Annotated in this window: 83 protein-coding genes (1 of these 83 running past the window's edge); 40 read left to right on the forward strand and 43 right to left on the reverse strand. The window is 65.1% G+C overall.

Going from position 1 to position 93,941, the window contains the following annotated elements; translation table 11 throughout:
• From OM960_RS13205 to OM960_RS13230, 6 genes are all read left to right on the forward strand, one after another.
• Window positions 1-633: the 3' portion of a VWA domain-containing protein gene (locus OM960_RS13205; protein ID WP_264772269.1), read on the forward strand. Its footprint begins 627 nt before the window's first position; 633 of the gene's 1,260 nt are visible here — the last part of the coding sequence; its start codon lies beyond the left edge, outside the window; its stop codon occupies window positions 631-633.
• A 14-nt stretch (window positions 634-647) separates the two neighbouring features.
• Entirely contained in the window at window positions 648-1,871 is a 1,224-nt protein-coding gene (locus OM960_RS13210) for a TerD family protein (protein WP_264772270.1), read from the forward strand.
• 166 nt (window positions 1,872-2,037) lie between these two features.
• Window positions 2,038-2,853 (forward strand): AIM24 family protein, encoded by an 816-nt coding sequence (locus tag OM960_RS13215; protein WP_264772271.1) that lies wholly within the window; start codon window positions 2,038-2,040, stop codon window positions 2,851-2,853.
• A gap of 71 nt (window positions 2,854-2,924) precedes the next feature.
• Complete coding sequence (locus OM960_RS13220; protein WP_264772272.1) at window positions 2,925-3,350, forward strand: J domain-containing protein; 426 nt, start codon at window positions 2,925-2,927, stop codon at window positions 3,348-3,350.
• A 112-nt stretch (window positions 3,351-3,462) separates the two neighbouring features.
• Window positions 3,463-3,753: a helix-turn-helix domain-containing protein gene (locus tag OM960_RS13225; protein ID WP_264772273.1), complete on the forward strand. Its 291-nt coding sequence runs from the start codon at window positions 3,463-3,465 to the stop codon at window positions 3,751-3,753.
• A gap of 124 nt (window positions 3,754-3,877) precedes the next feature.
• Window positions 3,878-6,343 carry a calcium-binding protein gene (locus OM960_RS13230; RefSeq protein WP_264772274.1) on the forward strand — a complete coding sequence of 822 codons (2,466 nt, stop codon included), beginning with the start codon at window positions 3,878-3,880 and terminating at the stop codon, window positions 6,341-6,343.
• A gap of 64 nt (window positions 6,344-6,407) precedes the next feature.
• On the opposite strand, the gene OM960_RS13235 is transcribed toward OM960_RS13230, so the two are convergent.
• Window positions 6,408-7,253: a hypothetical protein gene (locus OM960_RS13235; protein ID WP_264772275.1), complete on the reverse strand. Its 846-nt coding sequence runs from the start codon at window positions 7,251-7,253 to the stop codon at window positions 6,408-6,410.
• Between the two features lie 353 nt (window positions 7,254-7,606).
• Here OM960_RS13235 and OM960_RS13240 point away from each other — a divergent pair, with 353 nt between their 5' ends.
• Window positions 7,607-8,725 (forward strand): hypothetical protein, encoded by a 1,119-nt coding sequence (locus tag OM960_RS13240; RefSeq protein WP_264772276.1) that lies wholly within the window; start codon window positions 7,607-7,609, stop codon window positions 8,723-8,725.
• Between the two features lie 154 nt (window positions 8,726-8,879).
• Here the strand turns inward: OM960_RS13240 and OM960_RS13245 are convergent, their stop codons facing one another.
• The 4 genes from OM960_RS13245 to OM960_RS13260 all read right to left on the reverse strand — a co-directional run bounded on the left by OM960_RS13245 (window position 8,880) and on the right by OM960_RS13260 (window position 11,913).
• A complete protein-coding gene (locus OM960_RS13245; RefSeq protein ID WP_264772277.1) occupies window positions 8,880-9,113 on the reverse strand; it encodes a hypothetical protein in 234 nt (77 codons plus the stop codon).
• A gap of 211 nt (window positions 9,114-9,324) precedes the next feature.
• Complete coding sequence (locus OM960_RS13250; RefSeq protein ID WP_264772278.1) at window positions 9,325-10,701, reverse strand: RCC1 domain-containing protein; 1,377 nt, start codon at window positions 10,699-10,701, stop codon at window positions 9,325-9,327.
• A 105-nt stretch (window positions 10,702-10,806) separates the two neighbouring features.
• On the reverse strand, window positions 10,807-11,712 hold the full coding sequence (gene thyX, locus OM960_RS13255) for an FAD-dependent thymidylate synthase (protein WP_264772279.1): 906 nt from the start codon (window positions 11,710-11,712) through the stop codon (window positions 10,807-10,809).
• A 15-nt stretch (window positions 11,713-11,727) separates the two neighbouring features.
• Window positions 11,728-11,913, reverse strand: coding sequence for a hypothetical protein (locus OM960_RS13260; RefSeq protein ID WP_264772280.1), 186 nt, complete (start codon window positions 11,911-11,913; stop codon window positions 11,728-11,730).
• Window positions 11,914-12,128: 215 nt separating this feature from the next.
• Between OM960_RS13260 and OM960_RS13265 the strand changes: the two genes are divergently transcribed.
• Genes OM960_RS13265 through OM960_RS13275 form a run of 3 tightly spaced genes read left to right on the forward strand, consistent with a single transcriptional unit; the run spans window position 12,129 to window position 15,035 of the window.
• Window positions 12,129-12,551, forward strand: a complete 423-nt coding sequence (locus OM960_RS13265) for a helix-turn-helix domain-containing protein (protein ID WP_264772281.1) — start codon at window positions 12,129-12,131, stop codon at window positions 12,549-12,551.
• 25 nt (window positions 12,552-12,576) lie between these two features.
• Window positions 12,577-13,854, forward strand: a complete 1,278-nt coding sequence (locus OM960_RS13270; protein ID WP_264772282.1) for a hypothetical protein — start codon at window positions 12,577-12,579, stop codon at window positions 13,852-13,854.
• A 23-nt stretch (window positions 13,855-13,877) separates the two neighbouring features.
• Complete coding sequence (locus OM960_RS13275; protein WP_264772283.1) at window positions 13,878-15,035, forward strand: hypothetical protein; 1,158 nt, start codon at window positions 13,878-13,880, stop codon at window positions 15,033-15,035.
• Window positions 15,036-15,053: 18 nt separating this feature from the next.
• On the opposite strand, the gene OM960_RS13280 is transcribed toward OM960_RS13275, so the two are convergent.
• The 16 genes from OM960_RS13280 to OM960_RS13355 all read right to left on the reverse strand — a co-directional run bounded on the left by OM960_RS13280 (window position 15,054) and on the right by OM960_RS13355 (window position 34,057).
• A complete protein-coding gene (locus tag OM960_RS13280; protein ID WP_264772284.1) occupies window positions 15,054-16,460 on the reverse strand; it encodes a hypothetical protein in 1,407 nt (468 codons plus the stop codon).
• Between the two features lie 4 nt (window positions 16,461-16,464).
• Window positions 16,465-17,052, reverse strand: coding sequence for a hypothetical protein (locus OM960_RS13285; RefSeq protein WP_264772285.1), 588 nt, complete (start codon window positions 17,050-17,052; stop codon window positions 16,465-16,467).
• Between the two features lie 2 nt (window positions 17,053-17,054).
• On the reverse strand, window positions 17,055-17,687 hold the full coding sequence (locus OM960_RS13290; protein WP_264772286.1) for a hypothetical protein: 633 nt from the start codon (window positions 17,685-17,687) through the stop codon (window positions 17,055-17,057).
• Between the two features lie 11 nt (window positions 17,688-17,698).
• On the reverse strand, window positions 17,699-18,772 hold the full coding sequence (locus OM960_RS13295; protein WP_264772287.1) for a hypothetical protein: 1,074 nt from the start codon (window positions 18,770-18,772) through the stop codon (window positions 17,699-17,701).
• Between the two features lie 62 nt (window positions 18,773-18,834).
• The gene (locus OM960_RS13300) at window positions 18,835-19,761 is read right to left on the reverse strand and encodes a hypothetical protein (RefSeq protein ID WP_264772288.1); all 927 of its coding nucleotides are present in this window, start codon (window positions 19,759-19,761) and stop codon (window positions 18,835-18,837) included.
• A 190-nt stretch (window positions 19,762-19,951) separates the two neighbouring features.
• On the reverse strand, window positions 19,952-21,409 hold the full coding sequence (locus tag OM960_RS13305) for a hypothetical protein (protein WP_264772289.1): 1,458 nt from the start codon (window positions 21,407-21,409) through the stop codon (window positions 19,952-19,954).
• Window positions 21,406-25,014 (reverse strand): TraM recognition domain-containing protein, encoded by a 3,609-nt coding sequence (locus OM960_RS13310; protein ID WP_264772290.1) that lies wholly within the window; start codon window positions 25,012-25,014, stop codon window positions 21,406-21,408. Before OM960_RS13310 ends, OM960_RS13305 begins: the two co-directional genes overlap by 4 nt.
• 51 nt (window positions 25,015-25,065) lie before the next feature.
• Complete coding sequence (locus OM960_RS13315) at window positions 25,066-25,818, reverse strand: hypothetical protein (protein WP_264772291.1); 753 nt, start codon at window positions 25,816-25,818, stop codon at window positions 25,066-25,068.
• Window positions 25,819-25,821: 3 nt separating this feature from the next.
• On the reverse strand, window positions 25,822-26,889 hold the full coding sequence (locus OM960_RS13320) for a hypothetical protein (protein WP_264772292.1): 1,068 nt from the start codon (window positions 26,887-26,889) through the stop codon (window positions 25,822-25,824).
• A 22-nt stretch (window positions 26,890-26,911) separates the two neighbouring features.
• Window positions 26,912-27,943, reverse strand: coding sequence for a hypothetical protein (locus OM960_RS13325; protein ID WP_264772293.1), 1,032 nt, complete (start codon window positions 27,941-27,943; stop codon window positions 26,912-26,914).
• A gap of 110 nt (window positions 27,944-28,053) precedes the next feature.
• A complete protein-coding gene (locus OM960_RS13330) occupies window positions 28,054-29,076 on the reverse strand; it encodes an ATPase, T2SS/T4P/T4SS family (protein WP_264772294.1) in 1,023 nt (340 codons plus the stop codon).
• Window positions 29,077-29,162: 86 nt separating this feature from the next.
• Window positions 29,163-30,746, reverse strand: coding sequence for a hypothetical protein (locus OM960_RS13335; RefSeq protein WP_264772295.1), 1,584 nt, complete (start codon window positions 30,744-30,746; stop codon window positions 29,163-29,165).
• A 103-nt stretch (window positions 30,747-30,849) separates the two neighbouring features.
• Complete coding sequence (locus OM960_RS13340; RefSeq protein WP_264772296.1) at window positions 30,850-31,413, reverse strand: hypothetical protein; 564 nt, start codon at window positions 31,411-31,413, stop codon at window positions 30,850-30,852.
• 15 nt (window positions 31,414-31,428) lie between these two features.
• Window positions 31,429-31,914 (reverse strand): hypothetical protein, encoded by a 486-nt coding sequence (locus OM960_RS13345; protein WP_264772297.1) that lies wholly within the window; start codon window positions 31,912-31,914, stop codon window positions 31,429-31,431.
• Between the two features lie 203 nt (window positions 31,915-32,117).
• Complete coding sequence (locus OM960_RS13350) at window positions 32,118-33,563, reverse strand: secretion/conjugation apparatus DotM-related subunit (protein ID WP_264772298.1); 1,446 nt, start codon at window positions 33,561-33,563, stop codon at window positions 32,118-32,120.
• Complete coding sequence (locus OM960_RS13355; protein WP_264772299.1) at window positions 33,560-34,057, reverse strand: DUF2608 domain-containing protein; 498 nt, start codon at window positions 34,055-34,057, stop codon at window positions 33,560-33,562. Before OM960_RS13355 ends, OM960_RS13350 begins: the two co-directional genes overlap by 4 nt.
• Window positions 34,058-34,150: 93 nt before the next feature.
• Here OM960_RS13355 and OM960_RS13360 point away from each other — a divergent pair, with 93 nt between their 5' ends.
• From OM960_RS13360 to OM960_RS13435, 16 genes are all read left to right on the forward strand, one after another.
• Window positions 34,151-34,786: a hypothetical protein gene (locus OM960_RS13360; protein WP_264772300.1), complete on the forward strand. Its 636-nt coding sequence runs from the start codon at window positions 34,151-34,153 to the stop codon at window positions 34,784-34,786.
• Complete coding sequence (locus OM960_RS13365; protein ID WP_264772301.1) at window positions 34,786-35,913, forward strand: hypothetical protein; 1,128 nt, start codon at window positions 34,786-34,788, stop codon at window positions 35,911-35,913. The genes OM960_RS13360 and OM960_RS13365 overlap by 1 nt, the downstream gene beginning before the upstream one ends.
• A gap of 25 nt (window positions 35,914-35,938) precedes the next feature.
• Window positions 35,939-36,334: a toxin co-regulated pilus biosynthesis Q family protein gene (locus tag OM960_RS13370; protein ID WP_264772302.1), complete on the forward strand. Its 396-nt coding sequence runs from the start codon at window positions 35,939-35,941 to the stop codon at window positions 36,332-36,334.
• Window positions 36,335-36,360: 26 nt separating this feature from the next.
• Complete coding sequence (locus tag OM960_RS13375) at window positions 36,361-37,971, forward strand: secretin GspD/PilQ domain-containing protein (RefSeq protein ID WP_264772303.1); 1,611 nt, start codon at window positions 36,361-36,363, stop codon at window positions 37,969-37,971.
• Between the two features lie 67 nt (window positions 37,972-38,038).
• Complete coding sequence (gene pilO2, locus OM960_RS13380; RefSeq protein WP_264772304.1) at window positions 38,039-39,580, forward strand: type 4b pilus protein PilO2; 1,542 nt, start codon at window positions 38,039-38,041, stop codon at window positions 39,578-39,580.
• 82 nt (window positions 39,581-39,662) lie between these two features.
• A complete protein-coding gene (locus OM960_RS13385) occupies window positions 39,663-40,664 on the forward strand; it encodes a hypothetical protein (protein ID WP_264772305.1) in 1,002 nt (333 codons plus the stop codon).
• 43 nt (window positions 40,665-40,707) lie between these two features.
• A complete protein-coding gene (locus tag OM960_RS13390; protein ID WP_264772306.1) occupies window positions 40,708-42,330 on the forward strand; it encodes a GspE/PulE family protein in 1,623 nt (540 codons plus the stop codon).
• On the forward strand, window positions 42,327-43,310 hold the full coding sequence (locus OM960_RS13395) for an ATPase, T2SS/T4P/T4SS family (protein WP_264772307.1): 984 nt from the start codon (window positions 42,327-42,329) through the stop codon (window positions 43,308-43,310). Before OM960_RS13390 ends, OM960_RS13395 begins: the two co-directional genes overlap by 4 nt.
• Window positions 43,307-44,389: a type II secretion system F family protein gene (locus OM960_RS13400; protein ID WP_264772308.1), complete on the forward strand. Its 1,083-nt coding sequence runs from the start codon at window positions 43,307-43,309 to the stop codon at window positions 44,387-44,389. The genes OM960_RS13395 and OM960_RS13400 overlap by 4 nt, the downstream gene beginning before the upstream one ends.
• Before the next feature lie 122 nt (window positions 44,390-44,511).
• The gene (locus OM960_RS13405) at window positions 44,512-44,673 is read left to right on the forward strand and encodes a hypothetical protein (protein ID WP_264772309.1); all 162 of its coding nucleotides are present in this window, start codon (window positions 44,512-44,514) and stop codon (window positions 44,671-44,673) included.
• 2 nt (window positions 44,674-44,675) lie between these two features.
• Window positions 44,676-45,113, forward strand: coding sequence for a PulJ/GspJ family protein (locus tag OM960_RS13410; RefSeq protein ID WP_264772310.1), 438 nt, complete (start codon window positions 44,676-44,678; stop codon window positions 45,111-45,113).
• Window positions 45,114-45,196: 83 nt separating this feature from the next.
• On the forward strand, window positions 45,197-45,727 hold the full coding sequence (locus OM960_RS13415) for a hypothetical protein (RefSeq protein WP_264772311.1): 531 nt from the start codon (window positions 45,197-45,199) through the stop codon (window positions 45,725-45,727).
• A 166-nt stretch (window positions 45,728-45,893) separates the two neighbouring features.
• Complete coding sequence (locus tag OM960_RS13420; protein WP_264772312.1) at window positions 45,894-48,386, forward strand: DotA/TraY family protein; 2,493 nt, start codon at window positions 45,894-45,896, stop codon at window positions 48,384-48,386.
• 123 nt (window positions 48,387-48,509) lie between these two features.
• Entirely contained in the window at window positions 48,510-48,899 is a 390-nt protein-coding gene (locus tag OM960_RS13425; RefSeq protein WP_264772313.1) for a hypothetical protein, read from the forward strand.
• A 184-nt stretch (window positions 48,900-49,083) separates the two neighbouring features.
• Entirely contained in the window at window positions 49,084-49,821 is a 738-nt protein-coding gene (locus OM960_RS13430) for a DUF6270 domain-containing protein (RefSeq protein ID WP_264772314.1), read from the forward strand.
• Window positions 49,818-50,336: a RuvC family protein gene (locus tag OM960_RS13435; protein WP_264772315.1), complete on the forward strand. Its 519-nt coding sequence runs from the start codon at window positions 49,818-49,820 to the stop codon at window positions 50,334-50,336. The genes OM960_RS13430 and OM960_RS13435 overlap by 4 nt, the downstream gene beginning before the upstream one ends.
• 17 nt (window positions 50,337-50,353) lie before the next feature.
• On the opposite strand, the gene OM960_RS13440 is transcribed toward OM960_RS13435, so the two are convergent.
• The 8 genes from OM960_RS13440 to OM960_RS13475 form a co-directional block, all read right to left on the reverse strand.
• Window positions 50,354-51,421: a 3'-5' exonuclease gene (locus OM960_RS13440; RefSeq protein WP_264772316.1), complete on the reverse strand. Its 1,068-nt coding sequence runs from the start codon at window positions 51,419-51,421 to the stop codon at window positions 50,354-50,356.
• 79 nt (window positions 51,422-51,500) lie between these two features.
• Entirely contained in the window at window positions 51,501-51,773 is a 273-nt protein-coding gene (locus OM960_RS13445; RefSeq protein ID WP_264772317.1) for a hypothetical protein, read from the reverse strand.
• Entirely contained in the window at window positions 51,770-52,072 is a 303-nt protein-coding gene (locus tag OM960_RS13450) for a hypothetical protein (RefSeq protein WP_264772318.1), read from the reverse strand. The genes OM960_RS13445 and OM960_RS13450 overlap by 4 nt, the downstream gene beginning before the upstream one ends.
• A gap of 25 nt (window positions 52,073-52,097) precedes the next feature.
• Window positions 52,098-52,598: a hypothetical protein gene (locus tag OM960_RS13455; protein WP_264772319.1), complete on the reverse strand. Its 501-nt coding sequence runs from the start codon at window positions 52,596-52,598 to the stop codon at window positions 52,098-52,100.
• A gap of 5 nt (window positions 52,599-52,603) precedes the next feature.
• On the reverse strand, window positions 52,604-52,996 hold the full coding sequence (gene icmT / locus OM960_RS13460) for an IcmT/TraK family protein (protein WP_264772320.1): 393 nt from the start codon (window positions 52,994-52,996) through the stop codon (window positions 52,604-52,606).
• Window positions 52,996-54,267, reverse strand: a complete 1,272-nt coding sequence (locus OM960_RS13465; RefSeq protein WP_264772321.1) for a type IV pilus twitching motility protein PilT — start codon at window positions 54,265-54,267, stop codon at window positions 52,996-52,998. The genes icmT and OM960_RS13465 overlap by 1 nt, the downstream gene beginning before the upstream one ends.
• Window positions 54,268-54,280: 13 nt before the next feature.
• Window positions 54,281-55,225: a type IV secretory system conjugative DNA transfer family protein gene (locus OM960_RS13470; protein WP_264772322.1), complete on the reverse strand. Its 945-nt coding sequence runs from the start codon at window positions 55,223-55,225 to the stop codon at window positions 54,281-54,283.
• A 3-nt stretch (window positions 55,226-55,228) separates the two neighbouring features.
• Complete coding sequence (locus OM960_RS13475; protein ID WP_264772323.1) at window positions 55,229-55,717, reverse strand: DotD/TraH family lipoprotein; 489 nt, start codon at window positions 55,715-55,717, stop codon at window positions 55,229-55,231.
• A 703-nt stretch (window positions 55,718-56,420) separates the two neighbouring features.
• Here OM960_RS13475 and OM960_RS13480 point away from each other — a divergent pair.
• From OM960_RS13480 to OM960_RS13495, 4 genes are all read left to right on the forward strand, one after another.
• Window positions 56,421-57,716 carry a hypothetical protein gene (locus OM960_RS13480; RefSeq protein WP_264772324.1) on the forward strand — a complete coding sequence of 432 codons (1,296 nt, stop codon included), beginning with the start codon at window positions 56,421-56,423 and terminating at the stop codon, window positions 57,714-57,716.
• A 116-nt stretch (window positions 57,717-57,832) separates the two neighbouring features.
• On the forward strand, window positions 57,833-58,285 hold the full coding sequence (locus OM960_RS13485) for a hypothetical protein (protein WP_264772325.1): 453 nt from the start codon (window positions 57,833-57,835) through the stop codon (window positions 58,283-58,285).
• A 92-nt stretch (window positions 58,286-58,377) separates the two neighbouring features.
• Window positions 58,378-59,685, forward strand: a complete 1,308-nt coding sequence (locus tag OM960_RS13490) for a UDP-glucose dehydrogenase family protein (RefSeq protein WP_264772326.1) — start codon at window positions 58,378-58,380, stop codon at window positions 59,683-59,685.
• A gap of 221 nt (window positions 59,686-59,906) precedes the next feature.
• Window positions 59,907-61,091 carry a M23 family metallopeptidase gene (locus tag OM960_RS13495; RefSeq protein WP_264772327.1) on the forward strand — a complete coding sequence of 395 codons (1,185 nt, stop codon included), beginning with the start codon at window positions 59,907-59,909 and terminating at the stop codon, window positions 61,089-61,091.
• A gap of 113 nt (window positions 61,092-61,204) precedes the next feature.
• Here the strand turns inward: OM960_RS13495 and OM960_RS13500 are convergent, their stop codons facing one another.
• A complete protein-coding gene (locus OM960_RS13500) occupies window positions 61,205-62,791 on the reverse strand; it encodes a YqaJ viral recombinase family protein (RefSeq protein WP_264772328.1) in 1,587 nt (528 codons plus the stop codon).
• Window positions 62,792-63,108: 317 nt separating this feature from the next.
• On the opposite strand from OM960_RS13500, the gene OM960_RS13505 reads away from it, so the two are divergent.
• Window positions 63,109-63,795 (forward strand): helix-turn-helix domain-containing protein, encoded by a 687-nt coding sequence (locus OM960_RS13505; protein WP_264772329.1) that lies wholly within the window; start codon window positions 63,109-63,111, stop codon window positions 63,793-63,795.
• Window positions 63,796-63,870: 75 nt separating this feature from the next.
• Here OM960_RS13505 and OM960_RS13510 read toward each other — a convergent pair whose 3' ends face one another.
• The 3 genes from OM960_RS13510 to OM960_RS13520 form a co-directional block, all read right to left on the reverse strand.
• Complete coding sequence (locus OM960_RS13510) at window positions 63,871-65,121, reverse strand: hypothetical protein (RefSeq protein WP_264772330.1); 1,251 nt, start codon at window positions 65,119-65,121, stop codon at window positions 63,871-63,873.
• 79 nt (window positions 65,122-65,200) lie between these two features.
• Window positions 65,201-66,559, reverse strand: a complete 1,359-nt coding sequence (locus OM960_RS13515) for a hypothetical protein (RefSeq protein ID WP_264772331.1) — start codon at window positions 66,557-66,559, stop codon at window positions 65,201-65,203.
• A 23-nt stretch (window positions 66,560-66,582) separates the two neighbouring features.
• Complete coding sequence (locus OM960_RS13520; protein ID WP_264772332.1) at window positions 66,583-69,348, reverse strand: ATP-dependent helicase; 2,766 nt, start codon at window positions 69,346-69,348, stop codon at window positions 66,583-66,585.
• Window positions 69,349-69,535: 187 nt separating this feature from the next.
• Here OM960_RS13520 and OM960_RS13525 point away from each other — a divergent pair, with 187 nt between their 5' ends.
• Window positions 69,536-69,982 carry a hypothetical protein gene (locus tag OM960_RS13525; RefSeq protein ID WP_264772333.1) on the forward strand — a complete coding sequence of 149 codons (447 nt, stop codon included), beginning with the start codon at window positions 69,536-69,538 and terminating at the stop codon, window positions 69,980-69,982.
• Between the two features lie 12 nt (window positions 69,983-69,994).
• Window positions 69,995-72,295 (forward strand): transglycosylase domain-containing protein, encoded by a 2,301-nt coding sequence (locus OM960_RS13530; RefSeq protein WP_264772334.1) that lies wholly within the window; start codon window positions 69,995-69,997, stop codon window positions 72,293-72,295.
• A gap of 93 nt (window positions 72,296-72,388) precedes the next feature.
• Here OM960_RS13530 and OM960_RS13535 read toward each other — a convergent pair whose 3' ends face one another.
• The 9 genes from OM960_RS13535 to OM960_RS13575 form a co-directional block, all read right to left on the reverse strand.
• Window positions 72,389-72,916, reverse strand: coding sequence for a hypothetical protein (locus OM960_RS13535; RefSeq protein WP_264772335.1), 528 nt, complete (start codon window positions 72,914-72,916; stop codon window positions 72,389-72,391).
• A gap of 251 nt (window positions 72,917-73,167) precedes the next feature.
• Window positions 73,168-74,610, reverse strand: a complete 1,443-nt coding sequence (locus OM960_RS13540; RefSeq protein ID WP_264772336.1) for a hypothetical protein — start codon at window positions 74,608-74,610, stop codon at window positions 73,168-73,170.
• 38 nt (window positions 74,611-74,648) lie between these two features.
• Complete coding sequence (locus OM960_RS13545; RefSeq protein WP_264772337.1) at window positions 74,649-75,596, reverse strand: thermonuclease family protein; 948 nt, start codon at window positions 75,594-75,596, stop codon at window positions 74,649-74,651.
• Between the two features lie 65 nt (window positions 75,597-75,661).
• The gene (locus tag OM960_RS13550) at window positions 75,662-76,096 is read right to left on the reverse strand and encodes a hypothetical protein (RefSeq protein WP_264772338.1); all 435 of its coding nucleotides are present in this window, start codon (window positions 76,094-76,096) and stop codon (window positions 75,662-75,664) included.
• Between the two features lie 207 nt (window positions 76,097-76,303).
• Complete coding sequence (locus OM960_RS13555; protein ID WP_264772339.1) at window positions 76,304-79,384, reverse strand: ATP-binding protein; 3,081 nt, start codon at window positions 79,382-79,384, stop codon at window positions 76,304-76,306.
• Between the two features lie 24 nt (window positions 79,385-79,408).
• Window positions 79,409-80,872 carry a hypothetical protein gene (locus OM960_RS13560; protein WP_264772340.1) on the reverse strand — a complete coding sequence of 488 codons (1,464 nt, stop codon included), beginning with the start codon at window positions 80,870-80,872 and terminating at the stop codon, window positions 79,409-79,411.
• Window positions 80,873-80,875: 3 nt separating this feature from the next.
• On the reverse strand, window positions 80,876-81,580 hold the full coding sequence (locus tag OM960_RS13565) for an HNH endonuclease (RefSeq protein WP_264772341.1): 705 nt from the start codon (window positions 81,578-81,580) through the stop codon (window positions 80,876-80,878).
• A gap of 64 nt (window positions 81,581-81,644) precedes the next feature.
• Window positions 81,645-82,037 (reverse strand): hypothetical protein, encoded by a 393-nt coding sequence (locus OM960_RS13570; RefSeq protein WP_264772342.1) that lies wholly within the window; start codon window positions 82,035-82,037, stop codon window positions 81,645-81,647.
• A 66-nt stretch (window positions 82,038-82,103) separates the two neighbouring features.
• Entirely contained in the window at window positions 82,104-82,475 is a 372-nt protein-coding gene (locus tag OM960_RS13575) for a hypothetical protein (protein ID WP_264772343.1), read from the reverse strand.
• Between the two features lie 745 nt (window positions 82,476-83,220).
• On the opposite strand from OM960_RS13575, the gene OM960_RS13580 reads away from it, so the two are divergent.
• The 7 genes from OM960_RS13580 to OM960_RS13610 all read left to right on the forward strand — a co-directional run bounded on the left by OM960_RS13580 (window position 83,221) and on the right by OM960_RS13610 (window position 93,257).
• Complete coding sequence (locus OM960_RS13580; protein ID WP_264772344.1) at window positions 83,221-83,601, forward strand: GcrA family cell cycle regulator; 381 nt, start codon at window positions 83,221-83,223, stop codon at window positions 83,599-83,601.
• A gap of 29 nt (window positions 83,602-83,630) precedes the next feature.
• Entirely contained in the window at window positions 83,631-86,912 is a 3,282-nt protein-coding gene (locus OM960_RS13585) for a CHC2 zinc finger domain-containing protein (protein ID WP_264772345.1), read from the forward strand.
• A gap of 2 nt (window positions 86,913-86,914) precedes the next feature.
• Entirely contained in the window at window positions 86,915-87,541 is a 627-nt protein-coding gene (locus OM960_RS13590; protein WP_264772346.1) for a type IVB secretion system apparatus protein IcmL/DotI, read from the forward strand.
• Between the two features lie 28 nt (window positions 87,542-87,569).
• Entirely contained in the window at window positions 87,570-88,610 is a 1,041-nt protein-coding gene (locus OM960_RS13595) for a DotH/IcmK family type IV secretion protein (protein WP_264772347.1), read from the forward strand.
• Between the two features lie 11 nt (window positions 88,611-88,621).
• Entirely contained in the window at window positions 88,622-89,896 is a 1,275-nt protein-coding gene (locus OM960_RS13600; protein ID WP_264772348.1) for a DotG/IcmE/VirB10 family type IV secretion system protein, read from the forward strand.
• Between the two features lie 62 nt (window positions 89,897-89,958).
• Window positions 89,959-92,619 (forward strand): hypothetical protein, encoded by a 2,661-nt coding sequence (locus OM960_RS13605; RefSeq protein WP_264772349.1) that lies wholly within the window; start codon window positions 89,959-89,961, stop codon window positions 92,617-92,619.
• Between the two features lie 71 nt (window positions 92,620-92,690).
• A complete protein-coding gene (locus tag OM960_RS13610; protein ID WP_264772350.1) occupies window positions 92,691-93,257 on the forward strand; it encodes a hypothetical protein in 567 nt (188 codons plus the stop codon).
• A gap of 68 nt (window positions 93,258-93,325) precedes the next feature.
• On the opposite strand, the gene OM960_RS13615 is transcribed toward OM960_RS13610, so the two are convergent.
• Window positions 93,326-93,793 (reverse strand): hypothetical protein, encoded by a 468-nt coding sequence (locus tag OM960_RS13615; RefSeq protein WP_264772351.1) that lies wholly within the window; start codon window positions 93,791-93,793, stop codon window positions 93,326-93,328.
• Window positions 93,794-93,941 lie beyond the last annotated feature (148 nt).

Consider the following 93,941-nt stretch of genomic DNA (forward strand, 5'->3'; position numbering starts at 1 on the left):
AAGGGCATCACCCGCGACCGAGCCAAGGTCTGCCTCTGCCTCGATATCTCGGGCTCGATGGACCGGCTCTACCGCTCCGGAAAGATCGACGTCCTGGTTTCCCGCGTCATGGCGCTCGGCTATCGCTTCGACGATGACGGCGAGATCGACGTCTTCCTTTTCGGCCAGAACGTGCATGAGTTCGGGACGGTCGGCGTCGATGGCTACCGCGCGCTGGTGCGCGACATCTCCCGGCAATACCGGCTCGAGGGCGGGACCCGCTACGGCAAGGCGATCCAGGCGATCCGGGCCTTCTACGCGAAGGGCAATGCCGAGGGTCTGCCGGTCTATGTCATGTTCGTCACCGACGGCGCCACCGAGGACAAGCCACTGACCGAGCGCGAGCTGCGCGCGGCCTCGGCCGAGCCGATCTTCTGGAAGTTCATGGGCCTCATCGAGAAGGGCTTCTTCTCCGCGCAGCGCCTCGAATTCCTCGAGAAGCTCGACGACCTGACCGGCCGCACCGTCGACAATGCCGACTTTTTCCAGCTCGCCGATCCGGCCGCGCCCTCCGATGAGGAGATGTTCGACCTGATGATGACCGAATACCAGGACTGGATCGCGGCCGCGACCGCCGCCGGCATCCTGCGCTGACAAGGAGGACCGACATGACCACGACGCTCACCCCCGGTGCGAACACGGCCGTCCCCGCATCGACCAACCTGCTCGTCCTGCAGCACGGCTCCATCCCGGGCGCCGAGATCGACGTCTCGGGCTTTCTCGTCACCGCGAGCGGCAAGGTGCGTGGCGATCACGACATGGCCTTCTACGGCCAGCCCTCGGTGGCGGGCGGGGCGGTGACGTTCGGCGGCACCGCCAACGGCGAGACCCGGTTCTCGCTCGATCTCAACCGGATCCCGGTAGAAATCGAGAAGGTGGTTTTCACCGCAACGATCCACGAGAACCGCGCGAATTTCGGCGCGGTCCGCGAGATCGCGATCATCCTCGGCGGCTCGGGCGGACAGGTCCTCGGGCAGATCCCGTGCCAGGGCCGGACCGAGACCGCGCTGATCCTCGCCGATCTCTACCGGCGCAATGGCCAGTGGAAGATCCGCATCGTGGGGCAGGGCTTCAATGGCGGGCTCGCGGCGCTCGCCACCCATCTCGGCGTCGAGATCGCCGCCCCGGCGCCATCCGCTCCGACAGCTGCACCGGCCGCGGAGCGCCCGGCACCGACACCGCCCGCGCCACCTCCGGCGCCGGCCGCTGCGCCCGCAGCGCCGCGGATCAACCTCTCCAAGGTTTCGCTGACCAAGGAGACCCGCACGGTCTCCCTGAAGAAGGACGGCGGCCGTTTCGGAAAGATCCGCGTCAACCTGAACTGGAACCAGAAGCCCTCGGGCGGCGGCATCATGAAGATGTTCGGACCGAAGCCCGTCGACCTCGATCTCGGCTGTTTCATCGAAGACCGCTACGGCAAACGCATCTGTGTCCAGGCGCTCGGCAACGCGTTCGGCGACTACGGCTACTTCCCCTACGCCAAGCTCCTTGGCGACGACCGCACCGGGGCGGTCAGCGACGGCGAATGGCTCGAGATCAACGGCGAGATGTGGGCCGAGTTCAACCGGGTCCTGATCTTCGCCTACATCTATGACGGCGCGCCGAACTGGCGCCAGACCGACGGCACCATCCGCATCCTGATCCCCGACCAGCCCGAGGTCGAGATCCGGATGAACGAGTACGGCGCATCCGAGGGCATGTGCGCCGTGGCCATGCTCGAGAACGAGGGCGGCCGGATCAAGGTCTCCCGCGAGATGCGGTTCTTCCGTGGCCATCAGATCATGGACGCGCATTACGGCTGGGGTATGCGCTGGGTGGCGGGGAGCAAGTGATCCACGCCACCTCCGAGGCAAAACCGATCCTGCGGGAGCGGCCCGTCGCCAGGCTTCTCCCGCTGAAGCCCGCAGGCGCCTCCCGAACCTGTGGATAGGCGCGAGTCGGGCGCGTAATCGTTGCGAAAACCGGCTATCTTCTCCCTTGTTTTCAAGGGGAGCCGGTATGCAGTTCAACACGATCGACGAGAAGGTTGCCCCGGGCGGCAAGATCGAGGTGGTGGAATACGGCGATCTCGCGGGCTCATCCGACGCCCGCACCGCCGAACAGCTCTTCTTCTTGCGCGAGGCGAAGATGCGGCTGAAATCGGTCCGCGTGACGCTCAATCGCGGACGGGTGCGCACCGAGCCCGGATCGCTCTACTACATGAACGGCAAGCTCGAGATCGTGGCCTCGACCGGCGGCGGCATCGTCTCGGCGCTGGCAAGGCGTGTGACGACCGGCGAGCCGCTCTTCGTCAACGAGATCCGCGGCACCGGCACCATAATGCTGGAGCCGACCTACGGCCATTTCATCCTCGCCGAGCTCGAGGACGAGACGCTGATCGTCGACAAGGGCATGTTCTATGCCGGGCTCGGCGAGCTCCAGATCGGCGCCGAGATCAACCGCAACCTCGGTGCGGGCCTCTTCGGCGGCGAGGGATTCTTCCAGACCAGGATCACCGGAACCGGGATCGTTGCACTCTTCTCGCCGGTCCCGATGTCGGAGCTGCAAGAGTTCGAACTCAAGGACGGGCGGCTGATGGTGGACGGCAATTTCGCGCTGATGCGCACCGGAAAGGTGGAATTCCGGGTGGAAAAATCCTCGAAGTCCTGGCTTGCGACCTCGGTCTCCGGGGAGGGGCTTTTGCAGGTCTTCGAAGGCACGGGCACGGTCTGGATCGCACCGACCCAGGGCATCTACGAACTCCTGGCCACCCCGAACGGGCTCGAAAACCGATCGCGCGCCTCCGGCGCCAGAACCAGCATTACCAGAAGCTGATATACACCCGTTTTCTCTCGGTTTCGTTTCCGCATGTCACTACCTTCGTTCGGTGGCCAGAAAGCAACCACATGCCTGACCTGATCGGCGTCCTCGGCCTGATCTCGCTCCTCCTCCTGCTTCCGACGATGCAGGCCAGGAAGTCGCGCAAGACGCGCGCTTTCCGCGACGAGGCTGCCGGCCTCATCGAGGAGCTGATCGCCGAGAACTCCCGTCTGCGCCAGGAAAACCGCGCCCTGAACGAGCGCCTCCGCGGCGAGGCCAGCCGTGGCACGACGGGCGGGCACGGGGGTGGCGGCAATCGAAGGGCTCCGCAGGCTCCCAGGGTGGCTGCCTTGCGCATTCTCGGCCTCGACCCGGACCGGGCTCATACCTGGCGAGAGATCCGCGCGGCCTACGTGAGGGCGGTCAAGACGGCGCATCCCGACGCCGGCGGCAATGCCGAGACCCTGACGCAGGTAACCGACGCCTATCGCGTCCTCGCCGGGGCGGAGTGACCGGATGCGGGGGCGGGCTGGAAAAAGTGCGAAAAACAATTTGACAACGGCGCCTTCCAGGGGCATTTTCACGCAAGATGATGAAAATCCGCAAGAGGTTGACCTTATGACCATGGAAGAGATCGACCGAGTCACCCCCGCCCAGATCCGGGCCGCGAGGGCCCTTCTCGGCATGACCCAGAAGGAGCTCTGCGCCCGGGCGCGGATCGCCATTGGAAGTCTTGCAAAGATGGAGGACGGGCCGCTGACGCGGCTCAATCCCAATATCGTCCGGGGTCTCGTCGCGACGCTGGGGGCATGCGGGATCCGCTTCACCGCGACCGGCGTCGAGCTTGCGCCGGCGATCTTCTCGAGCTCTCGCGCGACCGGCGCCGATGTGGCGCTCCCGGCTGGCGCGAGGTAGGACCTCCGGCGGCCCGTTCCTCCACAGAAATGCGACAATGAAACTCCGAACCGGTTGTCGGTCGGGGTTTTTTTCTGCGCCAGCATGATAATCTCGCACGGACCAGGTTCCCGCGGAGACTTTCATGACCATCACGCAGCGACATTTTGGCGGCCACCTCGTTCTCGACAAGGACATGATCGACGATGGCGGGCCCTACCAGCGCTTCTCCGACCAGATGGAGATGAGCTCCTACCGCTATCCGGGCGGCGGTGTGACCGAGGTGCTCAGCCTCAAGGACGGCAGCTGGGACGCAATATTCGGTCCGCCTGGCGAACAGGGCGATCCCGACCGGGTGGTGACCGTGTCCGAGGCGTTCGATTTCGCCGCCGAGCGCGGGGCCGCTATCCGGTTTGTCCTTCCGACCGAGCACTTCCTCACCGAGGGGGCTTTCGGGGAACGGTTTCCGGATCCCGCGGCGATCGATGAGATGATGACCCGCGTGGACGAGATGCTCCGCGGCGTCTATGGCAAGGTCACGATCGAGACCTTCGAGATCGGCAACGAATACTGGTTCGCCCAGAGCCGAATGACGGCCCAGGAATACGGCCGGATCGCGAACCACATGGCCAAGGAGCTCCAGGACCATCTCGACGCCTACCGCGCCGAGCTCGGCGCGGCGGCCGCGAGCTGGGACGAGCCCGCGATCGCGGTCCAGTCCGGCGCTTTCTGGAAGACGGGGGTCGATGAGACGAAGATGATCATCGACGAGCTCGACGCCGAGGCACGCGCGGCGATCGATGTCGCCGTCGCCCACAATTACCCGGACAATTTCGATGAGGCCGGGAACCGTGACCGCATGTTTGCCGCGCTCGCGCAGTTCAAGACCGCGCCCGGATTTTCAGATGTCGAGTCCTATATTTCGGAGTGGAACATCTATCGCCTCGGCGATGACAAGGGTCTCCTGCATGCCTCATCGCTGATCGAGACCTTCGACACGATGGTCGAACACGACGTGGATCTCGCCTCCGTCTGGGGCACCCAGTACAAGGCCTTGCAGACACGCCTGGCCTACATGTCGAACAATGCCTGGGACGGGGTGGCGCCGGAGGATGTCAAGACCTGGCTGACGCCGGCAGGCGAGGTTTACCGGATGATGAGCCGCAGCCTCGTCGGCACCGATATCGTGGACAAGCCATTCGCCGAGGCGATTTCCGGCGCCGATCCCGCCACGCTCTCGACCCATGCCTATGCCGGTGACGGCAAGGTGGTGGTCTTCATCTCTTCGCGCAGCGCCGAGACGATCGATCTCGATGTCGACCTGGGGAAACTCGCGCCAGGCTACGGACATCTGTGGGCGGAGCGTCTCGGCGTGATCGACAACCCGGCGACGGGCAGCACCAACGAAGGGGATCCCGCCAGCCACCTGTCGCGCCCGTATGTCGAGACGCTGAACCAGGACGAGATCGTGTCTGCAGGCGGGGCCTTCCGCCTGCAGCCCTACGAAATCCTGCGCCTTGAATTCAGCACAGAGGTCCGCGACCTGAGGATGGAGGGCCAGGACCAGGTTGTGGATCCGGCCGCGAATTACGACGACCACCTTGCCGGCTGGCTCGGGAACGACACCCTTCGCGGGCATTTCGGAAACGACCGTCTCGAGGGTATGGAGGGACGCGACATCCTCGACGGCGGGGAGGGGGGCGACACGCTCCTCGGGGGCGCCGGCTCCGACATTCTTCTGTCCGGAGACGGTGAGGACCGGGCCGAGGGTGGCGCCGGATCGGACATCCTCATCGGCGAGGCGGGCAAGAACCTCCTTCTCGGCGGTGCGGGCACGGATCTTCTTTTCGCGCTCGGCGGCGCCAACACCCTGACCGGCGGGGCGGAGGAGAACCATTTCCTCGTCTCGGCGGAAAGCGACACGGTAATCACGGATTTTGATTTCGACACCGGGTCATCCCTGAGCTTCCTGGGGCGTTACGACGATGCCGCGGAGGTCATGTCGCGGACGGAGGCGGCCGACTGGACCGGTTCGGGATCCGCATCAGACCTCGTCATCCATCATGACGAGGGCTGGGTGACGGTGCTTCTCGGGGCTGCCGGCAGGATGGGAGACCTCGAGGCGCATCTCTTCGACGCCATGCCGGATGAGACCCGCCTCGCCATTATCGGCGGCGTTCTGGGTGACCAGACCACCGGACAGGTCGAGGAGTTCAGCACAGCGCTCGGGACGAACCTGGCTGATCTCGACCTGCAAATTTCCGGGGTTCTCCCCGATCCCGGAATCGTGTCGCCGCCGCCGGACGCCGGCCCGGCCCCTGAAGACGATCCTGAAAACGAGAAGGATGATGACAAGAACGCGGACGCCGCGGCCGACGCCTCCTGTTTCGTGGCCACGGCCTCCTATGGCGACCCCCGGCATCCCGACGTGGCCTTCCTGCGCGGCTTCAGGGACCGGGTTCTCCTGCCGCATCCCGCGGGCCGGATGCTCTTGCGCCTCTACTGGATCGTCGGACCGGAGCTGGCGCGGCATGTGCGCGCCGATGGCGGGTCGGGCGCCGCCTTCCGCAGGATCATCGCGGGACTCGTTCGCATCCTGAAGAATGCGTAATGCGAAAAATTGACGGGAGCGCGAATTTCGCGCCCCCGCTGCCGACATTCACACGGCCTGATGGTTACGGCTGCGTCATGAGAGGGGCGGTGAAGCCACCCTCGGCCGCAAAGCCGGTCACGGCGTTCGTGGCGCTCACGGTGCCGATCGCGGCCGAGTTCAGGCTGTCGCCAACCATGATGCCGTTGAGCGAGCCGGCTTCGTGACGTACGAAGTTGCCATCCTGGCGCAAGACGACGGTAGCACCGTTGTCGGAGAAGGCACCGTTGGCGTAAGTGGCCGTGCCGTAGAACTCGACGCTCGTATCCGCTGCCGAAGCCATCGAACCATACGTGACGGTGCCGGTGACAGGATCGAGCCCGAGCCCGATATCCCCGTGACCGTCCTGCCATGCCGAGGTGCCGTCCATGCGGTAGGTCACATCGAAGTTGCCGAGGTAATCCCCGGCGGGGAGGGCGGTGGCAACGGCGCTTTCGTCGATCTTGTAAAGGGTCATGTCGTCGCCGACGCGGTACTGGATCAGGCCGTAGCCGGCGCCGGGAACCTTGTCGACCAGGACCGTCGCAAGCTCTCCGTTGACCTCCGCATAACGCACGGTGCGCTCGACCCCGTGGGAGATGACGCTCGTGGTACCGCCGTTCATGGCGAAGGCGATCAGGTCGGCCGGGCTGGTGCTCGCCGGTGCGTTGGCGGTCTGACCCGTGTTGCCGCCGGTGGTCGTGCCGCCGGTCGAGCCCTCACTCGAGGTGCCGCCGGTCGAGGTGCCGCCGGTCGAGCCATCGCTCGAGGTGCCGCCGGAGATCGGTTTCGGGGTCGTGACCGGGGCCGTGATGCCACCGGTCGAACCACCGCAGGCTGCGAGAGACATCAGGGTGACCAGGGCCGTGGCGTTCAGGATGCTGCGCTTCATTTGTCGTTCTCCGTCTGTGCTGGCCGTCGGCCGCTGCTTTCGATGAGATACAGATATTCTCAAACTTTTTCTCAGACAAGCCCTCTCGAACGGTTTTGCGAAAAATTATTTCCGGAGGCCATTCCGAGGCGTCCTATGCCAGGATCCCGCGTGTATGCGCGCACAATTCCGGGGGGAAAGGCCTGTTTTGTCGTCCTTGCGGCGTGTATGGGTCAATCCTGAACGCTTCTGCAGGGCACCAGGGATGGAATCTGAAATGCGATAATTTTTTTCCGTTGCGCATTTTTCGCAAACATGCGAGAAATCATCAAGCGGTCGCCTTCTGCGGCCAGAACCACCGGAGACACACGATCATGACCATCGGCCTCAAGCAAGCCGCCCTGCTTCTCGCCGGCCTCACGGCGACGTCCGCCCAGGCCGATGTCCGGGACCTCTTCAGCGCCGTCCGGCTCTCGAGCTCCAGGCACGTCACCGGCCTTTCGTCCACCCCGGCGCCGGCTCAGATCAACAAGCTCTTCAACGCCATCCGTCTCTCCGGGTCCGAGCGCCTCATGGTCCACACCTTGTCGCTGCCGGGCATGCCGCGCGACGCCGTCCAGGCTCGCGAGCAGCTCCTCACCCGCATGGGGTATCGCGGGGCGCCGGGTACGATCGGCGACTCCGGCCTGTCCTTCTCCCCGGTCATGACACATGACGGGAACGTCAATGGCGGCTTCGCGTCCGACACGCTCGTCGTCGCCGGCATCCCGTTCACGCTCGGCGAGGAATACAAGGCTGTCGGCGGCCTTCTCCTCGGGGTGAGTGGCAGCGGCCGGATGCGTATGGCCGTGGCGGAGAACACCGCGCTCGATGTCCGTTATGGCGGGGTGGTCAGCTACGCCCCGGAGCATGACATGGCGAAGATCAGCCTGGGTGGTGAGGCCTGCCTGCGCCGCATGCATTCCTTTTCCACCTACTCGCATGCCTGCGTCGACACGACACTCCAGCGCTACGAGCTCGGCGAGTCGAACCGGTTCGGTGCGAAACTCGGCGTGACCCATGCCTTCACCGCGGCGGGCGGCGTCCACGAGGTCAGTGCGGACCTGATGGTGAACCGCTACCTCAACGCGACCGACTACAGCCAGCCGGTGGCCTCCGTGAGCCTCACCTCGGCGCTGCCGGTTCCCGCCGTGATCTCGGCAGGCGTCCAGGTGGGCGGTTCGGCCGGGGATAACATGGTGATGCGCGAAAAGCTGAACCTCGGTCTGGGCTTCCTCGCCTGGGAGCGGCCGACCTCGATCTCGGTCAGCCTGCAAAACAACCGCGGCAGCCAGTTTCTCGGCGAAGCCCTGGAGAGCCGCGTGACGACGATCGGCGCCAGTCACCAGTTCAACGAGAAGCTGACCGTTTCGGCCAGCGTGTCGATCACCGACTCCTCGGCCGCCTTCTTCGATGACACCGCCTACGGGTTCAGCGCGAACTGGCGGTTCTGAGCGCGAGCGGCCAATCCTTCCGCGCAAGACGGGAAAGACGATAGTGAGGCGCCCCGGACCTGTCCGGTCCGGGGCGCCTCACTTCAAAGCTGCGACCTGACGGCCCGCGCCCCGATGTCGCCCGGCATGCCGGGCGACGGTGGCCGCTCGCCTCCTAGATCCCGGCCGCGCGCTCAACCTGGAGCGTGCGCACGGTACCAACGCCGAACTTGCCATTGCAGGCCAGCGACCCGACCAGGATGCCCAGAAGGAAGCAGGTGGCAGCCAGAAGCGTGATCATTGACGCCAGCCCCGCCGCTCCCGGGCGGCGGGGCCGCTCCGGATGGCGCGCGAGCCAGGCCGCGTTACGCTTGATGCTGAGGTCGAAATCCGTTGGGGATGCGGGCATGGGGCACTCCTTATCGCTCCCCTTTTCGCATTCTCCGAGTCTTCGGGCAAGTGGGCCAGCAAACGCGGATGTGGACAGAGCCCGTCCGGTTTTCTGATCATCGGTCACGGCCTGGCACCATTCCTGGCCCCCGCCTCATACGATTACATAATCCCGCTTATGCGCCAAATGGCTGCCGCACCTCGTGAGCGCGCGGCAGCCTCCGGCATCATCAGTAGAGCTTTGTCGAGAAGACGACCTCGACCGGTCTCCTGGCGGACGTGCCGACCGCAACCGCCTCGCCGAGCTGTCCATCGTTCGTGCCTGTGCAGGTCAGGCCGATACCGGGCGCCTGCATCGTCACGCAGGTCACGGTGTTGCCGAGCGCCAGTCCGCTCGTCTCGGTACCGAACTCGGAGGCCAGGACGGGCGACGACTGATCGCTGCTGCCGGCATCGCCGAGCTGGCCCGCGACGCCGGCACCCCAGCAGTAGATGCTGTTGTCGCTCTTGACCGCGCAACTGTGGCGCGTGCCGGTCTGAATGTCGACGACGCCGGACGTGAGACCGAGCACCTGCCGTGGCGCCCATTCGAAATCGGTTGAGACGATCGCTCCGCCGTCACCGACCTGACCCTGCCCATCCCACCCCCAGCACCAGGCGCTCCCTGACCTGACTGCGCAGCTGGTGTGGTTGAAAAGATTGATCTTCGTGGCGCCGCCAAACAGATACTGCGGAACCCAGGTGTTGACGGTCGACCCGTTGCCGACCTGGCCGCGACTGTTATCGCCCCAGCACCTGACGTTGCCATTCGTCTGCAGCACGCAGACGTGGTTGGTTCCGGAACTGACATCGGCGACGACACCCGTGCCGGCAACGGTCAGCGGCGTATTGACCGCGGCTCCGGTCACCGCCGGATCGGAGCCGACCTTGCCATAGGTGTTGCGGCCCCAGCACTTGACGCTGCCGGCCGAGAGCACGGCGCAGTTCGCCGAGATCGCCACCGCATCGGTAATGCCGACAACCAGTTGCGGCGTGGAGAAAATAGGCGACGTCGCGGAGCTGTTCGTCCCCACGCCATTGCCGAGACCACCCCACATCGACGGCCCCCAGCACAGGACCCGCCGGTCGGTTCGAAGGGCACAGGTCGTATTGAAGGTCGTCGCGATCTTCGTGACGTTGCCAACCAGACCTACGACCTGGACCGGCGTGAGGCTGTCCACCGTTGTGCCGTTGCCGAGCTGGCCCTCGTTGTTCTGACCCCAGCAGATGACGCTGTTGGTCCACGTCAAGCCGCAGGTATGCGCATTCCCTGGCGCGAGCGCCTTGAGAAAGACGGGGTAACTGCAGGGGATGGCGGACACGCCCGGGGTAAGCTTGGCAAGGAAGGACTGGTCCGACCGCCAGTATTCGTCAGCGGTCTTGAGCGGGACCATGAGGTCCCCGATGTTCGAGCCCACCATGCGGCAGAGGCCGTGCGCGTCGATCATGACCTTGCCGCCGCCCCCGGGAACCGAGGTGGTGGTAAGTGCCTGCGCCGGAAGGGCGACGCCGAGTAGGCCTGATAGCATCACGAATGCCGTCAGCGCCGCACGAAACCTGCTCAACATGATAGACCTCGACAATCAGACCGCGATACCGGCCAGAATAGCGGAAAACCGACTGATTAACAATCGGTTTTTCGCATTATTGCCGGCCCGTCTGGCGGAGGAGGATCAGCCCCACAGCGCCTCGAACTCGCGCCATTCGCCTGCGGACATGCCCGAGTCGTCCTGCGTCACGGTCTCGCCGCGAAGCCGGCGCTTGATGACCTCGACCCCTTTTGCCGAGAGGTTCGCGCCCCCCATCCGGTAGTCGCGGAACGCGCCGTAGGCGATCGGCACCCAGTCCTTGACGATGCCGCACATCACTTCGGCATAGGCGCGGATCTCGTATTGCGCGTGCGCGTCCGCCCTGAGCCGCAGGAAGTGGAAGAGGTTGTGCAGGTCGGTCTTCCAGTACCACTGGGTATAGATATTCGCCGGCAGGTTCATCCGCGCCAGCTCGCGCGCGAGGCCCTTCTGGCCGTCCTGGCTCAGCATCGCCTCGTAGTGGTCGTAGCTGCGCATCGCGTCCTCGCGCAAAAGGTCAAGGACGCGCTGCGCCTCCTCGCCCTCAAGCAGCTCGCCGCGGCCCTGGTTGTTCACCGTGGACTGCGCCGCCAGATGCTCCGGGTCCGGGATGTAGAACTCGCGCTCGAGGATCGAGTAGCGCGCCGAATACTCGTTCACGTTGGCGGTGCGGTGGCGGATCCACTGGCGGGCGACGAAGACCGGCAGCTTGACGTGGAACTTGACCTCGCACATCTCGAACGGCGTCGAGTGCCAGTGCCGCATCAGGTAACGGATCAGCCCCTCGTCATTCGTGACATGCCTGGTGCCCCTGCCGTAGCTCACGCGCGCCGCCTGGGTGATCGCGCTGTCGTCGCCCATGTAGTCGATGACCCGGACAAGACCGTGGTCGAGGACCTCATGCGGGGTGTAGAGATGCGCTTCCATCCCGGGCGCGACGGCGCGCAGGGTGGTGGACGAGGTCGAACGCTGCTCGGCGATCTCGGCCCGCTGTTCTGCGGTCAGTGTCATTGTGCAATCCTTTGATCAATTGTAGCGATACCAGGCCATGCCCGGCGTGTCGAAGCCCGCGAGCATCAGCGCGAGCGAGAGCGTAGCGAGTCCGCCGAAGGCAAGGAGGGTCCATTTTGCGTACTTCCTGGCGCGGATCACATGACCGCCCGGCCGCCGGTCCATGAATCTCCTGATCTTCCGGATGTGTTTCGTGCCCATCCCGCGCCTCTCAAGTCAGATTTTCGCTATCTCAGTTCTACATTTGCGAAAAACCATAGACAATCCCAAATAGATGCACCACATATAATATATGAGCCCCGGCCATGTCGGTTTTGGGTGTGCATGATGAATCGCGGGTTGAAGTGGCCACTCGGCGGATCGCGACACGGCCACGACGAAGAAAAACGGAATATGAGATGTCTGAAAATGCGGAAATGACAATACCGGAGGCGGTCACCGCCTACGCCTCGGCCGGCCAGGAATACCACGTGCAGAGCCGTGGCCGGCCGGAGCGGAAGCCGGAAGAGGCGGCAAAGCGCATCCTGCGCCGCAAGAGGTTCGGCAATCGCCTGCGCGAGCTTCGCGAAACCGCGGGGCTGACCTTGAGTCGCGCCGCCCAGTTGGCTGGCATGTCCTCGCCGCGCAAGCTCTCGCAGTACGAAACGACCTGCTACCCGCCCGGTGACATCGTGGCGCGCCTGGCGCCGCATTACGGCGTCGAGGAGCGCGATCTCGCGGCGATGGTGCTCTCCCATTCGGACCCGATCCTCTACCAGGGCATCACCGGCACGCCCGGCTATGAGCCGCACCCTGACGAGATCGCCGATTACCTGCGCAACGGCTCGGCCGTGGGCTGAGCCGCCACGAGATCTGGAGATTCACATGACCTTTCTTGTACGGGCGGTCTCGCCGCTCCGCCGCGCCGGGCCGGCGCTCGCCGCGGTGATCCTCGCTGTCGCGGGAGGCCAGGCTTTCGCCCAGGAAGCTCCCGGCTTCCTCAAGGACCTGCCCTCCCGGTATCGCGGCGAGATCCTCGGCCTGCAGGCCTGGAGTATCGACGATTCCGACGTTGTGTGGTTCGTTTCGCCCGACGGCCAGGGCCTGATCGGCGGCTACGCCTACGACCTGGGTGGCCAGGATGTCGGCTCCGCCGCACTCGGGGTGACGCCGGTCGATGCCTGGTCAAGCTTCGGCCTGGCGCGTCCCGGGGCCGGACCGGTCATCAGCCCGGTCGGCGAAAATCTTTCGCCCTTCCCTGGGGTCGATGACGGCGAGGCCGTCTCCGCGGTTCCTGACACCGTGACCCCTCCGGAGTCGGTAAAGCTCGTCGAAGACGCGATGGCGGTGGCGCGCGAGGCGCTTGCGGACCTTCCCGACGAGAAGCAGAAGGCGGTCCTGACAGATCTCGTCGAGCGTATGGACCGCGCCCGCACCCCCGAGGAGTTCCAGCTTCTCCTGCTTGAATGGAGTGGTCAGGTCAGGGGCGAAACGGCTATGACCGAGGCGGCGCGGGCGGCTCTCGCCCAGGTTCCCGGCCTGCCGGAAACCACGCTTTCGGTCGAACCCGCTGCCGTGACGCCTCCGCCGACGGTACTGATGCCGGTCGACGATGGCGCTCCGGCCACGGTCGACCCCGCCGCCACGGCGAATGCCGAGGGTAATGGCGCGGCGCTTATCGAGACGATCCGCAAGGACGCCTTCTGGTTCGCGGTCGGCGCCAGCGATGCGCCGGTGGTCTATGCCTTCATCGATCCCCAGTGCCCCTACTGCGCGAAATCGATCCGCAACCTGCGCCCGGATGTCGAGGGTGGCAGGCTGCAGCTCCGGGTGATCCTGGCGCCGCTCATCTCCAAGACCTCGCCGGCCTCGATCGCCGGGATCCTGCTGTCGGATGACCCGGTCGGGGCGTTCTGGGAGCACGAGATCCTCTATGCTGAGCGCGGCGCCTCGGATCTCGTGAAGCGGGACTTCTCCGAACTGCCCGCCACCATGAACCAGGGCCTCAAGAAGAACTACGACATCGTCGTCGACAACAAGCTTCCTGGCGTTCCGTTCTTCGCATGGAGTACCGCCGAGGGACCGAAGTTCCTGTCCGGCGTACCCGAGGCGGGCCGGTTCTCGGAGGCACTCCGCGATTCCTACGACGGCATCGTGCAGTGACAAGCGCAAAGAGAGTGCGAATAATGCAGAAGATCACCCTTACCCTGATCGCCGCCCTTCTGGGTGGCGCCACTTATGCCGGCGAGGCGACTTCGGATACCGGCGCCGCGGCGCCGGCGCTCGAGGCGGCCGCTCTTTCCGCTCCGGGCGCCGCCGCTCCCGAAGCCTTCACGGCCATTCCCGGGATCACCCCGGCCGGACGGATCGGCGGCATGGATGCCTGGACCACCGGTGCGGCCCCCTTCCTGTGGATGACAGATCCCGACAGCGGCCGGATGTTCGCCGGCTTCGTCTTCGACCGTGACGGCCGTAGCCTGCATCCGGATCATGCCGGAGACGACGCGATGACCGTCGCTGCGCTGATCGCCGAGACATTCGGGGCCAACGCCATCCCGATCCCGGAGGAATACGCACCGGATATCGAGGCGATGCTGGCCCGGCTCGACGCTGCCACCCGGCAGGAGGCGACCCGCAAGCTCGTCGAGGCGGTGCGCCTGGTGACTGACGAGGCCGGCTTCCAGGCCGCGATCTCGGGCTGGCTTGAGGAGGTCTCGTCGATGCTGCCTGACGCGGCGGCTGACCCGGCCGTGAATCAGGGCGCGGCGGCGGTTTCCGGCGACGAGGCCTCCGCGGAAAGCGGCGCCTCGCTCCACGAGGCCCTGCAGGGCGCATCCTGGCTCGCGATCGGCGCGGCTGACGCCCCCGTGGTCTACGCGATCACAGATCCTTCCTGCGACGCCTGCCGGGCCGCGATCGCTTCCCTGAGGCCGGAGATCGAGGCGGGGCGGCTCCAGCTCCGGCTCGTCATGATCCCGGCCGTGGATGCCGATTCCGCCGGAACCATTGCCGGCATCCTGCTTGCCGTAGATCCGAAGGCTGCCGTCTTCGATCTTTCCCGCGTCGAAAACCCGGTCTTTCCGCTGCGTCGCGTCTCCGATCTCGACGAGGATCAGCGCCAGGCGCTCGATGGCAATCTCGCCCTCGCCCGGCGCTACCAGCTCCCGAGCGTTCCCTTCTTCGCCTTCAGGACCAGCGAGGGCGAGAAATACATCGCGGGCGCACCAACCGCCGAGCAGATTGCCGGCGCCCTGCCCGATCTGCCGTCGGCCGTGGATGATACCGGGGGCGAAACCGCCGCCAGCGCGAACGAAGACGGCGTCAAGGATGGCGCGGCCGAATAGGGCGCAGCCGATCGACGATCAGAGACCCGGTGCCTCGCGCTCCGGGTCTTTTTCTTTCTCGTGGTATGCGGCAAGCGCGCGCGCCTCTTCCCAGCCGAGGATCGAGCCCTCCGGATCGCCTCCGCCCCAGGTCTCCGGATCGGCCAGGATGATGCCATCCATGAGCCGCAGCGCGACCCCCTCGCAAGAGCAGGCGGCGCCGGTTTCCTTCGTTACCCGGTGTCCCGCGAAGGCGCAGGGATGGCCGCCGCCGATCGGTGTATGAGCGGGCCCGCCTTCGAGCAGCATCAGCCCCCTGCCCTTCACCTCGAGAAAGTCGAGCGTGCAGTTCACGCCGCCCCGCGGAAAGCGTTCGAGGGCGGAGCGGGTCTTGGCCGAGGTCTCGGCTTCCGGACGCCGGGCAGCGAAATGCCGCATGACCTCGAGCCCCATGAAGCGCGCCGAGAGGCCGCGCGCGACGGCCGCGTCGGCGATCCGCTGGCCGAGATCGGCCGCTTCGAGCGCCCTCGCGGCACTCTCGGGCGTCACCGTCCCTGCCCAGCCGTAATAGGAGGCGACGCCGGTCACCCTGCCGTTCTCGATAAAGACCCGCCATTCGCAAGGCCAGGATCCCTTGCCAGCGAAGATGGTGCCGTGGCGGTGGGGATCCGGGCCCTCCGCGCGCCGCGCCGCCTCCATCCAGGGCCGCGCAAGGTAGTGGATCACCGGCTTGTGCCCCGATGCAAAGGTCTCGACGAAGCGGGTGTCGGTGGCATCGATCCGGCGGCGGTTGCCGTGCCGCACCCAGCCCGCGCCGACCTCGAGATCCTTGTCGAACGTGGCGCCGTCCTCGGAACGCTCGATGACGCCTGCCCCGGCGAACGCCTTCAGCATCGAGGAGCCGGAGATGTTGGTGCGCACCATCCAGCCCGAGGGGATCTCGTCCATCGCGTCGTAGAGCGCCTCGCCGAGACGATGGCGGCGGATCTCGAGCTCCTCGGGGGACGGACCATCGGGCGCGGCGGTCTCGAGGATCTCCGGCATCGCCTTCGCGATGCGGCGGCGGAGGCCGGCGCCGATATGCTCGGGGACCGCGATCTTCTGGTCGATGAGCGCGAGGTCGTCCTCGTGGAGCGAGAGGATCGTCCTCGCCGGAATCGCGGGAACGCCCGCCGCCTCGGCGAGAAAGAGCCAGTGCCGCAGGTCGCAGGCATCAAAACCGCCCGTCTGCCCTGCGGCGAGCTCCTCGGGCTCGAGCCAGGATCCGGCCTCCGCCTCGACGAAGGCGGCGACCTCCGCGATCCCCGAGACGGTGCGCCTGGCCACGTCTGCCGGCCCGGCGAAGAGCTTGGCGGTCTGGCCCGCGATCTGGCGCGCCTTGCGGCCGATCGCGCGCTGGCCGGCCACCACGTTCAGTTTTCCGATCAGGGTGCGGATATCGTTCATGGTCTCAGAGCTCCATAACCGGCAATCTGATTGTCCTGAGAAGCGCCAACTCCTCCTCGAGGAGCCGGAAACCGGCCAGGTGTGCCGCCTCGCCGCCAGGCGAATAGGCCGGCGTGTCGAGATCCCAGGTCGGCAGGGTCCCGAAGAGGAGAAACCTTTCCATGACGAGGCGGGCGGCGATCCCCCTGCCCCGGTGAGCGTCTGACACGCCGAGCTGGGCGCCGGTATAGGAACCGGCGAGAACCGGTTCCGGGCCCGTTATGTCGACCGCCACGATCCCCAACGGGTCTCCGGTCCCGGCCTCACGCGCCTCGCAAAAGGCGATACCGGCGATTCCCGGCCGGTCTGGAAGCCGCCCATCGCCGGCGAGGAGACCCTGAAGCCAGGCCTGGACGACCTTGTCCGGGGCGGCCGCAAGACCAACGTCCCAGGCCAGATCCTGGAAGACATCCCGCCAGGGGGTGGCGAAGATCGCATCGATATCGAGGTCACCCGCATCGCGGTCCGGACCGGCGAGGAAGGCGTCCTCCTCGAGGCCGGAAAATTCGGCCTCGAGCGTCTCGAGCCTTTGCTTGTCGCCGGCCCGCGCCATGGTCAGAACGCGTATTCGGGCAGGTCCTCGACAAGGCCGAACCGCTCGCGCAGGAGCCCGTCGAAGTCCTCGCGCATAAGGTCGAGCCCGTCTTGATCGTTCAGGAAAACATGGTCCGGGCGGATCGTCGCGGAGTATCTGTCGGTCTCCAGGCCCACGATCGCGTTCTCACGCTTCGGCCGCCGGACCTCGATGATCTTGCCGCCAAGTTTTCTGAGTTCATCGGCCTCGTAGACGATCGATTCCGCGACGAGACGGACCGGCTTGCCCTCGTTTGCGTTCAGGATCAGGCGCATCTCGGCGCCGATGGTCCATTCCGGGCCGAGCTGGACGCCCATGAACTGGCCGAGTTTCTCCATGTAGAAACGCGGTGCGTAATGCGTGCCCGGCTCGCCGTGCCCGGGATTGCTGATGATGGGCAGGATCTGGCTTGGCACGTCCTTCAGGTCGCCGTCGGTCATCCTCCAGGCGGTGTCCGCGTCGGCGCCGAGATGGGTGAAATACCCCCGGCAGGCGGCCTTTCCGCCATTGAAGGGATGCACGCGCTGGAAACCGTAGCGATCGATGAGGTGTTGTGCGATATGGGACTTGCCGACCTGACGTTCGCCGGAAAGACCGATGATGATGTTCTTCATGGGGAATCTCGTCACATAACGGGATGAGCCAGGCGTTCAGGCTCTACTTGTTTCATTTTCGCATATTCCGGCGTGACCGCGCGGATCTCGCCCTTCGGCGTCACCTTGAGGATCAGCCCGCCGTCGATCCCCTCGATCGGGCGGAAGGCCTCGCCGAGCCGCTGCCCGGGAGCGGAGGCCCTGCCCGCCCCGGCCTGGTAGCCGAGCCGGCCCATCACGCCGCGGCGGAGGGTTTCGTTGAATTCGCGGGAGACCCAGATCACGCTGTCGGAATCGAGCAGCGAAGCCGTATCGTCCAGCGACACGTCAGATTCGGCAGGCTCGGCTGCGAGCTGTGGAGACGGCGCTTCCCGAACGTCGAAGTGAAGCTGCCTTTCCTTTTCCACAGAAAGGATTTTCGCAATCTTCACGACCGCATCTTCAGCCGAGCCGCCCTGGCTGACCGAGATATTGACCTGCAGGTTGGTCACGCTGCCAATGCTGATCCCGGCAGCCTCCGCCGTGCGGGCGGTCTCCGGCGCCTTGGCCACCTTGCGGCGGATCTTCCCGATCGACCACTCATAGGCCTCGGTCAGACCCTTGTAGACCCCCCAGACCTCCGCCACGGCGGCAAGGGCCTTGCCGGCCTGCGTGACGAGATCGGCCGGGCTCGACGGGATCGAGTTGCGGATGGTCGAACGCCAGAACGACAGGAACTCCGAGCTCTTCGAGATCGTGTTCTCGAAGAGGCCGCGGGCCGCTTCCGCATCCCCGGCCAGGTGGGAACGCATCTGGTTGACCGTTTCGGCCGTCCGCACGCCGATCTCGCCGCCCGCGCCTGACACCCAGTCCGAAAGACCGACACCGACGGCGCCGATCCAGGTCAGTCCGCCATTGAAATAGGCATTGGTCGCCTCGAGCGTCGGCGCCATAGGCACGTGGGAAAGCGCCGCGGCAAGTCCATGATGGACCGCGGCGACAAGGTCGGGCGTCGCATAACCGACGCAGGAAGCGACGGCGATGCTTCCGCTGAGAAACAGGGCGCGACGGGCGTTGGTGCGCGTGAAAAGCCGTGAGATGCGGCCGTCAAGATCATTGCCCGTCATGGCGGTCTCCAGCGTGTCCTTCCCGGGACTGTACCACCCGAAAAAGAAAACGCTGCCCTCAATCAGACGGGGATGGACAGGTTTTCCACATTGGCGGTCCAGGCGATGTCGCGGGCAAGCCGCCGCCCCAGACCCGCGCTATCCTTTGACCTGGCATGGATCATTCGGTGCAGGACCTTGATGTCGGGAGGGGAGATCTCGTTGTCGAGGCCTTCCGTCAGGTCGTCGAACTGATCGAGCACGTTCTCCACGCTGATCGAGGCAAGCGACACCAGAGCCCCGGGGATCCGCTCGATCTCCCGTTGGAAGGACCGGATCACCGATGGGCAGAGCATCTCGTCCTTCAGTATGCGCGCCATGACCTGACCGCGACGCAGGGAGTCGGAGCCGGTCTGCTCCAGTTGGTGGAGGGCGACGAGAATCTTTCGGCGCCCATAGGAGAGCGAGCAGACAATTTCGCGGCTACCGGCACAGAGCAGGCCGTCGCCATCCGTATGCTTGCTGCGCTCATCGAGGATATCTACCGAGACGGCGCCGCCGTTTCCGTCGAAGCGAAGGCTCTTCGTGGGGTTGGAGATTGGCGCACCAACCATATCCGCGGCACTGAAAGACGGGTTGACCAGGAGCAGGCCTTCGCCGGTATTGACCTGCACCTTCTCCATGCCGCCCATGAAGCCGATCGACTCGAGAACCGCCGCTGCGGCGCAGGCCTCGCGGAACGTATCGAAAACATGGATGTGATAGCGTCCAGCGGGGATCTGGTGCAGGTTTGCTTGGGACAGCACCGTCCCGCGCTTGCGGAAAGTCACGCGGCCGAGATGGCAGGAATCACCAAGGAAGAGCGGGATGAACAGCGCCTCGTCGATTGTGGGCAGTCCTGACCCTTCCGTATCGGAAACGTCACGGCCGCGCTTACGGAAGATGCCGCCCTTGAAGTTCATGACGTCGTCCGCGCCATTTTCGTTGATCGATGCCTCAATGTTTTTCATACTTGTACTTTCTGGAACCCCACCCAGTTTCGAACACGCCTGCAAGACGGCAAAAAGAACGTATCCCAAGAGCGGGAGGAGCTATCCTGAAGAGCAGACTGACTTTATGGACATGTCTATTTAGATAGGTTTCTGTGCGCAAGCATTAATCGAGCATGAACAGATTGTTCATGATTCGGTGATATTTGCGTTAATCCGCCGGGTCGGATCTGGTGAGCATGAGGCCGAGCCGGTCCGCGAGACGCATCGCGTCGGTCACGGCCAGGAGTGTAAGCTCCGATGCGGAAACCGGGGTTTCCGGCCTGAGAAACAGGCGCATTACGATCCCTTCAGCCGCAAACCGGAAGAACGTGGTCAGCTCCTCTAGCGCGACCCCGGCGGGATGGCGGATCCGTTCCGGATAGGCGGCCAGGAGCATTGTCCCGATTTCATGAATGTAGCGCCCGGTCGGTACGCCGGTCAGGTCGACGACGTAGCTATCGAGACCGCGGTCCTCGTAGCCGAACTGCCCCTCGACGAGGCGGAGATCGGGAATCAGGTGAAATCCGAGATCCCCGCCGGCGGCGGCCAGTTCCAGCTTCTGCTTCGGGTACGGCCGCAATACCATCGTCGTTACGAGATCCATCTCCGCAAGGCCGTTGAGCGCCATGTCCGCCTCGAGGCGCATCGCGCCGCCCTTCATGAAAAGCGAGAAACCGGATGCGCCGGTTACGGTAGAGAGCCCGACCCGGCTGAAATTGGCGATCGCCTCTTTCGGAACCACGCCAGGGGAATAGATCCGGGTCACCGGCGCGGCAGCCGTCAGCCGTCCTTCGATGAGCGTCAGCGCGTTAAGAGCCTCCATGAGGGCAAGCTGACCGCTGCCCTCCGGCGAGAAGAGTCGCCCCGAACGCAGGACGCGGATCGCACCCTGAAGCCCCGAGGAAACCACCTCCGAGGAGATGTCGACATTGGCGGCGCCGACAGCAGGGATTTCACCGGTATTGCGGAACTCTATCTCGGAGACCGCCACCCGGACCCCCGCCGGCAGATCCGACTCCGCGGTGGCGAGGTCCGCCGGAAGATTGACCTGTGCCCGGGCGCCCGTGATCGCCGCGGAGACGCCGCCGGTGCTCATCAGCTCGATCTCCCCGGCGTCAAGGACGCCGGAGATCCGGCACCCGTCCTTCGTACCTTTTTCCTGGAAGCCGAAAGACCGGATGCGGACCGAGGCCGACGGGCCGTCCTCGCCGGGGACCTGCATCTCGCCGGCCTTGATCTCGGCCTTTTCCAGGATCGAGAGCCACTGGCAGACCGGATCTGCCGCGGCGGCGTTCGGCCAGTCGGAAAGCTGCAGTGCCAGGCCGGAAACCGAGAAGACCGGAGCCGCCGGGTCCCGGGGCCGGACCGTCATCGCTGTCACCCGAACCGCGATGTCGCCTCCGTCCAGCGCCGAGATCGCGAGCTCCTCAATGCCGATATCCGCCGCCTCACCCCGCGCCGCGACACCGTGATAGGTGCGCACACCTTCGCCGATCAGGTCCTGCGCCACCGTTACCCGGAAGGCCCCGGCGGGGAACAACCGTTCGAGCGGCGTCAGTGCCGGTTTTGACCAGGCCATGGCGGGAAGGGCCGCGGCGACCAGCCCGGCCAGAATCAACGTCCTCATTTCTGCTCCGTCGAAATGATTTTCTCAAGCTCGTCGACCGCGGCGTTCATGAAGCCGGAATCCTTCACGCTGGCCAACGGGATCGGTCTGGTGGTTCCGGAGCGCCGCAGGATGTCGAGGCCAAGTTCGCCATTCACATCCTCTTCCGCGAAGATCTTCGCAAAGCGATTGGAGTTCTCGGCCAGGTAGTTGAAAAACTCGCCCATGCTCTTGCGGTTCTCCCGCTCCGTTTCCTTCTCCTCCACCTCGGTGCTGACGATATGCTCCTCGATGTCGAGGTTGCGCCGCGCGGTTTCCTTGGCTCTCTCCTGCGCGATCAGGAGGTCGATCATACCGCCATGGCGCTCCTGCGGTGTGCGGCCGCGCGCCGCGCGCGCAAGCCCCGAGACGACATCCCCGACCTCCCCGTCGCCATCGTCGCCGAGGTCGAAATCGTCGAAATCATCACTCTCCCGGCGATGGGCCGGGCGGCCACCATCGCGGCGCGCGCGGCCTTCGGGAGCGAAATCATCGCCATCGAGGTTGCCCCGGATGCCGAGCTCGCCCATCAGGTCGATGTCCAGCTCGTCCTCCCAGTTGCCCTTGTCGTCCTCGGCCTCGACCATGACGCCCGGCATGCGGGCCTGACCGCCCGCCATGATGGCCCCAAGCCAGGCGTGATGGATGTTGCGCGGGTTGGCGGCATGATCGCCGGCCGACCACAGGAGCTTGCCGGCGACACCCGCCACCTCGGCGAGACCGTCCCTTGGCGCCGCAAGCTCGGTGATCGCCTCCGGATCCTTGCTGAGGCCGAGCATCTTCTCGGCGGTGCGGACCATGGAACCGATGAACTCGATCTCGACACGCTGGTCGAGACCGGGCACCCGATCGGTAGGGCCGCGGACCTTGAGAAACTTGTTGACGCTGAAGTTCGCGGCGAACTCGCTGCCGATGTAGAATGTCGAGGCCTTGACCAGGGTGCCGTTGAAGAGGAAGTAGAATTCCCCCTCCATCATGTTCTGGAGCTCGTCGACCTTGACCTTGTCGACCTCCTGGAAGGAGGCGTCCATCCGGTCGACCCAGCGGTTCGCGAAGAACCCCGGCTGGGACTGGAAGCCGGAGGTGACCGCGACCTGGGTTCGTCCGAAGAGCTTCTGGATGAAGCCTACCGTCTTGTCGCCGTCCACCGTCTTGCCCGCGGCGAAGATCGAGGCGTTGGCGGCCGCGGTCTCGGCGATCTGGGGGCTGATCGCCTGCATCGCCGCCATGTCCTGGCCCGCGACGATGATCATGAAGCCGAGCGAACGGGCCTGGGCCATCATCACGTCGATGCCCTTGACCATGTAGTAGCCGGCCTCGTCGAGCACGACGATGTAGGGGGACGGTGCCCGGGTCTGCTTGGATTCCACGATCTCCTGGCGCGAGCCCTGCAGCATGAAGCCCGACGCGTTGCCCATCATGATCTTCGCCATGGTGACGATGATCTTGCCGCAGTTCTGCATCTCCTCGGGCGCCTTCTGGAGCGCCGGCAGCAGCACGATCAGGATCCTGCGGTTGAGCACGATATCGTCGATATCGACCTCGCCGAGCGGCGTCCGGAAGATGTGCCCGTAGTCATCTGCCAATGATCCCAATGGCTTAGTGAGCTGCATCGAGAGGAAGCCGTACTGCTCATTGCACTTGGAATCCTGCGCGTCGCCGTTCATCGCCTTCTCGATCGAGAAGCCCGGGAGCGTGTCGAAGAAGCCCTTCATCGCGAGCTTGGTCGCGGTCGAGAACTCGCCGCGGATCGCGCGGAGGTAGAGCTCGATGAGTCCCGCCCGGGTCTTCATCTCATCCCAGGCCTCCTCCGGCACGTCCTCGATCTTCGCGATCTTCTTGCCCTTCAGGAGCGACTTGTCGAAGCCCTTCCCGAGGAAGAGGAAGTCACGGATGGTCTGCACGTTGAGCAGGATGTCACCGGAATCCCGGAGCTCGCAGAGCGCCTTCATCTCGGCGGTGACGAGCGACATGGCGCGGTTCTTCCACATGTCGTTGCCCGCGCCGGCGTCGCCCATCAGCGAGACCACGATGTTCATCAGCTGGTCGGCGCCGCCCTTGGCGAAGGGGTTGACGGTGTTCGACTGGGTCGCCGGTCCGCCGGCCGGGGCATCGGGATCGCCGCCGGCATCGGTGAAGTTAAGGACCCGCACGTCATCCTCGCGGCCGAAGCGCTTGGCGAGCGTCCAGGCACGGGCATAGAACTCCGTCGTGCCCTTGCCGTCGATGAAGAGAAAGCCCGAGGACCACATGAGGGTTTGTGACACCACACCGAGGAGGAGCTCCGTGTTGTGGGTCACGACATGGTTCTCCATGACATAGAGCCCGTCCTCGCGGTCGGTCTTGATGCAGGACATCTCGACCTCGTCCTCGAGGCGTTCGACCTGCACGACCTCGAGTCCCTCGCCGCATCCCGGGTAAGCGCAGGCCGCCGCCTGCGGCCAGACCTGGTCGATCCCCTCGAACATGAGCGTGAGGTCGACGCCCCGCGCCATCTCCTTCAGGGAGCCACGGACATAGACCGTGGCGATGCCGCCGAGCGACCAGGCGATCTGCTTGATGATTTTCGCATCCGCGACACGCAGGCCGGAGAGGCGCACGCCGTGCTTTTCGATTGTCACGCCGATCTCGGCGTTGCGGGTCCATGTCCGCAGGAACGCGATCCGCTCCTCGGGCGAGCCCCAGAGCGAGGGCATGTAGTCGAGATGTTCGAGGCCCTCGCGTGCGCCGCGCCGGGCATGCGCCTCGGAGAGGATCGGCGAGCCCGCGGGGATCGCCATGCCCTCGTGCGGCCGGGCGAGCGGGATCGTGATGTGAAGCTTGTCGCCATGCATGCCCGAAAGGATACCGACGTCCCCAGCGGTCATGAGCTTGCCATCCTCGGTAAAGCCGAAGCCTTCGGGAAGATCGAGCTTTCCGTCGAGCCGCACGCGCGGCTTGGCCTTCACATGCCAGAGATGATCGAGCGAGCAATCGGCGTGGCGGCCATCGGAGAACCACATCCGCACCGCCGGGATCGCGCCCTGGGGGTGGATGGAGAGGATCCGAGAGGTGCCGCCGAACGGATGGCAGACCTCGTCACCGGGCCCGAGATCCCCGTTCAGCACCCATCCGCGCGGGGTGAGGACCGGCGTGTCGAGCGGCAGCGCCTTGCCCGAGCCGGTCGTGCCGAGGAAGAAGCCGTGCCGGCGGGCGTCGCCGTTCTCGATCCAGAGCTCCTCCAGGCTGGCCTGGTCACGGCCGAAATAGAGGATGCCGCCGGCCTTTGAGTAGCCTGACCCGCCGGGTTTCGGGGCGCCGTAATCGAGCCCTCCCCAGTTCTGCGGAACCTTGAAGGGGAGACGATATTTCTTGGAGGAAACCCAGCTGTAATAGCCAAGCGTGATCGGCAGGAGGCCGAGCCAGGTCTGCGGGAAGAGCGCGAGCACGCTCACCGACCCGAACATGGTGATCATCACCGTGTCCTTCATCGTCAGAAGGTCGCGCATCTCCTGCCAGGCCGACCTGATCGGCCGCCGGACAAAGCCGGGATCGACGGAATCCTTCGCCGCGGGAAGCGTCGGTGACTTGCTGACATGCTCGGCCATGAACGGACCTTCTCATCTTCGCGGGGGGCCGGGCCGGGAGTGGCGCCGGTCTCAGGTGGACGGGACGAGCCTGGCGGCCCTTTCTCCGTTCTCGCTTATACCACCGAAGATCTCGCGCGCCGCCACATAGGTCCAGGATATCAACAGGAACGTTACAGCGACGCCCACCACCGGCGGCAGCAGCCTGGCAAGCTGGATGCCGCCAAAAATGCCTACCGTGAGCGCCAGGAAAACCCGGGGCATCCTCACCAGGATCAGGACCCCCGACAGGCGGGCCTGGCTGAGCGGCATGATGAGGCCGGCGATGGCCGGCAGCCAGAGCGGCATGATGATGAGGGTCGCGACATGCGCCGCGGTCACGGTCAGGATGCCGCCACGCAGAACCTGATCGATCTCGCTCGGCCGCGGCCCGGCCGCGATGTCCGCCACCGGCACGATCGGCGGCAAAAGCAGGGCGAGCAGGATGAAGATCGAATTGACCGCGAGCGCCACGAGGGCCGCCTCGCGCGATCCGCGGAGAACCCGGCCCAGGCCGCCGCCATGCCCTTCCGAGCGCATAAGGAACCAATGGCAGGCCGTGACGGCCGGCACGCTTGCCGCGGACATGGAGGCGATCAGAAGGATTGCGGCCGAGATGCTGGGGATGTGCGGGCGGAGCCCCACGATCACCGCACCGGCGACGAGAACCCAGCCGGCGAACAGGATCAGCGCCTCGGGCGCGCGCAGGCAAAGCTGGCAGGCCTGGACGAACCAGCGCCATTCCCAGCCCGCCTTCGGCGTGTATGGTCCTGCCCCCGCCGCCATGTCTCAGTTCGCGAGCGTCGACAGGATCTGGGTCTGGACGATCGCGGTCCGGCTGTCGAGTTCGAGCTGGAGATAGGCGAGGCGGGTATTGACCGACATGACGTCGAGGATCTCCTGCAGGAGCTGCTTTTCCGAAAGGGCCGAGCGTTTGTGGAACACCTCCGGCTTCGGCGCGTAGTGGCGCAGGGTGCGGAAATCGAGGGTCTGGAGCTCGGAGACCTGGTCGCCGACCGGCCTGTTGTAGTTGGAGATGTCGTCGATATAGGGCTGCCAGGGCGTGGCCGGCCCAACCTCGGTCTTCATGTTCATGACCATCGCAATCGCCTCGAGGCCGGCGTTGGCGCGGGTCTTCTGGACGGCCCGTGCGGCCGCGCGGGCTACGCCCTCGGGGGTGCGCAGTTCTTCCTCGGTCACCGGCCGCGGCGGGAACGGGTCGGTCATGTTGCGCACCAGGCGGTTGGCAGCGCGGCGGTCCTCGTCGGTCTCGATCGTGAGCGTTGGGTTCTGCAGGATGGCGGCCGGGTTGACGGTCGGCTCGGCAAAGCCGCCCATGCCCTTGGCAAGCTCGATCTGGTCGTCGACGACGCTCCGCGCGAAGCGGGTGCCGCCCTCGCGGACCGCCGGGTCGCCGCCATCATTCTGGACGCGGGCCTCTGCCACCGTGGTCGAGCCGCGCAGCGCGCCCGAACCGCCGCCGTTGCGGTAGGCGCCGGCGAGAAGGCAGCTATCCGGGCTCGGGTCAAACTCGCCGCTCTCGGCCCGGGCCCGGAACTCCTGGCGCAGCCGGGTGGTCGCGTTCTGCTCGGCCGCGTCGGTGATCCGGCGATTGGCCTCGATCTGCTTGTCCTGGTAGGCCGATTGCTCGCCGGAATGACCCTTCAGGGCGGCGATCAGCCGGTCCGTTCCATCGTTGATCGCCCGTTCCGCGGCCCGTACCGCGTCACGGGTTTCGGTCACCCGGTTGCGGGTGCTCTGCAGGGTCGCTTCCGTGGCTTTCCAGGCCGCAGCCGAATCCGGCAGGGCACCAATGGCCAAGGCCGAAAGGCAGGCGCCGAGAATGATCTTCTTCATGGTTCAGTTCTCCCTTGCGCGCTCACTGGCCGTCCGTTGCGCCGTTGGTCATGAGATCCCAGATCGTCTGCTGCGGTGTCATGGGGATGGCCGCCGGAGCGGCCGTCGGTGCCTCCGGGCGGACCTGGCCGCCCTCCCGGTCCGCGGCTTCCTCCCCGGAGGTGAACTCCGCCGCCACGCCCGCCGTCGTGGCAACCGCCGTGGCGGCGCCCGAGGTGGGAAGGGCCGGCGCCTCGGAGGGGGCGAAGGTACAGCTGGAGCTTTGGCTCGTCCGATTGTCGCGGTCATACTGGACGGTACCGCTCGTCACCCGGCAGCCGATATAGTCGCCAAGCGCCTGGAGCAGCTCTTCTTCATATTGAGCGCTCGCGGCCTCGTAGGCGGCGATTTCTTCGGGGGAAAGATCCGCGATGTCATTGTAGTCCGGAATGACGCCGACCGAGGGCGAGGTGTTCGGGGTCACGTAGTTATCGATGGAACCGCCATAGCCGCTGCTGTCGGTGAGATTCATCATTCCGCTATAGGAGGGCATCATGGTGCCGCTCCCGTCGCTTCCAAAACCGCCGGTGCTGATCCGCCCGAGCGCGTCGGACGGCATGCTGGCGAATCCCTGGAGCGTTCCGCCGAGATCGCTCAGCGGCGGCGTCAGCTCCGCCCATTTCTCCGCGGCAAGGCGGCAGATCGTGCCCGAGACGTCCATGTCGATCCCGAGGCTCGCCGCGTCGAAGTTGCCCAGTCCCCCAGTGAGGCTGCCAAGCAGGCCACCGATATTCGAGAAGGTGTCGAGAGGCGCGGTCATCAGATCGTTGAGGCATCCGAGATCACCGACCGGCGTCGGCGCCTGGATGCTCGCCTCCGCACGGCGCACCGAGGCCTCGATCGCATCCCTGACCGCGCTGGAGATGGCGTCCTTGTCCTCCTGGTCGCAGCGTGGATCGAGGGCGCTTTCGATCCAGTCGGCATGCGAGACGCCCGGCATGAGGATGCCGGCCGCGAGCACGAAGGCGCCGGCGAGGGCCGTCTGGCCGCGGAGCAGGGCGAGCGGGGTTTTCATGTGCATTTCTCCGTTTTTCTCACTCTCTGCGGCGAGTCAGGCCAAGCTTTCATTCGCATGATGATACTGCCTCATTATGCGAAAAGTCCAATCCTTCCGATGAAAAACCCTTACCTTGGCGGGCTGGACCTGTTGATAACCTGGCGTTCGAAATCCTCATAGAGACCGCGGAAATTCCCCGCCTTGATCTTCGCGCGGATGAGGTGGTTGTCAGTGCCGTGGATCTTCGCGGTCTTCAGCATCACCCGCCCGCCGATGATCTCCTGGTGAAAGACCTGGCGCAGTGACGCCGCGATCATGTCGCGTGCCATGTCCTCGCTCATCGCACCCGATGTGAAGCGGAAGAGCGACACGATCGCCTGGACCGGGTCGGAGGCGTGGATCGTGCAGATGACCAGCGGGCCGGAGATCGCCATGTGCATCAGTTCCGAGGAGACGTCCGAGGTGCGGACCTCGCCGAGGAACACGTAGCGCGGCGACCAGCGCCGCGAATGCTTGATCGCCTCGCGGACCGACTTGTCGAGGAGGTCGATCTGGTAGATCACGCCGCGATCGTCGGTCTCCCGCGCCAGCGGGATCTCCGGCGGGTCCTCGAGCGCGATACCCACGTCCCGGCTCTCGGCCACCCAGTAATCGAGCACCGAGGAGGCAAGCGTCGTCTTGCCTGAAGCGAAGGGTCCGGAGATCAGCACGAGTCCTCGCTGGATGAGGAGTTCGGCGAGATCCTCCTGCGCCCATTTTGGCAGGCCGAGGTCGCTGAAGGTCGGGATCTTGCTGCTGACCTGCCGGATACACCACCGCACCCCGTTCTCAGGGCTCGGCTCGACGGTCCCGGCAAAACCGAAATCGGGCGGTGCGATCAGCGAACAGCGATAGGATCGGTCGTCATGAGCGACGACGAATTCGCGTTTGAAGTCGGAGTGCCGCCACTTGCGCTCGATCGTCTTGTGAAGCTCGATCGCGTCGCTGACGAGCACCTCCGGGATCCGGGTGAGCCCCTTGCCGAAGGCGGTTACGCCGATTGTCGCGGATCTCAGGCCGCGCGCCATGATCGGGGCGAGCGGGTCGGAAGAGATATACATGTCGATGAAGTTGTAATCGGCGAGCTTGCTGGCCGCCCCCCCGGTCGACATCAGGGGATTGACAGAGGGCCAGGCCGCTTGCGCGGCCGGGCCTGGCGGAGCGGTTTCCGCAACCGGTGCCGTCGGACGCCGGAACATCAGTAGCACCGGGTCTGTACGACCACCGCGCCGAAGCTGCTGTCGAGCTCGTAGACGTCTGCGCTCCCATCGGCCAGATCGCCGGTGTTCTGGACCCCGGCCCCGTCGAAACCGGTGCAGGTTCCGGCGACGTCCGGGGCGCCGTTCACGTGGTAGCCAATCGAGGTCGAAAGCGGGCTGCTCACGTCATTCGTGCAGAAATCCTGGCCCACGAAGACCATCAGGCGGACCCGCCAGTTGGTGGCGTCGACATCCTCGGCGAAGGCGCGCACGCCGACGATGGCGCGGCCCCTCGGGTCGGAATATGCGGCCGGCGAGGGATAGATGCGCGGCTCCATCGGGGTCACGCCATCAATGGTTGTCGCAGGGCAGATGGGCTTCGCCACGGTCTGGCCGGCACGGACCACGCGCGTGTCGACGATCGTCTCCGAGAGATCCTGGCCGCCATTGACCTGGTCGATGACAACGCGGTCGGGCTGGACGATGTTCTCGTCGGCGGCACCCACCGTCTGGCGCACCAGCACGTCGTCGCCACCGAAGGTGACGCGGTCGGCGCGGATCCCGAGGGCGCCGATATCGGCATCTGGGCCCGCCACGGCCAGGTTGCCGGTCATCCTGGTGGTGGCGCAATCGATCAGGAACTCGTTCTGGACGCCGGTATTGCCGCTATCGGCGCAGTCGAGCATGGTCACCCCGCGCAGGGCCGGGAACCGGTCGGCGATCCCATCGCCGTTGGTGTCGTGGTGATTGAGGACGATGTCGGCATAGATCTCGTTGGAGGCCAGGCAGTCGGCATATTCCTGGCTGGCGATGTTCACGCCATCGCAGCGCCGCAGCGGATCGGGAACCCCGTCGGAAGCGGCGTCGGAACCGAGAACCCCAAAGGAGGAGAGCGAGACGAGTCCCGCGAAATGGCCAGGATCCGGATACTCGGCAAGCGCCGCGAAGCTCGTGATGTCCATGACGAAGTTCGCGTAGGGCCCACGCGCGGTGCCGGCCTCGCTGACATAGCCACCAAAGGTGGAGTCGAGCCGGCCGATGATGTCGCCACCATCGCCGAGACGGACCGGATCGCCGCCATAGGTCACAAGGAGCGCCTCGATCTCCATCTCGCCATTCGCGGGATCGCTGTCGACAAGCACTCCGTCGATACCCCCGGTGCTCATCGGGTCAAGATCGCCATGCGACAGGGTGACCTGGGGCGTGCCGGTGTCGGCACGGTCGACCGCGCGCGCGATCAGTGCGTATTGTTGGCCATACATGTGCCCGAGGACGCCGTCGCCGGAGAACGAGGCCGGAAGGTACCCCTCGTCAGCCAGTTTCTGCATCGGGTAGGCAAGAATGGCGCTGCCGCCGGTTTCGGCCTCCTTGAAGAGATCGAGACGGATGGCGTTGTAGTTCTGCTGGACGAAGTTGCGCGCCGCGGCCAGGATCACGCCCTGCTCGGAGGCGATCATGATCTCCTCCTGCTTTTCCTTTTCCTGCGCGATGAAGGCGGCCGAAAGCCCGACGAGGGAAGCGGCGACGCCGAGCGCCAGTATGGCCTCGAGAAGCAGGGCCCCCCGCTGGCGCATGCGCATCATTCTTCTTGTTTTTCGCATCATCATCTTCGTCTTCGCTCCGTTTCCCCGAATTGCGGCCGGTCGCCAGGGCCCGGCCCGTGTTCTGCCGCCGCGCTCCCACGGCTCACGTCTGGCTTTCCTCGCTCGAGATGCCGCCATCCGATCCGCCCGTCCCGCCATTGCCGCCCCCGCCGCCGGGCGGAGCCGGCGGTGTCTCGCGGATCACCGTCACGACAACCGGAACGTGGTTCCCGACCGGGATGACCAGGTCGGTGAAGTCCTGGCCGTCGACATAGCCGCCGGTGCCGGCGCCATCGAACTCGTAGCGCCCGGCATAGGTTTTCGGCATCCGGACCAGTGTCTCGTCAGAGATCTGGCCGAATGCGCGCAAGACATTCCGGTCTTCCGGGTCGCCGTGCGCGTAGGTGACAACGATGGTGCGCGAGCCGCTGCTGACCACCCGGCTCTCCCATTCCGCCATGTCGCGGAACGGTCCGCCGACCGATCCGGTCACGCTGCCATAACTCATGTCGTTGCGATCCGCGATCTCGACCGCCGAGCTGTGCTGCATAAGCAGATTGGTCGAGATCGCCGCAGGCAGGCGCTCGTCCGGATCCCGGTCCTTGGGCGCAAGGACGTAGCCGATGACGAGCGTCAACGCGATGAATGCGGGGATCAGGGGCAGCATGGCGTCAGCTCCAGTTCACAAGAGGATCCCGATCGCGGCGGCAAGCCACGTGACCGGAAAGGAAAGTGCGAGAAATGTAATAGCTCTTTCGTTATTCATATCATTTCCGAGAACTTCTTTCAAAACCTCATCAACAACTTCCTGCCTGGAAAACAGCGAAAGAATTTCATCGGACTTCATGCACAGAGCGAGTATTGCGGATATTGTCATCATGACCGCGACCATTGCCGGCGTGAGCCCGAAGATCATCACCGGAATCGTGAGCGCGAGAAGATCGGCGGGCGGCGGGATCATTCGCTCCGGAAACCGCCACTGCGCGGCCATCCAAAGACCCTGGGCAGCGATATAGGCCGCCACGCCCCCAACCAGGAGCCAGGCCGGATCCCCACCCCAGGAGCCGAGGATACCTCCCGTCGCGAGCGCGGCGGCGACAGCCGGCCCCACGACCAGGTCCGGCGCCCATCCGCTCGCCCTGTCGATCATCGCACCCGTCAGGAGCATCGCCCCAAGTACCGCCACGACGGCGATTTCGAGGACCTGGGCTTGCGCGCCGAGCAGGAGCGCAGGCGAGGCGCCAAGAAAGGCGGCGGCGGCAAAATGCCAACGGGGAATGCCGGTGCCGGGACCAGCGGTCAGCCTGAGCCCGGCCTCGGCGGCCGCCGCGCAGACCGTAGCGGCGATCGCAGCGATGGCGAGATGCGCAATCATCCGTCGATCCCGTCGATATCGGCGGCAGTCTCGACGCCGAGGATGCTGCCGCGGATCATCTCGATCTGGTCGCCCGGGGTCCGGTGACGCACGGCGCGCTGCTTGCGCAGATCTATACGCTCTGGCGTCATGTCGAGATAGTCCTCGAGAAGCGCGCGGGCGGCCTGGTAGACCGCCGGCCTGCGGATCGGGCGGGAAATCTGCGTCTCCGCGCGCGAATGCGCAAGCGCGCCCGCGGCTTCGATCATGACCGCCTCGTTGCCGACATTGTTGAGGATGTACCACATCAGCCGGTCCTCCGCCTTCAGCCACAGGAAGGCAGCGGGTGGCAGGACGCCCCGGTCCTTGCGCGCCTTGGCAAGGAAGGTCGGAAAGGCGGATTCGACCCAGGCGTGGTGCCCTGCGGCGCGCGCGAGCGTCTTGCCGGGGGTGCCGAGGACGATCTTGTCGATCTTCGCGGCCATCCCCCGCTCCGAAAGGAGGGCGCCATCCATGCTGCCCCGCTTCGCCTTCATGGCATCCGCGAGGATGCCGAGCTCAGACAGGAGCTTGTTGCCGCCGTCGATATCGTAGGCGTAAAAGAGCGCCATGACCGCGAACAGCGCCTTGTGGCAAGGCCGAAGGTCGGCCGGACCCGTCCAGGGCGTGCGGAGCTGGGCCGAAAGCACCTCCGAGACGGTCTCGAGATCGAGCTCTTCCCATCGACCGCGAAATTCGAAGTCGCTGTCGCGCACACTCTCGTCGCCGCCGGTCATCACGCTGTAGCGGCCGGGATCGAAGGCCAGGCCATTGGCGATGAGCCATTCCTCGGGCCTGAGCGCCCTGTTCCATGTACCGGGCTGCAGCGCGATCAGGCGGCGCGGGATCGCGAAACCTGGCATCTTTGCCCCCTCGCCGTACTTGCCCGCGACGCTTTCCGCGATCCGGCGCGCAGAGATCTCCTTGCCCTTGAGCGGGTTCATGTGGCGCGCGATCCGCGAGGTCATCCAGTTCTCGGACTGCACCCAGATCATGCTCTCCAACGTGTGGCTCGTCCGGTACTTCTGGTCGACCCGGAACTCCTTTCCGTTAAGGGCGATCCAGACGAAGCTGGCGCCGTAGAGGATAGACGCGGCGCGCCCCCCGGCGACCAGGACCGCCGTGCGCTGCTCCGGGGTCATCGCCGCATAGCCGCCCTGGCCAAGGAACTTGTGGGCCAGGAGGGACTGGTCGAAAAGCCAGGATCCGATGAACGGAATATCCTGCAGAAAGGGCAGGTACCTGGCCGCCGTGGCGAAGGGCAGCGTGTGCAGCCAGGTCACCGCGCCGATGAAGGCGTTGATGCGCATCTCCTGGGCGGCAATGATGGCGATGACGATGAAAAAGCAGATCAGGCCCGCGATGGCGAGCTTGAAGAGCTCCTGGTCGTCGCCGGGCTGCCCGGGCTGGGACGGCCCGCTCATCCCGCATACCCCCCTTCGGCCGCGGCCTCAGGGACGGCCGTTGCGTCATGTGCGCATTGCGCGACCCGCGCTACCAGGCCCATATCGATATCGACCGGCCCGAAATGAGCCTCGATCCGCTGCACGTGGCGCTCGAGATCGTCGATTAGAACGACCGGAGCCCCATCGGGCGAGTCCGGATCCCTCGGCGCGACATCGATGGCATAGTGGAGCCCGATCCCGAGCAGCGACGAGGGAATTCTGGCGAACGAGACAGGCATGCCTGACGCGCGCTCGTCAAGACCGGCCATCGAGTGGATATTCAGCGAGAACAGGCCGAGCTTGAGCAAGTCGCGGACAAGGACCTGGCTGAGAAACGCGGTGCCAGCCGGAAAGGTGCGGCCGTTACGGGAGAACTGGTGAGGGCAGCGCATGCCGACCTCGAGCAGGACGCGCGCCCTGAAATCGGTATCGAGATCCAGGCGGACGCTCTCCGTCTCGTTCAGGCTTGACATGGGACCTCCGGCAGGCTGGCGACATTTCTTGAAGAATACCCGCGACGCGCGAAATCGTCCAAAGCCAATATGACGGATAATTATTTACTTACAGTGAGTTATACGGTCCCACATGACGTTTTCCACATAATTGAGCCAGCGACTCCTGGGCGCAAATTGCGTACTGGGCAAATTTGTGAAAAAAAGATCCTCATGAAAAAAGACAATGATCACATGACGCGCGGAACGACTGCCAAACGCTTTGATGCCGGCGCTCCCGGAGGGGCTGGAGCACTGCCCGAAACGGTCGTTTCCGCGCTGATCGGCGCGTCCGACGAGATCGCCGCGTCCGAGACCTGGGTGGCGCCCCGCCGTGGTGGCGTCAGCGGAGCCGTGCCGCGCATCATGTCGGTCATCATGGCTTCGAACGCGATGTTGCGCCGCGATACCGCTGCGCGCTCCTTCGTCCGCAGCAGCTGCCTCAGGGTTCTGGCCTATCTCCCGGCCGACCTGCGGCTGAGCGCCCTCATCGACCTTGCCAACCGCAACCCCGAGGCTCTCGACGATATCTTCTCGGGGAGCATCCCGGAGGAATACGAGATCTTCCGCTTCAACATCCTCGCATCGCTCGGGGTCTTCGCCCGTCATGGCCTGATCGAGGAGGTCTTTACTCGAGATCGCATCGAGGCGGTCGGCAAGGCCGTGGGCGATGTGAAAAAGAAACGCACTTCCGGCGCAGGTGACAAATGATGAAACCGGTCCAGAGTACCGCCGGGTGGATTGTCGGCATTGGCTGCGCGCTCATGGCCGCGGCTGCGCCCCTGGCTTTCGCGCAGGAAGCGGCGCCCGACCTTCCGCCCTTCATTCTCCCCGACGAGACGCCTGCGGACCCGGCGGTGGTTGGCGGCCTGACCGATGAGTGGGCGCGCAGGATCGTCGCGACAAACGGCAAGGCGGCTGAGGCAGCCGTGGCCGAGGACCCCTCGCATCGCGTGATCGAGATGATCCGCGGCCGCATAGCGGAGCGCTATGTGGCGGATGACGGCGATATCGACCTCGAGCGGGTAAGTGCCCTGCTCAGCGGCGACTACCTCGGCGATTACACGCGCGAGCGCCAGATGGATGGTCCGGTGCAGTTCAGCAACGGCGTCTTTTCTCCCGCGATCCCGGACGCGTCCGAACCGCCCGAACCCGCACCGTCCGCGCCGGCGAGTGAAGGCTTCTCCGACTTTATCCTCTCGCCCGAGGCGATCCGGGCGATGTCGCAGATGTCCCCCGACCAGATCGAAGCCATCGCCCTCATGGCTCAGATGATGAAGGATCCGGAATCTGCGAATATCAATCCTCAGCGTGACCTGGGGGGCGTTCCGAGTCTCAGCGATGAACTCGCCGGCCGCAGCCCCGAGGAATTGCTCGCCGAGCTGTCGGAAGACGCCCCGCGGCAGCCACGCGTTGTTGATGTCGGCAATGGCCGTGACGTCACGCTCGAGGGCTGGGAGGTCACGGTCGACGCAACCGGAGCGATCTCGGTCGGCAATGTGGCGCTTCCCGGCTCCGGTTTCGAGGTCGCCGTCGGCACCGTCGTCGGCCAGTTTGGCCGCGTGACCGAGATCTCGTCGATCCCGGGTGACATCTATGTGGAATTCGAGACGGGCGACCGGATCGCCGGGCGGCAAGCCAGTCTCACTGACGGCGTCCCGGCCCTCGATCTGTCCGACGAACCCGTGACGGGCGGCGAGATCCTCGTCTCCGGGGCGGCTCCGGGCGCCGAGACCGACACCGGGGCGCCGGAGGAGGCTGTCCAGGCCGAGATGCCGTCGAGCCCGTATGCACCAGTGTCATCCCCCCGCCCCCAACCGAGATCGCGTCGCCTCTGACGGCGACCTTCAAGAGGAAACAGGAATGAAAACGTCGTCAGACATGAAGCTGAAATCGCGCATCGGGCTTGCCGCCCTCGCCGCCGTGGCCCTGAGCGGTCTCGCTGGCACGGCAAGCGCGGATGTTGGGGCCATCTCCGCAGCCCCGGCGGCCACGACCCAGGACCAGTGGGTGGTCATGGCGGGTACGTCACTGAAGTCGACACTCGAGGGCTGGACGCGGGTTTCCGGCTGGACCCTGATCTGGGACAGCCCGGTGGATTATCGCATGCGCGCCTCTGCCACCTTCTCGGGCGGGTTCGAGGAATCGGCCTCACGCCTGATCGACTCGATCTACAACGGCAATCCGGAGCTCATGGCCACATTCCATCGCGGGAACCGGGTTCTTCATATCGAAAACCAGCCCCTGAGCAGCAACTGAGCGGCACGAGAAAAGGTCTGAAAACCATGAAAACGAAAGTCATCCTTCTGGCCGCCGCGTCCACCATCGCACTCGTGGGTTGTGCCAATACCGGCGACCGCTCCGGGCGGCTTGACCGCTCGGAGTCGATGGTCGATTCCGGCCTGTCGCGACTTGGTGGCCGCAACGCCCTTCGCGCCGGCGGCGCCCAGTTTTCCGAAGGCGTCTTCGTCGGCGCCTCGCCCGAGCGGCACAACTCCTCGGCGCTCCTGCCGGCCCGCTTCCAGGCCGCGGGCGCCATCCGCCTCGAGAGCCGCGACCCGATGACGCTGCCGGAGATCGCGCAGCGCCTCTCGGAGATCACCAGCATCCCCCACGTGATGGCGCTTGGCCCGACCGGCAACCTCGTCTCCGGTTTCGGCGAGGAGCTTCGCTCGGCGAGCGATGTGTCCTCCGAGGCTGACACCGAGATCGAGGCTGAGGCGGGCGGCCGCCCGGCGCCGACCAATGGCCGCGCCTCGGCATCCCGGCCCGCCTCTTCGGGCGGCTCCGAAGTAACGATGCGCCCCAACCTTCGCGGGTCGCTCTCCGACGTGCTGAACCAGGTGACGGCGACCTTCGAGGTCGAGTGGAGTTACTCCGACGGCCGCATCCTCTTCCGCGACTACGTCACCCGGAAGTACCAGATTACCGCGCTGCCGAGCACGGCCCAGTCGTCGTCGGCGATCGGCGCAAACTCGATCTCGACCACCTCCGCCGTCAACTCTGACGTCTGGGTCGAGGTCAGGGATACCCTCCAGGGCCTGATCGGGGACCAGGCGACGGTCGCGATCGGCTCGACCACGGGCCTCGTCACCGTTACCGCGAAGGTCAGCGACCAGAACCGCGTCGAGGAATACATCAAGGAGCTCAACGGCACGCTCGGACAACAGATCTCCTTCGACGTCAATGTCCTGACCGTCGCCCTGAACGACGAACAGTCCTTCGGCCTCGATCTCGGCGGCGCGCTCGCCAAGGGGTCCGATGGCGCGATCCGGATCGGCCCTGATGTCTTCGATGCGTCCGGCACCGATATCGGTTCCTACAATATCGGCCTGATCCGGGGTGATTTCAGCCTCGGCGCGGTGGTCAACGCCCTCGCCAGCCAGGGCAAGGTCTCGGTTGCCACCCGGGCGGGCGCGACCACCTCCAACAACCGCGTGGCTCCGATCGAGGTCGTGGATCAGTTCGCCTACCTGAAGGAAATCGCGATCGAGCAGGATGACAACGGAAACGAGCGCATCCTGCGCACGCCCGACACCGTCACCACCGGCTTCCAGATGCAGCTCTTCCCGCGGGTGATGAACAACCGCGACATCATGGTCCAGTACACGGTCCGGCTCTCGGAGCTGAACGACATCAAGACCTTCGGTGACGGCAACGAGGCCGTGCAGTTGCCCGAGATCTCGACGACCTCATTTGAACAGCAGGCGGTTCTCGAGAACGGACAGACGCTGGTTCTCGCCGGGTTCGAACGCCGTCGCGTCTCTTCGGACGGCAAGGGCAGCGTCGTCGGCCTGTCCGGTTTCGGCGGGTCGAAGAGGACCGCCAACCAGCGTGTGGCGACCGTGATGATGATCACGCCGCACATCATCGGCCGTTCGAGCGCTTCCCGGTAATGGCCGCGCCGCCGGGCGTCCCGCAGGCGCCCGGCTTGGATGACCTCAAGGATCCGAGGATAATGGAATGAAGTTCAGGAAGCGCGAAAAAACGACCGACGACGGGGCGCCGGAAGGCGAGGTGAAACCGCGCCGGTTCGCCAGGGTCTTGGGCCGGAAGACCGCTCCCGAGGTCGGGGAGGCCGGCGACGGGTTCGTTCCGGAGAACCCCCGTTCAAAGAAGGCCACGCCCAAGGCCTCGAAGGGCACGTCCATGAAATCGCTGTCCTTCTCCGCTAGTGCCGCATCCGCGGCGGAGTTGAAGAAGTCGATCTCGACCTCGCCGGACATCTTCATGGACGAGCCGGGCGTCATTGCCTTCGGCAAGAAGAAGGCCGCCCTCGGCCTCAGCTGGACGACCAGGGACGAGGACAAGACGGTCAAGGCGCAGATACGGGATCTCAACGAACAGAGCGCCGAGGATCCTGCCTCGAGAACGGTCAACTACCAGTTCTACACGGACACCAAGAAGACCGGTTTTGTCGGCCTCGGAAGCCCCGATCTCGGCCACAAATCCGGGATGAAGGCGCTCGTCACGCTCCTGTCCCCCGCAATCACAGGTCCGCGCTGGATCGGCGTGTTCCGCCTCGACGAGAGCAAGGATCTCTGGTGGGTCGGCTCGATCCGCGACAGCAAGGTCTTCGAGGACCAGATCATCACCGGTCGCCATCGCGCCGAAGAGATCTTTCTCACCGAGCTGCAGGCTCCCGACTGGTCGTCCGTCTTTGCGCCGGAAGACTGGGGTATCGCCCAGACCAGAGGCGAGCGGCTGCATGAGGTCGTCGACTTCCGGGGTGGCGAAAAGCTGAAAAGCATCAGCCCGGTCAAGGACAACCTGCCTCGGATCGCTCTCGTGGCGGCCGTGGCGGCGGTGGCCGCCGGGGGGTTCCTGTTCTTCCAGAACATGAAGGCCAAGGAGCTCCGAGAACTCGAGGAGTTGAGAAAGCGGGTTGAAAGCCAGGTCAGTCTCGGACCCCAGGATTTCCCGTGGTACAACGTTACCCGCGCTGATCTGTTCATCTCGACCTGCATGAGCGAGATCGAAAAGAGCATCATCGTGATTCCGGGGTGGGAGGCGCAGCCGATCTCCTGCACCATCTCCGGAGGACAGGGTACGATCTCGACGGGCTGGTCCCGGATGGGCGGCCGCTTCTCCTGGCTCCGGACCGCGATCCCCGGGGAGGATCCTCAGCCCACCATGTCCCCGGACGGGACGACGGCGGCCTTCTCGCGCAGCTTCACCGCTCCTTACGATGAACTGTCCTTCGCCGACCAGCCCTGGGGTGGAGCCCAGATCGACAGCTGGGTCCGCGAGCGGCTCCAGGTCTTCGGCCTCGAGCTCTCGATGCGCCCGAACCAGGAAAACCGGGACGCGGCCGGCGCGAAGCCGCTGTTCAATTCCCACGACATCCGCATCCAGACACCGTACGCGATGCGAAATTATGGGGATTTGCTGAGGGATGTTCCGGCACTGGTGCCACAGGTTCTGATATACAACGTCCAGACCAGCAGTTGGGACCTTGCCCTGAAGGCCTACCACCCGCCGATCCTGCCGGTGCCGAAACAGTAGGAGCAAGGGAATGAGAGCAAAACCGAACCTTAAATCGATCGAGGCCGTCATGCGAAAAACGAAATGCAACTTGATTATTCCGATGGGCGCATCCGCCCTGGCCCTCCTCGTCTTCCAGGCGCCCCTCCACGCCCAGGAAGCGCCCGCGCCCGCAGAGGCTCCGATTGTCACGCTTGACGCTGGCGGCGGGGACCCGGCCACAAGCGCTGGCGCAACCGTGGAGCCCGCAGGTTCCGTCGAGGCGGATGCCACGATCGGGGAAGTCGCGGTCGAGCAGACCGAAGAGGAGGCCGCTATCGAGAAGACCGAAGCGGACGCCTCCTCCGCCGGCGAGCCACGCGCCACCCCCGACAATGTCGACCCGCTTGTCGGCGACCACATGCAGCGTCTCGACCGGTTCGGCGTCATCTCGCGCCAGTCCGATCTCGGGGAAGACATCCTCATCATCGACCGCGAGATCAAGCGCGCGGAGTCGATCAGCACACTGCTCACCTACATGGGTATCGATGGTTTCAAGAAGACCTATCCCGAACTCGCGGAACTGATGGAGAACAGCCCCGTCGTGCTGCGCGCGGAACTCGACAAGCAAACACTGAAAAAGGAGATCGAGGCGGCGAAATCCGACCTTGAGCAGGCGGTCGCGGCCAACAACGCCCCCGCCCCCCGCGACGACGGATCGAGCTTCTTTGAGCTTCCCGGCGCGGCAGCCGCGGCCGACGGCCGCCCCGCGCCGACGCTTGGCGGGATCACGCCGCTGGCGGATCCGGCGGCGATCGACATGGCCGCCCTGGCGGCGCTGGGTATCGCGGCGCCAGGCGCTCTGCCCGCGCCCGCCGGCGAGATCCTGACGGAGACACCCGAGGTGGCGCCGGCCGAACCGGAGATCAAGGACATCCCGATCTCGCTTCGTGAAGTCTACGGCGTCAGCGACGATTTCACGGCCGTGATCATGCATGGTGATGAGCGCATCCGCGTGCGCGCCGGTGATGCCCTGCCGAACGACACCGTCATCGAGTTCGTCGGCGAGGACTACATCAAGCTGAAGCGTCGCGGAGAGACCGTCCGGGTCCAGATCCGCGGCTGAGAAAAGCGAAACGCTTGAACACGTAATCGGTTTCGGGGGAATCATGTCTGCTGCCGAACTCAAGGAAAAAATTGGTGATGCGGATCTCCTGACCCGTGAGGGAGGCCCCATCCAGATCACCGAGGGACAGCGCCGCCAGGTGGCGCTGTTCTCGAACGGCCTGGCCGCGATCGCCATCGGCGAGCGCTGGTCGGCCGAGGTCAAGATGCTCCTGACCAGTGCGCGCAAGAAGAACTACGAATTCACGCAGTTCATCGAGGTCGAGACGCCGACGATCCTCGACCTCTACAAGGATTCCGATCCCGAGAGCGGCAAGGCCCAGGCGCTCGAGCTCGAGCGACAGGTCGATCTCGCGGACCTGATCCGGCAGGCTGGCAGCGACCGTGCCTCGGACATCCATATCCGTGTGCTCAAGAAATACACCGAGATCCGGATCCGCGTTTTCGGCCGGGTCAAGGATCTCGGGTCGCGCAAGTCCGACGAGGGCATGGCGCTCATCAAGGCCGCCTTCGCCGTGGCCTCCGACCTCGGCACCAACTCCTCGGACCTGTCGTTCCAGCAGGGCGCCCTCACGGCAAAATCGAACCTGCTGCCGCCCAAGGTGGAGATGGTGCGTCTGCAGTATTCCCCCACCTCCGACGGTCGCGGCGCGCTCGTCATGCGTCTGAAATACGAGGCGCCCGCCAACGAGATCGAGATCGATCATCTTGGCTACAACGCCCAGCAGATCTCCGACATCTCGACGATGCGGAAGCGGACCAACGGCATGTATGTGCTCGCAGGCAAGGTGTCGTCAGGCAAATCGACCACGCTCCAGCGGGTCCTGAACAAGATGTTCGTCGACAAGCACCGCGAGATCTCGATGTATACGATCGAGGAACCGGTCGAGCTCGACCTGCCGGGCGCTATCCAGGTGCCGGTGAAAAAGAACCCCGACGGCACCGACGGCTTCGTCGAGGCCATGAAGGCCTCGCTGCGCTCGGACCCCAACGTCATCGTTCTCGGCGAGACCCGCTCGACCGAAACCGCCAAGCTGGCGGTCCAGGCGGTCATGACCGGCCACGCTCTTTGGACCACTGTCCACGCGGGCGCGGCACTCGGCATCCTCGACCGTCTCACCGACCTTGGCGTCGAGAGCTGGAAGCTCGAGGACCCGACCGTCGTGCGGGGCCTCGTCTACCAGCGTCTCACCGGCGTGATGTGCAAGGGCTGCCGGATCACCTTCCGCCAGGGCATGAAGAACGGCTCGCTCGAGCCGGAGCTCGGCGAGAAACTCATGAATCTCTTCGCCAAGGGCCCGGACGAACTTTACGTTCGCGGCGACGGCTGCCCGAAATGCAAGTTGGGTCTCGGCGGCCGGACCGTCGTCGCCGAAACCGTGCTGACCGACCCGAAACTCCTCGAGCTCTACTCGAAGGGCGACCGGATCGGCATGCGCGAATACTGGCTGAGACCGGTCGACGACAAGGGCCTGGGAGGCGTCCCGGTCCTCCACCACGCGCTCTCGAAGGTCGGCGCCGGGCTTTGCGACATCAACGAGGTCGAGGAGGAGGTCGACCTCTTCTCGATCTACGAGCGCGACTTCATGTTCCTCCGGCCGCGGCTCCTGGAGGATGTGAGGATCCTCGAAGAGCAGGAAGCCGCCAAGGAGAATGCGAAAAAATGAGCGTATCGGCCGAAAACAAGCTTGCGATCCTTGGCTTCCCGCCAGGCATCGTTGCCGGCATCGACGCGATGCGCCGGGAAAAGACCGGGCTCTTCCTGGTGTCCGGGCTCTCCGGATCCGGCCGGAAGGCGACCCTGCAGGCAATCCTGGATCTCGTCCTGAGCGATGGGGGGGAACGCTTCCATGCCGTCGTTGTCGCCCATCCGGGGGAATTCGACGTGCCGGTCTCCCTGCTTGCCCCGATGCGGGACAATCAGGAAACCGTCGACCCCCTTCATGGCGCCATGCGCTTCGCGCTCTACCAGGATCCCGAACTCATCATCCTCAGCAGGGCGAACTCGGACGAGACCGCGAAGAGCGCCGTCAATGCGGCTCTCGTGGGCTATGGAATCTGGGCCGGAATCAGCGCCTCATCCGCGTTCGACGCGCTCGATCGTCTGAGCGGGTTCGGCGTGCCGCCCCACCATTTCGAAGACTCCGTGATACGAGGAATCGTCCATCAGCAGATGCTCGGAGTGCTCTGCGGCAATTGCCGCATCACCTTTCTCAAGGCCATGGAAAGCGGCACTCTCGAGCGCGGGCTCGGTGAGCGTGCCATGCGGCTCCTTCGCAAGGATGAGGCTGGGCTCTTCGTTCGCGGAGGTGGCTGCGCGGAATGCCAGTCGGGTTTCGCCGGGCGGGCCGTGACGGCCGAGATCGTGCGTACCGACGCGGTCCTGCTGGCCCGTCGCAGGGCGGGCGACCTTGCCGGAATGCGCGAGCACTGGCTGAAACCGGCCAGTATGGGCGGTCTCGGCGGGGTGCCGATCCTGCACCATGCGCTTGCCAAGGTCGGCGCCGGCCTGTGCGACATCAACGAGATCGAAATGGCGATCGCTCCGCTCTCGGAGTATGAGCGGGACCTCATGCCCCTTCATCAACAGCTTCTGAAGGATGTCGCGATCCTCGAAGCCCGTGCCTGCGAAAAGAGAACGGCATGATTTACAAGCCCACAAACTTCGAGAAGAAGGTCGCCAAGTTCCAGTTCGGCTACAAGGCCCGGACGGATATGTATAACCAGCTCATCGCCCTTCTCGGTACCGGCATGCCGAAAACGGATGCGATCCAGATGTCCTGGGACGTGGCCTCGATGGAGGGCAAGAAGCCGAAGGAGGCAATCGCGATCGTGCTCCAGGACATCATCCAGGGCATGAAGAACGGCCTCTCGCTCGGCCAGGCGATGAAGGCCTGGGTACCGCAGGAAGACGTCATGGTTTTCGAGGCAATCGAGAACTCGGACGACTTCGTCGCCAACCTCAAGGAATATCTCGAGATGCTCGAGAAGAAGAAGAAGATCAAGTCCACCATTTCCGGAGGTCTCGCCTACCCCGCCGTCCTGGTTCTCATGGTCTACGGGATCATGACCTACTTCGGCAAGAACGTGGTGCCGCAGATCGCGCAGCTCCTGCCCATCGAGAAATGGCAGGGGGCGGCCAAATTCCTGACCTTCATGTATAACTTCGCGAACCACTACGCGATCCCCACCGTCGTCGTCTTTCTCACGATCGTCGGGATCATCATGGCCTCCCTGCCCCGCTGGGCGGACAAGGGCCGCGGCATCGCCGACAAGATGCCGATCTACTCGACCTACCGGATGTATACCGGCATCTCTTTCCTGATGTCGATGGCCTCGCTCATCCAGGGCGGGATGCCCGCGGTGCAGGCGATTGACCGGCTGCGCCCGAGCGCCACGCCCTATGTCGCCCATCGCCTGTTCAAGGTCCGCAACCAGATGCTGAACGGCAACAACTTCGGCGCCGCGCTCTACAAGGCCGGAACCGGCTGGCCGGACCAGAAGATGAACCTCAACATCAAGATCTTTGCCGAGACCCAGGATCTCTCCGCCCAGCTCGCCAAGCTCTCCAAGAGCTGGATCGACGTCGCCCAGGCCAACATCTCGAAGACCATGGCCGTGCTCAGGACCGCGGCCATGATGATGGTGTTCCTCACCATCATGGGCATCGTCGGCGGCGTCTACGCGCTGCAGGACCAGATCGCCACGTCGGTCCAGTCCCAGTAGGAAATCCGGAAAACTCACCAGAAGGCCCCGGCAAGCCGGGGCCTTTGTTTTTTGCAGAGCATACGCCCTCCCGGCGAATCCGGAAGATGCGCAATGCAGCATGAAAATTCCGATTTTTTGGCTTGACAATCCACAATCGCAAGATCGGCGGCCACGGATCGAAATTGCGAATAATAGTCCTGAAGGAGATAATGGGAGCACTTCAGGAGACCACCGGCCGCCTGATCGAACGCCTGGAAAAGGCATCCATCAACGCCCCGGAATGGGGATTTACGGGAAATTGAGCATGAAAAAACTGAACGCGATGCGTAAGCGCGGCTTCACCCTCATCGAGACCGTCCTGGTCCTCGCCGTGGGCCTCGGCCTGATCGTCGGCGGTATCATCTTCTTCCAGCAGGCCCAGGCCTCGTCTGACCTGACCGACAAGACCCGCGTCGCCGTGGGCGTCTCCTCGGAAGTCCGCTCGCAGTTCCGCACGGCCGCCTCCTTCGGCACCGCCGGCACGGACATCACCGCCGCGGTTTCGGCCGCCTCGTCTCTTCCGGCCGCGACCTACAACGCCCTGCAGGTCATCGCGCAGGACCAGGAGTTCGACCTGCTCTTCGCGAACCTCAACGAAAAGGTCTGCAACCGCATGGCGCTGCCGGCGACCGACCTCGGCCCGAACTCGACCAAGACCGCGGACTGCGCCAACGGCAACCTGACGGTCACCTACGCCCGCTGATCCCGGGATATGCGAAAACAGAAAAGCCCCGCCCTGGCGGGGCTTTTCCATATCCACGATCCGAATCTCATGGAGAAAGCGGAATGCTGCAGCGCACCAGCAACGCGAGGCCTCGTGGCTTCACCCTCATCGAGACCGTCCTGATCCTTGCTGTCGGGCTCGGGCTTATCGTCGGGAGCATCACCTTCTTCAAGCAGTCCCGCTTCGTGGACAAGACCTACCACTTCACAAAGATCGTCACCAACATCGCCATCGGGATTCAGGCCGGATTCCGCTATGCGCCGGATTTCCGGGATGTCTCGAACCGGACAGCCATCGATCTCGGCCTTATCCCTGACAGCAGCCATGATGGACCGGCCATCTTCCATCCGTTCGGTGGTGAAATCTCCATCTATTCCGCATCCCCCTTCAAGACATTCACGATCGCCATCGACGGGCTCGAGGGAAGCGCCTGCAACCGGCTTTTCATCAACAATGGCGGCGAACTCAAGGTGGTCGACACAGAGCACGCCTATGTAACGATCAACGGCCACCGCTACGCACCCGGCGTAGTGCGCAACCCGACCGCCTGCCTCGCGGACGCGGTCAATTTCATCGAAATCGAGATCGGCTGAGGCGCGCAGCGCGGTTCTCCACAGCGCCGCGGGCCGTCTGGCGACAAAGCCATATGTGGTTTCTTTATTCTCAGATAGGATTTTCGCAAACCGCATGACGGATGGTCCGTATTATTCGCGCGGTGGCGTGCGGCCGCGCGTCGCCCCGGAGGAGAAGGTGAGACAGATGAGACTGACAAAGAGGACTTACGCCCCGCCTCCGGGCATCGCCTGGATGCTCGGGCTGGCCGCAGCGCTCGGCGCGGTGTTGCTGGCGCAGGCCGGCATGGCCGTCGCGCAGGAGACGCCGTTCGCGACGCCGACGGCAGAGGAGACTGCGAGTCTCTTCGGGTCGGACTTCGGCGACCCGTTCACCTCGATGTTCCTCAACCAGATCTTCGGTCCGCTCTTTCAGCCCGCGTTCGGGGAGTCGCATCCAACGGTCTTCTCCTCGATCATCGGCTACTTCAACATCATCATGCTGGTCGTCGGCGGGCTGATGTTCTTCTACAACGTGACCGTTGGTATCCTGCAATCGGCTCACGAGGGCCAGGTCCTCGGCTCGCGCTGGTCCTCGCTCTGGGCGCCGCTCCGGGTGATCTTCGCGGTCGGGCTTCTCGTGCCGGTGCCGAACCTCGGCGGCTACAACCTCAGCCAGGCCGGCGTCGCCTACCTGGTGAAGGGCGCGACCAACATCGCCTCGCTGGTCTGGACGACCTCGGCGGAGATGATCATCGACGGCAAGATCGCCCTTGCGGCCGCGCCGGCCAGGATCGACCAGGCGACGGTGAAGACCATGTTCGATAATGCGGTCTGCGCCGCGGTGGCGAACTACCGCTTCGCTGCAGCGGCCGGGCCGAACGAAACCCCGTTGAGGGTCGAATTCGGTCCCTACGACGACCGTGGCTTCCTGGAGCGCGCCGGGCTTCGCGATGATCAGCATCGCGTGACGATGATGTCGCAAGTGGTTGGCGGAAGTGATCCCAGATACGGGATCTGTGGATCCTACGCGAGCCCGGAGCTGCCGGAATACATCTGGAAGGTCATCGAGGCAGGCGACACCGACGAGGTGACCCTCGCCCAGGCCAGCAGCATCGATGCCCTGATCTCCGCGTTTCAGGCCGCACATGTGGACTCGATGGAGACCCTCTATTCCGGGATCTATAGCGCAGTCGGAAGCCAGGCCGTCATGACCCAGATCGCAGATTCTTCTGCGCCGCTGCCGGATTTCTCGGAGGGCATCATCACGGCGATGAATTCTTCGTCCGCCGTGCTTTCCTCCGGAATGCAGGAGGTGATGCGGATCGCCGCGGGTGGATCGACCACATCCGGCTCGGGCAGCTCCGTCCGGGTGGAGCTCACCGGACAGGGCGTGCGGGATGCGATGCGGCAAAGGATTCAAGGCACCTGCAGTGGCGCGGGAGCGAACTCCGGCTCGGCTGAGGCAAAACCCACGACATGTTATGGCGAAGGCTGGATCGGTGCCGGTTCCTGGTACATGATGATGGCACGGATGAACAACGAGTTGAGCTCGCTGACCGAAGCCAGGTCCGTAGCCGATGCCTCAAGCTACCTCCCGAGTATCGGTGAGGGGGGGCGGCAGATCTACATCCTCTCCCAAGGTGAGGCAGCCGGAGGTTGGGGCTCGTGGGGGGGCGACAAGGAAGCGGCCCTTTTCTCGAGCCGCTATCAGCAGGCCTTCGCCAACTCCACCAATGGCCTCGCTGTCATGGGGTTCAGTTTGTCGACCGATCAGCTGGAGAAACTCAATGACACGACAAGCCCGGATTCATTCCTGTCCTATGTGCCGGGCTTCACTTGGGACATGTTTTCTCTCGTGACGTTCTGGATGGAAAACACATCTCCGTCGAACTGGGGGAACGACCCGATGATCGGTCTTACGGCTATCGGCAAGACCATGATCTCCGTCTCCGGCATTCTTTTTGGTGTTGGGGTCGCCGCCGGAGCCAGTGTAACCATCCTGGGAACCGGGGTCACCATACCGGCGGGCATCGCAACGATGCTCGTGATACCGACGATGGCCATGATGTCGGCCGGCGTCACCCTCACCTTCGTGCTCCCGCTCACGCCCTTCATCTTCTGGGTCATGGCTGTTTCCGGCTACTTCCTCTTGATCATCGAGGCGGTCGTCGCGGTGAACCTGTGGGCGCTTGCCCACATGCGGATGGACGGCGAGGGGATCTCCGGCGAAGCCGGGCGCCAGGGTTGGCTCATGCTGCTCTCGCTCCTGATGACGCCGGTCCTCATGGTTCTCGGCTTCCTGGTCGGCATGATTCTCTTCCGGGTGACCACCGCGCTGATGGATGTTGGCGTCAACCAGGCCCTGGCGGGCATCCTCGGCGGCGGCCCCATGATCACCTTTGCGGCTCTTGTCGTCTATACGGTGACGGCCGCGGTCGTCTACATGATGATGATCGAGCGCAGCTTCAGCCTCGTGGCCGAGTTCCCGGCCCGGGTCCTGAAATGGATGGGCGCCAATGCCGAGCTTGATGTCGACATGAAGACGGCCCGGATGGGTGCCGCCGCGGGCGCCGGTGCGGGCGCCGCGATCGGAAGCGGTGGAGCCAAGGCGTCGATACTCTCCGGCATGAAGATGAGGGGGCTGATCGACAAGCGTCGCACCAATGTGGGCGACTCCAACCCCAATACCCCTGCGTGACAGGGGAAGGCCGGGGCGGGTTACTCCCGCCCCGGAGATATGCGAAAAATTATTTCCAGACCCTCTTGCTATCCAATCAGGGCTCGCTTATTCTTAGGGTATGAACAGCCAAGAGGTTGAGAAATGAAGGCCCTGAAAAACACAATCCTGCTGCTGAGCCCGCTCTGGGTCATAGGCTTCGGCGTGACCTGGTTCATGGCCACGGGCGTTGTTGTCGGCAAATACTCTTACAGGGCTGATCCGCTCCTGCCTCTGTGGCCGTCCGTCCTCCTCATGCTGGCCTTCCTCGGCCTGGTCGTGTGGTCGCTTGGCTACATACGCAAGCTCCACGGCGTGACCGAGTTCATGGTGAATGTTGGCTGGATAGCCCTGGCTCTGGGTTCGATCTACGGTTTCTTCGCCGCGCTGCTCTATGCCCTGGCCTACCTGACCAACCCGGTCGTGCTGCTCTGCATAGCCGCTTACCTCATAGCCGTCGCGCAGCTTTTCTTCCCGAGGCACATATATAGCTAAGGCGTGGAGGTTAACATGCCGCATCACTAAAGGCCCCGTCCAGACGACGGGGCCTTTTCCTTTTCGAAACAAGCGCCTGCCCGATCGGACCGTTATTGGGGATAATCCGGTTTTTGTTTTTTCGCATCACTCCGCGGCATTGTAAGGTCATCAGGAAGCTTCCTTTCGATTGACGCCCCGACACATGAAGATCCTGATTTTCGGCAGCTGCGTCTCGCGCGACGCATTCCGTCTCGACCCGAACGGGCACGAAGTCACCGGCTTCGTGGCCAAGAACTCGCTCGCCACCGCCTTCCGCGGGAAGCCGTTCCCGCTCTCGCTCGATGATCTCGACCCCGAAGGCACCCTGCCCGACAATTTCCTGCGGCGGATGCTCGATCTCAATCTCACTGGAGGCGTGCCGGACCTCCTGCGCGACCGCGCGGCCGGCTCTGACGTCCTCCTCATCGATTTCGTCGACGAACGGCTTCCCCTGATCGAGTGGGACGGGGCGCTGGCCACCTACTGCATGAGCTTCAGGTCGGTCCTGCCGGCGGACAATTCCGACCTGATCCTCACCCGGGATCCGCGCCGCCGGGATCTCTGGATCGCAGGTCTTGAAAAACTGATCCGGCTTTCGGACAAAACCGGGGTGCCGCTGCTGCTCAACAAGGCCCTCTGGGCCCATGGCATGAACTCCGGCTCAGGCGCCGACCGGGCCTTCGTCGACGCCAACAACGAGTACCTGCGTGGTCTCTACGAAATCGCCGAGAACCACGGCATCGCCTCGGTCGACTACGGCGACCACGCGTTCGGGATCGACGACTCGCACCACTGGGGTCCGGCCCCCTACCACTACGGCGAGGAGACCTACCGGCTGCTCCTCGACGGGATCGATGCCTGGGCGTCAGCCGCGCATCCCCATGGGCGGGCACCCCGATGATCATCGTCGCCTTCGATCCGGGCCGCGTGGCCTCCTACGCGCGCTACGACACCACCTCCCCCTTCACGATCAGGATCGGCGAGATCGAGCTCATCGGCTCCGGTCGCCTCCTCAGGCCCTGCGGCATGCATATCTCCGACATCATCGCCGATGCCGACCAGGTCGTGGTCGAGGAGGTCGGAGCGAGGCCCGGCCAGGGCGTGAGCGCGATGTTCACCTTCGGGCTCTGCCTCGGGTCGATCCTTAACGCCGTCACCGCCGCCAGGAAGCCCCTGGTGCTCGTGACGCCCCCTGAATGGAAGAAGGCCTCGCGCCTCGCCGGAGGCTCGGACGAGGAGGCGAAGGACGCCGCCCGCGCCTATGCGCGCGAGCTCTGGCCCGAGCACGACAAGATCCTCAAGATCAAGAAGAACCACGGCATGGCGGACGCCGCCCTGATGGCGCGCTGGTATTTCCTGAAAGGCCCAGGACGGGACATCCCGCTCGAGGGCGGGGCTCCGGTCCGGGCGGCCTGAAGCCCGGACCGAAACGCTTAGAACGAGAAGCTCGTCTGCGGCGTGGTATACGCCACCTGCTGCTCGAGGACGTCGCGCACGCTGCGGACCTCCGCGGTGCGGAAGGTTTCCTGGCGCTGCGGCCGGCGCGCCGAGTAGCGCTCGTCGCCGGCGATCCGGTAACAGGGAAGCGCGACATCGCGCCGGTAAATCTGCGTGCGCAGGAACTCGGCCTCGGCATCGAGGACAGCCGGATCGTCGCGGAGCGTCTTGTACCAGGACTTGGTGTTGCCGGCCGCGTCGAGCCCGTCAGGGGACCAGGAATAGCCGTTGGCCTTCAGGTCATCCTTCCTTTCGAAGGGGCTGTCCTTGGCGATGAGCAGGATCGCGGCCTCGGAACCGCGGCGATACATCTCCACGAAGGGGCGTCCATGCGTCTCGTTCGGCGTGTTGAGGACGAAAGCGGTCGCAAGGATGTCGTTCAGCGCGTTGTGCGAGCCGTAGATCATGCCGGCCTTCAGCGCCAGGCTCTCCAGGCTGCGGCCGTTGTTGCCGCGGACGAGCCAGTTGATCTGGGCGAAGGAGCAGTCGAAGCGAAGCTGGCCGAACCCGGCCTGCGGGAACTCGCGCTCGACCATCTTCCGGTCAAAGCCGGCATTGTGGCAGATCACCAGGTCGCAGCCCTCGAGAAAGGCGGCGACCTCCGCATCCGAAATCGTCTTGCCGCGGACGTCGTCATCGGTGATCCGGGTGATCGCGGTGATCTCGGCGGGAATCGGGAAGCCCGGATCCCGGAACCGGTCGAAGCCCTCACCGAGCGCGATGATCCCCTCGTCATCGTAGGTGAAGCGCAGCATCGCGAGCTGGATGACCTTGTCCTTCGTCGTGTCCACCCCGGTGGTCTCGGTGTCCATGACCACGCCGTGACGGGCCCTGGCGAGCCGTTCCGGGTCCGTCACCTCCGGGAAGGTCATGTGCTCGACCTGGCGCAGAAGGCCGAAGCCAGAGCCGCCAAGCGTCTCGCGAACCAACTTCAGCCCCGCATCGCTGGCCACGAGGCTCTCAAGGAGGGTTTTGATCTTCTGGTCGCGCTCGTTCAGTGTCATGAGGTTCTCCGTTCGGCCGGGGCCGGTTCTTCGATTGGCCCAATCTCGCCCGGATATGCGAAAATAGGAAGTATGAGGTTCAGTCCTGGCGCTGCAGTACCAGCTCGCGCACCGGATCCGGCCCCTCAACCGGGAACTCGCAGAGCAGGATCTCCTCGGCCTCCGCAAAGGCCACGACCTGGTCTTCCGGGATCTCGAGCGGTAGCCGACGTCCGTCGCCGAAGACGTCGATGCCGGAAGCACCACGCATCCGGTAGCCCTCGGCGACGAAGGGAAGGAGCGGGCGGACCGTGATGGTCACGCCCGCCTCTCCGTTGAGGAACTCGATGGTCTTCTCGATGACGCCCTTCATTTCTGCGGCGCCTCGGCCGGCTTCAGCGGATGTGCCCGCGGCGCGTACTTGCCCTCCGGCGCGCAGTCCGGTGCCGTATAGGCCGGGCGGCCGCCGAGGCTCGCCGCATCGGCCGAGTCCTTGCTCCAGTCGATCGCCGGAGCGGCGACAAGAGGGTCGTGGAGCGTCGGGTCGACATCCTGGCAGTAGCGGCCGGCGAAGGGCGCCAGGCCCTCGAGGTAGAACCCGGCCTGGGCCGGCAGCGCCGATCCGATCAGCGCGGCCAGCAGGGTCAGGGAAGGTCCGGTCAGGCGTTTCATGTCAGTCTCCGTGTCGTTGGAAGGGTCAGATGTCCCTGATCTCGTGAAGGATGTGCGGCCGGATGCCGACGGATCCGGAAAGCAACCCGTGCAGCCATTCCGGGGCGGCCAGCACGATGCACAGGAAGCGGGCGCCCGAGCCGACCGTCTGGTAGAGGATGTCGTCGAGCGCGGCGCTGAGCGCACGCCCCGCATCCCTGACATAGGCAGTCGTGTCGATCGTCTGGCCATAGATCCGGGCGCTGCCCTGCAGGGCCAGGGCCACGGTCTCCTGTTCCTCGAACGTGATGCGACGGCCACCGAAATCGACCGGCACCCCGAAGAGGAAGCTCCAGCCGAAGACCGCGGTCCAGCTCTTGTCGCAGACCCCCTCGTCGTCGAGGATCGTGACATGCGTCTCGCCGGCGCCGATGGTCACGAAGACCCGGGCCTCGTCATGGATGTCCAGGAGGTCGCCAGCGCGTTCGGAGGAGCGAAATACCCGGATGCGCTGCGGGCTGCTGATGAGGCCTGTAAGGGTGTCCATGTCGTTCAGACCTTCCGCATCTTCCCCTTGGGGGTCTTTGATTTCGCCTTCATCTGCCCGGCCTGCTTCGCGCGGATCTCGATCATCTGCCGGGCCCGCGCGACATGCGCCGCGGTCTCGAAGCCAAAATCCACCGGCATCCGCTCGGCCTGCAGGCCGCGCGCGGTGCGCTTTCGGCCGACAATGGAGGCCCGGAGGAAACGCAAAATGCTGGTGGCGCTCACGCCCTTGCGGTCGAAGAGCCACAGCACCAGGATCGTGACGACCGAGAGCCCGATCGTCCACGGACGGATATGCATCACCGTCAGAAAGAGGACGATGACCAGGCGGCCGTCAAGAAAGAGGAACTTTGGCTGCCGATGGGTCTCGCGCCAGTAGAGCGGGGTTCCGAAATACATCACCTGATCTCCATGACCGCTGAGGGACCGCCAAGACGGAGCGCGTCGGCGCGCGAAATGACCCCATCCCTGAAGAACCGGCCCGCGACATCCGTGAGCGAGACGCGCTGATCTTCGGGTGTGCGACCCTCGACCTCGCCGTTGACCTCTCGCGTCACGATCGACGACCAGGACGAGATCGGGCTCGAGAGCAGGATCTCGCGGACCCGGTCGGTGAAGCGCAGGTACTCGCGCACCGGAACCCGGCCGGGCCTGTCGGCCCGCGGCACCAGGTGCTGAACCATGAGGAAGCGCAACGCCGAAACCAGGTCATAGGCCCGGCTCTCGCGCTCGTTGCCGGGGAAGGTCGTGAGCAGCCGGCGGATCGCATCCGCGACCGAACCGGCGTGGGTCGTGGTATAGACGAGGTGACCGGTAAGCGAGGCCTCGAGCGAGGCGCTGATCGTCTCGAAGTCGCGGGCTTCGCCAACGTTGATGATGTTCGGCTTGCGGCGCAGCGCCGAATGAACCCCGTCCGCGAAGGAGCGGATATGCTTGCCGATCTCGGACTGGCCGATGATCGAGGAGGAACCAGAGGTGCCGCCCATGACGTCCCGGAACGTGTATTCGATCGGCGCCTGGATATCGACGATCTTTACCGGGCGTGGCGAGGCCTCGAGATGGTAGCGGGTGACCGCGGCCATCGTCGTCGACTTGCCCGAACCGGTGGCGCCAGCGATGACGACGATGCCGTCACGCGGCGTGAGCGCCGCGATCTCCCGGTCGTCGATCTGGACCATCGTGAGGTCCGGCGTCTTCGAGGGAAGCGCCCGGAAGGTGATCTCGACGCCGGAGCCGTCACGGCCGTAGATTCCGGTCGCGTTGACCCGGAACCGCTGGCGCGCGCCGTCGGGCAGGTTCAGCTCGTAGGAATAGTCGAGCACACGCTGCCCGTTGACCTCGGTCCTGGCGTTCGCGCCGCCATAGGACTCGATCAGGATCAGGTCGACCTCGGACGGCGAAAGCGGTCGGCGCATCGCCCGGTAGAGGATGCCGTGGATCTCGGCTCGCGGCTGCTGGTCGGTCTGGAAGGTGACATCCGAGGCCCCGGTCAGGACCGCGGACATCAGGATCTGACGGAACTCGTCCATCGAGATCCGCTGCGGTTCGGCCTCCAGCATGAAGGCGGCAAGGGTGTCGCGGTCGAGCTCGGCGGCCCGGGCGCGCTCGACGCCCGGGGACATCTTGCGCGACAGGGCTGCCGATACCGGTTTCTGGGATTCCGGAGCCATCAGCATCCCACCATCACTCAAGGTCGGCGGAGAGCGACGGGATCTCGCCGGTGTCAACGATCAGGGCGTCCCGCTCGCTGACGCTTCGGACCTTCCACTCCGTCGGGTCGGACTGGAACGAGGCGTCGCTCACGATCTGCACGGTCCTGCTGCCGATCCGCATCTGGCCGTCCTCCTCGGTGACGCCGAAATCGGCATCCGCGAGAACCATGCGGTCCATCATGCCCTGAGCCACCAGGCGGCGATACTGCAGCATGCCCTGGTAGTCCTGCTTCAGGCGATCGAGGCGGGTGTCGAACTCGGCATCCGCGAGCGCGACGCCAGCCTCCCAGCCCTCCCCGAACCACCCCTCGAAGAGATCGAGCTCCTCACCATGGCCCGGCATGAGGCTGCGCGCAGGCTCCTCGGGCGAACCCGCCGTGAAGACCAGGTAGTCGCGCCAGGTCGGTGCGACGGGCGCGATGCGGCCCGGGCGAACGATGGTGAGGTATTCGTCAGCGACGCTCGCCTCGCGGCCCTCGGCATCGGTAACGAACGCGTCGAAGGAGCGCGAGACCACCGGCGGCACGACGACACCGGCCTTGACCGGGGCGGCAGAGACCAGCCGGTTGAAATCGAAAACCTCGGAAAGGTCGGAGGACCGCGCCTCGAGCCGGCCAGCGATCTCCCAGGAGCGGCGGGCGAAGCCCATCTGCGAGCCGTAGCTCTGGGCCGCCTCCTTCAGCGCATCCGCCCGGATCCGGGTCACCTCCCCGACCTTGGCGTCAGGATTGTAGACCGGGATACGGATGGCGTCGGCGGACGCCGGCGGAGCCTTTCCGATACGCAGGTCATCGGTCTTGGCCCCGACCATCGGGGGATTGAGGTCGGAGGCCTTACCGCGCTCGAGTGCCGGCTGCATGCAGCCGGCAAGGGTCAGGCCCGAAAGGGTCAGAAGGATCATGGCGCGGACTTTCATGCCTCAGCCTCCGTAACGGATTTCGATCGTGCGGGCCGAGGGATTGAAGCCGATATCGGCGTACCCGTGGGCCATCGCGCCAGCCCGACGGACCACGCCGAAGAGCGGCTCCTCGTTCGCGGTGATCGTGATCATCATCGGGTTGGCCGGCTTGCGACCGGTGACGCTGAAGCTGTAGCCCGCGCGCGTCGCCATCTCCTCGAGGAAGGGCTCGACCGGACCCTGCCAGTCGGCCGTGACCGGCTGGATCGCCTCGGGCGGCAGCACGACGTTGGGCGGGACCGCCTGGCCGGGACCCTGGCGGACCGGGGCGGCGGTGGCGACCTCGACCTCGGCGATCGCGCGGTTGGCGTTGGCGGAGGTCTCGACGGCCTCCGCGATCCGGCTATCGATCGCTTCGATCGGCGGGACTTCGGCGGTCTTCTCCGTCATGGAGCCACAGGCCGAGACGATGGCCGCCATGACAAGCACTGATGCTGTCGTTTTTCTCATGGATGTATCCTGCGTTCTCCTGATGGAACCTGGCGCAACCTAGCATTCATGGGGTATGCGAAAAAAGGTGAGATCGCATTGCGCCCAGCCTGGTGGCACGGTTTATTGTGGAAAACCGGCCGATCACTGGCGCGAGGCGCGGCAGCGACGGACTGGCGCACGAGGGTTCGTTTGCGCAGGTCGGCTCGATAATCAAGAAAATAAAGGGTGCGGCACCTCTCTTCCGGTGGCGCCGCACCACCTGCCCCGCCGCCAAAGCAAGCCCGCGCATACGCCGGATACGGGTTTTATCCGCCGATGGATGCGGCTGCAGGCGCGCCGGCTTTCGAGCCACTTTTTCCCGCCATTAAACACTCAACTCAAGGAAATCATGAGGTAATTCAAAAATGGATGGAGATAATCTATTTCCACCCGCCCGAAGGCGGCCAGGCCGGCCCAGAGCCCCGCAAGGACACCCTCGGAGGCTTCCGGCGGGGTGTGCGAAAAATAGATTTAGAAGCCCTACCACGTTTCGTTTTTCGCGCTTATAAAGTCTGGAGGCGGCGGCGGAGATTGCTGCTTCGTGGGTGGTGGTCCGGCGCTTCGGCGCGGCGCCACCGCCAAGCGGAGCGAAGCGAGGCGCCAGTAGGAGCGGGCTTTAGCCTGCCCGATAATATGGGGTGAACCTGACGGTTCAGGTTTATCGTGCGAATTGGGGGGAACCTTGGAACAGTATGTGAACGCCCTGAACAGGATCGCGGATTGCGTCGAGAAACGGGCGGCCATCCTCAAGCGGGTTCCGGTGCTCGCCGATCTCGCGGAGCAGACCTCGATCCGCTCGAAGGCCCTGTCGAAATCGACCATCAATCTCGAGATCGCCGCCATCAGAAAGGTCGTGGCGGCCGTCGAGATCGAGGATGGCCTTCTCGCCTGGCCCGAAGGAACCCATCCCAGGGACTGGATGGCCGATGCTCCGGCCGAAGATCTCGACGGACTTCGGGTCTCTCTCGACCGGCCTTACCGGACCATCATGGATGATGCCGGAAAGCTTCTCGAGCGCGACATGGAGGTGGCGCGCCGGAACGGTTTCGATCTGGGCGAGGAGGAGATGATCGAGCTGCTCTCCGGCAAGCGTGGCAACAATGGGCCGCGCCATGACCAGAAGGCGCAGCGCCACCTGACCTGGCGTGACCTGATGGCGCTCGAGATCGAGCTCAGCGACCACGATCCACTCGACTCCCTGACCAGCCTCAAGTCCGGCAAGACCCGGCTCGAGGGGACGCTGCGGCTCTTCATCAACGTGACGTGGTTCACCGGCATGCGGCCGGTGGAGGTCTGGGCCTGCTGCCTGATGGTGCCGCGCACCGACATCCCCTTCACCCAGGAGATGCGCGACATGATCGTTGCAGATCCCGCCAGGGCGATCGGCGAGGACCTGATGATGACCGTCGAGCAGGCCGCGACCCATACCGGCGACAGCCTGGGAATGACCGCACGCAACGCGATGATCCGCGCCGGCGCCCCTTGCGTTCTCATGATCACCTCAGCCAAGACCCGAAACGCCAATCCCGAGCTGAAATCCCCCTACCGGCTGCAGATCCTCAAGGACATTCCGCTGCGCCAGCTCAACCTGATCGCGCTCGCCACCCAGGGCCGACGGCTGCGGCTTACGGACAAGCGCAAGGACAGCATCCGCGCCTCGATGACCAAGCTCCTGAAGGCAGCGGCCCGGCGCGAGCCTCTGCTGGCGGATCTCAACCTCAACCTCTACGCCTTCCGGCACAGCTTCGCGACCCGCGCCAAGCGCGCCATGGACAGTCACGAGGCGGCGGCGCTGACCGGGCATACCTCGGAGGCTACACTCCATGTCTACGGCGAGCGGAACGTGCGCAAGGGCGGCAAGACGAAGATGCGCAACGAGGACTGGTTGCCATCGCCCGACCCGGTCTTCGCCGCCATGATCAAGGAAATCTGGGAACGCCCTTCCGGGACCGGCCCCGCGGCGGCACCCAAGATGTGAAAACCAATCCACAGATTGTGAAAATCTGGAGATTGTCCGGCGAGCCCGCCATGATATGATATGCGAATATGGGAGTGATACTCCCGGAGAGTAACACGCCCACCCCGGAGACCAGCATGTACGGATTCTACGACCCTGCCAGCCTTTCGATCGGCGACACGATAGCTGTCATCGACTTCATCAGCGCCCACAACGCCTCCGACGTGACCAAGGTCGAGATCCGCACCGCCGAAGAGGCGCGCGAGGTCTCGGCGGCCCTCGAGGCGCAGAAGACCTTCGGCATCACCACGCGCAAGGGCGATATGCGCGAGATCCGCGGCTCGGTCGCGTTCCTCTCCCAGGGCTCGGACGAGGCGCTGCTGTCGCCCGAGAGCGACACGAAGAAGACAATCCCCCTCAAGATGGGATTTGCGGTTTCGAAGAACCTCCTGCCGATGGCCGGATTCGTCATCGCCCAGGCCGCCGAGCAGGACGGCGCCCTCATCGTCCACAAGATGGCGATGAAGTCCTACCTGCCGATGCCGGAGTCCCGGCCCTCGATTTTCGACAACCGCTCCAACCTGAACTGATCCTGGTCCGGGGCGAAGGCCGCCCCGGATCGACCCGGCCCTCGGGCCTGATGCCATTTCCCGAAAAGACCAGACCAACAAGGAAATCCTGAATGAAGATTGCGGTCATCGGTACCGGTTATGTCGGGCTTGTCTCCGGCGTTTGTTTCTCCGACTTCGGTCACGAGGTCGTCTGCGTCGACAAGTCCGCCGCCAAGATCGCGACGCTCGAGGCGGGCGGCGTGCCGATCTACGAGCCGGGCCTCGATCAGATCATGGCGCGCAACGTCGCCGCCGGCCGGCTGAAATTCACCACCTCGCTCGACGACGCGCTCGAGGACGCACAGGCGGTGTTCATCGCCGTCGGCACACCGACGCGCCGCGGCGACGGCCATGCCGATCTGACCTATGTCATGGAGGCCGCGGCCGAGATTGCCCGCGGGCTCAAGGGCCACGCGGTCGTCGTGACCAAGTCGACCGTGCCGGTCGGCACCAACCGCAAGGTCGCCGAGGTCATGCGCGAGGCCAACCCGGCAGCGGATTTCGATGTCGCTTCGAACCCGGAATTCCTGCGCGAGGGTTCGGCGATCGAGGATTTCATGCGGCCTGACCGCGTCGTGGTCGGCGCCGAGACCGAGCGCGCCATCGCGGTGATGTCCGACATCTACCGGCCGCTCTACCTGCGCGACTTCCCGATCGTATTCACGGATCTCGAAAGCGCGGAGATGATCAAGTACGCGGCAAACGCCTTTCTCGCCACCAAGATCTCCTTCATCAACGAGATCGCCACGCTCTGCGAGCGCACCGGCGCCGATGTGAGGGCGGTCGCGAAGGGGATGGGCATGGACCGGCGTATCGGCGAGAAGTTCCTGCATGCCGGGCCGGGCTATGGCGGGTCGTGCTTCCCGAAAGACACCCGGGCGCTCGCCAGGACCGGCCAGGAGCACGGCGCACCCCTGCGCATCGTCGAGACCGTCATCCAGGTCAATGACGAGGTCAAGCGGCGCATGGTCGACAAGGTCGTCGATCTCGCCGGCGGCAGCCTCGCGGGCAAGCGGGTGGCGGTGCTCGGTGTGACCTTCAAACCCAATACCGACGACATGCGCGACGCACCCTCTCTCACGCTCGTTCCGGCGCTGATTGGCCTTGGTGCCGAGGTTCGCGTGGTCGATCCGCAGGGCCGCAGGGAGGGTGAGCATCTTCTGCCGGGGGTGGCCTGGCTGGAGGACCCCTACGCGGCCGCCGAGGGTGCCGATCTCGTCGTGATGCTGACCGAGTGGAACGAGTTCCGGGCGCTCGATCTCGAACGCCTCAGCGGCGTCATGCGCCAGCCCCGGATGGCCGACCTGCGCAACATCTATGACCGCAGGGCGGTTCTCGACGCGGGTTTCGCGGGTTACGAGGGTGTCGGGCGCTGCTGAAGCCGGAAGGTTCCGCAACAGGCAAGCCCGCCGAAGCATCAGGCCCACCGGCCAGACCAGGAAGGCCCGCCATTGGCGGGCTTTTTCCGGTTGCGGGATCCGATCTTCAGGTCCTGATCGGATGGACTCGCGCCGGGCGGGCGCCGGACATCGCCTGGCGCTAGGAGAATGACCATCACCGTGCGATGCTTTCCTTTTTACAGTTATGCAATGGGTGATTCATGCTTTATCTGCCCTACGGATCCGACGAGAAGAAGGTCTCGGTCGGGCAAGCGACCAACAGCCAGCCTTCCCATCTCGGCCTGTCCTACACGGCGCTCGACTTCTCTTTGAAAAAGAACGACGCCGTCTATGCCATGGCCGACGGGGTCGTGGTGGCCATCTACAACGAGGCGGTCGACTACAAGAACGGCAACACCGTCTACGACGCTCCGGGACTTCCGGCGCGGCCGGGTGCTGAAGGGTCGTTCGGCGCGTCAGGCTACGGCAATTTCGTCACCATCCTGCACACGGTCGACATCGATGGCGAGACCATCACGTTCTACGCCACCTATGCACACCTGGAGCAAAACAGCATGGGCTCGCTCGAGGTGGGCGCCGCCGTGACGGGTGGCGCCACCTTTCTCGGCGAGGTCGGCTATACCGGGAAGATCATCGGCGAGCATCTCCATATCCAGGTCGGAACCGAGCTGAATATCCCGCAATTCCCCGCCGAAACCTATGCGTACGCCAAGGGTGACGCGACCGCGGCCAATCTCGAGCTGATCTCGAAGCTCACCTTCGAGACGGCCGGTAGCGGGGCGCAGACCTGGTCGGACATCATCGCCTACAAGGACAGCTTCGAGAGCACGATAGATGTCGCCAAGGTCAAGACGAACATCTCGAAGAGCGGTGACGGGTTCGAGAACCCGGCGCTCGACGGCTGGACGAAACTCGGTGACGTTTCGAGCGAGGTCTCCTTCGATGTCTTCCAGCCCGGATCATCGAGCCCGGCGACGCCGGTCGAGGGCAGCCGGATGGCGGTCCTGCAATCCCTTGGCGAGGTCACCACGGCCGACATCGAGGCTGCCCTGGGGCTCGCCCCCGGTCAACTGCCCGGAACCACCGGCTCGGCCATGACCACGACGGTCAAGCTCTCGGGAAGTGACCACGCGATCGGGTTCGAGTTCTACTTCGATGCCGGGGACTATACCCCCTACAACGATGCCGCCTATGTCGTCGTCGACAAGGACGTCTACCTTCTTGCCGACGTCAACGGCGTTGGCGACTACGGGGACACGGGCTGGCAGTCCTTCGCCGTCTCGGGGCTCGCCAAGGGCGATCACAGGGTGTCCTTCGTTGTTGTCGATGCGATTGATGAGATCCTGAACAGCGCGCTCTACGTGGACGAGTTCCTGATCCTCTGACTTCGCCCGGCCCGGGCCGCAACCCGGGCCCTTTCTCGTTCCCGTTCGACCGACCGGCCAAACCAGAAGGCCCGCCATTGGCGGGCCTTTCCAGTTTCCGGGAACGCGGCCGGTCAGGCGATCTCCGGCTCGTAGGTATCCTCCTCGGGGCTACGCTCGCCGAGGATGATCCGCGGTGCGTGCTCGCGCACCATATCCTCGATCCCATCGACGAGCTGGGCGATCTCGGTCTTGGCTTCGACCAGCCGCTCGTATTCGGGACCCTTCTTCTTGCGGGTAAGCAGGAAACGCTCCTGGACCTTCGCGGCCGGCAGCGTCGAGATGCCGATCTCCTCGAGATGGTCGGCGAGCTTCTCGGCCTCGAGCTTCCTGGCGACCGGCACGCCGGCGGCGAGATAGTCCGCAAGAAGGCCGCCGACGTCCTCGCCCTGCGCGAGCCCGTCATGGAGATCGCGCAGGAAGCGCTCAGCCACTTCGGTGTCGAGGCCCTTGGCATCGACCATGAACCCGGCGAGATCGACCTCGGCCGCCTCGGCGATGTCCTTGAGAATGCCGTCGTCCCACTTCCGCAACCGGTCGAAGGAGGCCATCTTGAGGTCCATCTTGCCGGTCGCGAGCTCGTGCCATTCCGCGCCCGCGACGGCGATCCGGGAAATCAGGTCATTCTGGCGCGCCTCGATCTCGGAGCCGAGAATCTTCAGCATCGCGGCCTCGACGCCGAACTGAACGATCGCCTCGTCCTCGAGGGCGAGCGTGTCGGGCCTCGGCGCATCGGGCACCACTCCCATCATGACGAACTCATGCCAGATCCGGTGGCAGCTCGATGCGAGTTCCTTGGCGAGATCGATGTCGAAGGCGACCGGGAAGCTCATGATCTTGAAGGAGCGTGCATCGAAGCACTCAACCGACATGACGTCGAACTTGGCGCCGGCGGCCATTGCCAGGATGCCGTAGTGATGGAGCTGGCAGACATAGTCCTCCGACACCCCGGTTTTTTCATATTCGGAAATCACGTCGGCCGAGGGGCACTTGTAGTCGACGCAGCGCCGGACGCCGTCCGGCATGACCACGATGTCATCGGGCGTGCCGATCGAGGCCGGCCGCTTGTCCCAGCGGAAGCCCTTGAGCCTGGCGAGCGCCTCCTTGTCGGTGCGCGCACCGGTCGCGGCAAGGTACATCTGCTGCAGGACCGGCTCGGCGCGCACGCCGCGGGCCATCTCCTCGGTCGAGGGCTGCGGCGAGAGGATCAGGAGCTTCTCGAGCACCAGGTTGTGGGCGTCGCCGAAGGTGCCGCGCTTGCCGCGGAAATGCTTCAGGACCGTCCCCGCCTCCGAGCCGCCGATCCCCGAGGCGCGGCGCACGTGCCAGAGCACGTGACGATGGACGTCGGCTACGGTCGCCTTGCCCTCGCCATGCTCGAGCTCCATGCGGCCGATGGCCATGCGCATGGTCCGTTCGAGCCAGCGATCGACATTCTCGTCCTTGATCGCGGCGCGCTGCGGCAAGGCGCCGATGAGCGCCGCGAGGCGCAGGCGCGATTCCGCGAAGTCAGCCGGAGGTGTTGCGGCGGCCTCGGCATCAGCCGCGGCGTCGAAGGCACGGAAGAGCACGAGCGCCTCGGCGAGCGGGAAGGCTGGCGCCTTCTCCGCAGCCGGTGCGGCAGGTGCCGCATCGCTGACCGGTGTGGCGGGTGTCGTCATGCGGGATCTCCAGTTTGCGAAAAAACTAATATTTGGCTGCCCTGAAGCTTAATCGTAAAATCCGAAAATCAGAAGGAGCTCTGGAAAGAGAGAAATCCGGAGAACTCCCTTCAGGGCAAATCTTCGTCACATCATTCCAGGCCATGGGCCGCAAAATTGGGGGAAACATGAGCGTCCAGATACAAAAGCAGGCAGTCATTACCGAAGAAAATGCATTTCAGGCCGGCGCGCATCAGCAGCTCTCCGCGCTTCTCGATATGCGAAAAACTTCCCCTGCGATTCCTCTTCGCACGCCTCGGGCGGCACTTTTCCATGAGGTGGCGGGCGAGAGTCCGGAGATCCGCCGCTCCCGCGAGATCCTGGTCGAGGCCTTGCGCATCCACGACCTCCTCGAGGCGCAGGCCTCACTCGTGACCGCCGCCACCGAGACCGAGAACGTCCACGCCTTCGGAATCGGCCACCTGCTCCACAACATCTTCCGCAAGCGGCTGATCACCAACAAGGAGATCGCCGCGTCACGGATCCTCGAGATGGTCTTCGAGTTCGAGACCTCCCGCAATCCGGACAGGACGATCAATCGCCACCGCTTCATCTGCGCCCTCAAGCGCCTCGGGATCGTCGACAACACCCTGAGCGACCGCGCCCTGAAGCCTGCCGGCACCACGCCCTGCGTCAAGGCCCTCGGGGCGCTGATCGCCGACCGCTCCCAGGTCCCCTTCGACCAGATCGCCTCGTCGTCGCGCACCAAGCCGGTGGTCAAGGCCAGATTCCAGGCGATCTGGGTCATGCGCGTGGTCTGTGGCCATTCGCTCACGATGATCGGCTCCCACATGGGTAACCGCGACCACACCACGATCCTCAACTCCATCAACAAGGTCGGCCTCACGATGGAAACCAACATGGGGTACCGGAAGGAGATGGAGAGCCTCTGCGAGAAGGCCGACACGATCGGCGTCATGCAGAACCGCAATATCCTCCTGCGTCAGAGCCGTCTCGTTCACTGATTTTGCAAAAAATTGAGAATTGGAAAGGCCGGCCAACCAGGCCGGCCCCGCGTAACCGCCGCGCCGCGTCGGATCTCAGCGCATCTTGAGCGCCCGGACCGGCAACAGCGGATCGGCCCCGTCCTGCTCTAGCGCCGTCTCGCAGATCAAGGCATCGAGGACGACTTTCAGCCTGGCGATCTCTGTCTCGTCGGGCACCTCTTCGGGCGAGATGTTGACGATATGCCCTGCATCGGTCTCGGCGATCTGCAAGCGCTCGACGGAAGGCCAGGAATAAAGGAAGGCCTGCCCTGCCGCGTCGCCGACCGGATCGCTGATCGCCAGGATGTCGCGCCCATCCGTGGAGATCATGCAGGTCCGGAAGCTGTATCCGTGCATCGCCCCCCCGGCGATCCGTTCGGCGCGGCTACAGATCCGGTCCACCCATTCACCGGTAAGTATCCGGTCGGAGAACTCCTCGACAAGAGCCTCGAGCTCGGCCGGGGAGATCATGGCGACACCAAGCTTTTCGATCGGGGTCGTCGTCATCGCGCCGAAGACCTCGCGGCAGAGCCGGTCATTCGCGGTGACCATGCGCCGGAGCGCCTCCTCGGTGACCATGGCACCCCCCGCAGCCCGGACTTCGGCGCCCGACCGGGCGGCCGCGCTACTGAGGCCCGCCTCGCGCAGCAAGGTCGCGAGCGGCGCCGCGCCGGAGAGCCCGTCGGGATGGTCGCGCGCGAGGCGCGAGATCTGGGCGCGGATCATGTCGGCGCGCGCCTTGCGCCCGAACTCCTCGTCGGAAACCGACAGGCGGACGTGGCCGGCGCCGTCGATCATGCTGGCGATGAAGGCCTGCCCGACCAGCGCGCCACCGAAGCGTTCCGTGTCCGGATTCGCGGATATGATCTCGAGCACCCCCTGGATTCCGGCGAGAACGCCGCCCTGGTCGGCCGAAAGCGATGTGCCGCGCTCCGACATGGCGATGAGCTGTTCGCGCGCGGAGAGCATGTTGAGCCCGGTGAACGGGATCCGGCGAGGGGCGCCGTCGGCGCCGGTGATCTCGATCGCGAGACCCGCATCCTGGCCGGCCGGCACATGTCGACCCTCGATGCGCCTGCCCCAGTGCAAGGTGACAATGAGATCGCCGTAGCGCAGGTCCGGAAGCGTGGCCGGGTTTACCGGCGCCATGCCCGCCTGGGCCGCGCGCGCCGCCGCGACGCTGCTCTCCGTGACGAAAACCGCGCGCGCCTCGCTCTCGACATAGTCCCCGAGCGCCTCGTCGTAGGACAGGCCTATGCAGCCGAAACCGCTCGTGGTCATCAGAGCCCTGGTGTTTATCTTCATGTCTTTTCTCCGGAACTCTTCGGGACGGTCCCGGGCGGAGCGTAATCCACGCCCGGGAAAACCGCAAAACGCGGCCCGGTCAGGACGGCGCGACAGTGGCTTCGTCATCAGGGTCGAAGGCGCTCGATTGCGGATCGTCCTTGACGGCGGTCTCGGGTTTCGCCGCGACCTTGGAGGTCTCGGAGTTCTTCGCGGCTTCCGCGGCCTTCGCTGCTTCAGCTGCCTTTTCGGCCTCCGACTGCGGCGGCACCGGCATCACGATATGCGTCTTCGAGAATACCCCGAACGGCCCCCAGAACTCCTTGATTTCGGCCTTCACGTTCGCCGCCTTCGCGGCCTTGATCGCGGCGAAGGCAAACTGCTTGTCGCCCTGCATCTTCAGCGATCCCCAGCCGCGCGAGATGCCCTCATGGACGGCGAGCGCCACCGCCTGCCCGGTGATCTTCCTGAACGCGATTGCATCCTTCGTGGCCAGGACGATACCGCCATCGAGGGTATGCGCCTTCATCTGCCCCCAGGCCGCGACCAGGTTGGCGGCCGGGCGCGTCGCCCTCTCGTCGAGCAGGCAGGCCCAGCGGATGCCGTGGTAGGGATCGGTGTCGATCCGGCGCAGGGTACGCCGCGTCGCCCAGTTGCGCACGCCCTCCGGCGGGTTGTGCTTCATGATGTAGTCATGGATCTCGTCGCCGCGCGCGAGCATCCTTTGCTGGAGCGCCAGGAGACCCTTGACGTATTCGTCCCGCGCCTCCTGGCTCACACCCTTCTTGCTCAGCCGCTCGAGATCCTGCTGCGGCGGCCAGGACATCATCACCGGCCAGAGATGCGGCCGCCGCGGCGGAAAGCCGAGCGAGGCCAGATAGTCCTCGTGAGTCGGGACCGGCAGGGCCTCGGGCTCGGGATCGCCGCACATCACAAGGCAGTTCCCCGGCCGCGCGACCGCGGTGGATTCGAGGTGGGCGCGCTCGACGGGATCCTCCGGCTCGTCGATGAGCGCGATGCCGGGGCTCTTCGCCCCGGTTATCGGCGTGTCGGTTATCGGCGTGTCGGAAGTACGGGTGCGTGCGGCGCTCCGTGCGGCGACTTCGCGATTGGCGCGGTCGAGCGGATCCTCCGGATCCTCGATGACCTGGATGCCTGGATCCGTCTCGGGCGCTGCGGAAGCCGAGCTCCCGGCCTGAGGCGCCTCCGTGAACGGATCCCTGGCCGGCTCCACGGGGGACACCTCCCCTTCAGGCACGCCCGCCTCGGGCTGCAGGATGCCGGAGAGCTGGTCGCGAACCTTTTCGGCCCCGGCCGGTTCGGTGGCGGACGGGGTCTCGATCGTCGCGGCCTCCGGCGCCGCCAGTTCGGCGGACGGTGCCGGGAGCGGCGCGAACTCCTCCTCGTTCTCGAACTCCTCCTCGTTCGATTTGGGCAGCATGGACAGAAGGATGCTCATTCTATGTCTCCTCGGGGTATCGGTCAGAAGCCGAATTCGGGTTCGCGGTCGCGATCGTCGTCGCGCGCCGCCATGTCGGGGTTGAAATAGTGCTCGGGGATCATGTCGCCGTGCGGCGCGTCCCCGAAGTCCTGCGAGGACATGTGCTCGAACTCCTCGTCGGAGATCGGCGCGAAGGGCGCCTCGAGCGGATCGTCGGGGACCGGCGCATCCCAGTCGGGATCGAAGTCGGGAACCAGGACGGGATGGCTCCGCTGGTCGGGAAGCGACGCCTCTTGTGCGGCGACCACGGGCATCGCGGGTGCGGCAGCCACGGGCTGATGTGCTGGCGACACCTCAAGGATGGAGCGCATCTGCTGTGACCCCGCACCGGCCTGGCGGACGTCCGGCTCCGGGCGCGCGGTGCGCGGCTTCAGCCCGGCGGGGATATCGCTCACCCGGTAGACGCGATGATCGCGGTTGCGGATCGAGGCCAGCTCGAAGGCGGCGCGCGGCGCGCGGCGGATTTCCTCGATGAAGCGCGACGGATAACTGCGCTTCATCCGGATGAAGGGGCAGCCATTGATATTCCAGGACCGCGAGATGCGGACGTCCTCGCGCGCCCGGGTGAGCGCCACGTAAGCCAGCCGGCGCTCCTCCTCGATCGACGCGTCGCCCTCCTCGAGGGCGCGCGAATGCGGCACGATGCCCTCCATCCAGAAAGGCAGGCGCACCTTGTCGAACTCGAGACCCTTGGAGGCATGGGTGGTCATCACCTGGATGCCGGCCGCGGCCTCGGACTGGTCCATCTCGAGCGTCGCCTCCTGCATGAAGGCCTCGAGCGAGGGGAATTTCGATGCCTGCTCCAGCAGGATCGCGATATTGCCGATCCGGCGCGAGGCCTCGGAGAGCTGGCCGGCGCGGTCCGCGAGATCCTCGGGATCGAGATCGGCCGCGTCGACCTCCTTGCCGGACTTCTTCTCGGAGGAGGCCCGGATCAGCTCGGAGAGGAACTCCCTCGGCGGCGCATCGCGGAACGGCACATCACGCAGGCCGGCGCTCGACAGCGCATCCTTGCGCATCTCGGGCAGGTAGCCGCTGCGCTCGAGGATCGCGACGATCGCTGCTGCCGCATCGGGTGCCTGGGCCGCGTCATCACGCATCTGGCCGATGAGGTGACCGAACTGCTTGACGTTGCGGATGAAGGCGGTCTTGTAGGGCTCCCCGCCCTCGGGGATCACGATGCGGTCGCGGATGATCGTGCGCAGCTCCTCGCCGAAGCTCGTGCCCTTGGCGCGCGCATTGGCACCCACCCGCCCCGTCGAGGTCGGCCCGAGGCCGCGCGCCGGCTTGTTGATGATCCGGCGCAGGTAGACCTCGGCATCAGGGTTGACGATGAAGCCAGCGAAGGCCATCGCGTCGCGGACCTCGGCGGTCTTGCGGATATCGGAGGCCTTGCCTTCTGACACCGGAAGCCCCGCGGCGCGCAACTCCCGTGCCACCGCCTTCGCGAGATCGCGGGTCCGGGTGAGCACGGCGAACTGCGAGGGATCCCCGCCATTGGCGATATGGGCCGCGGCCTCGGCCGCGAGGCGGCGGATCTCGTCGGCCGGCGTCACATGCTCCTCGATGAGCACCTTGCGGCGCTCCCGGAACGGATCGGCGGGTTCGAGTTCCTTGTCGTAGCGGCCGGTGTTGTTGGCGACGAGCGTGTTGGCGACCGTGAGGATCGAGGGTTGGCAGCGGTAGGAGGCCCTCAGGAACTTCACGTCGAGACCGGGATAGCGATCCCGGAGCGAGCGCATGACCGAGGGATCGGAGCCGCGGAACGCGTAGATCGACTGGTCGTCATCCCCCACGAAGGCGACGGTCGGGCGCGGGAACCTGCGGACCCGGTAGGTATTGACCTCATGCAGCCCGTCGCCGGCATTGGCATAGTTGTTGTCGGCGGCGCCCTCCGGGATCACCATTGGCCGGCCGCCATCGGTCAGGGCGTCGAGCCAGGCGACCTGGGCGCGGTTGATGTCCTGGACCTCGTCGATCATGAAGTGGCGGAACGAGGAGCGCCAGGAATTGCGGACCTCCTCGTTTTCCTGGAAGAGCTTCGTGACCCGGTTCATGAGGTCCGAGAAATCGACCGCGTTTTGCTCGGCGAGGGCGCGCTGGTAGGCCGAGTAGACCCGGGTGAAGTCCGGGGTCTCGAATTTCGACAAGATCTTCTCCCAGCTCCGAAGTGTCGGCGACAGCCCCTCGCCCGCGAGCCTGGCGGCATGGATGTCGTAACGCTTCGCGGCCAGGAGATCGGCACTCAGGAGCCGCGCCTTGGCGATCTCGAGATCACGGAAAAACTCGTCGACGTCGAAGCTGTCGAGGTCGAGCCCCTCGGCCACCTCCTTGGCAAGACCCGCGGCGTCGGCCTCATCGAAGATCGAGAAGTTCTTGCCGAGACCGGCCTTGGCCGCCTCGATGCGCAGGATCCGCAGCGACAGGCCGTGGAACGTGCCGATCCACGGCTCGCCGCCCTGCATCTGCGGATCGCGGGCGCGGAATCCCTCGAGAACCGGGGCGATGCGCTCGCGCATCTCACGCGCCGCCTTGTTGGTGAAGGTCACCATCATGATGCTGGAGGGATCGGCACCCAGGCCGCCCGCCGAGACCGGGCTCAGCATGTGAATGAAGCGGCCGACGAGCGTCCGGGTCTTGCCCGAGCCGGCGCCGGCGATGATCATCACCGGGTCAGCGGTCTGCAGCGCAGCCGCCCTTTGCTCACCGGACATCGAGCGGATGAATTCGATCGGATCGGATGACATCCGGGCCTCCATGCTGTTTCTCCAAACTTTATGGGCGATTTGCGAAAACCGATCATGGTTTTCCCCATTATTCGGAGAATCTTCGCCCAGCAATGCGAAAAACTAATAGGATGTAGAACCTTCACAAAGGTAGATTCGGGTAAATCAATCAAGGCCCGGCCAGCCGGATCAGCCCAGGAGAAGCCATATGCCCGCACGGGAACCCGAGAAGATGCGTTCCGTGAACGTCAAGATGACGGATGCGATGATCAAGAAGATCGAGGCGAGAGGCCCGAACCGGAGCGAGACCATCCGTCATGTCCTGGCGGCGATCCTGGCGGCGCGCCGCGACGGTGTGCCGGCGCCGTTCGAGAGCGCGATCGAGGCGGCGATCCGCTCCTCCTCGAGGACACTGCGTCTCACCATGACCTCGAATGTCGATTGGCGTAAGGCGATCGTATGGCTGCCCGAGCGCATGCATCGCGAGATCGAGAAGGAATGCCGCGACCTCGATGTCCGCCCGGCCGACTTCATCCGCGGCGCCATCATTGGCGCTACCGGCGATGATCCGGCCCGTGACATCATCAAGGAGGGCCACGAGATCTGGTCGAGCCAGGTCGTTGACGAGGCCCCCACCTCCGCGACCGGCTCCTGAGACCGTCCGGCAATGCCCGCCGGCATCTACAGCGTCACCAATATCGTCGCGGCCGCCATCGGCACCGTGATGTCGGGGCCGTTCGGCAGCCTTTCGGTGCCGCAGACCCCCGAGATCGACGTCACGGCCAGCGCACGACCGGGCTATGTCCTGCACCTCGAAGGCGCCGGCGGGGAGGACCTCGGGCGGGCCGTCTCGTCCGTGCCGCTCAGGGTCGAGATGGACGCCCTGCCCGACCATTTCATCAACGCGGTGATCGCAGCCGAGGACACTCGCTATCTCGAGCATGCCGGGATCGATCCCGTGGGCACGCTCTCCGCCGCCCTTGACACCGCGCGCGGCCGCCTGAGGGGCGGATCGACGATCACCCAGCAGATGGTCAAGAACACCCTGACCGGCAACGAGCGCTCGCTCGGCCGCAAGGTTGTCGAGGCGATGGTCGCGGTCCGCGCCCATGACGCGCTCGGCAAGCGCGAGGTGCTGCGCCGCTACCTGCAGAGCGCCTGGTTCGGCCGCGGGACCGGTGCAACGGATGCGCCGCGCGCCTGGTTCGGCAAGGAATGGGACGCGGTCAGCCTCGCCGAATCCGCGACCCTCGCGGCGATGCTGAAAGGGCCCGGCCTCTACGATCCCTGGACGAACCCCGATCTCACCCGGAAGCGGCGCGACCTGGTGATCGCGCGCATGGCGGATCTCGGCTGGGTCACGGCGGAGGCGGCCGAGACAGCGCGCGCAGAGCCTGTGACGGCGATCGCCCCCCCGGCAGAACCCGGCGCGGACCCCTGGATTGCCGCCGCGGCCCGCGCCGAGCTCAGCGCGCAAGGGACGCCTCCCGCGCGCGGCACCGCCCGGCTCACGGCCGACATGCGCCTCCAGGAGATCGCCACGGCGACACTCACCGAGGCGATCATCGCGCAATCCCCGATCCTTGCACCGGAGCGGGTTGCCCCCGAGCGGCTCCAGGAAATCACGGCCCTTGGCGAGGCGGCCCGCCTGCCCGGCGACCTGCGCGTCGCGTTGCCCGCGGGCAGTCCCTATTCGAGCGCTCTCCTCCTGTCGAAGGACGAGGGTGGGTGGGATGTGCTCACCGTGGCCGGCGGCCTGACCCATGATGTCCGCCTCGACGACCCGCACCGTGATTACCAACCGGCTCCCGGCGACCTGGTCCCGGTCCTTGCGGGCGCGGCCGGTGACGGGCAGGCCTCGATGCAGATCCGGCTTCCGACGCAGATCCAGGGTGCGGTGGTGATCCTCGACCCGAAGAGCGGCGCGCTCCTGGCAAGTGTCGGCGGTGCCGATGCCGGGCTCACCGGCTTCGACCGCACCCGCGCGCTGCGCCAGCCCGGCTCGTCGATCAAGCCGTTCCTCTGGCTCGCCGCCCTCGGGATGGGTTTCGATGCCTGGAGCCCGGTCGAAGACATCGAGCACACCTATATCGGCCCTGACGGCCTACGCTGGTCCCCGAAGAACTACGACCACAGCCAGGCCGGACTGATCCCGCTCCATGCCGGGCTCGAAAGGTCCTCGAACCTCGCCGCGGCCTGGCTCGCCGACCGGATCGGCATCGAGGCGATGGCCGCGATGGCCGAGGCGGCCGGCGCCTATCCCGGAAACGGCATGCGCCGACACCTCTCGGCCGCACTCGGGACCTCGGAGGTCTCCTTGCGCGATCTCGTGGCCGGCTATGCCGCGATCGTCAATGACGGGATGCCGCGCACGCCGCACCTCATCTCCTCCGTCATCACGCCGGACGGATCCGCAACCACGGCGGATCACCGGCGCCCGGGACCGATCGCCGGCCGTGCCGCGATCAACGATCTCCTCGCGATGCTGCGCGGCGTCGTCACCCGCGGCACGGCCGCCGAGGCGTTCCGGGGCCACCCGGTCACGCTGGTCGGCAAGACCGGCACGACGCAGGATTACCGAGACGCCTGGTTCGTCGGCATGACCCCGGATCTTGCGATCGGCGTCTGGCTCGGGCGTGACGACAACACCCCCCTGCCCGACGGGATGACGGGCGGTCGTGCCGCAGCGCCGATCGCGGCAAGGATCCTGAAGGCCGCGCATGATGTGGGGATCATTGACGGACTCGGCATTGGGGATGGGGTCATGAGTGCCGGGATCGACTGGCCGCCTCAGCCGCACGAGGCGCGCCGCATCCAGCGCCCCGCCACCCCCGCCGTCGCGGATCGAGGGGCACACGACGAGGCGGACGGGTTCTGGGCGATCACCGACGACCAGCGCGACCGGCCGGTCGACCTCGGTCCAGAAAACCGGAACGCCGATCTTCTCGACCAGACCTTCTGGAACTGATATTCGGAAAAAAGGGGCCGCCGCGGCGGCCCCGCAAGGTATTGGGCGGCGGGACATCCTCCACCCGAGGCAGTGCCGCCCGGAGGCGGACAATCAGAATTTCAGGAAGCGTCGCACCGGCCCGTCATTGATGAAGCCGTCAACCGCGACCACCGCCGCCGCGCCATCGTCGCCGCACACCGCGCGCAGGGCACCATCCCCGACGAGTGGCGCGATCAGGATCTGGATTTCTGCCTCCGTCATGCCGGTGGCACCCGACAGGTGTACGAGCGGAAGCGCGGGGCGCGGGGGCGATCCCTCCTCGCGCAACCAGAACCCGGGCTCGCTCATACGGGCGACGCCGGTCCGGCAGAGACGCGAATGGGTCAGGATCGTCGCGAAAAGGCCAAGGATGTCGGCAAACCGGACCGGGGCGGCCAGTTTCGACAGGATCTGCACGCCCCCACTCTCGACAGACTCGCACAGATGCAGAGTACGCGGGAGCTGGCCGGAATAGATATCGCCGCTATCGACCCGAAGGAGGTGCAGGAGGCGGGAGAATTCTGACGCGTCCGGGCCGATCCGGAAGGCGCCGAACCAGGCATCCGGCACCGCGGCCGCTTCCCGACTGATCCTTTCCATACCCGGCTTCATGTCCTGCCCTGAATATCCCGCCCGCTCGAAGTGTTGCGGATGATTCTACATCTTGCAATTATCTTTTTCAAACATCTTTTGTGTCATTTTTCGCAAGCCCCACCAGATGTCGATGATCCATCCGCCCGTTTCCCGCCGGCAGGCCGATCCAGGAGCGCATGGGTGCAGAAAACGGCGAGGGGCGCCGATCACGCCGGCGCCCCTTCTTCGTCTGGGTCAGGGCGAGATGCCCGGATATCCTATTCCGCCGAGACGTTCAGCAGCGCACCAAGACCGCCGGGATTGAGCATCGCGGCCATTCCGATCTCGACCAGGCCGACCGGCGCCGAAGGCTGCGCCGCGGCCTTGCCATGGCCATTCTCGGCAACACCGGTCATCCAGCGCAGCACCGGACCGGCGATCTCTGCCGGCGCCATCGAGGCCATGGGCTTGAGCTCGACGACATGCTCTGCCGGAGACCGCCCGGTCGCCGCCTCGATCATCCGCCAGGCGCCCTTGTCTGTCACCGAGGCCGAGGCCGAGGCCAGCCGCAGATGCGACAGGAAGGCCGCGCCGTCATGGCCGCCCATCATCGCCGAGAGATTGGCGCCGCCCGACTCCGGGGTCATGACAAGACCGAGATTGAAGCCGCCCTCGGCGAGCCCGTCCATATCCATCGCCGCGCTGACATTCAGCTGTTCGCCGGGCGAGTCGATCGCGAAGGACATCCATCCCGAGAACGACTCGCTGCCATCCGAGCCGATCCGCTCGCGCAAGGGCGCGCTGAGGAAATCCCCCGCCGCGACATGGATGCCATCCATCCGGTAGGAGATGCCGAAATCACCGCTGGCAAGCGCCACGACAACCTCGGGGATGGCCCCCTCGCCCAATTCGGAGTGATCGATGAGATCGATCTTGCGCATCATTGCCAGATCGGCATGGTAATCGACGCTCGCCGAGGCGATCCGCAACACCTCTTTGCCGCCGGCATCGACGGCGGAGATCCCGGAGATCGCCGCCTTGCCGCTGACCGCCCCACCCTCGGCCGGCATGGTGACCGACTGCGCGGAGATCTCGGCGATCCGCCCGATCGCGCCGTCGGCCGCGGCGATCGCGATATCCGCGGCATGGAGTGAGGCCACATCGAAACAGTGCCCGCCGGACCCAGTGACAAGACCCATGGCAATGCCCGAAGCGGTCACCTTCTCCGGCCCCGTCACATTCCCGGTCACGCCGTCGGCCGGCGAGGTCAAGGTCACGTCCGAGAAATGCAGCGCGCCCGTGGCGCCGGCGTCGGCGCTGTCACCGAGCGGATCGCAGACCCTTCCATCCATCGCCAGGACGACAAGGTCCGCACTACTGGCTTGCGCCGATGCGAACCGCACCTCTCCCCGCCCCTGGACCGAGGAGGAGATCATGCCGTCGCTGAGGATCAGGCCGCCATCAGGGGCGACGATCAGTGTCGCTGCGCTGAGGGCCGTCCGGTCGCCCGCAAGGCGGAAGCCGTGAAGCGTGATGGCTCCATCCGCGCCGAGGCTCGCCTCATCGGCTGTGGCGATCCGGTCAGGTCCGGCAATCGCGCCGACACCGATATCGGCCGCGGCGATCCCGAAGGCCGGGATCCCGTCCGAAACCCCGGCAAGGACCGGGACCGGTACGAACATGGCGGCCGCCAGAAGGCCTGCTGTCCTGGTGAGTTTCATTTTTCCTCTTTCTATTTCTTGTTTTCGCAGGCTCAAACTCAGCCTTCACGCGGCCCGAAGCTTCCCGACCAGACACCGTTGCCGGCCTCGCGGGCCTTCGCTTCGCTCTTCAGATACGGCGAGATCCCGGAAATGCCAGGCTCGGCAACCATGATCCCCGCCTCGACCCCGATCTCGCCGACATCGCGCGCCACGCCGGAGCGCAGCGCGATGTTGCACCAGCCCAGGCGCCCACCCTCGAGATGCTCCTCATCGGTCACCTCGCAGGACAGCTCGCGCCCGGCGAGCATCGCCTCGACACCCCGCAGCGACCACGCGTCACAGTCATATTCGACACCCGATGCGGTCAGGCACATGTCTGACAGACCGGGCGCGCGCACCCCCTGGAGCCGGATCAGCACCCCGTCGACGATGATCGTCCCGGCGCTGTAGATCTCCGCCTCGCCGGTCACGACCTCGTTGCCCATGGAGCCGATCTCGGCCCCGGGAACCCGGATATCGGCCGGCGAGATGCCGCTTGGGACGTAGCCGATCTCGCCGGCGGCGCGCAGAAAGACATCCCCGTCATCGGCATCGCCGGCATCTCCGGACCCGGACCCGGCGCTGCGGGCGCGCTCGAGGGTTCCCCAGGCCTTGCGCATCTCGTCGGTGACGCCCTCCTCGCCGAGGACATAGCCCTCGACGCGCGACGTCCCGGCCTCCTGGACGGAGACCGCCTCGCCGAAGGTCTCGGTCCGCCCAAGGTCAGGCAGGGCGGCCGGGATATCGACATTGGCCGGCAGGATCGCGGCGTATTTCCGTGAGGCCGACCGGGCTTGCGGCGCATCGTCCGCAACCGGATCAGCCTCAGCGGCCTTTGCGGATATGCCGGACAGCTTCACAGTCCCGCTTTTCAGGGTATCCGCCAGCCTGACCGGATCGTAGCCGGCCAGGCTGGTGGATCCGATCGCGACGGCGGCGCCAGCCAGGACCCAGATCGTCTTCATCAATCTTTCCTTTCAGGAATGGGATTTCGAAAAACCGCAAGCCGCATCGGGCCTTGCGCAGCCAATCAGGGCTGCTGGCCGCGGATGGCCGGCCGAACGTCTTTCGTGACCGTCCGGCAGAAATCCACGGCATCTTGCGATATCAGCGGGGTGCGAACGCCCGCCGAATCCCTGACGCGGACGTCGATGCGAAGCGGGCCGGAATAGCACTCCACCGAACCCACGCCCCGGAGTGAGAAGCTGACGCCGTACTCCGCGAAATCATGAGTCCGCGCCAGGGCCAGCAATGACACCTCAGACCGCTCCACCCGCGACGGCTCGCTCCGGTGGGCAGCAACGACATCGCGGGCGATCCCATTGCCGGTGGCGATGAGCAGGAACCCAGAAACCACGACAAGCAGGGACATCAGGCAGGCCAGGATCGTATCCCACGGCAACCCGCTCCCTTGGCCGGCCCGCCGGTCAAACAGATCACCATTATCGACATAGCAGCTCTTCACCGAACAAGACCCCCTACATCATTCAACCTCGGATCAATATCGCCACAAGTCATGAAGACCGGCGAACCCTCCTGCAACATGACTGGAGAACCAATCATCGCACCGCCAGGATGGAGGTCGCGATTACGCGACCCCCTTTTTTGTTTTTCGCATACCTTACCAGCCATGGCCCGGTATTTCCCTCTTCAAGATGAGTTATGCGAAAATTTATACAGCTTCCCAGTTCATGATGAAAGACTGATGTTTGAGTTCTTCCACAAGCCCGCCGATGACGTTGCCGCGGCCATCGTCGTCGAGCCGCTCGCCCTGCTCCTCGAGCCGGGTGATGCGGGTCTCGATCTCGGCCTTGGCCGAACCGCCGGGAAACCGCGCGGCCAGGACCTGGCGCGTCGCCTTGGGGCCGATCTGCTCGTAAAGACGCGCGCGCAGCGCCACGTCCTCGGCCGTGGTCGAGAAGGCCCAGAGCTCCGCCGGTCCGAGCGTGAGCAGGAGCTCCTGGCGCACCTGACCTTCGGACTTGGTCTTGAAATAGGCCCAGATCGGGGCGCCGTTCGCGGTCGGGCCGCGAAGGTTGTAGCGCAGGACCCGCTGCTCATTCTCGGTGAGGCGGAACATCTCGTCCATGAAGCTGATCGAATTCTCGGAACCGGCATTGCAGACGATGAGGGTCGAGGCGACCTCGATGATGGGCTTGGGGAAGTCCTCGATCAGCTGAGAGGCGATCTTGATGTCGACGTTGAACTTCCGGCCCTCGCGGGCGTCCTGGAGGATCTGGTCGGTGATCGCCGGGATCGAGCCGCAGCGGTGGAATTCGTCCATGCAGAGGATCTTCGGGATCTGCTGGTTCAGCCGCGCCCTCTCGACATGGTGGTCGAGATATTGCTCGGGGATGTCGCCGCGCTTGACCATGTTGACGATCTCGGCCTCGTCGACGAAGAAGTCCCGGGTCATCACCTGGCGCGCGAGCATATACATGATCGCGGTCTGCTTGCGTGCCGCGGCGCCCGAACCGCGCGCGGTCACATCCATGAGGTCCATCGAGACGATGCGCGCCGAGCCGATCGAGTAGCGGGTGTGACTCGACAGGATCGGGTAGTCGCGCACCACTTCGGAGATCATACGCTGGAACGCGGTGAGGATCGACTGGCCGGTCTCGGGATCGGCGGCGCCACCATAGAGCGAGACCACCTGGTCGGCCTGCGACGCCGTCACCAGGTCGGAAATCGTCGGCACCGCCTGGCGCTGCGCGACCTCGGCCTCGGAGAGGCGGTCATGCGCCATCAGGAAGTCGACCACCTCCCACCAGATCGTCTCCGGATGGGAATCGAAGCCGAGCTCGTCGAGCGCGCGGTCGACCGCGGGCTGATCGTCACGCAGGTAGCGGCGCGGCGAGCGGTGATCCATAAGGTCCTCGTAGACCCGGTCGATCGTCGCCGAGATCAGGCCGCGCATCGGCGCCGAGGGCGGGGCATCGCCGTCACCACAGATCAGCGACATGAAATTGACGAGGAAGGTGCGCTCGCCCGAGAGCGGTTTGCGCATCCCGAGCTGGGTGTCGAAGACGTTGATCGCGTAGGAGCGGTCCATCTTCAGCTTCTGGAACACGACCTCATGCCGGCGTTTCGCCGGCAGCGCCTCCTGGATGAGCGAGATGAGCCCGCTCGAGGAGGGGCCGATATCGATGATCGCGATCCGGGGCAACACCGCCTCGTCACTCGAGGCGGCGTTCGGCGTGATCGCCGAGGCGAAGTTGATCGCGTTCATCATCACCGACTTGCCAGAGCCCGGCGTGCCGACGAGGAGTGTGATCCAGGTGGTCTGCTTGGAGGAGCCGGGCTGGTAGGGCCAGGGCTTGCCGCTTACGGTCCTGAGCATCACCGCGCCGGTCTCCCAGGGCGAAGCCTGGCGCGCGAGCGGCAGCATCGAAAGCACGTCACGCATCGGCCCGGATGCCACCGGCGCAGTCGAGGCGGTGGTGATGCCGGGGCAGGTCGAGAGCACCGTGGCCATCGGGTCGCCGGAGATCCCGTCGACGCCGCTGTTGCCCCAGCGCTTGACCGCGCCCGAGACGATCTGGGCGTTCTTGCGCAGCATCTCGGTGCGCCCGATCGGAGCCCAGGTCGAGAACGACATCCGGAACCGGACGACCGTGTCGTCCTTTCCATCGATCTCGATATTGGAGAGGATCGCCTCCTTCAGGCGGCGGTTGTAGGTCGGCGCGGCCCAGGTAAAGATCGACAGGTACATCATCTTCAGGCTCTGGGCCTGGACGCCGCCGGACTCCATGCGCATCGAGGCACGCCAGGGGATATCCATCCCCTTGGCGGTAATGTCGGCGACCAGCGTATTGAACTCAGGCAAAACCTCGGGCGCCAGCGTCAGGTCGAAGCCGGTGAACATCATCGAGCCGATGCGGACCGTCCGCGTGTTCTCGATCAGGCTGTCCTCGGTCGCGAGCTGGGCATCGAAGGTCGGGACGCCAAGATTGGAATAATCGATGGCCGCGGCCTCGGCGGGGGTCTCCGGCAGCATCGCGAGCGCGCGCTTTCCGGGGTTCGACCGATCGCCGTCCCCCCTGGCCCAGCCGGGGAGCACCGGTTCCCACTCGTCCTTGATCGGGTAGGTGTCGGGATAAAGGCCGGCGCGGATTTCCTGGAGCGCCTCGCGCACCGAAAGCACGCGCGACATCTGGCCGACCGAAACGAAGGCGCTGTTGAGCGCCTCGACGAGCGACAGGTGTCGGGCATGGACCGAAGTCAGGGCCTTGCCGGGGACCTGGGCGGTCTGCAGCGACGGCATGCCCTGCATCCGCTCCCCGAGGTTTTTCACATCCGCCTTGACCTCCTCGGCATTGAGGGCGGTGGCCCGGGTAAAGACCGAGATCAGGCAGGTTTCCGAGACCATCTTGCGCGACAGGTTGGTCACGCGCTCCTGCAGCACATCATCGAGTTCGAGACCGAGATTGTGCGCCGCCCGCTTGGTGCGGTTCACCATCCGCTCGAGATAGCGCCGCGCCGCGGAGGCGTCGCGCATGAAATTGACCTCGATGGCGTGGCCCGGCTGCGAGAAATAGGCCGACATCACGATCCGCATCCGCTCGACCATGTCGGCGATGTCCGCCTCGCCCGGAGAGCGCAGGGCGCCGGCCAGGTTGATGACGGACATCATCGTGCCGTCCTTCATGACCAGCGTGATGTCGTCTTCCATGGTTTCCAGACGGATCTGGTCCATCATGCTTTCCTGGAGCACGCCGCCGATCATTTTCGTGAAAGTGTCGAGAACACCCATTCCGTTTTTCCTTTGCGCTCGATCTCAGGTCGTCATGATCCGGAACCGCTTGGCGCGTTCCTCGGCCGGATGGTCCATGATCCCGTCAAGGGACCACAATGCATTGCGCTGACGCTTATGGACAACAGCGCTGAGCAGGTAATCCACATCATTCCCACCAAAGAGGCCCGGTTCTTCCGGAATCGGCACTCCGATCTGGCGCAGTGCCTCGACCTCCTCGAGCGGCAGGACCAGCCCGCTCTCCCAGGCGGCATTCACAACCAGCATGAGCAGCTCGTGGTCGAGCGGGCAGCGGACCACGATATTGCCGCAATGCGCCGAGACGAGGGAAGCTCCGACACTGTCGAGCGCGGCGATCGCGGGCATCATTGCCGCGCGGTCGCGCGCGGCGATCCAGACCGCCTCGGCGGCCTGCCCCGGGCTTTCCTTTTTCACGCTGCGCATCGCCGAAGCGAGAATATTCTCCGCCGCAACCCCAACCGACCACGAGCCGCGCGCCGGCTCTTCGCCACCGGCGGCGGCTTCGAGGCTCCTGACGAGCCGCCCGGTGGCCGACGGGATCCAGTCCGTCCCCGCCACGACGCCTTCGACCGAGACCTGGTAATGGCGCGACAGGAGCAGGATCTCCTCCTCGATGAAGCGGGTCCGGTAGGTGTCCCCGGTGCTCGAGCCGACGCTGTTGGCGAAGGCCTGGACATATTCCGGCACGAAGGCTTCGCCCGGATGGCACACCGCCTTGTAGATCGCCGGCCGTCCGAACCCGCGGATCTCGGCAAGGAAATCCGCAGAACTCTGGGGATCCTTGCGGGAGGCGGACTGCCAGAGCGACGAGCCCGGAACCTCGGCGTCGGTCACGCGACGGGCATAGCTCATCCGCGGAAAATGGAAGGACAGGTTGATGAAACCGTCCGCCACCCCTTTGCGGTTAGTGATGTAGATGCCGGACTGGAAGGTCCGGACGAAATGGTCGATCACGCGCTTGTCGGCCGATCCCGAACGCGACATGGCGGTTGCGTTGACCGCGGCGATGCCGGTCGCGAGCGAGGCCGACCGCTCGAGAAGCCCGGTGAAATCCTGTGGTTGGCGGTAACCCATCTCCGACAGGTTGCCCCTGAGCGCTTCCTGGGTGAGACGGAATACCCGTCCGGCAATGGCGGAAACGATGGCGATGGCCTGGTGGCGCGGCCGCCCGGCCAGGCCGAAGGCGGCCTGGATCTGGTCGATCGTCAGCTTGAGCCAGGTATTGGAACGCATGGTGAAGCCACGCATTTCCTTGGCGATCGCGCGCACCGCGTCGTACTCCATGTCCGCGACCCACAGGCCCGGCTCGAGGCGCTGCGGCGCCCCCTCCCCAGATGCCTCGAAGCCGGTTCCCGGGCGCATCGCGCTCCAGGATCCGTCAGGCGCGAAGAAGATGATCCCGACATGGGAGAACGGGGCAGTGTCGCCCCGATCCTCGTTCTCGATATCGACGAATTCGATAGCCATCGTCTATCCTTGTTGCTCAGCCATGGATGCGGCGGCGGCCCTGATCTTCTCGAAGTCCGGGTTGGTATCCTCACGGATTGCCCGCGCGGCCATCTGCGCGATCACCTTGTAGCCGCCGAGCGACCAGGTGGAGAGACGCGAGCCCTTCAGGAGATTCTCGTGACCCGGCATGACCTCGGCCGGCCAGAAGCGCAGATACTGGTCGACGCGCATCAGCGTCTCCATGGCCTGCTTCTCGCCGACCATGTCGCGCAGGCTGAAGGCGGCCTCGAAGAGCGATTCCGCGTCGATGCAGCCGAGGATCTCCTTCAGCCGATCATGGCGGGCGGCGATATCCGCGCGGATACCGGAGACATCGACCGGCGCCTCCCCGGCGTCTCGCCAGGCCAGCACCACCCAGGCGAGCCGGTGCAGGTCCTCCTGGGTAAGGTCGGGCGCGAAGACCGGGACGATGCGCTTGCGCGCGCCAGCCCAGAGCGGGTGGCGCAGGTTGTGACAGAACTGGCAGATGCAGGCCATCGCCTCGGGGCCGCATTTGCGGTGCCCCTTGAGATGGTCGATCTCCATCATGCCCGGCACCCGGAAACCGCAGACGTGGCAGCGGTCCTTGTCGCGGGCGAAGACCGCGGCGCAATCCGCGGCCTGCGGTACCAGGAGTGCTGCGTGATCGAGCACGCGCAGGTTCATGGTGACAAGGGATGACCTCATCATGTCGGCAAGCATGGCGACCCCCAGGAATTGCGGGTCCGGCCAATGATGGCTGGACCTTTTTTCAGTTCACCACCAGGCCGAAGCCACTCTTGCCATTCGTGGTCGCGGCGCCCTCACCGAAGATCGTCGAGATGCCGGAGCCGAGCACGGCCGGGATGGCGACGAGGGCCGCCCCGACGAAGACAAGCATGAAAGCGGTGCTCATCTTGTTGGACGGATCGTTCGGGTTCTGGCTGTGGGCGCGGAATTTCATCAGGCCGGCGATCCCGAGGGCGACACCGAGCACATAGCTCACGACCTCGATCAGGACGCCGATACGGCTGACCTGAGCGGTCAGACCGTCAGCGATGCCGCCAAGGTCGAGCGCCTGGGCCGAGGCCGCACCAGCGCCGAGCGAGAGAAGCAACGCCAGTGTCATGGTATTGCACCACCGGCCGCCCGTCTTTTTCAGCATGATCATTCCTCATCAGGCTTTGGTGGAGCGCCGCGTTCGCGGCGCTCCTTTTTTCGCACATCGCGCTTACAGGCTGAGACCGAAGCCGTTGTTGCCGTTGGTGGTGTCCGCGCCACTGCCGAAGATCGTCGAGATGCCGGAGCCGAGCACGGCCGGGATGGCGACGAGGGCCGCGCCGACAAACATGAGCATGAAGGCGGTGCTCATCTTGTTGGACGGATCGTTCGGGTTCTGGCTGTGGGCGCGGAACTTCATCAGGCCAGCGATCCCGAGGGCGACACCGAGCACATAGCTCACGACCTCGATCAGGATACCGATCGAGGAAACCTGGGTGGTCAGGCCGTCGGCTATCTGGCCGATATTCTGGGCCATCGCCGGGCTGGCAAGCGTCACCGCCGAGGCCACCAGCACGGCCGCCGAGTTCTTCCAATGCTTCATAGATACTTCCTCTCAATCAACGCACCGGCCCGGGCGGCGTTCATGCCGTTCGGGGCGCACATGCAGGCACGGTTCAGTATATGCGAAAATATGAAAGTCACTCCAACGAGTTTTCCGGACTGGGAGCACGCCAATGTGGAAAACTCACGCCCAGGTCCCACGCGCACCCGGCAGACCGGTCCACTGGCCCGGGGCGTAACACTGGTGTGACGGCGCGTGTTACGCCTAAGGTTTTGAAACTGTTGGAATTTCGGCCAGCGTAACGCCGTAACGCCCGTAACGCTGGATAAATATATATCTATGAGTCTCTCAAGGACTCTGGGGATAAGTCCCTCTTCCTCTATATATATCTATTCATATTCCGTGTTACAGATACAGTTACTTACTTTTATGCTCTAGGAATCAATATGTTAGCGGCGTTACTTCATCCGTAACGGCATGTAACAGTGTTACAGTCTTGTTTTTTCAGTGTTTTTTTACTTTGTTTATTTTTCGCAATTTCCGCAAGCATGATACAATCCCGTAATCATGCTTTTTTTCGTCAAAAACCTCCAGATCAGCCTGGAGGCGCCATCCACCCCGACCGCATCAAATAAATTTTTTTCGCAATCTTTTCATCACTGTAACGAAGGTCGGCCGGAAGTCGAGCCCTGCGGAAAAACTTGCCCTCTTGCGTTTTCGCATTCTCATCGGCAATACTGCACCTCGTTCAAGATTTCACCGAGAGATTGCGATGGGGGAAGGCATGGTTGCTTCCGGCACCGGACCGGCAGGGGATGGATATCCCTTCAGAAAGACTGGCGCCTGGGAGGATGCCGATATCCAGACGCTGATCCGGCTTTGGGGTGAAGGGCGCAGCAATCTCGAGATTGCCCGTGAGCTCGGCCGCCAGGAGAACGCCGTCGCCATCAAGGCATCGCGGCTTCATCTGCCGCCGAAGGCGACCGCGGCGCAGAAATTTGCCCCCGCGAATGCGAAAAACGCTAAAGCGAAGCTGCGACCCTGCCTTACCTGCTCGAAGACCTTTTTCAGCGAGGGGCCTGGCAACCGGATCTGCGAGCCCTGCAAATCGACCTCGGCCTGGTCTGGCTCCGACTATGTCGTCCAGTACGGGGGGCGCTGCTGATGAACGCCCATGCGAAAAATCGTCATGACGTGACTCCGTCGCGAGAGGAGATCTTCCGGCTCATGACCGAGCTGAAGGACCGGGTGAAATCGGCTTACCCGATCGACCGCGCGCTCGCCGAGCTGACCGGCGTCACCCTGAAGGGTCGCAGCGGGATGCTCGAGGGTTGCTGCCCGTTCCATGTCGAGAAGAGCCCTTCCTTCAACGTCAATGTGCAGAAGGGCCGCTATCGCTGCTTTGGCGCGGGCTGCGGGGCGGCAGGCGACGTGTTCAGCCTGATCTGCGACACCCAGAACATCGATTTCCGCGCGGCGGTGCTGTTCGGCGCCGAGCGCGCGGGGGTCGAGATCCCTGAGCCGCTGCGGCGGGATCGTCGCCCGAATACCGGTCGGCAGGCCGCGCGCCAGGCAATTCGCTACCCGGAGGCGAGGATCCAGGAAGCGCCCGAGACCCTCCTGCCCTCGACCTTCATCCCGGTCCGTGACGGTATGCGCCGTCCGCGCGCCGGGATTGAGTTCCGGATCTGGGAGAATGGCGGCCAGGCCGGCGACAAGATGCGCGAGGAAAAGCGCTATTTCCCGGCCATGGTTCATGAATACCGGTCCATCTCCGGCGATCTCCTGATGTCGGTCATGCGTATCGAGTTCAATGGCAAGAAGTTCTTCATTCCGGCCCGTCTTGCCGAGCCGAGCCCTGATTGTCCGCGCTACCTCACCGAGAAGGCCGCGCCGGGCGACCCCCGCCTCGCCTGGATTGTCCTTGGGCCGCGCCAGGGCGAGGCCAAGCCGGTCTTCGGCTTGGAGCATGCCCGGGCCTGGAATGCCCGCGGTGGCCGCAACGTCCTGATCGTCGAGGGTGAAAAGACCCGCGACGCGGCGGCCCGGCTGATCGCCGCCACCGATCAGGCGGGCGACTGGCTGGTCCTGTCGCCGATGGGCGGCGGCAGCTCGTCGATCTACGCCGACTGGGAGCCGCTCCTGCGCCTGATCGGCGATCGCCCGGTCTCGTTCACGGTCTGGCCCGATGCGGACAAGCCGCTCGAGCGCCCCGATGGCTCGGTGGTCGACCGTCAGAAGCACTATGTGCTCCAGACCCTGAGCGCCCTCGTCCAGCGCGCCATCGATTTCGGCGCGCCCGACATGCCCTCGATCTGCGCGGTGACGCCGCCTTCCGGCGTTGAATCCGGTTGGGACATCGCCGATGCGGAAAGGGAAGGCTGGAGCCCCGATAGACTCAGATCCTATATCGAAAAGCATTCCTCCAAGGTGGAGAAGACCATGTTGAGCCTCCGTCAGTCCCCGACCCATCAGCCCGAAACCGAAGAGCGTGCCGGCCGGGAGGCGCCGGCCGAGCTCGCCCCTTTTGATGTCGCCGCCGATGCGGCCGGGGATGACAGCGACTGGCTGGACGTGATCGCCGCCCTCGAACAGGAGGGTGGAGACGAGGCCGCACCCGATGACGCCCAGATCCGCGCCGGGGAGGATGTGTCCGCCGAAGCAGGAGATGCCGGCGCCGGGTCTGCGCTGCCGCCCGGCGACCTCGAGGCCAACGATGGCGAGGATGAGGGGGACGAGGCCGCCGCCGGCGGGCACCCGCTGCGCAACCCGCACTTCCGCTGCCTCGGCTATCTTGACCAGGTCAACTACTACATGTCGCTGCGTTCGGGCCAGATCTTCGGTCTGACTGCGTCGGCGATGAAGCCCAACAGCCTTCTGAGTCTCGCGCCGCGCGACTGGTGGCTCGAACATTTCGGCGGCAAGTTCGACCGCAACGGAATGCCGTCCAGCATCAACTGGGAAACCGCGATCGACGTGATGATTGCGGGATCCTACGACGCCGGGGTCTGGGATCCGCGCCTGCAGTGCGCCCAGGGCGCGCGCATCGATGGCGGGCTTGTCGTGTTCAATACCGGAAGCAAGCTCTATGTCGAGGGCCGCAATATCGTCAAGCTGGACCGGTTCGATGGCCGTTACTGCTATTGCATCGGCCCGTCGACCCGCACCCCGGAGGTCAACAACCCATTCCTGGCCGACGCGGCCGAGGTGCGGCAGTATCTTTCGATCATTTCCTCGCTCGACTGGCGGTCCGAGCGCCGCGAGCTCGCGATCATGGCGCTGTTTGGCTGGACCGCGATTTCGCCGATCTGCGGCATCCTGAAATGGCGCCCGCATCTCTGGCTCGACGGCCAGCGCGGCTCGGGCAAGTCCTGGATCGTGAACAACCTCATCAAGCCGGTGCTTGGCGACTACGTTGTGAACGTCCTGTCGAATTCGAGCGAGCCGGGTATCCGCAACATGCTCAATGGCCGCTCGGTCCCGGTCATCTTCGATGAGGCCGAAGGCGAGGATCGCGACAACCGCGCCCGGATGGACGCGATCATCCGCATGGCCCGCCATTCCGCGGTCGAGAGCAACTCGGTCGTGGCGCAGGGTGTCTCCGGCGGCGGTTCGCACCGCTACTACTCGATCGCCTCGACCTTCCTCATGACCTCGATCGTGCCGCAACTCGAGGCTGCTGCCGACCGCTCGCGCTTCGCCCGCCTGCAGCTCGCCTCGGGCCGCAAGCACGAGGGTTTCACCCGCGACATCGAGATCCCGGCGAGCGCGCTGCTCACCCCGGAGTTCTCGGACCGCTTCATCGGCCGGATGATCCGCCGCGCGGGGGATTATCACAAGACCTACATGCACATGGTCCACGGGCTCTGCAGCCTCGGCCTCGAGCGCCGGGTCGCCGATGTCTATGGAACCTTCGCAACCGGTTGCTGGCTGATGCTGCGTGACGGCATCCCGGCCGACGAGCGCGAGGCGGCCTATTTCATCTCCTCGGAGTTCAACGTGATCGAGCAGATGCTGGATTTCAACAGCGAGATCTCCGAGGACAAGGACCACGACCGCCTGTTCCGCGAGATCATGTCGCACGAGGTCCGCCTCGACGGCCGCAACGCGGGTAGCCGCAGTGAGCAGGTCGGCTCGTTGATGGAGATCGCCTGCGGCTACGAGAGCGAGGATGACGCGATCATGTCGCAGGACGAGGCGCGCGAGGTCCTTCTGCGCTACGGCATGCGGCCGGGCATCGGCGACACGCCCTGCCTGGCTGGCCAGGTGGCGACCCATATGCTTATCCACAAAAATGCGGCGCCGATCCGCAACATGCTGGACAAGACCCCTTACGCCAGGTCCTACCCGGATGTTATGCATCAGGCCGACGGTGTGAAAATGGGAAAAACTGTCCGGTTTGGGCCGGGCATGGGGATCTCCCGCTCGATCATCGTTCCGCTGAAGCACTTCTCGATCGGGGTCGATAACGCATGAGCATGAAAAACAGATACGGCGCCACCGAGACCGCGCTGGCGCGGCATGAAACCTACCAGACCGGTTTCATGCGGATGGCGATCGCGACCATGGCGATGGCGGCCGCGACCCTCGTCTCCATCGGTGCCGCCTGGTGGGCCTTTTCCCTGAAGCCCGAGCCGCGCTATTTCATCGCCCGCGAGGATGGCGGCATCATCCCGATCATCGGCGTTGAGACCCCGTATCTCAACGATGGCCAGGTCACGAACTTCGCCGTCGAGGCGATCACCCGCTCGCTGACGTTCAACTTCGTCAACTGGCGCTCGGACCTCGCCGCGGCCTCGGAGTATTTCGAGCGCCCGAACGGCTGGAATAACTTCCTGGAGGCCATCGAGGGGTCCGGGATGCTGGACTTCGTCCGCAACCGCCGCCTGATCTCGAGCGTGGTGGCCAACGGTGCCGTCATCGTCAAGGCCGGGCCGGACGAGACCGGCCGCTACAGCTGGATCGTCCAGGTTCCGATCACGATCACCTACCAATCCTCCTCCGAGCAGAGCACGGACAACCGCATGGCGGAGATCCAGATCAGCCGCCTGCCCACCTGGCAGAGTTCCCGTGGTGTCGGGATTACCCGTGTCCTGGTGAAGTGATCCGATAATGCGAAAAGGAATCCTTAGCATGAAGAAGACGATCCTGGGCTCCAGCACCGCGATCCTGGCCGTGATGGCTTCGGCGGGGCTGTCTTTCGCTCAGCAGAATCCGTCCGCCGGCAGTTCCCCCGCTGCCGTTGTGGGCGGGCTGGCCGACGGCCCGTCCGGAGGGTTCTCCGGTTACGTGCCGTCGGCCAGCACCGGTATGGCTGTCGGTGGCAGCGGCGCTGCGGCGCCCGCCGCCACAGCCGGCGAGGGGCTTCCCAAGATCACCGACGGCAAGCATCTCAGCGCCGAGAAGGTCGAGGGTTTCAACGAGGCGGTCGAGGAAAACTTCCCGATGACGCCCGACATGATCCGCCGCTACCGGGAGATCTTCGATGAAAGCCAGCGCGCACTTCTCGAACGCGAGGAGCCCGACGCGCGGGTTGATGCGGGATTCATCTCCCTGGAGCCCGGTGAAACCCCACCGACCCTGACCGTCGCGCCAGGCATCGCCTCGGTGATCGGCTTTTACGATGTCACCGGCCAGCCCTGGCCGATCACGCAATACGTCCTTGGCAGCGGCTCGGACTTCCAGGTCATCCAGCTCGGCGAGGAGTCGAACAACGTCGCGGTCACGCCGCTGGCGCGGCTCGGCTGGACCAACCTCGTCATCGTCCTGAAGGGCGAGCCGAAACCGGTGGTGATGCGTGTTGGCATTTCCGAGAAGACCGCGCATTTCCGCCATGACGTCCAGATCATGAGCGCCGGACCGAATGCGAGCGCGAACACCGCAGCCGAGGATCTCGCTGTGCGTGAGGCGGGGTCCGCCACCCTCCTGGCCGTGCTTTCCGGCGTAGACCTCCCGGCCGGCAGCAAGCCGGTCCAGGTCCAGGGCGTCGATGCACGCGGCTGGATCATCGGTGAGAACCTCTACTTGCGCTCGAAGCACCCGCTTCTCTCGCCATCGTGGCTGTCGTCGATGTCGGGCCCCGACGGTATCCGCGTCTACGAGGTTTCGAAAAGCTCGGTCGCGCTCTTCTCCGTCGACGGCACGATCGTCCGCGCCGATGTCGTTCTGCCCTGAAGGAAATAGAGATGACCCAGAACCCGAATGATACGGTGAACATTCCCGAGGGGGACGTGATCGACGATGCCGCCCCGGCGCGCCGCAAGTCCGGCCTGCCCCCGGTGGTGAAATTTGGCCTTCTCGTCAGCGGCGCCATGCTGGTGATCGGTGGCGGGGTGTTCTACACCGCCAAGCAGCAGGTCGCTCCGAGCGTCGCGCCGCGCGCGGCGAGCCTCGATGCGACCCCCGGCGGCGTCATCCAGCGTGACAGCGAACTCTACCAGGACTCCGTCCGCACCATGAACGAGAACCGTGCGCAACGTGCCGGGGAGCTCGGCATCACCTCGGTACCGACCCCGGAGGTGATCATGCAGCCGGTCGAGGAGCCCATGGAGATCCGCGAAGTGGCGATCCCCGACGAGGCCGCGAAGGTTCAGGAGGCCGCGCCCGCGGAGCAGGCGAAGCCGGTCGAGCGCCGGCTTCTGCCGAAGCCGCAGCCCGCACCGAAGCGGGTCGAGCAGGCCCAGCCTGCGGCGCAATCCGGGTCTGTCAGCGAGAACGGCGGGGAAAAGGAAGAGAATCCATATATCGCGAGGATCGGTTCGCAGATGGCATCCATGGCCCCGGCCCTCATGCCGAAGCAGATGTCCAGCGCGACGGTGACGACCGCCGAGAAGGAGGACGGAGTATCCGGTTCAGGCATGAACGGGTCGGCGGATGCCGGATCCGGCGGTGAGCCGGCGCCGGCGATCCTCATCCGTCCCGGTGACGTGATCTACGCCGAGACGCTCACCTCGGTGAACTCCGACTCGCCCTCGCCGGTGATGGTCGAGATCACCTCCGGTGACTTCAAGGGCGCGCGGCTCGTGGGTGAGTTCACGGCCGAGAAGACTGCGGGCCGCATGGTCGTGGCGTTCAGCAACATGACCCTCGAGGACGGCACCGTGATGGCGGTCAACGCCTTTGCTGTCGACGGCCGCAGCGCCGAGACCGCGGTCGCGAGCGATGTCGAGCGCCGCTATGTCGCGCGTTACGCGCCGATTGTCGCCTCTACCTTCATCAGCGGTTTCGCCGAGAGTGCCGCGCAGCCTTCCACGACCGTGGTTGGATCCGGCGACAACGCCACGGTGTCCATCGATGCGGCCACGGCCGAGCAGAGCCTGCTGGCCGGCGTCGCTGCGGCCTCGACCGCGGTTGCCTCGGACATCATGACCTACGCACCGAAGGGGCCGAAGATCATCCTGCGGGACGGCTATCCGCTGGGTATCCTCTTCGTCGACCCCGTCTACGAGAGCCGGTCCTGACGGACCGGCCACGTAGCGAACGGCAACTGAACCGTAACGAAAAGAGCATCATCGGGGGAAAGATGAGCAAACCGATCAAACCCATCGCCCAGATCCAGAAGGACGAGCGGAGCGGCATCATCCTGGCGCAGGCGCGTCTCGCGCCGAGCCTCGAGGCGCGCCAATCCGAGCTTCTCGATCCGAAGGCGATCGGCGCCGCGCAGGGCGAGCTCGATACTTACGCGCAGCGTATCGCACAGATCGCGAAGATGTCGGATCTTTTCGATGATGACGGGGCGGTCGACCCGCTGCTGGCGCCTCCCGCCGCGGTGTCGTCGCCGGTTGCCGGGAAGGGTGCCGTGAAAACGGTGGAGGAACCTGCCGCGGAACTCCTCACCGAGAGCCAGGATGTCCCGGTCGTTATCGGCGGGCTTGACGATGGCGAAGATCTTGACGATGGCGATGACCTTGTTAACGCCGCTTGGCCCCTCGCCGTCGACGAGGAGGTGGCCGTCCCGGCCGCCACAAGCACTGACGCGGATGACGGTATGCCGGTCTTCGTGAAGGCGGACGCCGCTGATATCGAGCGGAACCGCGCCGCGTCCGATCATGTCCGGGCGATGAGCAGCCCTGAGACACCCGAGGATGACCTTCCCCTCAGTGATGAGGGGAAGGATCCCGCCATCTCGACGGAATACGCAACCCTGTCCGACTTCCTGATGCCCGAGGATGACCTTGCAACTCAGAGCCTGTCGGATCTGATCCTGGCCGGGCGTGCCGACCCCGAAAGCGAGGTCCGCGCGCAGGTTGACGAGCCCTTCATGGACGGTGATGCCTTCGCTGGCGACGCCGCCCTCGCCGACGATGACACGGACCCCCTCGACGAGATCGGCTCTGACGACGAGCCCTTCATGGACGGTGATGCCTTCGCTGGCGACGCCGCCCTCGCCGACGATGACACGGACCCCCTCGACGAGGCCTTCGTGGACGCCACCACCCCCGATGACGAAGATCATCCCGATGGCGACATCATCCCGCTCATGGATGACCTGGCCCCCGCGGCGGATGAAGCCTTCATGGAGGATGAAGATCCTGCGCATGAGGCGGATTTCTGGACCCACGAGATGGAAGAGGAGAATTCGCTTTCCGATCTCGAGGCTGCGATTTCTGGGGATTTCCCCGCAGATCCCATTTTCTCCGGAGAGGATCCGGAGGATGATCCCGCCGAGACGGGCACGGTCATGCCCGAGGAGAAAGATGACGGGGATCCGGTCGATGTCGCCGATGCGGACCTGGCGTACGAAGAAGGAGAGTCCGTCGTGACATCGAATGCGAAAACCGAAATTGATATTGAGGATATCGACCTGGGCTCCATGGATCGGGAGAAGCCGGCCACCGCACCGGCCGCTCTCGACTGGATGGACATGTCCGAGGATGCCGGTGAGGACGCGCACGCAACTGATCCCATCGCCGCACCCGATGCTGGCCTTGCCGGTGACGATCTTGCCGGTGCCGCTCCTGCCGCGGAAGAGATCCCGGCGAAACGGACGAGCCGGCTGCCGCTGATCGCGGCTGGCGCCGGTGTCGCGGCGATCATCGCTGTTGGCGGCTTCCTTGCCCTTGGCGCCGGCACCCCGGCCAACACTTCGGCCGGAACCCCGATCGCCGCTCCCGTACAGGCAACGCCCGGCCCGGTCATCACCGATCTCGCCACGCCGGCCCCGACCGCTGTGCCGGCGGATGCTGGCTCCGTTGCCGGTATCGATACCGGCACGGCCACCAACCCGATCAACGATGCCTTTACCGCGGGCGACGCCTATCCTGTTGCCGATGCCGCCGATCCCGTCTCGGATGTCGACCCCGTCGCTGCCGCTGATGCCTACCACGTGGCCGCGCCCGAGCAGGGGGATCTTGCCGATCTCGCCGCGGAGATCCCGGCCCCCGAGGCGATCTCCGAGCCCGATGTCACGGCAGACGACTCCGTCGACCAGCTTGCCTCGATCGCGGCAGGGCTCGAGAATGCGGCGGACGGAAACCTTTCGGACCTCTTTCTTGAAGATCCGACCGGGCAAACGGATGCCGGGGCCGCTGCCGGCGTGACCGGCGACATGCTCGAGGGGCTCGCAACCAAGGACGAGCTGGCCGAAACCAAGGCCGCTATCGACCTGATGTTCGAAAAGCTCAACACGATGGGCGACGAGGCCGTCGAGCGCGACGGGGTGATCGCCGGCCTCCAGGCCGAGCTCGCCACGGCCAAGGACCAGGCGGAGCGCGCCGAGGCGCTGGCGCTCGCGCAGAACGAGGTCCTGGTCGAGTTCGTGCGCGTCCAGGAAAAGATGAACATGGCTGAGAGCCTGATCGTCGACCTGTCCCGGCGCGTCGCCGCTGTCGAGACCACCGACCCGGCCGACCGTGTCGCGGTCGAGCGTTCGCTCGAGGATCTCAATGACCGTCTCGAGGGTATGGCCCGCGATCTCGGCCTCATCGCCCGCATCGCCATCAACGGAGCGCCCGGCGGCGTGAAAGGCGTGGCTGCGACCTCGCCGTCCAGCATTCCGGGCAGCGGCGCAGTCTTCGAAAAGGCCGCCTCGGAAGCCAAGGCGCCCGGTGCCAAGGCCGCCGTCCCGTCCGACGTCAAGGTCGGCGATTTCGTCGAGGGTTACGGATATGTCCTTGACATCATCCCCACCACCGACGGCGCGCGCCTGATCGTGATGGAGAACGGCTCGGTCCTGATCTCCTGACCCGGGGTCGGGCGGCGCGCCGCGCCGCCCCACGCTCCCTGACCGGCGAACTGCAATAAAGGACCGGACCAATGGTCGACCTTCTTCAGATCATCAACAACGTGGTCAACGCGATCACCCCCGGCGGCGGGGGTGGCGGCCTGAGTGGGCTGCTCTACATCCTGTCCTACATGATGGGTGTCGGCTTCGTGATCGTGGCCATCAAGGGCTCTGCCAAACGCAGCGAGCTTGGCAAGAGCGCCGGCTCCTGGTCGCAGCCGGGCTGGACTTTCGTCATCGGTGTCTGCTTCATCGCGCTCCCGGGCCTGGTGGAGAGCCTGACGCAGACGATCTTCGGCCAGTCGGACAGGCCCGCCCCCGAGAGCATCTTCTCCTACGCGCCCTCGACGATCGGCCTCCTGGACGCGGACTCGCCGGGCCGCACCATGATCGTCGGCATCGTCACGATCATCCAGTTCGTGGGGCTCGTCGCTGTGATGCGCGGACTTTTCCTCCTGAACCAGTCCGCGCAGGGCAGCGGCGGCCCGAAGACCTTTGGCCCCGGTCTCACCTTCGTCATCGCCGGTGTCATGGCCGTAAACTTCCCGCTCTTCGTGGGCGTGATCGAAAATCTGATCACGGCCGGGTCCGCGGACTAAGCGGCCGACCCGCCGTTCGCCTCGATATTCGGGCACCCGGACGTCTCAACGCGCCGGGTGCCTCGGCCTTACTCCCAAGCACAAAGCGTGGTCGAGAAGTTCTTCCAGCAGGCGCCGTCCTGCTGAAGACCCCAATCCATTTCGCCCACCTTGCTCCACCCCTTCAGGCCCCAGCTCACGTGGCCGCCTTCGGGCTCGAAGACAAGGAAGGTCCCGCGGCGCGGATCTTGCGCACCAAAGCCGCCATCACCGTACTCATCGAACGAAAACTCGCATTTTCCCTCCATCAGGATCTCGTTCTCGTGCTGGAAGAAACATGTCGTGGCGGCTGCGCCCTGCGGGAAAAGGCCCGCGGCGATCAGGGCGAAGGTGGTCTTCATCATATGCATGCAAAACTCCTGGCAATCGATACGCCTGCTCTCCTCGAAGATCATGGCAACTGTTTGGCATCCCGTCATTTCGAACGGCCCTTTTCGCTTGCGGGCCGCACCGGCGCCGTGCTTGATGGCGCGCCGGCTGCGAGCCCGGATTTCCACCCGTTCGAAGGAGTTGCCGGAATGCGGCCCATGTGAACTCTCCCCGCCCTGAAGGACGGGGCTTCAGGATCACGAACCGGCGGAAGCCGGTGCGTTGATGCCGTCATTTTTCTCTTCCCGCTTCCGCCATGCCAGTGCAGTGGGCTCC

It is taken from the genome of Defluviimonas salinarum, assembly GCF_026013545.1.
In the GTDB taxonomy this organism is placed as follows: domain Bacteria; phylum Pseudomonadota; class Alphaproteobacteria; order Rhodobacterales; family Rhodobacteraceae; genus Albidovulum; species Albidovulum salinarum.

Excerpts from the sequence above, each read along its gene's own strand:
- OM960_RS13485 (WP_264772325.1), top strand. The coding sequence starts at position 57,833 with ATGTACGGATTCTACGACCCTGCCAGCCTTTCGATCGGCGACACGATA.
- OM960_RS13540 (WP_264772336.1), bottom strand. The coding sequence starts at position 74,610 with ATGAAACTCACCAGGACAGCAGGCCTTCTGGCGGCCGCCATGTTCGTA.
- OM960_RS13450 (WP_264772318.1), bottom strand. The coding sequence starts at position 52,072 with ATGAAACGCCTGACCGGACCTTCCCTGACCCTGCTGGCCGCGCTGATC.
- OM960_RS13225 (WP_264772273.1), top strand. The coding sequence starts at position 3,463 with ATGGAAGAGATCGACCGAGTCACCCCCGCCCAGATCCGGGCCGCGAGG.
- OM960_RS13495 (WP_264772327.1), top strand. The coding sequence starts at position 59,907 with ATGCTTTATCTGCCCTACGGATCCGACGAGAAGAAGGTCTCGGTCGGG.
- OM960_RS13335 (WP_264772295.1), bottom strand. The coding sequence starts at position 30,746 with ATGATGCGCATGCGCCAGCGGGGGGCCCTGCTTCTCGAGGCCATACTG.
- OM960_RS13365 (WP_264772301.1), top strand. The coding sequence starts at position 34,786 with ATGAAACCGGTCCAGAGTACCGCCGGGTGGATTGTCGGCATTGGCTGC.
- OM960_RS13420 (WP_264772312.1), top strand. The coding sequence starts at position 45,894 with ATGAGACTGACAAAGAGGACTTACGCCCCGCCTCCGGGCATCGCCTGG.
- OM960_RS13605 (WP_264772349.1), top strand. The coding sequence starts at position 89,959 with ATGAGCAAACCGATCAAACCCATCGCCCAGATCCAGAAGGACGAGCGG.
- OM960_RS13280 (WP_264772284.1), bottom strand. The coding sequence starts at position 16,460 with ATGAACGATATCCGCACCCTGATCGGAAAACTGAACGTGGTGGCCGGC.
- OM960_RS13570 (WP_264772342.1), bottom strand. The coding sequence starts at position 82,037 with ATGCTGAAAAAGACGGGCGGCCGGTGGTGCAATACCATGACACTGGCG.
- OM960_RS13310 (WP_264772290.1), bottom strand. The coding sequence starts at position 25,014 with ATGGCCGAGCATGTCAGCAAGTCACCGACGCTTCCCGCGGCGAAGGAT.
- OM960_RS13520 (WP_264772332.1), bottom strand. The coding sequence starts at position 69,348 with ATGTCATCCGATCCGATCGAATTCATCCGCTCGATGTCCGGTGAGCAA.
- OM960_RS13490 (WP_264772326.1), top strand. The coding sequence starts at position 58,378 with ATGAAGATTGCGGTCATCGGTACCGGTTATGTCGGGCTTGTCTCCGGC.
- OM960_RS13350 (WP_264772298.1), bottom strand. The coding sequence starts at position 33,563 with ATGAGCGGGCCGTCCCAGCCCGGGCAGCCCGGCGACGACCAGGAGCTC.
- OM960_RS13315 (WP_264772291.1), bottom strand. The coding sequence starts at position 25,818 with ATGGCGGCGGGGGCAGGACCATACACGCCGAAGGCGGGCTGGGAATGG.
- OM960_RS13415 (WP_264772311.1), top strand. The coding sequence starts at position 45,197 with ATGCTGCAGCGCACCAGCAACGCGAGGCCTCGTGGCTTCACCCTCATC.
- OM960_RS13565 (WP_264772341.1), bottom strand. The coding sequence starts at position 81,580 with ATGAGGTCATCCCTTGTCACCATGAACCTGCGCGTGCTCGATCACGCA.
- OM960_RS13295 (WP_264772287.1), bottom strand. The coding sequence starts at position 18,772 with ATGACGGGCAATGATCTTGACGGCCGCATCTCACGGCTTTTCACGCGC.
- OM960_RS13590 (WP_264772346.1), top strand. The coding sequence starts at position 86,915 with ATGAAAAACAGATACGGCGCCACCGAGACCGCGCTGGCGCGGCATGAA.
- OM960_RS13515 (WP_264772331.1), bottom strand. The coding sequence starts at position 66,559 with ATGAGCATCCTTCTGTCCATGCTGCCCAAATCGAACGAGGAGGAGTTC.
- OM960_RS13530 (WP_264772334.1), top strand. The coding sequence starts at position 69,995 with ATGCCCGCCGGCATCTACAGCGTCACCAATATCGTCGCGGCCGCCATC.
- icmT (WP_264772320.1), bottom strand. The coding sequence starts at position 52,996 with ATGTATTTCGGAACCCCGCTCTACTGGCGCGAGACCCATCGGCAGCCA.
- OM960_RS13305 (WP_264772289.1), bottom strand. The coding sequence starts at position 21,409 with ATGAGGACGTTGATTCTGGCCGGGCTGGTCGCCGCGGCCCTTCCCGCC.
- OM960_RS13370 (WP_264772302.1), top strand. The coding sequence starts at position 35,939 with ATGAAAACGTCGTCAGACATGAAGCTGAAATCGCGCATCGGGCTTGCC.
- OM960_RS13260 (WP_264772280.1), bottom strand. The coding sequence starts at position 11,913 with ATGGGCACGAAACACATCCGGAAGATCAGGAGATTCATGGACCGGCGG.
- OM960_RS13580 (WP_264772344.1), top strand. The coding sequence starts at position 83,221 with ATGGTTGCTTCCGGCACCGGACCGGCAGGGGATGGATATCCCTTCAGA.
- OM960_RS13330 (WP_264772294.1), bottom strand. The coding sequence starts at position 29,076 with ATGTCGACCGGGGGGGCGGCCAGCAAGCTCGCCGATTACAACTTCATC.
- OM960_RS13250 (WP_264772278.1), bottom strand. The coding sequence starts at position 10,701 with ATGTTGAGCAGGTTTCGTGCGGCGCTGACGGCATTCGTGATGCTATCA.
- OM960_RS13325 (WP_264772293.1), bottom strand. The coding sequence starts at position 27,943 with ATGAAAACCCCGCTCGCCCTGCTCCGCGGCCAGACGGCCCTCGCCGGC.
- OM960_RS13510 (WP_264772330.1), bottom strand. The coding sequence starts at position 65,121 with ATGAAGATAAACACCAGGGCTCTGATGACCACGAGCGGTTTCGGCTGC.
- OM960_RS13220 (WP_264772272.1), top strand. The coding sequence starts at position 2,925 with ATGCCTGACCTGATCGGCGTCCTCGGCCTGATCTCGCTCCTCCTCCTG.
- OM960_RS13285 (WP_264772285.1), bottom strand. The coding sequence starts at position 17,052 with ATGGCGCGGGCCGGCGACAAGCAAAGGCTCGAGACGCTCGAGGCCGAA.
- OM960_RS13435 (WP_264772315.1), top strand. The coding sequence starts at position 49,818 with ATGATCATCGTCGCCTTCGATCCGGGCCGCGTGGCCTCCTACGCGCGC.
- OM960_RS13245 (WP_264772277.1), bottom strand. The coding sequence starts at position 9,113 with ATGCCCGCATCCCCAACGGATTTCGACCTCAGCATCAAGCGTAACGCG.
- OM960_RS13275 (WP_264772283.1), top strand. The coding sequence starts at position 13,878 with ATGCAGAAGATCACCCTTACCCTGATCGCCGCCCTTCTGGGTGGCGCC.
- OM960_RS13390 (WP_264772306.1), top strand. The coding sequence starts at position 40,708 with ATGTCTGCTGCCGAACTCAAGGAAAAAATTGGTGATGCGGATCTCCTG.
- OM960_RS13555 (WP_264772339.1), bottom strand. The coding sequence starts at position 79,384 with ATGGGTGTTCTCGACACTTTCACGAAAATGATCGGCGGCGTGCTCCAG.
- OM960_RS13610 (WP_264772350.1), top strand. The coding sequence starts at position 92,691 with ATGGTCGACCTTCTTCAGATCATCAACAACGTGGTCAACGCGATCACC.
- OM960_RS13425 (WP_264772313.1), top strand. The coding sequence starts at position 48,510 with ATGAAGGCCCTGAAAAACACAATCCTGCTGCTGAGCCCGCTCTGGGTC.
- OM960_RS13355 (WP_264772299.1), bottom strand. The coding sequence starts at position 34,057 with ATGTCAAGCCTGAACGAGACGGAGAGCGTCCGCCTGGATCTCGATACC.
- OM960_RS13270 (WP_264772282.1), top strand. The coding sequence starts at position 12,577 with ATGACCTTTCTTGTACGGGCGGTCTCGCCGCTCCGCCGCGCCGGGCCG.
- OM960_RS13230 (WP_264772274.1), top strand. The coding sequence starts at position 3,878 with ATGACCATCACGCAGCGACATTTTGGCGGCCACCTCGTTCTCGACAAG.
- OM960_RS13340 (WP_264772296.1), bottom strand. The coding sequence starts at position 31,413 with ATGCTGCCCCTGATCCCCGCATTCATCGCGTTGACGCTCGTCATCGGC.
- OM960_RS13345 (WP_264772297.1), bottom strand. The coding sequence starts at position 31,914 with ATGCTCCTGACGGGTGCGATGATCGACAGGGCGAGCGGATGGGCGCCG.
- OM960_RS13545 (WP_264772337.1), bottom strand. The coding sequence starts at position 75,596 with ATGAAGACGATCTGGGTCCTGGCTGGCGCCGCCGTCGCGATCGGATCC.
- OM960_RS13395 (WP_264772307.1), top strand. The coding sequence starts at position 42,327 with ATGAGCGTATCGGCCGAAAACAAGCTTGCGATCCTTGGCTTCCCGCCA.
- OM960_RS13240 (WP_264772276.1), top strand. The coding sequence starts at position 7,607 with ATGACCATCGGCCTCAAGCAAGCCGCCCTGCTTCTCGCCGGCCTCACG.
- OM960_RS13440 (WP_264772316.1), bottom strand. The coding sequence starts at position 51,421 with ATGACACTGAACGAGCGCGACCAGAAGATCAAAACCCTCCTTGAGAGC.
- OM960_RS13210 (WP_264772270.1), top strand. The coding sequence starts at position 648 with ATGACCACGACGCTCACCCCCGGTGCGAACACGGCCGTCCCCGCATCG.
- OM960_RS13445 (WP_264772317.1), bottom strand. The coding sequence starts at position 51,773 with ATGAAGGGCGTCATCGAGAAGACCATCGAGTTCCTCAACGGAGAGGCG.
- OM960_RS13410 (WP_264772310.1), top strand. The coding sequence starts at position 44,676 with ATGAAAAAACTGAACGCGATGCGTAAGCGCGGCTTCACCCTCATCGAG.
- OM960_RS13235 (WP_264772275.1), bottom strand. The coding sequence starts at position 7,253 with ATGAAGCGCAGCATCCTGAACGCCACGGCCCTGGTCACCCTGATGTCT.
- OM960_RS13560 (WP_264772340.1), bottom strand. The coding sequence starts at position 80,872 with ATGGCTATCGAATTCGTCGATATCGAGAACGAGGATCGGGGCGACACT.
- OM960_RS13500 (WP_264772328.1), bottom strand. The coding sequence starts at position 62,791 with ATGACGACACCCGCCACACCGGTCAGCGATGCGGCACCTGCCGCACCG.
- OM960_RS13265 (WP_264772281.1), top strand. The coding sequence starts at position 12,129 with ATGACAATACCGGAGGCGGTCACCGCCTACGCCTCGGCCGGCCAGGAA.
- OM960_RS13595 (WP_264772347.1), top strand. The coding sequence starts at position 87,570 with ATGAAGAAGACGATCCTGGGCTCCAGCACCGCGATCCTGGCCGTGATG.
- OM960_RS13575 (WP_264772343.1), bottom strand. The coding sequence starts at position 82,475 with ATGAAGCATTGGAAGAACTCGGCGGCCGTGCTGGTGGCCTCGGCGGTG.
- thyX (WP_264772279.1), bottom strand. The coding sequence starts at position 11,712 with ATGACACTGACCGCAGAACAGCGGGCCGAGATCGCCGAGCAGCGTTCG.
- OM960_RS13455 (WP_264772319.1), bottom strand. The coding sequence starts at position 52,598 with ATGGACACCCTTACAGGCCTCATCAGCAGCCCGCAGCGCATCCGGGTA.
- OM960_RS13465 (WP_264772321.1), bottom strand. The coding sequence starts at position 54,267 with ATGGCTCCGGAATCCCAGAAACCGGTATCGGCAGCCCTGTCGCGCAAG.
- OM960_RS13215 (WP_264772271.1), top strand. The coding sequence starts at position 2,038 with ATGCAGTTCAACACGATCGACGAGAAGGTTGCCCCGGGCGGCAAGATC.
- OM960_RS13385 (WP_264772305.1), top strand. The coding sequence starts at position 39,663 with ATGGGCGCATCCGCCCTGGCCCTCCTCGTCTTCCAGGCGCCCCTCCAC.
- OM960_RS13535 (WP_264772335.1), bottom strand. The coding sequence starts at position 72,916 with ATGGAAAGGATCAGTCGGGAAGCGGCCGCGGTGCCGGATGCCTGGTTC.
- OM960_RS13600 (WP_264772348.1), top strand. The coding sequence starts at position 88,622 with ATGACCCAGAACCCGAATGATACGGTGAACATTCCCGAGGGGGACGTG.
- OM960_RS13300 (WP_264772288.1), bottom strand. The coding sequence starts at position 19,761 with ATGAAAAACATTGAGGCATCGATCAACGAAAATGGCGCGGACGACGTC.
- OM960_RS13290 (WP_264772286.1), bottom strand. The coding sequence starts at position 17,687 with ATGAAGAACATCATCATCGGTCTTTCCGGCGAACGTCAGGTCGGCAAG.
- OM960_RS13320 (WP_264772292.1), bottom strand. The coding sequence starts at position 26,889 with ATGAAGAAGATCATTCTCGGCGCCTGCCTTTCGGCCTTGGCCATTGGT.
- OM960_RS13375 (WP_264772303.1), top strand. The coding sequence starts at position 36,361 with ATGAAAACGAAAGTCATCCTTCTGGCCGCCGCGTCCACCATCGCACTC.
- OM960_RS13470 (WP_264772322.1), bottom strand. The coding sequence starts at position 55,225 with ATGAAAGTCCGCGCCATGATCCTTCTGACCCTTTCGGGCCTGACCCTT.
- OM960_RS13475 (WP_264772323.1), bottom strand. The coding sequence starts at position 55,717 with ATGAGAAAAACGACAGCATCAGTGCTTGTCATGGCGGCCATCGTCTCG.
- OM960_RS13400 (WP_264772308.1), top strand. The coding sequence starts at position 43,307 with ATGATTTACAAGCCCACAAACTTCGAGAAGAAGGTCGCCAAGTTCCAG.
- pilO2 (WP_264772304.1), top strand. The coding sequence starts at position 38,039 with ATGAAGTTCAGGAAGCGCGAAAAAACGACCGACGACGGGGCGCCGGAA.
- OM960_RS13430 (WP_264772314.1), top strand. The coding sequence starts at position 49,084 with ATGAAGATCCTGATTTTCGGCAGCTGCGTCTCGCGCGACGCATTCCGT.
- OM960_RS13525 (WP_264772333.1), top strand. The coding sequence starts at position 69,536 with ATGCCCGCACGGGAACCCGAGAAGATGCGTTCCGTGAACGTCAAGATG.